The organism is Janibacter sp. GXQ6167 (assembly GCF_041365945.1).
Lineage (GTDB): Bacteria > Actinomycetota > Actinomycetes > Actinomycetales > Dermatophilaceae > JBGFSK01.
In genome coordinates, this window is the sequence record NZ_JBGFSK010000001.1 from 340,255 (window position 1) to 455,597 (window position 115,343).

Sequence of the window (115,343 nt, forward strand, 5' to 3'; positions counted from 1 at the left end):
CCAGCCCAGCCTCGGCGAAGCGCTCCCGCAGCACGAACTCACCCATCGGCGAACGACAGATATTGCCCGTGCACACCACGCAGATTCGATACGGCTCACTCATGCCCCCATCCTCGCAAACGCGTCGCGAAGGGGGTGAGCCGCGGCCGGCGGCTCGCGCGGCGGCGCTCCGCTCCCGCCGCTTCGGGCGGCGCAGACCCGGCGCCCCGGTAACCTTCGAGCACGCAGCTCGCTGGCACCAGCGGTCCCAAGGGGAAGGCTCGCTACCCGAGGGCCTCGCTCCTGGTGCGGTTCGGGTGCGTTCCACACGGACAGGAGACACATGGGTGAGCGTGGCGCCGGCAAGCGGCGGGGTCTGAAGGGTGCGGCCGCGGCCGCGGTGGTCCTCGCCGGGCTCTGGTTGGCGCGTCGTCCTTTGCCACCTCCGCACCAGGATCTGGTGGACGCGAGCCCTCCCGCCGACAGCTACGCGAACACGACCGACACCACCCTCGGTCGAGCCGTCGCCGAGGGACGCCCGCAGGACGCCGACCCGGGTCTGAGCGGGATCTACACCCTGGCGGACGGCCGGGACGCCTTCGTCGCCCGCGCCATGTTGGTGGACACCGCCGAGCGGACCATCGACGTGCAGTACTACATCTGGCACGACGACACCGCCGGTCGACTGCTCCTTCAGGGCCTGCGCCGCGCGGCCGACCGCGGCGTGCGCATCCGCCTCCTGCTGGACGACAACAACACCGCCGGCCTGGACCCGATCCTTCGCGGCCTCGATGCGCACGCCACGATCGAGGTGCGCCTCTTCAACCCCTTCATGCATCGGCGTGCGCGCCCCGTTGACTTCGTGACTGACTTCGGGCGGACCAACCGTCGGATGCATAACAAGTCCTTCACCGTCGACCATCAGGCCACCATCGTCGGCGGGCGCAATATGGGTGACGAGTACTTCGACGCCGGGCAGGGGACGATGTTCGCCGACCTCGACGTGCTCGCGGTCGGTCCGGTCGTTGAAGAGGTGAGCGAGGACTTCGAGCGGTACTGGACGAGCGCCTCGACCTACCCCGCGGCATCGATCCTGCGGCCTGGACCGAGCGAGGACGTCGGGACCGAACCGTCAACAGACCCGGACACCCAGACCTATCTGCATGCCCTGAGCCACAGCACGCTCTGGCAGCACCTGCAAAGTGGTCGGCTCGCGTTCACCTGGGCGCCGACCCGGGTGGTGAGCGATGACCCGGCGAAGGGACTCGGTCGCGCCGCCAAGAAGAACCTGGTGGTGACCCCGCTCGGCGCCGAGCTGGACCAGGCCCGGCAGAGCGCGCTGATCGTCTCGCCCTACTTCGTCCCCACCCGCCAAGGGGTGCGCACCCTCGTCGGGCTGGTGCGCCGCGGCGCCCACGTATCGGTGCTCACCAACGCCCTCTCCGCCACCGACGTCGCGGCCGTCCACGCCGGATACATCCCCTACCGCGAGGCTCTCCTGCGCGGCGGCGTCGAGCTCTACGAAATGAAGCGCGATGCCACGGTCGTCGAGCCCCCTGGCGGCGGCCACTTGCTCGGGAGCGGCGGGCGCTTGAGCAGCGGCGGCTCCAGCCTGCACGCGAAGACCTTCGCGGTTGACGGGCGGGTCCTCTTCGTTGGCTCGTTCAACATGGACCCGCGCTCGGCGCGCCTCAACACCGAGATGGGCGTGCTCATCGACAGCCCCGAACTCGCGGGGGAGCTCGCCATCGCCAAGGCCGAGAGCGCGGGCACCCTGAGCTACCACGTGACGCTCGGCGCCGACGGCCTCGTGTGGACCTCCGAGGAAGACGGCCAGACCGTCCGCTACACCTCAGACCCGCACACTCACTGGATTCAGCGCGCGGGTGTCCGGGTCCTGTCGTGGCTCCCCATCGACGGGTTGCTCTGACGATCGAAGTGGCGGCGCGCCCACCGACGAGCAGCCTCCACCGTTCTTAGGACGCGACCGCCTTGCGCAGGCGCTTGCCGGTCCACGGGATCCGTTGCGGCCCAGCGGCTTCGGCGTCTCGGACGAGCTCGGTCACCCTGCGGCAGACTGGGGTCGCCACGTGGTGCTGCTCCCCGAGCCGGACGATCGCCCCTTGGAGTTCGTCGATCTCGGTCGGCCGGCCGCTATCGAGATCGTCGGCCATCGACGAGCGAGCCCCCGGGCCGATGGCGAGCGCGGCGCGAGACAGCGCCACGAAGACTGGGGTGGGCGTGCGCAGCACGGTCGGCATGGCGCGCGGCGGAAGGGGGGTGAGCTTCGACGGGCGGACGCGGGCCACCCTCATCACCGCCAGCGCCTCCTCTTGGCAGGCGGCGAGGACGCGGCGGTAGTCCCGGTCGAGCAGTTCCTCGCGCAGGGAGAGACCCGAGAGGGCGTTGATCGCGTTGTTGAGGTTCAGCAGCAACTTCGCCGCGAGCACCGCCCGCATATCGGGGTGCCGGTGGATCGTGAGGCCGGCCCGCTCGGCGGCGTCGACGAAGGGGTCGATCCGTGGGTGATCCATCACGACGATCGTGCCGCTCGTCGTTTGGACGTAGGTGGCGTCGGGGCGGGAAACCACATTGAAGGGCACCATCCCCCTCAGCACCAGCGGGCGCTCCGCACGGCTCGGGAAGATCGACTCCAGCGCCTCATCAATCACCTCGGAGTTCCGCAGCCCGTTTTGCAAGGACACGAGCACGGTCTCTGCGCGGAGAAAGGGGGCGATCTGCTGGACGGCGTGGAAGGTGTCCGCGGCCTTGGTCGTGATGAGCACGAGGGACGCGCCGGCGACAGCGCTCGGCTCGGTCGCGAGGGTGAGGTCGCTCGCGGGGGTGACGGTGCGTTGACCCTTGAGGTTGACCACGGTCAGACCGTGGGCAGCGATCGCGTCGATCGTCGGCGCGCGGCCGACCAAGGTCACCTGCGCTGCCCGCGCGAGGTTCCCCCCGACGTAACAGCCGACACGTCCCGCCCCCACCACGGCGATGCGTGGTTTGCCCACAGGCGACCCCTTCAGAGCTGATCTCATCTGGCGGCGTATCCGCCGCCTGCCCTGATGATAATCGCGCGCTGTACCGGGTATGCGCAGGGTTGGGTCGAACCGCGGTGAAATACCCCTTCGGGCGGGCCCTCGGCGCTAGTTCGCGAGCGAGTCGTAGTCATAGGTCGCGCTCGTCGTGCCCTGACTCACCGTGACCCGCTGTCCGTCCACGCTGACGTCCGCCTCGCTGGGGCCTGGTCCGAAGGGCCATGGGTAACTGAGGTAGCGGCCGCCGGGATTGCCGTCCACGTACCGGTAGATATCGAGGCTCCCCGCGTCGCGACCTGCGTCCTCCCCGAAGCGCGTGGACCGGTGGACGCAGACCCGCACCTGGTCGGCGTCGACCTCGCACTGCGACCACACCGAGGTCGGCCTGAGATGCGTCTGGAGCAGGCTGTAACCCAGCCAGATGGCCCCGACGGTCACCGCTCCGGCGGCCCATCCGAGGACCAAGGTCAGCACGATCGCCCAGACCCGACGTCCCGTCGTCACCCGAAGAGGCCTCCGCTACTTCCGGCCTGACCACCAGCACCTTCGACGACGGACTCCGACGGTTGGACCAAGACGTAGCCCTGGCCGGTCAGGGCCATCTGGAAGGTCTCGCCGGTGCCGCCGCGCAGCATCGACTTCATCCCGCCGGTGTCGACGCGGATGTCGCTGCGCACCCCCGCCGTCCACAGGACGGTCGCCTGAGCATCGGTGAAGGTCGGCGCCGAGCCGACGTCCAGGGCGACGGGATCCCCCTTCGTCGTCACCGCGACAAAACCGGTGCCCTGCAGCGACACGTTGTAGAGCCCTCCGGTGAGCGCCGCCCCGCGCGCCTGCAGCCGGTGGATGTCCCACTTGATCGATGAGGAGAAGGCGAGCACGTTGGCGCCGTTGACCGAGATCATGTCGTTTTCGAGGTACATCACCTGGACCTCGCTTGCCATGTCGGCGACGAAGAGTTCACCCTGACCGGTGCACTGCATCATCCTCACGCCCTCGCCGGTCATGGCGGACTTGAACATCTTGCCGAGGCCACCGGAACCGGTGTTTTCGAAGCGGACGTCCCCCTGGTAGGCGACCATCGACCCGAGGCGCGCCATGACCGGTCCATAGCGCAGGTCGATCTTCAGCATCTTCTTGTTTTGCAGCGAGAACTGGTGGCTCGCGGCCTTCTCTTGGAAGTCTTCAAATAGCGATCCGTGGATGGGCATCCGTGTACTCCCCGTGTGGCGTTCGTGGTGCCGGCCGAGCGGCCGGTGTCACTTTCGACTCTAGGGGAGTTGGCGTGGCCGACAAGGGGGATAACTCCCCTTTGCCGAAGGGGGAAGGGGGAAGGGGGCCTAACGCTGACCCGTCGCGTCGAGCAGGACTACGAGCAACGGGACGGCGATGATCACGGTGGCGAGGGAGTGCAGCGCGGTGGTGAGCCAGAGCGGCAGGTCCTTGGCGTTCAGCAGGTGGATCCGGGTCGCGGTCGCGTGATGGCTCGCCCCGAGCGTCGCGGCCGGGTGTGGCGCACCGGCGAGCGTGATGAGCGCGCGCCCGAGGTGTACATCGCCGGCGGCTTTCCGGGCGGCGCGGTCGGCGAGGACCTCGACGAGGAGCCGCACTTCGTGCAGGGCCTGCGGGGCGCGCAGGCGCTCGGGGGCGGCGAGATGCAAGACCATGAAGAACTCGAGCACTAGGTCGTGACGCTCGCGCAGGTGGGCCCGCTCGTGCGCGAGGACGGCGTCGAGTTGGTCGGCGGGAAGGGAGCGCAGGGTCCCCTCGCTGAGGACGACGCGCTGGCGCAGGCCGGGCACGCAGTAGGCCATGACGCCCTCGTGCGGCACGATCCGCGTCCGCCGATCGTGGTGTGCCCCAACGAGATCGACCAGGGTGCGCTGCTCCCTTCGGGCACCGCGCAGGCGTCGGCCCACGGTGTGTCCGTGGATCACGAGCCGGCTGAGGGTGAAACCGCTTGCGACGACCGCGACCATGGCGATCGCGGAGGCGGCTCCTCGTTCACCTCGGGAGACGACCTCGACCGTCGCGATCGGTCCGGCGGCCAGCGCCGACAGGACTCCGGCAAGCGCCATCGACTGCCACAGGTAGAGCGCGGCCCGTGGCGAGCGGCGCAGCCAGGTCCACCGCGCCATGACCCGGGGGGCCAGGGCGGCGAGCAGAATGGCGGTGATGAGGAGGGCGAGTGCGGTCACGGCCGATCACGAAGCCTCGCTGGCGCGTGGCTCGCCCGCCCGCGCCTCAACTTCGGCCATCGCGGCGCGCATTGCCTCGATCTCCGACGGAGTGGCCTCGTTGATGAAATGAAGAATCGCGCTGTGCTTGTCCTCGTGCGAGAGCTCGCCGAGCGGGTCGCGCATGGCCTGAGCGGTCATCGACTCACGCGTCGCGACGGGACGGTAGCGCCAGGCGCGACCATCACGCTTGCGGGCCACGAACTCCTTGGTGGTGAGGCGGCTCAGCACGGTCATCACCGTCGTGTACGCCAGCTTGCGTTCGGTGAGGGCTCCGAGCACATCCCGCACGCTGAGCCCATCCTCGGACTCGTCGGCCCACAGGACATCCATGACGGCTCGTTCCAACTGGCCGAGTGAACTGCGTGCCGGTGACATGTCGACGCCTTTCCTTAAAGGGTGATGGTCCGGTCGAAGTGCTCGACGCCGATCCCGTGATGGGTCACCATCACGAGGGTCCGGTCACGAGCGGTGGTGAGGAGGTCCTGCAGCACGGCCTCGGCCGTGGGGTGATCAAGGTGTGCCACGGGTTCGTCGAGCACGATGATCGGGCGCCCCGAAAGCAGCGCGCGAGCGATGGCGAGGCGGGCGCGCTCGCCGCCGGAGATCCCCATCCCGTCGGCGCCGAGGCGGGTGTCGAGCCCGGCCTCGAGCGCGTCATGCCAGTTGCCGAGGCCCGCCGCCCGCAGGCCACCGATCAGCTCCTCGTCGGAGACGTCGGCGGCGCGGTCGGGGTCGATCGCGAGGCGGAGATTTTCTCGGAGCGTCGAGGCGAAGACGTGCGGTTCGTCGTCGACCAACGCGATCAGCGAGCGAACTTCTTCGAGCGGGGCGGTGGTGACATCGACCCCGTCGACGAGGTAGCGCCCGGAGGAGGGATCGAGATGCCTGGCGAGGACGGCGAGCAGGGTCGACTTGCCCGAACCGTTTGCTCCGGTCACCGCGACGTGCTCGCCGGGCTCGATCGTGAGGTCGTGCGGCCCGGTGTGGGAGCGCTCTCCCGTCCAGGTGGCGGTCACGCCGTCGAGCACAATGCGCGGCGCAGCTCCCTTCGCCGTGGTGGTCGAAGGGAGGTGCGCGACCTCCTCGGTAGCGCCACCGCGCGTCGGGGAGGAGACGGCGGGGGTCTGCCCGAGAAGGACGTCGAGCCGCCGGGCGCTGCCCTGGGCGCGGGCCAGGGCTCGGGTCGCGTCGGTCAGCACGCCGATGGCTTCGCCGGTCGCGACCGGAGCGAGGACGAGCAGAGCCATGACGGGGATGCGGTGGTCGCTCGTCGTCGCGATCCACGCGTTGGCGACGGTCGCTGCACCGGTGATCGCGAGGACCATCCCGGCGACGAGCGCGCGGCCGCGGGACTGGCGCGAGATCGCGCCGCGAAGGGCGACGTGGGCCCGGTCGACCCACCCGAGGGCGGCCTTAGTCCCGCCGATGGCGGCGAGTTCGCTCGCGTGATCGGCGGTCAGTTGGCTGACCCGGGTGACCTCGGCGCGGGCGGCGAGTAGCTCGTCCTGCGATCGGGATTCGATCCGCCAGCACACCCAGACCGTGAGTGCCGCCGCCGCGAGCATGGCTGCCAAGACTAGTCCGGCGGCCGGGTCGACCATCGCGGTCAGCGCCGCCGCAAGCACGCCAGCGAAGAGGGCTCCGATGACGGGGACCGTGACGCGCACCGAGGCCTCGACGACATCGGTGAGGTCATCGACCACACCGGTGAGGAGGTCAGCGCGCCCCCTTCGTCCTAACCGGGCGGGCGTGAGGGGCACGAGGCGCGAGTAGACCTCGGCGCGACGGGTGGCGAGGTCGGCGAGCGAGACGTCGTGGCTGCGGAGCCGCTCCCAGTAGCGGAAGACCGGACGCGCGATACCGAAGGTGCGCACCGCGACGATCGTCGTCAGCAGCAGCATGATCTGGGGGCGTTCGCTGGCGCGCACGATCAGCCAGCCGCTGGTCGTCGTGAGCGCGATCCCGGAAGCGGTCGCGACCCCGGCGAGGAGCCCGGCGAAGATCACCTGCCACGAGATCGTGAGCGCCCGGTGCTTCGGCGGGGCGAGCGGCGCGGTCTGCTCCATCGTGGTCATCGCACCTCACCCCCTTCGACCAGGGCCGGAGCCCGCAAGTGCAGGTGGTGATCGGCGAGGGCGAGGAGTTCGCTGCGGTGGGTGACGACGATGACCGTGCGGGTCTGGGCCATCTGGGTGATGACGTGGTGGATTGCATCGGTCGCGGCCGGGTCGAGGTGCGCCGTGGGTTCGTCCATCAGGATGATCGAGGCGGGGGAGAGCAGGGCGCGGGCGAGGACGAGCCTGGCGCGCTGTCCGGCCGAGAGCCCGAAGCCGTCATCACCGATCACGGTGGCAAGGCCCTCGGGGAGCGCGGCGACGACACCGTCGAGACCGACCGCGCGCAGGGCCGACCAGATCGCGTCGTGGCCCGCGTCGTTCCCGAGGGTGAGGTTGTCGGCGATCGTGCCCGCGCCGAGGAAGGGGCGCTGGGTGACGAGGTGTACCTGGCCGGTCTCGACCGTGCCCTCCTGGGGCAGCCGGGTGCCGGCGAGGATCTCGAGCAGGGTGGTCTTACCGACACCGCTCGGGCCGGTGACAGCGGTCAGGCCGCTCGTCGCGGTCGCATCGAGGTCGTGGATCACCGGGCGGCTGGTGCCGGGGTAGGTGTAGCTGATCCCGCGGGCGCGCACGACGCCGGCGAGCTCGGCCCCCTTCTCCGCTGGGGGATCGGTCGGCTCGGCCTCGAGTTCGGCGAGGATCGCATCGAGGGCTTCGGCACCGTCGGCGGCGGAGTGGAACTCGGCGCCGACCCGGCGGATCGGCCAGTACGCCTCGGGTGCCAGCAGGATCGCGACCATTGCGACGGGCAGCTCCATCGAGCCGTGGGTGAGGCGGATGCCGACGAGCACGGCGACGATCGCGACCGAGATCGTGGCGAGGAGTTCGAGGGCCGCCGAGGACATGAAGGCGAGGCGCAGCGTGCGCATGGTCGCGACCCGGTGGCGGTCGCTCACGCGCTCGATGGTCGTGACTTGGCGCTCCCCGCGACCGTAGGAGACGAGCGTCGGCAGGCCCCGCATCACGTCGAGGAAGTGGCCAGAGAGCGCGGAGAGGGCGGCCCAGCGCTGCTGGGTTTCGTCCCGGGTCGTCATGCCGATCAGCGCGGCGAAGAGGGGGAGCAGCGGCACGGTGAGGATCACGACGAGCGCGGCGGGCCAGTCGACGATGAGCAGGGTCACGATCGCAAGGGGCGGCACGATCGCGGCGATGATGAGCGAAGGGAGGAAGCGCGCGACATAGGGCTCGACCGACGCGGTGCCTTGAGCAGCGAGGGTGAGCGCCGCCGCCCGATCCGGTCGAGAGTCGGCGTCGCGCGTGGCCCAGGTCGCGAGGAGACGCTCGCGCAGGGAGGTCGAGATCTCGGCGCCGGCCCAAGCGGCGACGCGTTCGAGGAGGTAGCCGAGCAGACCCCGCGCGGCGAAGAGGCCGCCGGTCGCGAGCGCTGGGATGAGGAGAGGCTGCTGCCGCACGACCGCGACGACGAGGGCGGTGAGCGCGAAGGCGGTGCCGATCGTCGCGAGCCCCTGCCCGGCCCCGAGCAGCCCGAGCACGACGACCGGGCGCCGCGTTTCGGGCGCGACGCGCAGGAGGCGCGGATCAAAGGGCTTCATGTGCGGTCAAGTCTCCGGGATAAATCTGGGTACGAACGTCGGCGATCAAGCGCTCACCGTGGAACGCTTCCCCCTTCCCCTGCTTCTTTGCTTAAGCACGTCCTTGATGCCGACCCTCCAGGGTGAGCAACGAGGAGTTGCTTAAGCAAAGTGAGGAAGGGCGGGGTTGGAGAGGGGGTCGGGGAGGGGGTGGCGATGCCCCCGGCTGCCGGTCAGGGGATACCGGCAGTCGGGGGCATCGCGGTCAGGCACTGGAAATCTAGACGCCGGTCTTGACCGTCGGGATGTGCTCGACGGTAAGGCGCTTGCGGAAGATCCAGTAGTTCCACGCGGTGTACCCGAGCGCGATCGGCGTGAAGACCAGGGCAGCGCCCGTCATGATCTTCAGCGTGAGCGGGGTGCTCGCCGCGTCCGCCAGGGTGAGGGGCGGGCCGTCGCCGCGACCGTTGATCGCGTTGGGGAAGAGGATGAGGAAGTACGTCGCGACGGCGAAGAGCGTCGTCAGCGTCGTGCCGATGAAGGCGTAGCCCTCAGCATCCTTGGTGTTGAAGTAGATCGCCGCGAGCAGCGCAACCGCCGCGAGGACCGTGGTGATCCACGACCACACCGTGCCACCGAGCAGACCCAGCCAGAGCAGCAGGATCACGGCGAGGACCGCGGTGACGAGCCCCGCCTTGGTGGCGAAGGCGCGCGCCTCGGCCCGGATCGGACCGTCGGTCTTCAGCGCGATGAAGTGCGCACCGTGGGTCAAGCTGAGCGCGGTGATCACGATGCCACCGAGCAGGCTGACCGGGTTCAACAGCGTGAAGAGGTTGCCGGTGAACTCGACCGCGGCGACACCACCTTGCTCCTGGATTTGCATCGGGAGGCCGTAGACGAGGTTCGTCAGGCCCGTTCCGATCAGCAGGGGCGCGGCGACGGAGCCGCCGATGATGGCGTAGTCCCAGTTCCTCTTCCACTCGGCCGAATCCCGCTTGTGGCGGTACTCGAAGCCCATGTTGCGCACGATGAGCGCGACGAGGACGAGCAGAAGGGCGAGGTACATGCCGGAGAACATCGTGGCGTACCAGTGTGGGAAGGCGGCGAAGGTGGCACCACCAGCGGTGAGCAGCCAGACCTCGTTACCGTCCCAGTGCGGGCCGATGGTGTTGAGCAGCACGCGACGGCGCTTGTCGTTTTCGACCGGGTCCTTGCCCTTGTCGCCCAGGATGGGCAGGAGCATGCCGACACCGAAGTCGAAACCCTCGAGGACCAGGAAGCCGGTCCATAGGACGGCGAGGATGATGAACCAGAAGGTCATCAAGCCAGTGAGTTCCATGGTTGATACGTTCCTTTTCCCTGATCAGTACGAGAACTGGAGCTCGTCGTCGGCCTCGACCGGCTCGGGCTCCTCGAAGGGCTCGGCGCCCTTCTTGGTGTAGGCGAGGAAGAGCTTCACCTCGACGACCGCGAGGGCGCCGTAGAGCAGGGTGAAGACGATCATCGAGATCCACACGTTCGAGGCGCTCACGACCTGAGAGACCCCGGACTGGGTGGTCTGCAGGCCGTAGACGAGCCACGGCTGGCGGCCAATTTCGGTGAAGATCCAGCCCCAGCTGTTGGCGAAGACCGGCAGCAGCGGCATGAGGACCGCGATCCAGAACCAGCCCTTCTTCGTCACGTACTGGCCCTTGCGGGTGGCCCAGAGCACGGCGGCGGCGAAGGCCATCGCGATAAAACCGAGCCCCATCATGAAGCGGAAGCTCCAGTAGGAGAGCGGGATGTTCGGCACGTACCCGGCAGCCGGGGTGACGTACTCCTCGATCTGCGCCTCGGTCATGCCGGCGGCGCGAGCCTGGTCGGAGAGCTGCTTCGGGAGGGTCTCCTTCAGCTCGTTGATGCCCTTGACCTCACCGCTGAACGAGCCGGTGCCGAGGAAGGAGAGCAGCCCGGGCACCTCGATGATCGGGGTGGCGGAGCTGCCGTCGAGGGCGCCGATCGTCAGGACCGAGAAGGGGGCGCTGCTGGTGGTCTCGTAGAGGCCCTCCGCAGCGGCCATCTTCATGGGCTGAACGTCGGTCATGATCTTGCCCTGGATGTCACCAGAGATGATCACGCCGAGCGCGGCGACGAGGGTGACGATGGCGCCGAGGCGGGTGCCCTTGCGGTACATCGCGAGGTCACGCGAGACCCCTTCGCCCTTCTCACCGGAGACAGCGAGCTTGCGCATCTTGTACAGCGCCACACCCATGACGACGGCGCCGCCGGTCATGTAAGCAGCAGTGACGACGTGCGGGAAGGTCACGAGTTGAACCTTGTTGAAGAGCACGGCCATGAAGTCGGCCATTTCGGCGCGGCCGGTCTCGGGGTTGAACTTGTAACCGACCGGGTGCTGCATGAACGAGTTGGCCGCCAGGATGAAGTAGGCGGACAGCACGGTGCCGATGTGCACGATCCACATCGTCGCGGCGTGCAGCTTCTCGGGGATGCGGCCCCAGCCGAAGATCCAGAGGCCAAGGAAGGTGGACTCGAGGAAGAAGGCCAGCAGCGCCTCGAAGGCGAGAGGCGCTCCGAAGATGTCACCGACGAAGCGAGAGTAGGAAGACCAGTTCATCCCGAACTGGAACTCCTGCACGATCCCGGTCACCAGACCGAGCGCGAAGTTGATGACGAACAGCTTGCCGAACCACTTCGCGAGGCGCAGGTCCTCGGGATTGCGGTTGCGGACCCACTGCGTGTGATACCAGGCGACGATCGCCGACATGCCGATCGTGATCGGCACGAACAAGAAGTGGTACACGGTGGTGATGGCGAACTGCCACCGTGCCAGGTCCAATGCGTCCATGCGTTTTCAGACTCCATCAGAACGGGTAGTACTACATGACGTAGGAGACGCTACTACCGCCGAAGGAGTGCTCCTGACCAAACTCCGGCCGATGTGACCTAACAGTCAGATAACAGCATCGAGACGGTCATATTGCGCAACAAAAGCGTGCCTTAAAGGGCCAAATTGCCCAATGGTGAACCAAGGCCAGCCTCACCTGCCTTGCGCGCCGAAGGGGGTCACCGCGCGGTGGCCGTCGAGGTCACCCGGTAGCGCACGAAGGCGGGGACGAGCAGTGCCGCAAGGACGGTCCCGATGATCACAAGCACCCCGCCGCCAGCGGTCGCGATGGCGGTGCCGACCCACGCGGCCGCAGCGCCGTGGACGACATCGGCGAGGCGCGGCCCGCCGCCGACGACCACGATGAAGACCCCCTGGAGTCGCCCGCGCATCTGGTCGGTCGCGACGCTTTGGAGCATCGCTCCGCGGAAGGCCATCGAGACGAGGTCGGCGGCGCCGCCGATCGCGAGGAAGGCGGCCGCGACCCACAGCCACGGGAAGGGCGAGCCCTGCGCCTGCCAGACGGCAACGCCCAGCCCGATGATCGCGGCGCCCCACACGCAGACCGAGATCACGACCGCGAGGCCGTGCCGCTCGACGCGAGAGACCCACCCGGAGAGCACGCCGCCGACAAACGCCCCGGCGGGCATCGCGGCGAAGAGGACAGCGAGCGCGAGACCCCCTTCGTCCGGACCGCCGAAATCGAGGTGAGCCATCTCGGGGATCAGCGCCCGGGGGAGGCCAGCGACCATCGCGATGATGTCGATGACGAAGGAGACGAGCAGGATCGGCTGGGCGCGCAGGTAGACCAGGCCATCCAGGACGGCCTGCAGTCCGGGCGCGCCGCTCACGCCCCCTTCGACCGGTAGGGCCGGGAGCCGTAGGACGGCCCAGAGCGTCGCGAAGAGGGCCACCGCGTCGATCGCGTAGAGGGCGGACAGCCCGATCACCGGGATCAGGACGCCGCCGAGCAAGGGCCCGACGACCGCTCCGCCGGTGAAGACGGTGACGGAGAGCGAGTTCGCCGCGGGGAGCAGTTCGGCAGGGACGAGGCGGGGGATCACGGCCTGTCGGGTGGGTTGATTCACCGCGAAGAAGGCTTGCTGGAGCGCGAAGAGGGCGAGCAGCAGCCAGACGTTGCGGTTGCCGAGCGCCGCTTGAACCCAAAAGAGCGTCGCGGTGGCGATGAGGCCGGTCGTCGTGATGGTGAGGAGACGGCGCCGGTCCATGTGGTCAGCAAGCGCCCCGCCCCAGAGGCCGAAGACCAAGAGTGGGACGAACCCGAAGACGCCGGTCAGCCCGACGTACGCCGAGGAGCCGGTGATCGCGTAGATCTGGACAGGCACCGCGATCACGCTGAGTTGCGCTCCGATGACGGTGACGATCTGCGCGAGCCAGAGCCGGCGGAAGTCCGGCTGCTGAAGGGGCCGGGTATCAGCCAGCAGCCCTCGGAATCGACTCACCGCGGCAGCCTACGCGCGCCCCCTTCGTAAGCCGGGGTGTCAGGGGTGCGGTGGGCTGCACCCTTGGCAGGCCGGGTGGAGTTGTGGGGTGCAGAGGGTGCGGTGGGGTGCACCCTCGGCAGGCCGGGCGGAGGTGGCGGCGCTGCCGGGCGGGGAACAGGACACCGGACGCGGAAACATCCGCGTCCGGTGTCCTTGACCCCGTCTCGAGCAGGGGTCGAAGGGGGTCAGGCCTCCAGGGCCTGCTCCGCCTCGACGTGCTGCTGGACGGCCTGCTCGTGCTCGGCGCGCAGGCGAGAGAGGAAGGCCTGGGTGCGCCGGTGCTGCGGGTTGTTGATGACCTCGACCGGATTGCCTTGCTCGACGACGACGCCACCATCCATGAAGACGACGCGGTCGGCGACCTCGCGGGCGAACGCCATCTCGTGGGTCACGACGATCATCGTCATGCCCTCCTTGGCCAGATCACGCATGACTTCGAGGACCTCACCGACGAGCTCGGGGTCGAGCGCGGAGGTCGGCTCGTCGAAGAGCATGAGTTTCGGCTTCATCGCCAGGGCCCGAGCGATCGCCACTCGCTGCTGCTGACCGCCGGAGAGTTGGCTCGGGAAGGCGTGACACTTGTCGGCAAGTCCGACCTGCTCGAGCAGGCCGAGCGCCTCGGCCTCGACGTCGCGCTTCGGGCGCCGCTGGACCTTGACCGGGCCCTCCATGACGTTCTCGATGGCGGTCATGTGCGGGAAGAGGTTGAAGCGCTGGAAGACCATGCCGATCTCGCGGCGTTGGCTCGCGATGACATTGTCATGGAGCCGGTGCAGCTTGCCGTTCTTCTCCTTGTACCCGGCCAGATCACCGTCGATCCAGATGCGACCGCCTTGGATCTCCTCGAGCTGGTTGATGCAGCGCAAGAAGGTGGTCTTGCCCGATCCCGAGGGTCCGAGGAGGCACACCACTTCACCACTTCGGACATCGAGGTCGATGCCCTTGAGGACCTCCACTGAGCCAAACGACTTGTAGACGTTGATGGCCCTCACGAGGGGCATGGTTTCGCTCATTTGCTCCCTCCGACCGTAAGGCCCATCAGGCGGGTACGAGTCGTGGCCTTCTTGGCGTCCGGGCGGGTGGCGCCGTAGCCGCGGCCGAAGCGCTTCTCTAGGAAGTACTGACCGACCATGAGCACCGAGCAGACGATCAGGTACCACAATGTGGCCGCGATCAAGACGTTGAAGGTCTGGTAGAGGCGCGACCCGATCGATTGGAGTTGGAAGAACAACTCGGCACTGAGCGGGATCCCGATGAGCAAGGAGGTGTCCTTGACCATCGCGATTGTTTCGTTGCCGGTCGGGGGGACGATGACGCGCATCGCCTGCGGAAGGATCACCCGGCGCATGGCCATCCCATTGCTCATCCCGAGAGCCTTGGCGGCCTCTCTCTGTCCCGGGTCGACCGACATGATGCCGGCTCGGGCGATCTCGGCCATATAGGCGGCCTCCGACAGTCCGAGACCGATGGCACCGCCGATCACGCCGGTGAAGATGGCGTTGGCGTCGAGGTTCAAAAAGCGCATCGAACCGTCGATACCGAGGGCCCCGAGGATCTCCTGGTCGAAGGGGACCCCGATGTCCATCCCTTGCTTGAAGAGGATGCCGAGGGCTCCCATGACCGTCAGCAGTACGAGGCGGGGGACTGCGCGGAAGAACCACGTGAAGACCCAGGCGACCACCGACAGCACCGGGTTACCGGAGAGCCTCATGACCGCGAGGATCACGCCACCGCTGATGCCGATCACCATGGCCATCACGGTGACGAGCAGGGTCCCCATGAGGAGGCCGTTGATGACCGGCCGCTGGACCATGGCCTGGAAGATGAAGGGCCAGTCGAACTCGGGGTTCGTCAGCAGCATGTTGACGAACATGGCGCCGATGACCGCGATCACCGCGATCGCGACCCAGCGTCCGGGATGGCGCACCGGGACCGCGTCGATCAGTCCGGGCCGTTCGTCGGGGGTGCGGGGTTCGTCCTGCTCCGCACCGTCATTGGCGGCTGTACTCATCAGGAGGTCTTCGGGTTGACCTCGAAGTTGTCAATCGCGCCACCCTCGACGCCCCAGTTCTTCAGGATCTGCTCGTAGGAGCCGTCCTCCTTCATGGACTTCAGGGTCTCGACGAGCGCGTCCGCGAGTTCGGTCTGCTCCTTCGGGACCACGAAACCGTAGGGCGCAGAGTCGTAGATCTCGCCGAGCGATTCGATCTTGCCGCCGGACTGCTTCACCGCGTAGGCGACGACCGGGGAGTCGGCGAGCATCGCGTCGGCCTTGCCGCTCGCGACGGCCGCCGTCGCCTGGTCCTGGCCTTCGTAGATCAACAGGTCGACGGGCTTGCCGGAGTCCTTGCACTCCTTCACCTTGGCCGGCATGTCCTCTTCTTCTTGGACGGTGCCCTTCTGGACGGCGATGGTGAGGCCGCACGGCTTGGTGGGGTCAACATTCTTCGGGTTGTCCGGAGCGGTCGCCCACAGGGTGCCAGCGTTGAAGTAGCTCACCATGTTGACCTGTTCCATGCGCTTGGCGTTGATGGTGAAGGAGGAGACGCCAGCGTCGTACTTCTTGCCGAGGACACCGGTGATGATGGAGTCGAACTTCGACGGCTTCCAGTCGGTCTTCAGGCCCAGCTTCGTCGCGACGGCGTCCATCAGATCGACGTCGTAGCCCTTCACGGTCTTGCCGTCGGCGTCGAGGAACTCGGCCGGGGCGTACGACGCATCGGTGCCGATCTGCAGGGTGCCCTTCTGCGCGATCTCCGCGGGGACCATGGCGGCGAGTTTGTCGTCCTTGGTGATGCTCACCTCGGAGCTCGGCGAGTCACCCGAACCACCAGAACTCGTGTTCTCCAGGGAGTCCGAGCCGCAGGCGGCGAGGGCGGAGACGCTCAGGGCGACACAGGAGAGCAGGGCAATCGGTGTACGACGCATGGGGGACAACTTCCTTCACCGGGTCAGCGGGCGCCGGTCGGCGCTCACAGTTGGCGTCATAGTGCCACCGCGAGGCGACGCACGCTATGGATTCGCCACACGTTGACATGTTTGTAACGCGTGGAAGCGCCGGGCGAAGGGGGTAACGCTTGCCACCGATGTTCCCACCGCGCCTACCTCTCGCACTTAGACTGGCGGGCGGCCCAGGCGCCTCGCCGGGCACGTCACACCCGTCGAAAAAAACCAAGGAGCCTGGGTGAAACACGAGTCGCCGAAGGAAGCCATCGTCGAGGTCGTGGCCCTCATCGCCTTCCTGGTCGCGGCGGCGATCGCCATCACCACTGGCAACGCCCTGCCCCTTCTCCTCGTGCTCGGCGTCCTCGGGTTGGCGGCGATCTATCTCCTGATCGCCCTACGCGCCCAAATCCGAAACAGTCAGCGCCGCTTGGAGGAGCGGCTCACGACCCTGCACGAGAAGCAGCGCACCGAGCGCAAGGCCGAGCGGCGCGCGCTCGCGAAGGTCAGCGAGGGAGCGCAGGACGCGGCGCGCCGGGCGCACAAGTCCGCGGCCGAGAGCAGCGCGCGGGTGCGCGTCGTGAGCGAGCGCCTCGATGCCTGGATCGGCACCGCCCAGCGCGCCGATCACGCTCGGTCGGTGCAGATCCGCGCGACCGGTCAGAAGGTGGTCAACGAGACCATCGCTGCACTCCAGGTTCACCAGGCGAGCGGCGACGCCCTCGCGCCGCTGCCCCCCTTCGGTGGCTGGGCCCTGGACGCGACGTCGTTGGTGAAGTTGCTCCATCTGCTGCGGACGGAGCGCCCAGCCCTCGTCGTGGAGTGCGGAAGCGGTTCGTCGACCGTGGTGATCGCGCAGACCATCCGAGAGTGGGGCGGCCGGGTGATCGCGTTGGACCACCTGGAGGAGTTCGCGAGCGCGAGCGCCGCGCTCATCACCTCGGCCGGGCTCGATGAGGTGGCCGACGTGCGGCACGCGCCGCTCACCGAGGTCGAGGTCGAAGGCCAGACGCTCTCCTGGTACGACCCCGCGCAGGTCGAGGACCTTCACGACATCGAACTCCTCGTCGTCGACGGCCCGCCAGCGGCGACCGGCCCCGATGCCCGCTACCCCGCCCTGCCGATCCTCGCCGACCGGCTGACGTCCTCGGTGACCGTCGTCGTCGACGATATTGAGCGAGAAGCCGAACGACGGGCGGTCAGCCGCTGGCAGGAGCGCTGGCCTCAGCTTCAGCGAAGCAGCGCCAACAGCACGGACTCCACCTGGGTCTTAAAGGCCATGTCGTAGCGATCATCCCTTCGCCGGCGTCGGGCCGACGGCCCCACCGGTCAGCGCATTCGAGCAGGTGACCCGCCACCCCGGACGCGACAGCGCGGGCGAAGTGCACCACACTTGGAGAAGGTGAGGCCGAAAACGCCTGACCGTCGACACGTGCGCAAAATTGGAGACTCGATGAATCGCTTCCTGGTCAAGACCGTCATTAATGCGGTGGCGTTGTGGATCGCCGCCGTCATGGTGCAGGGGATTAACCTCGCCGAGAATCAGAGCAGCGTCGCCGAGAGGGTCTTCACGATCATTGTCGTGGCGCTCGTCTTCGGGATCGTCAACTCGCTGCTGAAGCCGCTCGCGAAGACGCTGGCCTTCCCCTTCATCGTCTTGACCCTCGGGCTCTTTACGATCGTGATCAACGCCTTCATGCTGCAGATCACCGACTGGCTTGCTGGGCCGCTTGGGTTGAGCTTCTCGATCGGGTCCTTCTTCTGGGATGCCATCTTGGGCGCGATCGTCATCTCGATCGTCTCGATGGTCCTGAACTACGTCATCCCGGACGAGCCGCGCTGATGAGCGAGCACACGCCCATCGGGATCCGCCCCGCGCTCGACACCGTCCCGGCCTACGTGGCGGGGAAACCGGCGACCGTCCGGGCCGACCTCACGGTCTACAAGGTCTCTTCAAACGAGAACCCGTACCCGCCGCTTCCGAGTGTCCTCGACGTCGTCCGGGAGGCCGCGGCCTCGGTCAACCGCTACCCCGATCCCGGCGTCACGGGCCTCACCGACGCGCTCGCCGAGCGCCTTGCGGTGCCCCGCGAGCGGATCGCGACGGGGACGGGCAGCGTCGGTGTGCTCGGTCAGATCGTCCAGGCGACGTGCGACCCGGGAGACGAGGTGATCTACGCGTGGCGGTCCTTCGAGGCGTACCCGATCGTGGTCGCGCTCGCGGGTGGCGTTTCCGTCCAGGTCCCGCTCACCGAGGACTCGCGCCACGACCTCGATGCGATGGCCGACGCCGTCACCGACCGGACCAAGGTCATCATCGTCTGCACCCCCAACAACCCGACCGGGCCGGCGGTGACCCAGAGCGAACTCGCTGCCTTCATCGAGCGGGTACCCGAACGCGTCCTCATCATCATCGACGAGGCCTATCTCGAGTTCGTCGCCGACAGCGGTGGCACGGACCCGGTCGATGCGCTCGCGCTTCATCGCGCTCACCCCAACGTCGCTGTCCTGCGCACCTTCTCCAAGGCGTACGGGCTCGCGGGCCTGCGCGTCGGGTACGCGGTGGCCCATGAGCCGGTCGCCGCGGCTTTGCGCAAGACGGCGGTCCCCTTCGGCGTCAACAGCCTCGCTCAGGTGGCGGCGGTGGCCTCCCTTCAGGCCTACGACGAGTTGGATGAGCGCGTCCGGGCTCTGGTCGCCGAGCGCGATCGGGTCCAGGCAGCTCTCGCCGACGCGGGATGGAAGCTGCCGGACAGCCAGGCGAACTTCGTCTGGTTCCCGCTCGGGGAGCGCACCCCCGACTTCGTCGCCGCCGCCGACGAGGCGGGCCTGGTGGTCCGCGCCTACGGCACCGATGGCGTCCGGGTCACGATCGGCGAGCCCGAGGCCAACGACCGTCTGATCGAGGTCGCGACCGCCTTCCTCAACTAGACCCCACCCCCTTCCCACTGTCTTTGCTTAAGCACGGCCCAGGTGCTTACCCACGAGGGTGAGCACCTAGGCCGTGCTTAAGCAAAGTGGTCAACGGGGTGGGGGAAGGGGGTGCCGGTCGCGGTCGTCGGGCGGTTGGTCCGAGGCGTCCCGAAGGCGGTACGGTGGGCCTCGCACGACGGCGTGTGTTCGAGGTCACAAGCTTTGGGCGACGCCACCGACACTGACGTCCCTCGACGGCCCGCCGGGCCGACCCGAGCGGGCGTCCGCGATCGTTTCCAGCCCGCGCGGGAGCACCCTCGCCGCATCGGGCGGCGAAGGAGTTGCACGTGAGCACGGATCAGCGCGCCGAGGCTGGCGGCGAAGCCGCCGGTAAGGCTTCGCACGAGATGGCCCAGGCGTTTGAAGCCCCAAGTGGCGGGCCCGTCCCGGACACGCAGAACCCGGACATGGTCCAGTTCATCGATGCCGATGGCGTCCGGATGCCCAATGACGCGGCGAATGCGCCGTACGCGGAGCTAGTCGAGCGCCTCGACTCGGCCGACGCCCGCACGCTCTACCGGGACCTCGTCCTCGTGCGGCGGGTCGACCAGGAGGGTCATGCCCTGCAGCGCCAGGGCGAACTCGGCCTCTGGCCCTCCCTTCTCGGTCAGGAAGCCGCCCAGGTCGGCTCGGGCCGCGCTCTTCGCCCCCACGACTACGCCTTCCCCGGCTACCGCGAGCACGGCGTCGCGATGTGCCGCGGGGTGGACCCGGAGAACCTCTTCGGCATGTTCCGTGGCGTCAACAACGGCGGCTGGGATTCCAACGCCAACAACTTCCACCTCTACACGATCGTCATCGGCAACCAGATGCTGCACGCCACCGGGTACGCGATGGGGATTCAGCGCGACGGCGCTGTCGGCACGGGCGACCCAGAACGCGACGCCGCGGTGATGGCCTTCACCGGCGACGGTGGCACCGCGCAAGGCGACTACAACGAGGCTCTCGTCTTCGCCTCGGTTACCTCGGCCCCGATCGTCTTCTTCATCCAAAACAACCAGTGGGCGATCTCGGAGCCGAACGAGAAGCAGTTCACCATCCCCCCGTACCAGCGAGCGAAGGGCTTCGGATTCCCCGGGGTGCTCGTCGACGGCAACGATGCCGTGGCGGTCTACGCCGTCACCAAGACCGCGCTCGATCGGGCGCGCGCCGGCGAAGGTCCGACGCTGATCGAGGCATACACCTACCGGCTCGGGGCGCACACCACGTCCGACGACCCGACCAAGTACCGGTCCTCGGCCGAGGTCGAGATGTGGAAGGAGAAGGACCCGATCAAGCGGATGCGGGGCTTCATGCTCACCTACGGCCACTGCGACGAGGCCTTCCTCGATGCGGTCGACGCCGAGGCCGACGAACTCGCCGCACGAGTGCGGACCGCCGCGCAGACGATGCCCGACCCCGAGCCCGCGTCGATGTTTGACCATATCTACGCCGAGCCGCATCCCATGGTCGACGCCGAGCGTGCCGCCTTCGTCGAGTACCACGAGTCCTTCGAGACGGAGGGGGCGAACTGATGGCCACCCAGAAACTCTCGATGGCCAAGGCCCTCAACTCCGGCCTGCGCGCCGCCATGGAAGCCGACCCGAAGGTCGTCCTCATGGGCGAAGACGTGGGCCAACTCGGCGGTGTCTTCCGGATCACCGAGGGTCTGCAAAAGGACTTCGGCGAGGACCGCGTGATCGATACTCCGCTCGCGGAGTCCGGCATCGTCGGGACCGCGGTCGGCCTGGCCCTGCGCGGTTACCGTCCCGTCGTGGAGATCCAGTTCGACGGCTTCGTCTACCCCGCCTTCGACCAGATCGTGAGCCAGGTCGCGAAGATGCATGCCCGCTCCCTCGGGCACCTGAAGCTCCCGATGGTGATCCGGATCCCGTGCGGTGGTGGGATCGGCGCGGTCGAGCACCACAGCGAGTCCAACGAGGCGTATTTCGCTCACACCGCGGGCCTGCGCGTCGTCGCCTGCTCCAACCCCGAAGACGCCTACTGGATGATCCAGCAGGCGATCGCCTCGGACGATCCGGTCATCTTCTTCGAACCCAAGCGCCGCTATCACGAGCGTGGCGAGGCCGACATCGACCAGGCCGCGGCCCCCTTCGACCTCCACACCGCTCGGGTGGCGCGCGAAGGGAGCGACGCGACCCTGCTCTGCTACGGCCCCATGGTCTCAACGTGCCTGCAGGCGGCGGCCGCCGCGGAGGAGGAAGGGCGATCGCTGGAGGTCATCGATCTGCGCACGCTCTCCCCGCTCGACACCGAGGCGATCTTCTCGTCCGTGAAGAAGACCGGGCGTGCCATCGTCGTGCACGAGGCGAGCACCTTCGTCGGACTGGGTGGGGAGATCGCCGCGCAGGTCCAGCAGGAGTGCTTCTACCACCTCGAGGCGCCAGTGTTGCGCGTCGGCGGATACAACATCCCCTACCCGCCGAGCCGACACGAGGAAGCCTTCCTGCCCGACCTCGACCGAGTGCTCGACGCCGTCGACCGCTCGCTCGCCTACTAAGGAGTCGCGATGGCGCTCAAGCCCTTCAACCTGCCCGATCCCGGCGAGGGTCTCGTCGAAGCCGATCTCGTCACCTGGCGCGTCGCGGTCGGTGACACGGTCACCGTCAACCAGATCGTCGTCGAGGTCGAGACCGCGAAATCCCTCGTGGAGCTCCCGATCCCCTTCGCCGGTCGAGTCGCCGAACTCCTTGCCGCAGAAGGGGACACGGTCGACGTCGGGGCTCCGATCATCGTGATCGAGACCGATGAACCCGCGACCAGCGAACCCGCCTCCGATGGGGGCGGTGACGGTGACGAGGAGCCGCTGCCGACCCTGGTCGGCTACGGGGCAAAGGCCAGCAGTGGACGTCGCCGCGCTCGCCGATCTCCGGCCGCCGCGGCTCCCCCTTCGTCCGGGTCGGCCCCGGCCGCCCCCGAGGCTCCGGCTGAGCAACCTGCTCCTGCCGTTCAGGACGAAGGGAGTGAGCCCGCAGCGCCGATGACCGGTGAGCGGGCCCGTGCCTTGGCCAAGCCGCCGGTGCGCAAACTCGCCAAAGACCTGGGTGTCGACCTCGTCGCGATCTCTGGATCCGGCCCGGGCGGCATCGTGACGCGCGGCGACGTCGAGGCCGCTGCGTCCTCTGCTCCTTCCTCCTCCGCACATGCCCGGGCATCTGCCGAAAGTGGGGGGCAGGAGCGGCCGGCCGAGACCCGCGTCCCGATCAAGGGGGTCCGCAAGGCCACCGCGCAGGCCATGGTCGACTCGGCCTTCACCGCGCCGCACGTCACCGAGTTCGTCACGGTCGATGTGACCTCGATGATAGACATGGTCTCGGCGCTGAAGTCCGATCGCGAGTTTGCCGGTGCCAAGGTCACCCCGCTGCTCCTCGTCGCCAAGGCCCTTTGTCTCGCTGTGCGCCGCCACCCGGACGTGAACGCGTCGTGGGACGAGGCCGCCCAGGAGATCGTCATCAAGCGGGACGTGAACCTCGGCATCGCCGCGGCCACTCCCCGTGGGCTCATGGTGCCGAATATCAAGGCGGCCGATCGGATGTCGGTGCGTGAACTCGCCGATGCCCTCTCCGACCTCGTCACGACGGCGAAGGAGGGCAAGACCCAGCCGGCCGATCTCTCCGGAGGCACGATCACGATCACCAACGTCGGGGTCTTCGGCGTCGACGCAGGGACACCGATCCTCAACCCCGGTGAGGCGGCGATCCTGGCCTTCGGCGCCGTCCGTCGGATGCCGTGGGTGGTCACCGCTGCCGACGGGACCGAGTCGATCGAGCCGCGCTGGGTCACCCAGCTCGCGCTCTCCTTCGACCACCGGATGATCGACGGCGAACTCGGCTCGCTCCTGCTCGCCGATATCGCCGCTCTCCTGCACGACCCCGGCCGCGCCTTCCTCTGGTAGTCGCGCTGGCATGACGAAGGGGGGCCGCGCGATCGATCGCGCGGCCCCCCTTTTCGTCGGGTGGGTTAGAACCGGCAGAGCACCCGCGCGTCCCCCCAGGCGACATAGCGGTACCCATTCGTCGTGAGGGGCGAGTCCGCAAGCTTCAGACGAAGGGCCCCAGAGATATTCGCCGTAACGGGCACCCCCGCGCCGAAGCCAATGTCGCGGGTCCAGAGGCGAGCGGAGTCGCCGTAGACCTCGAAACGGTTCCGCTGGTTCGTCGAGCTGCTGTCATCGGCCTGCCCCGCGACGGCGGAGAAGGTGGTGCACTTGCGGCCGAGGTTCCATTCCGCAGTGTTGGATTCAGACCAGACGCTGTCGTAGAAGGACTTCGGGTAGTACCTTCCGTTGATCGACACCGAGCCGCGTTTGTAATAGTCGTTCGTGACGGTCTCCAGGTCGTAGAGGTAGTGCCAGGCGTAGACGTTGACCCGCTTCATGGCGCTGACCCGGACGGTCTTGCCGCCCTTTCGCAGCGCCATGCGCAGCCCGTTGGTGCCACCGCGGGTGAGCCGGGCCGCGACAGCGTAGGTGCCCTTGCTGGTGACCTTCTTGGTGGCAAGGCTCTGCCACTTCGTGCCGCTCTTGCGCTGCAGGGTGACGTAGTAGCCGCTGCGGTTGGGCGTGATCTTGCCGCGCGCCGAGATGCTCTGGCCGGCCGTCATCGAGGTGCGACTGAGCGAGAAGGTGAGCTTCGGAGCGGTGGCCGCAGCGACAGCCGGGGCCGCGGGGGCCGGGGCGGCCTGCGCCGGGGTGGCAACAAGCGCCATCGAGGACAGCGCAACGACGCCGGAGCCGAGGATGGCTGCGGCGCGTCGAGCGGAAGGTCGGGTCACGGGGGACTCCTTTGTTCTGACAGGGATAGGTGGGCCAGCGCCGACGCTAGGGCCACCGCGTACCGGGCGGTAGTCGATAGATCTGTGGACGCAAAAAGAAGGGGGTGGCGCGCCGACCGGCACGCCACCCCCTTCTTTACGGCGACCTACAAGCCCTGGGCTTGCTGCAGGAGCTCGCGCAGTTCCGGATTGCCGGTCGGCGCGCTACGGCGCAGGCCAACGTTCGGGTCGGGCTGCGGTACGGGGTCGCACTGCACGTCCGCGCGGTTGCCCGAGCGCCGCTTCGGCAGGATCCCGTCCTTGAGGAAGGCCGCCACGCGGTTGTCGGTGCACGCGACGCCCGAGAGCGAGCCGGAGTGGGTGGTGCCGCCAACCCCTTCGATCAGGACCGACCGCGGGAAGCGGTGCCGGGTCGCGAGGGCCCCGCTGAAGGGAGTCGCCGCATCCTTGGTTTCGGCGATGAGCAGCATGGCCGGGGCCTTCGCGCCGTTCATCTTGGTCGGGTTGCCCTGCGGTGCAGGCCAGTTGAGGCAGGGCAGGTTGAACCAGGTGTTGCCCCAGGTCTCGAAGGGGGCGGTGCGGTGCTGGCGCCAGGCGTCCTGGCGCCACCGGTTCCACTGCGTGGGCCAGCGGGCATCGGTGCACTGGACACCGAGGTAGACCGCGTACCCGTTGTCGGCGCCCGGTCCGGTCGGGTTCGAGGTGAGGTACTCGTCCTCGACTCCCGCGAAGTCACCCTGAGCGGCCTGCGAGTACAACTGCCCGAGGTGCACCCAGTCGTAGACGTAGTAGCCGGCCGAGAGGAAGACATCGGTCCACTCGGAGGAGCCGACCTTGCCGCGCGGCTTCTTGGCGAGCTCATTGCGGATCTCGAACCACCGCTGACGGACGACCGACGGCTTCGTCCCAAGGCCGAAGGTCGCGTCATTCTTCGCGATCCAGGCAAACCACTCGCGCATCGAGTTTTCGAAGGCGGCGTTCTGGTCCTGGTTCGCGGGGTACCAGGCACGGCTCGCGTCGACGACGCCGTCGAGGACGAAGCGGTACACGTGGCTCGGGTAGCGCGAGGCGTAGCCCTGGCCGATGTAGGTGCCGTAGGAGAAGCCGTAGAGGCTGATCTTCTTCGAGCCGAGCGCGGCGCGGATCGAGTCCATATCGCGCACGGTGTTGTCGCTGCGCAGATGGTTCAGGATCGCGCCATTGTTCTTGCGGCAGTCCTTGGCGTAGACCGCAGCCTTGTCACGCCACGCGCGCTCGATGGAGGCGGTACGCGGGATGATCGCCGGACGCACCGGTTCGGTGTAGTTGCCATCGCAGCTGAGCGACGGCTCGCTGTCGCCGACCCCACGGGGGTCGAACCCGATCCAGTCGTAGCCATCCCCGGCGTTGTCGGGGACCCAGGCCCCGAGCCGGGCGAGGGTGAGTCCGGAGCCTCCGGGGCCACCCGGGTTGACGAGCATCGGGCCCAGGTAGCGGGTCCCCTTCTTCGCCTTGATCCGCGACACCGCGATCGCGATCTTCTGCCCGCGGGGCTTGGCGTAATCAAGCGGCACCAGCACCTTGCCGCACTCGGCGCCTGCGTCGGCCAGGCGCGAGTTGGCGCACGTGCCCCAGCGGACCGAGGGCGGGGTGTACGTCCCCCCGCCGCGAGCCTGCGTCACCGGCGCCTGCGCCGACGGCGCTGGCGCCGCCGCGGCGCTACCGACGGCGGCTGCTCCGGACGCGATGACCGCAGCAGCGGTGACGAGTGAGGTGATCCTGCGCATGTGGTGACCCCTAGATTCTCGTGGCGTTGGGGCGGGAGGCGCTCCGACAGGTCAGCGTGGCACTGACCCGTGCCGATCGTAAAGGGGTCGACGCGTGGAAATCGGTCAGAAGAGGACGCGAATTCCCGAACCACTCTCCGGGCGCACGCTTCGGTACCCAAGGCCGCCGCCGGTCAAGCCCAGCCAGCGCACGATCGTGTTCCCGCTCGCCGACAGGGCCAGCACGTCGTCCTGACGATTCGTCCCGGCAAGGTCGCCGGGCGACGAGACGTACTTGCGGCCACCGAAGCCCGCGACAGTGGTGCCGGATCGCCAGGCCGTCCCGGTCGAGGTGAAGGTGGTGAGGGCGCCGGTCTCGCGGTTGAGAGCGCGCACATCGTCGCGACCATCGCCGTTGACGTCGCGGACGCCGATGATCCGGCTCTGCTTGGCGAAGGGGCGACCCATATCGCGCACCGTGCGCAAGCTTCCGGAGTCGGAGAGCTCGTAGTGCCTCGCGTACCCACCGGGGCGGCGGGTCACGATGTCGAGGCGGCCGTTGCGGTCGATGTCGACGCCTGAGGCGATGTCGGTGACCGGCCCCCAACCGGTGATGATCCTCTTCGCCGGGCCGAGGGTGCCCGTGGAGGTGGTGAAGCGCAACTCGACGGTGCCATTACTGCGGCGCATCAGGATGTCCGATCGGCCGTCGCGGTTGACATCGCCGGCGTCACCGATCCAGGTCACCCCGGTCAGACCGGTCGCCATCACCTTGCGTGTGCCCAGGGCGCCGGAACTGTTGGCCTTCCACCACACGAGGCGCCCACCGGGCGTGAGGTAGCGGACGTCGGCTCGCTTGTCCCGGTCCATGTCGCCTCGGACACCCCGGGCCGGAAGGGAGGGCTTGAGTTCCGAGCGATTGGCCCAGACGCGGCGGGAGACACCTTCGATCGTCGAGATCTGGGTCGACATCGAGCCCGGGTTGTCGTTGGTCAGGACCGCGATCGTGTACTGGCTGCTACCGCTCTTGGTGAAGCCGATGCTGTTGACGTGCCAACCGGTGGTGCGCGGCAGCCAGCCGTTCTTTACGGCGGTGGAGCCGCTCGGGGGGCCGGCCGTAACCCCCCAACGCTGCGAACTTGCGACCTTGCGCATCTCGGAGAGTCCGTAGGCACGGTTCGTCGAGTTGAGCAGCCCCGTGCTCCGCGCGAAGTGCTCCATGAGGATCACCTGGTCGGCGGGCGTGGTCGAGGTGAGACCCCAGCGGCCTCCCGGGTCGGCGACGGTCGCGGTCATCTTCAGTCGCGCCGCCGACCTCGTGATCGCGCTCCGTCCGCCGAGGTCATTAAAGAGGCGGGTGGTCGCCGCGTTGTCGCTCTGACGGATCATCGGGACGATCTGCGACTTCTCCCAGGCGGTGAGGCCGCGACCGGCGTCTTGGGCGCGGAGCATGACCGCGGCCATGATCTGGACCTTGACGATGCTCGCCGTGTAGTTGCGGGCTCGGGTCTTGGTGTACGTGTAGGTCGTGCCGCTTCCCGGGACCCGCACGGCCACACCGACGGCGCCGCTTCGACCCCTAAGGTAGGACGACACGGACGAGAAGGGCAGCGGCTTGGTCGCTGCCGCGGCCTGCGGAGTCGTTGAGGCCTCCGGCGCGGCCGGTGCCGGTTCGGTGACCACGACGGTGAAGGTCTGCTTACCGGAGACGGCACCGGTGGTCTTCGGGAGCGCACGGGTTTCGTCGGTCGGCAGGACCTCCTCGAGGTCGTCCCCCTTCGTCGGCTCCAGCGCCTCGCACTGCGCGCCCTCGCCGGTGGCAGGGACCTCGACAGTGGCCCCGGAGGCATCCCGTCCGACGAAGCCGGGCTCTCCGACGACCTGCAGCGGTCCGTCCTCGATGCTCGCCTCGTCTCCGGTCACGGTGATGGTGTCCTCACCGATCCCGTCACAGAGGACCTTGATCTGTTCGGGCGCCGGATCATCGGCCGAAGAGGTCGCGAAGGCGGGAGCCGAGAGCGTGCCGGCCAAGGTCGCGGCCAAGGTGATGGTCAAAGCACGTCGAGTACTGCGCATGAAAAATCAAGCCCCCCAGGTGGCGTGTGGCGTCCTGCTCGCAGTCTGCCCAGAAAATCAGAGATTGCGCCACCCCCCGAACGCCGGAGGTTTAGGCGAGGCCTTGAGCGCGCAGCGCCAACCATAAGGTGGCCGCCACATCGGGGTCGTCGAGATCACACTCCAGCACGCGGTGCGCGGCGGCAATTCGAGCACGGACCGTATTGCGATGGGTCCCGGTCGCGTCGGCAACGCGCTCCCAGTGACCGCGATGGCGAAGGTACTCGACGACCGTAGGCACGAGCGGCGCGCGCTCATAGGACTGTAGGCGAGTCAGAAGGGAGGCCGCCGTCGCCGCGGTGAGACCGTCTTCGCGCTCCCCGGGTACGCGAAGATCCGCGGGCTCGGCGGCCTTAGCGGCGGCCACCGTCGCGTGGATCGTCGGCGCGGCATTGAGCGTCGCAACGACCGGGCTCCACCGGCCGCGCAGCGCCGGGTCGGTACGCGCATGGAGCTCATCGACGGATTCGGCGACCGCGGCGATCTGGGCAGGCGGCACCAGAGCGGTGACGCTCGAGTCGTCGGCGGTAGCCCACAGCGGCTCGCGGGTGCGCTCCGCCGTCGCGGACACGAGATCTTCGAGCAGTTCCTCCGTCGACCGGTCCGGGCCGGGGACGACGCTCAGGACGGCACCTCGCCGAGGCGCCGGTGAGGGCGCGGTCTGGGCGGCCAACTGCACCGCAGCATCGCTGCGCCCCATGGCGATGAGATCCACCACGCAGGCTCGACGAGCCCGCTCGGCGCTCGCCTTGGTGACCGTGTCGTCGAGCACGGTCGCGAGCAGCGTGCATCCGCCGAGGACGATCCCGCGGACCTCGTGGGTGATCGGGCGGGCGCACCCGACCGCGACGAATCCGATGAGCCGCGAGCCGCGCAACAGCGGTTGGACCATCACGTCGTGCTCCGCGAGGGCGAAGGTAGACGCTGCATGCGGGCCGGCGCTGCGGAGGCGGTCGACTTCGCTGCGCAACTGGGTGACCACGCCGCGTCGGCGACGCGGCCAGACCTCGACCGGAGCCCCAGTGGGGCCGAGCCGCGCGGCCCAGCCGCCCGCTGCGGTCCCGAGCACGCGGATCATCGCCGAGAGCGGGTTCGGGCTCATCGCCGCCCGCGCGAGGTCGCGGTGGGCGCCGAGCGCGGTCTGCAGAGCGGCCTCGCCGTCGCGGGAGACGAGCGACCAGTAGGTGCGGATGATGCTCTGGAAGGGGGTCGGCGCAGGCACCACGAGAAGGGGGAGGCCGGCGGCCCGGCAGGACGTGACGAGGGCATCAGGTACTTCGGCGTGGACGGGTCCGAGGCCCACCGCGAGCCCGGTCACCCCGTGCGAGGACAGTCGCGCCGCATAGGCCCGTACCTGCGCTAACCGGCGGGGAAGGGCGAGCCCAGTGGTGAGGAGGAGCTCACCGCCGTCGAGGTAGGGCGTGGGATCGACGAGCTCGCTGACGTGAACCGCAGAAATCTCGGCGTCGCCGGGCAGGTCGGTGAGCGCGATCAGGTCTTGAGGAAGGGCTCGGCTGAGCTCGGTCAGGGTGGGCACCACATACCTCCATGGATGATCCATCCATGATCACACGACATTGAGTCAAAATGACCGAGGAGCGGAAGTGTCGGTCCTCCGTACCGTGGACGGAACGCAACGGTTCGCCCGCCGCCGCGCGGGCCCGCGACCCAACGGAGGATCGATGACCGCAATGGCCGACGCCACCACCGCACTCAACGGTGGAGTGCTCCAGCGCCGTCAGGTGGTGACCGCCCTACCGGGCCCACGGTCCGAGGCTCTCCAGGTCGGCCGCGACCGCGCCCTGCCGCGGGGGCTCGGGAAGGTGCTGCCGATCTTCGTCGAGCGCGCCGGCGGCGGGATCATCGTCGACGTCGACGGCAACCACCTCATCGACTTCGCCTCCGGGATCGCCGTAACGAGCGTCGGTGCGAGCGCTCCGGCGGTCGTCGACGCAGTCTCCGAGCAGGTCGCGCGCTTTACCCACACCTGCTTCCTCGTCACCGAGTACGAGTCGTACGTGGAGGTCGCGCAGCGGCTCAATGAGCTCACGCCCGGCGATCACGCCAAGACGACCGCGCTGTTTTCCACGGGCTCCGAGGCGATCGAAAACGCCGTGAAGATCGCCCGCGTCGCGACCGGACGCTCTGGGGTCATCACCTTCGATGATGCCTTCCACGGCCGCGGCCTCTTCACCCTGGCGATGACCGCCAAGGAGGTCCCGTACAAGCGCGGGTTCGGCCCCTTCTCCGACCAGGTGCACCGCGCCCCTTTCCCCAACCCGCTGCGCTGGCCCGCTGGCGCCGAGAAGGCGGCCGAGGAGGCGCTCGCCGCGCTGCGCTCCCTGCTCGCCGAGGTCGGCCCGGACACCATCGCCGCGATCGTGGTCGAGCCCATCCAGGGCGAAGGGGGATTCGTCGTCCCTGCGCCGGGCTTCCTCCCAGGCCTGGTGGAGATCGCCGCGGAGCACGGCATCGTCCTCATCGCCGACGAGATTCAGGCGGGGATCGCGAGGACCGGTCAGTGGTTTGCCTGCGATCACGAAGGGGTTGTGCCTGACCTCATCGTGACCGCGAAGGCGCTCGCTGGTGGGCTTCCCCTCGCTGCGGTGACCGGTCGTGCCGAGATCATGGACGCGGCCGACCCGGGCGCCCTCGGCGGTACCTACGCGGGCAATCCGCTGGCCTGCGCCGCGGCGCTCGCCACCTTGCGCACCATCGAGGAGGCCGACCTGATCGCGGCGGCGCGTCGGATCGAAGAGGTCGTCCGCGACGAACTTCAGCCCCTGGTGGGCGAAGGCGGCCCGGTGGTCGACCTCCGCGGGCGTGGCGCGATGATGGCCGTCGAGCTCGTCCGGCCAGGCACCACCGAGCCCGACCCGGGAGCAGCCGCGACCGTCGCCAAGCGCTGCCACGAGCAGGGCGTGGTGGTCCTCGTGAGCGGGACACAGGGCAACGTCCTGCGCCTCCTCCCCCCGCTCGTGATCGGTGAAGACCTGCTCCGCGAGGGTCTGCGCGTGATCGTCGATGCGATCGAGGACATCTAGATGAGCGCCGCGGTCAGCGTGGACCCACGCACGGGCGCGGAGGTCGCCGCACCTCGCGAGTCGAGCGCGGACGAGATCCGCGATGTCATCGCCGCTGCCGCCGCAGTGGCGCCCGAAGTCGCCGCGACCCCGCCTCGGATCCGCGGGGCCTGGCTGGAAGCGCTCGCGGCGGCGCTGGTCGAGCACGCTGACGAACTCGTCGCCCTCGCCGATCAGGAGACCGCTCTCGGGGAGGTTCGCCTGCGCACCGAACTCGAGCGCACCGCAGCCAACGCCCGGTACTACGGCGCGGTCGGCGCGCGCGGTGACTGGATGCGCGCGGTCCGCGATGACCTTGACGGGGTCAGTCTGGCTCGCGCCTTCCTGCCCATCGGTGTCGTTGGAGTCTTCGGGGCGAGCAACTTCCCCTTCCAGTTCGGGGTCCTCGGACACGACACCTGCTCGGCCATCGCCGCAGGATGCCCGGTCGTCGTGAAGCACCACCCTGCTCATCCGCGCCTCTCGGCACGTCTCGGGGAGGTGGCGCGGGCTGCCCTCGCCGACGCCGGAGCACCGGACGGCGTCTTCGGTGAGGTCATCGGCTTTGCGGCCGGAGTCGAACTCGTCGCCGCGGATCCGGTGCGCGCCATCGGCTTTACCGGATCGCAGCGCGGCGGGATGGCCCTCGTCGAGACCGCTGCCGCAAGGACTCGCCCCATTCCCGTCTACGCCGAGATGGGCACGGTCAATCCCGTGCTCGTCACGACCCGGGCCGCCGCGACCCGCGCCGACGACATCGCCGACGGCCTGGTCGCCTCCTTCACCCTCGGTGGGGGTCAGTTCTGCACTAAGCCCGGTCTGGTCCTCCTGCCCGAAGGGAGCGGCCTCACCGAGCGGATCGCGGGGCGGGTCGAGCGGGCGGGGGGCACCTGGCTGCTGACCGCCGCGATCGCGCAGTCCTTCGCGAGTGGGATCGACGCGCGGGTCGCGACGGGGAGCGAGGTGCTCGCATCCGGTGACCGACCGGACGCTGGGCACGCCGCAGCCCCCACCGCCCTACGGGCCTCGATCCGCGACCTCACCGACGGGTCGCCGCTCATCGAGGAGTGTTTCGGCCCCCTTCTCATCATCGTCGAATACGCCGACCCGGCCGAGGCTCGTGACGCCCTGGCTCGGCTGCAGCCCTCGCTCGCTGCCGCTGTGCAGACCGACGGCAGCGGCGCGGACCCAGAGTTGGAGGCGGTGACCCCCCTTCTGCTTGACCAGGTCGGACGCCTCGTCGTCGATGGGTGGCCGACCGGTGTCGCCTGCTCCGACGCGATGCAACATGGCGGTCCGTGGCCGGCGACGAGCCGTCCGGACGCGACCAGCGTGGGTGCAGCAGCGCTCGAGCGGTGGACGCGGCCGGTTGCCGTCCAAGGGGTCCCCGACGCGGCCCTCCCCGCGCCACTGCGTGCGGATGACCCGTGGGGGGTGCGACCGTGAGAGCCATGAGCGATGACGCGGAGCCGGTCAGCGCGCCCGCCCCCGAAGCGAGTCCCGATCTCCCGCTGAAGGGGGTCCTCGTCGCCGACTTCAGCCGGGTCCTCGCGGGACCACTGGCGACCATGACCCTCGCGGATCTTGGGGCCGATGTCGTGAAGGTCGAGCGCCCGGGAGTTGGCGACGAGACCCGGGCCTGGGGTCCGCCCTTCACCGAGCACGGCACGACGTATTACGCCTCGGTCAACCGGACCAAGCGATCGATTGCGCTTGACCTCAATGACCCTGCTGACCGGGCCCTCGCCGGGGAACTCGCCCGTCGGGCCGACGTCGTGATCGAGAACTTCAAGCCCGGGACCATGGAACGCCTCGGGTTGGGCTACGACGATCTGCGCCGAGTGAACCCGGGCGTGATCTACTGCTCGATTTCCGGCTTCGGTGCGACCGGTGGGCGCGACCTGCTCGGGTATGACTTCGTCGTCCAGGCCGCGAGTGGCCTGATGAGCATCACCGGTACGCCCGATGAGGCCACGAAGGTCGGCGTCGCCGTCGTCGATGTGCTGACGGGCAAGGACGCGGTCATCGGGATCCTCGCGGCGCTCCATGCGCGAGGCCGCGATGGCGAAGGGGAGCGGTTGGAGATCTCCCTTCTCACCTCGGCCCTCGGTGGCCTGGCCAACCAAGCGCAGGCCGCGCTCGCGACCGGTACCTCGCCAGCGCGGATGGGCAACAAGCACCCGAGCATCGCGCCCTACGAGACGCTGCGCTGCGCCGACCGCGAGATCGCCGTGGCCTGCGGTAACGACGGGCAGTTCCGCCGGCTCGCGGCCGCGCTCGAGCGGCCTGAGCTCGCTGACGACCCTCGATTTGCAACCAATGCCGCGCGCGTCGCTCACCGCCTCGAGCTGATCGCCGCCCTGGAGGAGGTCTTGCTGAGCGCCCCGGCAGCCCACTGGGTCGCGGTCTGCGGGGCCGCCCAGGTCCCCGCGGGTGTCGTCGGGACGATCCTCGACGGGATCGAACTCGCCGAACAGTTGGGGCTCGAACCGACCGTCACCGTCGGAGCGGGGCACGCCCCGCAGGTCCGCCATCCCGTGCGATGGGCGCGGCGGGGGACCGCGACCCCGACCCCGCCACCAACGCTCGGGGAGCACGACAGCGCGTTGCGCGCCTGGCTCTCCGCGCCACTTCCCTCCGTACCCCACATCACCTGATCACCCCTCGAACCCTCAACCCGGAAGGTATGTCGATGAAGTCCGCCCCGCCCCGCCCGAAGAACGCCGACCCGCTCGACCTCGTCGACATCGGTGCGGTGCTAAGCGATGAGGAGAAGGCGATCCGCGCGACGGTCCGCCAGGTCTGTGAGCGCCGGATCGAACCACACATCGCGCAGTGGTACGAGGACGGCGACCTGCCCGCGCGCGAACTCGCGCTCGAACTCGGCGAGGTCGGCCTGCTCGGGATGCACCTCGAGGGGTATGGCTGCGCCGGGATGAGCGCAGTCGACTATGGCCTCGCCTGCCTCGAACTCGAGGCGTGCGACTCCGGGATCCGCTCGCTCGTCTCGGTCCAGGGCTCCCTCGCGATGTTCGCGATCTGGCGCTGGGGGAGCGAGGAGCACAAGCAGCAGTGGCTGCCGCGGATGGCGGCCGGTGAGGCCATCGGCTGCTTCGGTCTCACCGAACCCGACCACGGCTCCGACCCCGCCTCGATGCGCACCCGCGCGGTCAAGGACGGCGATGACTGGGTGCTCAACGGCGCGAAGATGTGGATCACCAACGGATCAATCGCCGACGTCGCCGTCGTCTGGGCCAACGCGGGTGAGGAAAACGGCGGGATTCGCGGCTTCGTCGTGCCGACCGACCTCCCGGGCTTCGCGGCGCACACCATCCACCACAAGATGTCGCTGCGCGCATCGGTGACCTCCGAGCTCACGCTCGAAAACGTCCGGCTGCCCGCCGACGCCGTTTTCCCCGATGTCACAGGCCTGCGCGGACCCCTCTCGTGCCTGTCGGAGGCGCGGTACGGGATCGTCTGGGGCTCGCTCGGCGCGGCCCGCTCGTCCCTGGAAGCGGCCCGCCGCTACTCGCTCGAACGCACCCAGTTCGGCAAGCCGCTCGCGGGCTTCCAGCTCACTCAGGCGAAGCTCGCCAACATGGCGACCGAACTCCAGCTCGGCGAGCTCCTCGCCCTTCACCTCGGCCGTCGCAAGGACGAAGTGGGCCTGCGTCCCGAGCAGGTCTCGGTCGGCAAATACAACAACATCACCAAGGCGATCGAGATCTGCCGGACGGCCCGAACCATCCTCGGAGCCAACGGGATCAGCGCCGAGTTCCCGGTGATGCGGCACGCCAACAATCTCGAGTCCGTGCTGACCTACGAGGGCACCGTCGAGATGCACACCCTCGTCCTCGGCCAGGCAATGACCGGAGTCCCAGCCTTCCGCTGACGACCGCTCCTCGCCCCCTTCGTCAGGAGGGGGCGAGCCGGTCGTGGAATGCCAAGTAGAGGTTCGCGATGATCGTCGGCGACGTGATCGGAGCCTCGAGGATCTGCTCGACCCGCGTGAGGCGGTAGCGCACGGTGTTGGGGTGGACGAAGAGGGCATCCGCGGCCGCTGTCGTGTCCATGCCCTGCGAGAGCCAGGTGATCACGGTCTCGACGAGGTCAGGGCGGTCCAGCAGGTCCGAGAGCTGCTGGTGCACCTTCGCGGCGGTCACCGCCTGACCGCGCGAAGACAGCAGCCAGGTCGCGAGATCAACGTCCTCAAAGCGCACCACCATGCCCGAAGGGGGGAGGCCATCGCCCGACCCGAAGGTCCCCCGGCGCACGGCGACCTGCGCCGCGCGGCGGGCGTCGCGGATCTGGCGGGGCGCGGAGACAAAGTCCTCGAAGGGCTCACTCAGGCCCACGTGATGCGTCGCGGTGAGGGCGTCCAGCCAGGCGTCGAGCGCCCGCCCTTCGCCGACCAGACCGGTGAGTTCGCTCGGGTCGACCCCTTCGGACCCTCCCGTCGCGGCGTGCAGGGTGAGGGCGAGCCCGGTCAGTTGGGCCTCGTCGTGCAAGGTGGCAAGCAGCGCATCGATCGAGCCCGGATCCATGGCGTACGGCAGCGCGGTGAAGACGCGCACGGGGTGGCCCCGGGCGAAGCGCTGACTGCGCAGGCGCTCCCAGACCCGCTCCGCCTCCTCGGTGGTGAGTCCCTGCCCGAGGCGACGCATGAGCTCGGCCGCCTCGGCCTGCAGTTGGGTGGCCCCAAGGGCGCGGATGCCGGTCGCGGCCGCGAGGATCCGCTGCGCCGACTCGAGCAGCGCGTCACCGACATCGATAAGGGTGCTCTCCCGCCGACTCGCGAGAGCGAGCCAAAAGCCCACCCCGCGCACCACGATCGGGCGGGCGAGGACATGCCAGCGCCCGACGGAGAACATCTGCCGCGCCGACCGCTTGGCTTGCAGTTCGGTGCTGATCAGGCGGGTCGGACCCTCGCCGACCGAGGCGACCTGGCGTCCCCCTTCCTCGTAGATCACGGCCGTCCCTCGGAGGACGGTCGCGAGCCGGTGGACGAGAGCGCGGACGGGTTCGGGCTCGGCGAGCGCGCCGAGGAGGTCGTTTTGGAGCCACAGTTGGCGCTGGAGGAGATACGCATCGGCCTGGTGGACCACCCGGTTGACCACATCTTCGATTTCGAAGAAGGGCACCTCCGGCGGGACGACGAGCACCGGGAGGTCGCGCTCGGAGGCTGCAAGGACGAGGGGCCGCGGGACGGTATCGAAGTGGACGCCGACGCCGAAACACAAGGCGCTGACACCCGCCTCGACCAACTCGTCGATCAACTCCGCCTCACCCGCGGCGCCAGGGGTGAGGCCGACCATCCGCAACCCGGTCGTCAGCATGATCGACCCGGGCTTGAGCCATCGGCTCGGTCGAGCGATCTCGATCGCGTGCGCTGCGATCACCGGACGGTCGACCTCGGCCTGGCTGGCGAGGGTGAGCCCGAGATTGGCGTGCTCGATGAGATCCCGCACGGTCAGGGTGGGGGTGGCCACGGCTGGAGAATCTCCCTTCGGGCTCGGGTTTTGTGCACCGACACAAGAATCAGCGTGCTGCTTTGGCGGAACTCTAATGACGGGGTGTGGCGTGCGCCACCATCCTCGTGGGAACCGCACGAGGCCGGGCCGCCGGCCACATGAGAAGGAGTTGGTTTTATGTCCACGCTGCGCGTGGCCGTCGACGTGGGAGGCACCTTCACCGACGTCGCGATCTTCGACGAGACCTCCCAGGAAGTCCGCGTCACCAAGGTCCCCTCGACCCCCGACGACCCGATGAAGGCGATCATGAACGGCGTCCACCGGGGCGAGGTCGACCTCTCCAAGGTGGCTCTCTTCAGTCACGGTACGACCGTCGCGACCAATGCCCTCATCACCCGCCGGTTCCCGGCCGCCGCGATGGTCACCACCCGGGGCTTTCGCGATGTCCTCGAGATCCGCGACGGCACCAAGGATGACCTCTGGGACGCCTACACCGACATCGGCCAGCCGTACATCCGGCGCCGGGACCGCTTCGAGGTGACCGAGCGCGTCGACTTCTCCGGGCGGGTCGTTGAGCCGCTCGACGAAGAGGGGGCGCGGCAGGTGGCCCGGTTGCTGCGCGACCGCGGCGCCACCACCGTCGCGGTGTGTTTCGTCAACTCGCACGCCAATCCGGTTCACGAGCAGCGGATGCTCGAGATCCTGCGCGAGGAGATGCCCGAGGCGAGCCTGTCCTCCTCTGCCGAAGTCCTGCCGGAGATCTTCGAGTACGAGCGCTTCAACACCACCGTGGCCAACGCGGTCCTCGCCCCGCTCGTCACCGGCTATGTCGACCGGCTGAGCGCCGAACTCACCGACGAGGGTTACGACGGAGCGCTCCTGTTGCTGCACAGCGGCGGCGGCTCGATGACCCCCAAGATGGTTCAGCGCTATCCCGTCCGGCTCGCCGCCTCCGGGATCGCGGCCGGCGCGATCGCCGCGCGTCACGTCGCGACTCAGTGCGGCTACCCCAACGCGATCGGCCTCGACATGGGCGGCACAAGCACCGATATCTGCCTTGTCCACGCCGGAGACCTGCGCGTCACCAAGGAGTGGTCGGTCGAGTATGGCTACCCGATCATCTTCCCGAGCATCGAGGTCTTGACGATCGGCGCCGGCGGCGGCTCGCTCGCCTGGCTGGATGAGGCCGGTTCCCTGCGCAACGGCCCGCAGTCGGCCGGCGCCGACCCCGGCCCCGCGTGCTACGACACCGGCGGGACCGAACCCACCAACTCCGATGCCAATGTCACCCTCGGGCGGCTCGGGACCACCCTTGCCGGTGGGGCCAAGACCCTGAACCCGGCACTCGCGAAGGACGCCCTCGAGCGAGTCGTCGCAGGGCCCCTCGGTCTGGGCCTCGCCGAGGCCGCAGGCGCGGTGGTCAAGGTCGCCAACGCCAACATGGCCGACGCGGTGCGGCTCGTCTCGATCCGAAGGGGGCTCGACCCGCGCGAGTTCGCGCTCGTCGCCTTCGGCGGGGCCGGTGCGCTCCATGGCGCCGAGGTGGCCCGGGAGCTCAGCATCCCGACCGTGATCGTCCCGGCCAACCCGGGGGTGACCTCGGCCCTCGGCTGCCTGCTCGTCGACATCCGGCACGACCTGTCGCAGATGTACAACTACGCGGTCGACGACATCGACACTGACGACCTGGAGGCGCGCTTCACCGCCTTGGAGCGGGAAGCCTCCGATCGCCTGCGGTACGAAGGAGTGGCCCCGGAAAACGCGGTGCTGCAGCGGATGATCTCCATGCGCTACCTCGGCCAGTGGCGTTCGCTCGCGGTCGAGATCGGCTCCGGCCCGGACGCCCTCGCCGAAGCCGTCCACCGCTTCCACGAGCAGCACGAGCGCGAGTTCGCGTTCCGACGCGATGACTCGCCGGTCGAGGCCTACCAGCTCGCGCTGCGCGCGATCGGGACGACGCCGAAGCCGGAGTTCGCGCGGCACGAGCGCGTCGAGGGCCACGTCCCGGAGCCGACGAGCGAGCGCGATGTGTGGTTTGAGGACACCGGCTGGGTGCGGACCCCGGTCCTGGAGCGCTCCAGCCTGCCCGCCGGCACCACCTTCGAGGGCCCGGCGATCGTCGACCAGCTCGACTCCACCACCGTCGTCCCGCCCGGCACCCGGGCCGAGATCGACGAGTGGCTCAACATCTTGATCCACCTCAACTAAGGACATTTCGCGATGAGCATCGATACCCCCATCCGCACCGAGTCCAGCAACACCGACGCCAGCGGGACGGCGGCCAGCCGCAAGCTCGACCCGGTGACCTTCGAGGTCTTGAAGAACGCCTTCGCCACCTCGGTCGACCTGATGAGCGAGCAGATCCTGCGGACCTGCTACTCCTTCGTCATCTACAGCCGCGACTTCTCCTCGGCCCTCTGCGACGCCCAAGGCAACACGGTGATGCAGGGCAGCCAGGACATCGCCGTGCACGTCGGCACCCTGCACTTCCAGTGCAAGGCCGTCCTCGAGCAGTTCGAGGGCGATATCCACCCCGGTGACGTCTTCGCCATCAACGACCCCTACCGGGGCGGCACCCACTTCAATGACGTCAGCTTCATCCGGCCGATCTTCGCCGAGGACGAGATCATCGGCTTCGCCCAAAACAAGGGCCACTGGGCCGACATCGGCGGCTCGGTGCCGGGCTCGTTCGATGTGACGGCCAAGGACCACTTCGGTGAAGGCCTGCGGATCCCGGCGATCAAGGTCTTCGACCGCGGCGTCTTCCGCTATGACGTCGGCGCGCTGCTCGTCGAAAACACCCGCTCGCCCGATGTGAGCCTCGGCGACCTCCACGCGCAGTCCGAGGCGACCAGCATGTGCGAGCGCGAGGTCCTGCGTCTCGTCGAGCGCTACGGCAAGGACACCGTGGTCGAGGCGATGCGCGAGGTCCAGGACTATGTCGAGCGGATCGTGCGCAAGCGCGTCGCCGAACTGCCCGACGGGACCTGGAAGACCACCGACTACCTCGACGCCGACCCGGGCAAGTCCGAAGGGCTCGTCCCGATCACCGTCGAGCTCACGATCAAGGGCGACCAGGTCCACTACGACCTCGACGGCTCGGCCGACGCGGTGGCCTCCTTTCTCAACTCGGCCTACGGGACGACCTTCTCGGCGATTTACGCCGGGACCAAGACCTTCTTCCCCGATATCCCGCTCAATTCCGGCTTCTACCGGGCCGTCGATGCCGATATCGGTCCGGAGGGCACGGTCGTCAATGCCGGCTGGCCGTATGCCGTCACCGGCTTCTGCTCGGGCCCCTACGAGAAGTTGATGAATGCCATCTTCGAGCTGTGGAGCCAGGTCGTCCCCGAGCGGGCGCTCGCGTGCTGCTTCAACCTCGAGTACCTGCTGGTCGGTGGCCGCGATGCGCGGACCGAGGCCGCCCCGTACTTCATGTGGTACGACTGGATGGCCGGCGGCTGGGGCGGTCGATCGACCAAGGACGGGTCCGGCGCCACGGCCCCCGTCTTCGGGGTGGGCCTTGCCGTCCAGCCCCTCGAAGGCCAGGAGCGTCTCAGCCCGGTCCTTACGACCCACCACTCGCTCGCGGTCGACTCCGGCGGGCCCGGCCGGTACCGCGGTGGTGTCGGCGTCGAGAAGGGGGGCCTGCTGACCGATGCCCGCTCGACCGTCATGTCCTACTGCTGCGACCGGGCGCGCTCGATCACCTGGGGCATCGACGGCGGCCTGCCGTCCATCCCGCACGGCGTCTGGCTCAACAAGGGCACCGAGCAGGAGCGCTTCCTCGGCAGTGTCTTTTCCAATGTCGAGGTCCAATCCGGCGACAGCTTCACTCGCCCCTCGGCCGGTGGCGGTGGCTACGGTGACCCGCTGGAGCGGGAGGTGGCCGCGGTCGTCGAGGACGTGATCGACGGGTACGTCTCGGTCGAGCGCGCAGCCAAGGACTATGGCGTCGTGATCGACGCCGTGAACCCTCGCCTCGACGAGTACTGCGTCGACGAGGCCGCGACCGAGGCGCTGCGCGCCGAGATCCGATCCCAGCGCGCGGGGTGGCTCACCGAAGACCCGGCCGAGATCGCCCGGCTCTACCGCGAGGGTGAGGTCGACATGCTCGATGCCATCCGCCGCTACGGCGTCATCGTCGACTGGGGGACCGGTGAGCTCCTGCCGGAGACCACCGCGGAGTACCGCAAGACGCTCCAGCGTCGTTCGGCGGCGCACTGGGGCTGATCGCCCTTCTCCGCATCAACGCGGGGGCAAGACTCCGTGCCGCACTCGACGTCGGCACGGGTGCACGAAGGACAACGCGCCGGGGGGCGCCGCCAGGGATCTACCTGGCGGCGCCCCCCGCCCGCGAATCGTGCAGCACACAAGAAGGACCGAGACGGTCGCGGGCAGGCGACCGCCTCGGCGGGCGGGAGGTATGTCGTCCCGCGAATCACTCACCGAAGAAACACCCTCCCTGAAATGGAGTCCACCATGCCTGTCGCACCAGATCAACAGCGCGCCGGCGCTACCCGAGACCTCTACGGGCCGAATGCCGACGACGGCACCGCCTTCGTCCCCGAACCCGACGACGACCGCCGCGTCGAACGCATCCCGCGCCTGTCCTTGATGATGGGCTGGTGGTCCCTCGTCTCGGCGATGTTCTACATCTACATCGCCGCACTTGTGGCGTCGGTCGTCGGGACCCGCCAGGCGGTCATCGGCCTCGTGGTGACGGTCGCCCTCTACGGCCTGATCAACCGGACCCTGTCCCGCTACGCGATCCGCACCGGCTTCACCGTCGAGCTGCTGAGTCGGGTGATCTTCGGCAAGGTGGGCTCGGCCTTAGCCATCCTCGTCTTCGCGGCGACCGCTTTGTATTACGGCGTCTTCGAGGGGTCGATCATCGCGGTGACGCTCGAGGCGTACACCCGAGACGCCCTCGGGTGGCCGATCGCCGTCTGGTACCTCATCGTGGTCGCGTATTCGACGCCACTGGTCTTCGGCGGCGTCCGCAACTGGCTCGACCGGCTGAACGGGGTCCTGCTCCCGCTCTACCTTCTGGGCCTCGTGGCCGCCGTGATCGTCGCCGCGGTGAAGGGCCGGCCCGAAGGGTGGACGGGCTTCGGCTCGGCTGAGGGGCTACCGATCAGCGCCGGTGGTCCCGGCTGGCTCTTCGCGGTCGGCGTCTACATGGGTGTCTGGATCCTCATGATGTACACCGTCGACTTCGCCCGGCTCGGCCGCCGCGAGGACGCCGGCTTCCACGGCACCGTGACCTTCGGGTGGGTCTTTTACACCCTGGCCTTCCTCGTCAACGGCGTCATCGGCATCTTCCTCTCGCACGCGCTGCGTGACTATGTGGGTGCCGCGGTGACCGAAGGGGGAGTCGCGGTCGCCCTGACCCAGGTGATGGGCATCTTCGCGGTGATCCTCGTGTGGATCAGCCAAACCCGAATCAACACGGCGAACTACTACCTCGCCTCGGTCAACCTGGAGTCCTTCGGGACGAGCGTGCTGCGGATCCGCGCGCCACGTGTCGTGTGGGTGCTCGTCGGCAGCGCGATCATGTACCTGCTGATGCTGACCAACGTCTTCTCCTACCTGCTGAAGGCGCTCTCCTGGCAGGGCGTGCTCGTCACCTCCTGGGTCGCGATCGCGCTCGTGCACATCGCGATGGATCGCCGTGACGGCGTCGACCCCGACGGGCTCGAGGTGCGGATGGACCGGATCAAGGCGGTGTCGCTACCCGGCATCATCGCCTCTGTGGTCTCGGCTGTGTTGGGACTCGCGATCATCGAGATCGCACCACCGTGGGCGACCACCTGGGGCCCGATTGTCACTGCGGTGACCGCGGCTGCCCTCTACGCCGGGTTGCGCCTAGCGAGCGGCGTACCGCACTCGGCGAAGGCGGACTCGCCGCTCGACCAGAAGGTCGCCTAGACCTGCAGGTCATCGTCAAGGACCCTGCTACCGGACTGCGCCCGGTAGCAGGGTCCTTGATCCTCGGATCGCTCTAGTGGGCCGGAGCCGGCGCGGTCGGCTGGTCCTCGGCCGGGACGCCCTGGCGCAGTTCGACGTCCGGCAGGCGGGTGAGGACGAGGAACCCGACCACCATCACGGCCGCACCGAGCAAGAAGACGAGGTCCATCGCGTCGGAGAAGCCCTGCTGGAAGGGCACCGCGAGCCGTGGGTCGAGCGTGGTGAGGAAGGAACTGTCCTGCAGCACACCGGTGCCGGATGCCCCCTTCGCCAGCTGCTCGGCGACCTGCGCGTTGGCGGGGTCGGCGAGTGCGGCCTGGAAGTCGGGGGTCTTTGCGGCGCTTTGCATCGCCGAGCTGATCTTGTCCGGGAGGGTGGAGAAAAGCACCGAGAGGAAGACGGCGGTCCCAATCGTTCCGCCGATCTGGCGGGAGAAGGTCGCCGTCGACGTCGCGACGCCGATCTGGGAGCGGGAGACGGCGTTTTGGACGGCGAGGGTGAGCGGCTGGAAGTTAAAGCCCAACCCGATGCCGAAGAAGACCATCACGATCATCGTCTGCCACAGGGGGGTATCCCATGAGACGAAGTGGAAGACGAACAGGGCGAGCATCAGCATGGCGCCACCGATAATCGGGAAGACCCGGTACCGGCCCGTGCGAGAGATGATCTGCCCCGAGAGAATCGACCCGGTCATGATGCCGAGGGTCATCGGGAGCATCTGCAGGCCAGCCTCGGTGGGGCTCGCCCCCTTCACGATCTGCAGGTAGAGCGGCAGCGAGGCCAGTCCGCCGAACATCGCGACACCGATCAGCATGCCCCCGGCCGAGGCCACCCCAACGGTCCTATTGAGGAACATCCGAAGGGGGAGCAGGGCCTCATCGCCCATCCGCCACTCCTGCGCATGGAACGCGGCGAGGCCGATGACACCGATGACATAGCAAATGATGGCGCCGGTCGAGCCCCAACCCCATTCGCGGCCTTGCTCGGCGACGAGGAGAAGGGGGACCAGGCCGATCGAGAGCAGCACGGCGCCGAGCCAGTCGATGCGGTGGTTCAGGCGGTGGTGCTTCAGGTGCAGGGTCTTGGTGACGACGATCAAGGCGATCAAGGCGATCGGGACGTTGACGAGGAAGACCCAGCGCCATCCGGTGATGCCAAGGATCGTGTCCTGGCCAGCGAGGAAGCCGCCGATGACCGGGCCGAAGACGCTGGAGGTGCCGAAGACGGCGAGGAAGTAGCCCTGGTAGCGGGCGCGCTCACGCGGCGGGACGATATCGCCGATGATCGCGAGCGCCAGCGACATCAGGCCACCGGCCCCAAGACCTTGGATGGCGCGGAAGGCGGCGAGCTCCATCATCGAGGTCGAAATCGTGCAGAGCACGGAGCCCACGATGAAGATGCTGATCGCGGTGATGAAGAAGGGCTTGCGTCCGTAAATGTCGGAGAGCTTGCCGTAGAGCGGGGTCACGATCGTGCTCGTGATCAGGTAGGCAGTCGTCGCCCAGGCCTGGTTCTGCAGGCCTTGGAGGTCGTCGGCGATGGTGCGGATCGAGGTGGAGACGATCGTCTGGTCGAGCGCGGCGAGGAACATGCCGAGCATCAGGCCGATCATGATCGTCACGATCTGGCGGTGCGTGAGGCGCACCGATGGGGTCGCGGGAGCCGTGGCGGTCATCGGTCTTTCCTTAGGGCGGTTTCGAGGGTGTCGGTGAAGCGGTCGAGGTAGGTCGCGAGGGTGCGCAGATCCTCATCTGGCCAGTCGGCAAGGACGTGGGCGAACCAGCCGTCGCGGCGCTGCGCGATCGTCGCGACGAGTTCTCCCCCTTCGCCGGTCAGACCCACGACTTGGGCTCGCCCGTCCAGTGGGTCCGGGAGTTTTTCAACGAGGCCATGCCGGTCGAGGTGGGTGACCTGGCGGCTCGTGGTGGACGCATCGGAGAGCGTGCGCTCGGCGAGGTCCCCGATCCGCAGCGGCCCCTCCCGCAATGCGAAGAGGACCGGATAGTGGCTGGGCTCGACGGCCGGGTGAATCCGGGGGGCGAGCTGGCGCATGGCCTGCATCGCTTTCATCGTCCGGATCACGCTCACGACGAGCGGCGCGGTGGCATGACGGGGTTCGGGCACGACGGGTATCTCACCATATATGCATGCATCATGCAACTACTTTTGTGAGGAGTAGCCCCATCCGGCCGGCCCCCGCCCCCGAACCCGCCTCCCCCTTCCTGACTTTGCTTAAGCACGTCCTCGTTGCTCACCCTCCAGGCTGAGCAACGAGGACGTGCTTAAGCAAAGACGGCAGAAGGGGGGGCATTGGCGGGGGGAAGGGGTGGTCGATGCGGGTGTGAGCCCGGTCGCTCCTTACAGTTGAGGGCATGCCGCAGTCCCAGCTCGAGTCGCACGACCGCACGCCCTTCGCCATCCTCGTCGGGTCCGGTCTGGCGGCGGTCGCCATCTGCGTGGCGATCGGCGGCGCGGCGGCCCCCTTCGCGGTGAGCGACCCGGGCGCCGCGGTGCGCTGGGGTCTGCCGATCGTCCAACTGATCCATGATGTCGCGGTCGCCGTCACGATCGGGCTGCTCCTCGTCGGCGCCTTCATCGTCCCCGAGACCGGTCGTACCCACCGCCGCGTCACGCTCGCGCGCCTCGCCGGCGGCTGGGCCGCAGTGTGGGGCGTCGCCGGGCTCGCCGGGGTCGTCTTGGAGTTCGCAGCCCTCTCCGGGATGTCCCTGACGACCCCAGGCCTGCTGACCCAACTGCAGAGCTTCATCTGGCAGCTCGACGTGACCCGGATCGGCCTGCTCTCCGCGCTCGGTGCCTTCGTGATCGCCGGATTCGCCGGTTTCGTCGTGCGCCGCAAGGAGGGGCTGGCGTGGCTCGTTTTCGGGGCCTGGCTCGCGCTCGCGCCGCTGGCCCTCACCGGCCACTCGGCCGCGACCGAGGACCACATGGGCGGCGTCAACGCGCTCGCCATGCACCTTCTCGGCGCGACGACGTGGATCGGTGGTCTGGTCGCGCTGATCGTCATGCGCTCCTCGCTCGGGAACCACCTCGCGATCAGCGTCCGGCGCTACTCCACCGTCGCAATCTGGTGTTACGGCTTCGTCCTCGGCTCCGGGCTGCTTGCCACCTACATCAACCTCGGCTCGATCTCGGCCCTCGCGTCTCCGTACGGCCTGCTCCTCGGGATCAAAACGGTCGCGATCATCGCTCTTGGTGTCGCTGGCTGGTGGCACCGCCGCACGATCATCGCCGCGCTGGAGAAGGGGGCGTCGTCGGCAGCCGCCTTCACCCGGCTCGCGCTCGGCGAAATCTTCATCATGGGCGTCGCCCTCGGTGCGGCTGTGGCCGTTGCGCGCACCCCGTCGCCCGGCGAACTCTCCGAACCAATCTCCACCCCCGTCTACGCCCTGACCGGTTACCCCGACCCCGGGCCGCCCTCCCGCGCCAGTTGGCTCACGTCCTGGCAGCCGGACTACCTGTGGATCACTGTCTCGGCCGTCGCGATCGGGATCTACCTGATGTGGGCCGTGCGCCTTCACCGCCGCGGCGATGCCTGGCCCGTCCTGCGGACGCTCTCCTGGGTGATCGGCTGGCTCATCTTTGTCTACGCGACCTCGGGCGCACCGGGCGTCTACGGCAAGGTCCTCTTCTCCTGGCACATGATCGAGCACATGGGGGTCGCGATGATCGCCCCGCTCTTCCTCGTGCCAGGAGCGCCGATCACCCTGGCCCTTCGGGCGCTGCCGTCTCGCACCGACAAGACGATGGGTCCGCGCGAGCTCATCTTGAAGGTGGTCCACTCGAAGTACCTCAGGGTCTTCGCCAACCCGGTCATCGCCGCGGCGATGTTCTTCTTCTCGATGGCGATCTTCTACTACTCGCCGCTCTTCGAGTTGGCGCTGCGGACCCACACCGGTCACGTGCTGATGATGATCCACTTCCTGATGAGCGGGTACATCTTCGTCTGGGTCCTCATCGGCACCGACCCTGGCCCGAAAAAGTGGCCGCCGTTGGCGCTCCTCGTCGTGCTCTTTACGACGATCTCTTTCCACGCCTTCTTCGGCGTCATCCTCACCGAATCGAATTCGCTGCTCGCACCGGACTTCTTCAACAACCTCGGCCTGGCCTGGATGGACGACCCGCTGCGCGATCAGCATGTCGGCGGGGCCATCGCCTGGGGGTTGGGAGAGGTACCCACGCTCGTCCTCGCGATCGCCGTCGCCTGGCAGTGGATGCGCAGCGATGACAAAGAGACTCGCCGCAAGGACCGGCGCGCAGAGCGCGATGGTGACGCCGATCTCGAGGCGTACAACCGGGCGCTCGCGGCCCTCGCCGACCGGGACGCTCGCCAGCGATAGCGCCCATCCGGGCGTGCCGGCCGCAAGCCGGTGCGCGGTTAACCCCCCTTCCGCTCGCGCCCTTCACTACCGTGAGATGCGACCTGCGGCCGGGCCCCTGCCGGCCGCGTGAGATCGAAGGAGAAGGCACGACATGTACATCGGATTGGGCATCTTCTTGATCGTGATCGGCGCGATCATGTCTTTCGCTATTCAGGACGCGATCGCCGGGGTCAACCTGGTCATGATCGGCTACATCTGCATCGCCGGTGGCGTCCTTGCCATCGTGTTGTCGCTGCTGATGGGCGCCGGTCGCCGCGGTGACCGCGAGCCTCCCGTTCGCTGATTGATCCAGTGAGGGCGGGGCGGTTGCCCCGCCCTCACTGGATGGTGCGAAAGGGCGGCGGCGTAGGGTTCTGCGCACGTGCCGCGGTGGATCTGACGAGGGCTCTCGCCTGGTCTAAGGCCCCGATCCTGGCTGACGAAGGAGCAAGACGTGCTGTCCGACCCTCCCGCCCATGAGCCGCGTTTTGGCGACGTGAAGCGTGGCGCTCTGAAGACCCGGCTGGCGGGTCTGCAACGGCGATGTGAAGAGGCCGGGATCCCGGTGCTCGTGCAAATCGATGGGTGGGAGAGTTCCGGGAAGGGGTATGTCCTCACGCACCTGCTCCGGGACCTCGACCCCCGAGCGACCTCGGTGCACGTCTTCGAGGAGATCAACGAAGAGGATCGCCGATACCCGCCGTCGTGGCGCTACTGGCGCGCGATCCCGGCCGATGGCGAGATCGCCGTCTTCGACCGCAGCGTTTACACCGCGTTGATGAACCGACTGGATCTCGACGAGACCGACGACGAGGCGCGGCTCGCCGCCTTCGCGGCCACCGAACGGGCCCTCACCGACGCCGGGATGGTCGTCGTGAAGGTCTTCCTCGACATCGAGCGCGCCGAGCAAGCGCGACGGATCAAGGAGTACTCCTCCGACGAGCGGGAGGTCTTGATCGGCAAGCGCGACCGCTGGCAAAACAAGCGCTACAAGGCGCTCTCCAAGCGCTTCTCGGACGTGCTCTCTCGCTCCAACTTCCCCTTCGCGCCCTGGCACATCATCGATGCCGATGACCGCAAACAGGCCTCGATCGAGGTCCTCGGGGTCACCTGTGAGGCCATCGAGGCGGCGCTGGCCGCTCGCCAAACGATGGCACCGGCCCCTCCGGAGCGGGCCTACGGCGTGCCCCCTTCGATCGTTGAGCAGGTCGACCTCACCCGTGCCCTCAGCGACGACGACTATGACGACGTCCTCGGAGATCTGCAGCGTGAGGCAGGAGCTCTCGCGTACCGGCTCGCCGACGCGCAGATCGCGACCGTGTTGGTCTTCGAAGGGATGGACGCCGCCGGGAAGGGAGGCGCGATTCGCCGCCTGGTCAAGCGGATCGACCCACGGCTCCTGTCACTCAATCCGACGGCCGCGCCATCGGACATGGCCAAGGAGCACCACTACCTCTGGCGCTTCTACAACAACCTGCCCGCCCGCGGCCAGATCGCGGTCTTCGACCGGTCCTGGTACGGCCGGGTGATGGTCGAGCGGGTCGAGGGTTTCGCCGAGGTCGCCGAGTGGGACCGCTCGTACGGCGAGATCAACGCGATGGAGAAGGAGTTCACCGATGACGGTGGGCTGCTATTGAAGTTTTTCCTCTACATCGACCCGGACGAGCAACTGGCCCGCTTCGAGGCGCGCGAGCGCGACAAGCCGTGGAAGCTCACCGAGGAGGACTGGCGCAACCGAGAGAAGTGGGACGAGTACGTCGAGGCCGTCGACGAGATGCTCGGGCGGACCAGTCCCGCCAACGCGCCGTGGACGGTCGTCGCGGGTAATGACAAGCAGTACGCCCGCGTCGAGGTGCTGCGCACCTTCATCGCCGCCGCCTCGGAGGCTCTCGATGCCCGGGAATCGGGCGACGAGGACTAAGCCGGGAGCGGGGCTTCACCTCGCGCGACGACTGCCGCGCCGTCGCCCTTCCTAGGTCTCGTCGCTTTCGTGGCGCTGACCATCCTTGGTCGGCACCTCGCGCCCCTGCGGGGTCTCATGAGCGGTGTCCTCCTGGGAGGCGACGTACTGGCCCTCTTCGTAGTCGTACTCGATGGGGTTCCCGTGCTCGTCGCGGCGCTGGTACCAATCGGTCACCTCGGCGCATTCGGAGTCGTAGTCCGCCCCGACGCCTTGACCCTCTTCGGCGCTCGTGACCGTCAGGACGAAGTCATCGCCGTGACGGCGCACCCCTTCTCGCACCGCCTGATCCATGGCCGAGCGCGCGTAGCGGGTACGGATGGCGGCCGGGTCGTTCCGCAGATCCTTGGTGAAGGCGACCATCATCACGACCATCGCGACGGCGAAGGGCAGGGCGGAGACGATGATCAGGTTCTGCATCCCCTCGAGCGCCGACTGACCACCAATCAGCAGCATGACGACGGCGATCGCCGAGAGGAAGAGCCCGAGCATGATCACGACGGGGTTCGACGGCGTGGACCGGCCCCGCTGGGCGAGGCTTCCCATCACGACCGACGCGGAGTCGGCGCTCGTCACGAAGAAGACAGTCAGCATGAAGACCACGACGAAGGGGGTGATCGCCGAGAGCGGAAGCGCGTCGAGCAGGACGAAGAGGGAGTCCTGGGCGTTCGGGGCGCTCGCTACGTCGGCTTGACCCTGCTCCTGCATCCACATTGAGGTGCCGCCGTAGATCGCGAACGAGATCAGGCAGACAAGCGACGGCACGAGTACGACGACGCAGACGAACTGGCGCAGGGTCCGACCGCGCGAGATCTTGGCGATGAAGATCCCGACGAAGGGGGACCACGACACCCACCACGCCCAGTAGAAGGTCGTCCAGCCCTTCAGGAACGCGGCCTCGGCCTCTCCTTGGCTTGCCGAGTACGACATCAGGGCGAACATCTCCTGGAAGTACCCGGTGATGACGCTCGGGATGATGTTGATGAGGAACAGCGTCGGGCCGGCGATGAAGACGAAGAAGGCCATGATGAGCGCCAAGGTCATGTTGGTGTTCGACAGGTAGCGGATCCCCTTCGCCACGCCGCTCACGGCCGAGACGATGAACACGACGGTGAGCACCACGACGATCGCGATGAGAAGCGTGTTGCTCACCGTGTCGAGCCCGCCGACGATCTGCACGCCCCGACCGATCTGGAGGGCCCCGATCCCCAGGGAAGCGGCGGTGCCGAAGAGGGTGGCGATGATCGCGAAGATGTCGATCAATCGGCCGCGGGCGCCGCGGACCCCTTCGCGCCCGATGAGGGGCTCGAAAATCGAGCTCATCAGGATCGTGCGGCCTCGCCGGTAGGCGCCGTAGGCCACGGTCGCGCCGACGAGGGCATACATCGCCCAGGCCTGCGGGCCCCAGTGGAAGATCGTCTGGACCAGCGAGCGGTGCATCGCCGCGCGCGTCTCGGGGTCGACCGTGCCCGGCGGCGGCTCGAGGTAGTGCTGCATCGGCTCGTACGGCCCGAAGAAGAGCAGCCCGATCCCCATTCCGGCCGCGAAGAGCATCGCGACCCACGAGAAGGTGGAGAACTCCGGCTTCTCGCCATCGAGGCCGAGCGGGATGCGGCCATACCGACTGAACCCGATCGCGAGCATGTAGAAGAGGACGACCGAGGCCAGCAGGCTAAAGAACCATCCGAAGTAGGTGGTGACGAAGTTCAGGGCAGCCTCGGAAGCGCTCGAGAGGCCCTCGGTGTCGATGAAACCCCACGCCACAAACGAGACGATCGTCGCCGCGACGACTCCGATGACGACCCGGTCGGTGCGGTAGTCGTAGCGCTGATCGTCGACCGAGACCCCGGGCACGAGTGCGGGGTGCACTCCGTGCGGGTACACCCCAGCTTGGCCGGCTTCGCGCAGGAGGCGCTTGGCCCGGGCGACCCCTGCTCCGCCAGCGGGTGCCGCCGTGGGGCCAGAGGGATCGGTCGGGCGCGGATCGTTAGCGGGATGGTCCATGGTGCCCAAGGTAATCCGCAATGCCCCTGACCTGCGCCTTCAGAGCGGAGGCGCGGCCGTCACGATTCGATCACCGTCGGGCGGACGGTGTGGCGTGCGTCGCAGGAACGGTCGCCAGGCGCGGTTATTGCTGGGGCGCTTGGCGATAACCGGGGCGGCGCGAAGCGAAGGGGGCCGCCCGCCGAGACGGCGCGCGACCCCCTTCGCGGGTGAAAACCAGCGGATCAGAAAGCCGACTCCGGGACCTCCATCAGGGCGTTGTCGGTCGCCTCGGCGATCGCCCGCTCCGCCGCGAGGCGCGGGAGCACCTGGGTGGCGAAGAAGGAGGCCGCGGCCACCTTGCCAGTGTAGAAGTCCTTCTCCTTGCCCTCGGCGCCCGCGGCGAGCGCCGCGACGGCGACCTCGGCCTGGCGCAGGAGCAGCCAGCCGACGACGAGGTCACCGGCGGCGAGGAGGAAGCGGGTGGTGTTCTGGCCGACCTTGTACAAGTTGGAGGCGTCGCCACCGTCCTGGCGCGGGTCGGACTTCATCAGGTTGCCGACCATGGCACCGAGGGTGCCCTGGACGTCTTCGAGCGCCTTGCCGAGGAGCGCGCGCTCCTTCTTCAAAGCGCCATCTTGCGCGTCGACATCCTGCGCGAACGCCTGGATCTGCATGGCGATGTTGCCGAGGGCCTGGGCCTTGTCGCGGATGATCTTGCGGAAGAAGAAGTCCATGCCCTGGATCGCCGTGGTGCCCTCGTAGAGGGTGTCGATCTTGGCGTCGCGGACGTACTGCTCCAGCGGGTACTCCTGGAGGAAGCCGGAGCCGCCGAAGGTCTGCAGCGACTCGGTCCCAAGGAGCACCCAGGCGCGCTCGGAACCGAGGCCCTTGACGATCGGCAGGAGCAGATCGTTGACCCGGTTGGCCATCTCGGCCTCGGAGCCCTCTTCGATGGGCGCAGCAGCGTTGCCGCCCTGGGCCATCGCGATGACGTCCTGCTGGACCGCGGTGTAGATGACGAGCGCGCGCAGGCCCTCGGCGTAGGCCTTTTGCAGCATGAGCGAGCGGCGCACGTCCGGGTGGTTCGTGATCGTGACGCGCGGGGCGTCCTTGTCGGTCATCTGGGTGAGGTCGGCGCCCTGGACGCGCTCCTTGGCGTACTCGAGCGCGTTCAGGTACCCAGTCGACAGGGTCGCGATCGCCTTGGTGCCGACGAACATCCGGGCGTTTTCGATGACCTTGAACATCTGGGCGATGCCGTCGTGGACGTCGCCAAGGAGCGTGCCGACGGCCGGCTCCTTCTCCCCGAAGGTGACCTCGCAGGTCGTCGAGACCTTCAGGCCCATCTTGTGCTCGACGTTGGTGACGTAGGCGCCGTTGCGCTCGCCGAGCTCACCGGTCTCGAGGTCGACGTGGTACTTCGGCACGATGAAGAGGGAGAGGCCCTTGGTGCCGGGACCCGCGCCTTCGGGGCGAGCGAGGACGAAGTGGACGATGTTGTCGGTCATGTCCGACTCGGCGGAGGTGATGAAGCGCTTGACCCCGGTGATGTTCCAGGTGCCGTCGCCGTTGTCCTGAGCCTTGGTCCGGCCCGCACCGACATCCGAGCCGGCGTCCGGCTCGGTGAGCACCATCGTGCAGTGCCAGCCCTTGTCGGCGATGTGCTGCGCGAGCTTCTTCTGCTCGTCGTTGCCGAGGTAGTAGAGGAGATTCGCGAAGGCGTAGCCAGCAGCGAACATGTGGATGGCCGGGTTGGCCCCACAGACCAGTTCGGCGAGGCTCCAGCGGACCGACGGGGGAACGATCATGCCGCCGAGCTCGACGGGGGTGTCGAGGCTGCCCCAGCCGCCATCGATGTAGGCCTTGTAGGACTTCTTGAAGGACTCGGGCATCGCGACCGAGTAGGTCGCAGGGTCGTAGACCGGGGGGTTGCGGTCGGAATCGAGCAGGCTCTCGGCGAGCTCGTTTTCGGCCAGGCGAGCCACCTCGCCCAGCACGTCCTTGGCCGCATCGGCGTCGAAATCTTCGTACAGTCCGGTGCCCAGCACCTCCTGGCGATTGAAGACCTCGAAGAGGTTGAACTCGATGTCGCGCAGGTTGCTCTTGTAGTGACCCATCGTTGGGTGTCTCCTGGCCGTGCTTGAGGGATTGGTCTTCGGTTGGTGAACGGGCTTGTGCCACAGGACAATCCCACGACTAAGCAAGCGCTCACTGACCGCTCCCCACAGCATGTGACGCGCGACCCCCCTTCCGCAAGACGGGATGGGGTCAAGTGGCCAAACACACGTGCCCATGCGGCTGGCCCAGGGCGGGGCCAATAATGGGCCGGTGAGTCAACCCAACACCACTCCGGTGCTGCGCGCGATCCGCGCCCGCGACCCGCACGAGAGCGGCCGCGTCGCCACCACCCTTGAGCTCTTCTTTGACCTCACCTTCGTCGTCGCGATCGCGGCCGTCGGAGTCCAGTTGCATCACGGCCTTGCCGAAGGTCACCTCGGGGATGCGCTCGGGTTCGCCATGACCTTCACCGTCATCTGGTGGGCGTGGATGAACTACTCCTGGTACGCCTCCGCCTACGACAACGATGACGTCGTCTTCCGCTTGCTCACCTTCGTGATCATGGTCGGCGTCCTGGTGATGGCCGCCGGAATCCCCGACATGTTTGACGACAGCCAGAGCGTCATTGCGGTCGCGGGCTACGTGATCATGCGTGTCGGCATGGTTGGGCTGTGGCTTCGGGCGGCGAAGGGGGATCCGCAGCGGCGGGCCACCTGCCTCACCTATGCCACGGGGATCTCGGTCCTTCAGGTCCTGTGGATCGCACGCCTTTGGATCCACGATGAGGCCTGGTTCGGCCCCACCTTCGTGATTCTCATGGGTCTAGAACTCCTCGTGCCCGTCCTCGCCGAGCGGCGCGGGAGGACCCCCTTCCACCCGCACCACATGGCCGAGCGGTACGCCTTGCTCACCATCATCGTCCTCGGCGAGCAGGTCCTGTCGGTCACCGGCGCCGTGCAGGGGGCGATCGGTGCGGGCGCCGAGGGAGCGGGATGGACGAGCGACCTCGCCTGCCTCATCGGCGGCGGTCTGCTTATCGTCTTCTCGGTGTGGTGGTGGTACTTCCGGTGGGATCACGGGGATTTGATGAGCCAGCCAACGAAGCAGTGGGTGCTCGGCTACGGCCACCTGCTGATCTTCGGTGCGCTTGCGGCAGTGGGGTCGGCCATCGCGGCTGGCGTTGACGTCACCCAGGGGCAGGGGCACGGCACGCCGCGGCTCGTGTCGATGGCCCTGGCCATCTATCTCGCCGTCTTTACCCTCACCCTGGCCGTCCTGCGCCACCCACTCGAAGGGAACCGGCGCACCTTCATCCTGTCGGTCCTGCTGAGCGTGCTCTACTTCGTCGCCGCGTACTTCGCGTCATCGGTCGGCATCGCGGCCCTCGTGATCGGCCTGCTCCTGGCCGCCGGCGTCGCCTTCCACGTGATCACCGAGCAGCCGGATCGGGCGGTCGACGCGGACTCGCCGGCGTAGCCGCGACATCAGCAGCTCCGGCGGCCACCGAGGTCGTCGCGAGAGCTGATCCAGTCGGCGATCGCGTTGAGGTCGCTGACACCGCCGTCAAAGCTGCCGCTCGCCGGAGCCGAGGCGATCGCGATCGCGATCTGGCCCCCCTTCGGCGAGCGGATCACGCCCATCTGCCGCACGAGATACCGGCCGTCGGGCCCGGGACCCCACCCGCCTTTGAAGCCCACCACCCCGGGGATTCGCCCGAGCCCCCACCGCTGGTCCGGGGAGATCTGCCCCATAAGGGAGATGACGGGCGCGGCGTCCTGCTGGCAGGCAACCCCTGCCATGAAGCGGGCCTGCGAGGTGAGGGACCAGTTCGTCTGGCCGAAGGGGGTGAAGCCTGCCCTCGTCACGGTGGTCTGGACCGTCGTCGCCGTGTCGCCAGCGCGGGCGAGGACCTGTTGGGATTTCGCGCCGGCCTGCTGGGGCGATCCCAACTGACGCCAGAGGCCCATCGCGGCGGTGTTGTCGCTGCGGGTGATCGCCGCCCGCATCTGGTCGTTGGTCGACCCGTTCTGGCGGAGCACCGCGATCGCCACGGGGACCTTCATCGTCGACCACGCCGGGCCGCTGCTCCACGACCCCGCCGTGTGGATGTTGCCCCGGCCACCGAGGTCGGTCCACGCGATCCCGATTTGCCCGCCGCGAGAGGCGGCGAGCTCGGCGAAGGAGGAGGCCGGTTTACCGCCCTTCGTCGGGACGGCCTTAGGCGTGGTCTGCGGGTCCGACGACGTGGTGGGCGGCTTAGATCTCGCGGTCTTCGAGGCGCGCTTCGTCGCCGTTGCGCTCGTGGACTTCGTCGCGGGCTTGGTCGAGGTGCTGCTCGGTGAGGTGTGCGGTGCGGACGCGGTGCCGCGCGGGCTGCTCGCTGTCTCCTCGGGCAAGGTCGGGATGCCGCAGGCGGTCGTGAGCGCGATCAGGCAAATGAGGAGGGCGCTGAGCGTGAGGCGGCGAGTCACCTGAGGTAGACAACGGCATTATTGCCGCCCTTGCAAACGGTGGTGACGCCCCCGGTGCAGCTCATCGTGTACCACTGGTTGGTGATCGGGCTGTACGCCGAGACAGTGCGGTTACCGCCCCCTTCGCTCAAGTACGCGTCGGCAACGTTCTGCGCGAAGGAGCAACTGGTCGAGCCATTGACCGAGATGGTCGACGAGCACTCGGTGCTTCCGGCCGGCGCGCGTTGAGCGGTGGACGAGGGCGTGGTGGTCGACGGCGATGGCGCAGGGGACTGGGCCACCGTTGGGACTGGCGTCGCGGCGCTCTGCTCCTGCGACGCCGAGGCGGCGCCTTCCGCCCGGGCCTTGTCGAGGTCATCTTGCGAGACGCCGATGCAGCCAGTGAGCATCACCACCGAGGCCGTCGCAGTGAGGGCAATCGCGGTGAGGCGCAGGCGTCGCATGAGACCACCATCTCTCGCTTCGCTACTGCTCGGGAGTCCACAGATCTGTTGACCCGCCCCTAGTTGGCAGGGCAGGGCCGGACCTGGTTCGCTGGCGGCTAGGGCGAAGGGAGCAACCGGTGGCCTATTGCGGTTCTTGCGGCGCCCTCGCTGAGGGCGCCTTCTGCGGGATGTGCGGAGCCCGCCAGGGTGCGCCGAGCGCGGTCGATCTGGGTGGTCGTGCGGCGGAATCACCCGCGGCCAGCGACTGGGACGTCTCGGCCACCCAGACGATGGAGGCGCAGCCGGCAGCGCCGCCTCGGCGGGACTGGACTGGCGACGACCCATCGCACGCCACGACGATCAGGACGGATCCGAGCGCCAGCGAAGTAGGTGTCACCCCTCCGGCTGCGACCCCGGTCAGTCCCCATAGCGGGACCTCCTCAGCGGTGCGCACGGCCGCGGGCCTTAGTAGTTGGTTCGTTCTCCTCCCCGCTTTCGCCCTCACCAGCTTGATGTTCGATCTCATCGTGCTGGGTGCCCTGCTCGTGGCGGTGATCGGCTTTGCCGGGGTCGCCTGGCTCGTACGGTCTCGGCCGGTCCTCGCCGTCGTCGGCATCCTCTTGGCGGCGGTGTCGTCAGTGGCGCTCTTTTACGGATCGCAATCCGCCGAGTGGCTCTCGGCCTACGGCCTGGGTGGCGAGGCCGGGGACGTCGACCCGATGGCGGTCGGGCTGCCGGTGGGCGCGGGCCTGATGGTGCTGTCGTGGATCGTCGTGCGCGGCGCTTCACCGCTGACGGCGGTAGCGGTCGTTCCGGCCGCCGTCTTCGGGGCGCTCCCGCGCCTCATGAGCGGTCCCGGGTACGGCGCCTACACGGTGAGCGGAATGCTCGGGTGGGTCCTCGGCATCACGGCCGTCGCCGTCGTCTTGGCGATCGCCGTCGAAGTATGGGTCGCCGTACGCGCTCGGTCGCGAGACGAGGCCGACTCTGGCGACTGGTGGACGGGCGAGCCACCGGTCGAAGAGGTGGGCTAGCGCTCGCCCACTGCCCAGGTCGACTGGCCCGCCGCGACTGATCCCCGAACGGTCCCCGGTGGGGGAGCCCAGTTCCGCCCTTCGGGCCGCTGTTGGGCGCGGCGGTCGGGACGGTCAGGCGGGCTGGGAAAATGCCACTGGACGCGGATAGATCCGCGTCCAGTGGCATTTTCCGCGTCCGGGGCGCGGGCCGCCCCTTCGCGATCAGTTGTGGACGACGACCGGGGTGCCGATCGGGGCGAAGTCATAGACCCATTTCGCGACCGAGATCGGCAAGTTGATGCAGCCATGTGAGGCCGCGTAACCCCAAGTGCTGCGCCAGTAGGCGCCGTGGAGCGCCTCGCCGCCGTTGTAGAACGAGGACCATGGGACGTCCGGCGTCTCGTAGTCGGAGCCGTCGGCATTGCTCCCGCGCATCGTCATCTTCGGGTTCTTCATGAAGATCCGGAAGGTGCCGATATCGCTTGGCGTCGCTGGGGCGCCGTGGACCATCGCGATCGGCCCGTACACCCGCTTCCCCCCGACATAAGCCGACATCGTGTGCGCCGAGAGGTTGACGTCGATCCACTTCTCGCCGTCGACCGCAGGGTAGGCAAGTTTTTCGGCCCCGGGGGCGAGTTTGCGTTCGGTCCACTTCGCGGGGGTGGCCTTGACCTGGGCCGTCACCGCGCTCGCGTGGTCCGCGCCCAGGTCCTCAGCGATGTCTTTGGCGAGGGCATCGGCGTTGGTGACGCTGACCCCGTCCCGGGCTTCGGTGACCACCTTCAACACCTTGCCGGTGGACGTGACATCACGGGCCCCATCGATCGGTGAGACATTGGCCGAGGTGGTCACCCACGTCGCGATCTTGGTCTGGTCGAAGCGCGGCGACAGCGTCTGATCGAGGCTGATCCACGACGCCTTCTGCTCCGTGGTCGCGGTGAAGGTCCGCGTCCCCTCGGTCACCGTGACCGGCTGGGCGACGATGGCGTTGGCGCGGTCCGCAGCCGCCTTCGCGTCGGCCGTCGAGATCTTGGGCTTGGCTGTCGTGATGCGCACGGTGGCGGAGCCCGAGGTGAGGCTCGACGCTGCGGCATCGGCGGCCTGGTCGACCGGGCTCGGGTCGGCGGCTCGACCGGTGGTCGCGGGCTTCACCCGGAAGGTTTGCTTGTCCTTCGCGAGCACGACCGTCGCGTCCTTAGCGACGGCCACGTCCTCTTGCACCAGCCCGGAGACGAAGGTGCTGAGGGCCTGCTCATCCTGCGTCGCCACGGTGGTGATGGTGCGATCGTTGAAGGGGGCGCGCGCGTAGGAGCCGAGGTCGTGGCTGCTCAGGACCTGATCGACGGTGGCGTCAATGTCGATCGTATATCCGACATCGGCGAGGCTGGCCTTCTTCGACCCGGTCGGGCCCTTGACCTCGATGGTCGTCTCGGCGGCGCGCTCGCGGATGGCCTCAGCTACCTCGGCCCGGGTCAGACCGCTGACGTCGAGATCGCCGACGTAGGTCCGCGGGAGCGCCCGGTCCTGGTAGTGCGACGCATAGGCGCCGGCCCCAGCGCCGAGCGCGAGGGGGATGGCCAGAGCGGTCGCTACCAGGACCTTGGTGCGCGTCTTCATCGTGGTGCGAGTCCTCCCTGCAACAACGCAGCGCGCCCGCCGGGGCAGGACGCGCCGCAAATCCGCCTTCAGTATGCACGCGCTGCGGGCGAACGCCTCGGACCGTTACCCAATCGAAGGGGCGACGATTCCCCCTTCGACCCCTTGGTTCGATGTATTGCGCCGCCGCTAGTGACGGCGCAATACATCGAATCCGCAGGTGAGGGGGCCTCTGCCCGCCCGCCTACGGGCGCTTGGCGTCCTCGGCAGGGTCCGGTCCGTCCGCTTCGTACATGTGCGGCGTGTCCAAGATGAGGTTGGTCCCGCCGGCTTCGTCGCGCAGGTGGCGCGGGGCGATGAAGCGCGCGAGGTGGTAGAAGGCGATGACCACGATCGTGCCGAAGGCGATGCCGCCGATCTCGAGGTCGCCGAGGTGCAAGGAGATGTTGCCGATCCCGATGATCAGGCCCGCGCCGACCGGGACCAGGTTGATCGGGTTGCCGAAGTCGACCTGGTTTTCCTTCCAGATCTTCGCCCCGAGCAGACCGATCATGCCGTAGAGGACGACGGTGATCCCGCCGAGCACGCCACCGGGGGTGGCGGAGATGATCGCGCCGATCTTCGGGGAGAAGCCGAAGCCGATCGCGACGAGGGCCGCGACCACGTAGGCGGCGGTCGAGTACACGCGCGTGGCGGCCATGACACCGATGTTCTCGGCGTAGGTCGTGGTGGGGCCGGCGCCGACTCCGGTGGCAAGCATCGAGCCGAGACCGTCGGCGGCGATCGCGCGGCCCATCATCGGGTCGAGGTTGTCGCCGGTCATCTCGGCAACCGCCTTGACGTGCCCGGCGTTTTCGGCGATGAGCGCGATGACGACGGGCACGGCGACGATGATCGCGGCGGCGTTGAAGGTCGGCAGGTGCCATCCCACGATTCCCGCGGCGGCGTCGCTGGCTGGGGGCAGGCCGAACCAGGACGCCTCATGCACCGCCGCCCAGTCCACCCGGAAGTGGGTCGTGACCTCGCCAGCAGCCGGGCTGAAGGAGGTGATCTGACCGATCGTCTTGTCGAGGATGAAGGAGAGGACGTAGCCAATAATCAGCGCGAGGAAGATGGCGATCCGGCTGATGAAGCCGCGCACACCGACATTGAGCAGGACCACGACGAGCATGACCGCCAGAGCGACCCATTGATCCTGCGGCCAATACACGTTGGCGACCACGGGCGCGAGGTTGAAGCCGATCAGCATGACCACGGCGCCGGTCACGGCGGGCGGAAGGACCGCGTGGATCACTCCGGCTCCCGCCAAATGGATCACCACACCGGAGAGGGCCAGGGTGACGCCGGTGACGAAGAGGGCGCCGGTCAGGTCCGAGGCCGTCCCACCCATCCCATAGATCGCGGTCGCAACACCGACGAAGGACGCGGACGACCCGAGGTAACTCGGGACCTGGCCTTTGACGACCGCGAGGAAGAGCAGCGTCGCGACACCGCTCATCATGATCGCGAGCTGGGGGTTGAGGCCCATCAGCACCGGGAAGACGAAGGTCGCCCCGAACATCGCGACGACGTGTTGCGCCCCGAGGCCGGCGGTCCGGCCCCAACTCAATCGCTCGCCGGGGCGGACGACCTCTCCGGGTTTGAGCGAGCCGTCGCCGTGCAGCGTCCACAGGGCCATGCGAGTGTGCCTTTCATCCATAGGGAAGGGAGTCGCGCCTGATGGATGCGCCCGACGAGGAAGCCTAAACCTCAGAGCCAGTCGCGGCGACGGAAGATCAGGTAGAGCGCGCTCGAGGACAGCACGATCGCGATGACGCTCATCCACACGCCGATGGGCTTGCCGAAGCCGAGGTAGGGCACGTTTTGCCCGAACCACCCGGTGATCGCCGTCGGGACGGCGATGATGGCCGCCCACCCGGCGAGTTGCTTCATCACGACATTGAGGCGGCGGTCCTGGAGCGAGAGGTTGGTCTCGAAGACGGTGGTCACCATGTCGCGCAGCGATTCGGTCCACTCCGCCGCGCGCAGGACGTGGTCGTAGAGGTCGTCGTACCAGGCATCGAGCTCGATATCCCCGGTGGTGCGGTGGCGAAGCAGCGCGTTCACCACTTCGCGCATCGGCAGCACGACCCGGCGGAGCCGCACCAAGTCTTTGCGGATGCCATAGAGATCGCGGACCAGCGTGTGCCCCGGGGTGTCGTCGAAGAGGGCGTCTTCGATCCCTTCGATGGCGTCATCGAGTTGCTGGATGGTCGCGAAGTGGCCGTCGACCAGGGCATCGAGCAGGCCGTAGAGGAGGGCGCCGACGCCGTGTTCGAGGAGTTCGGGGTCGCTATCCCAGCGCTCGATCACGCCGTCGATGGGGAAGTCTGCGGGCCGGACCGTCACCAGCGCGGTCGGGGTGACGAAGCCCGAGATGCGGCGCATCCGCAACCGCCCGTGGGTGACATCGCCATCGAGCGCAGGCCCGCCGAGGTCGGTCGCGTAGGCGACGAAGGCGATGCCGTCCGGGTGGCGAGAGACCTTGGGGCGTTCGAGGGGCGCGAGGGCATCTTCGATGCTGGCGCTGCTCATCCCGATCTCGTGACCCAGATGCGCCAAGGTGGCGGGATCGGGATCGGCGAGATCCACCCAGACGACGCAATCGGGATCGCGGACGCGCGCGTCGAGATCGGCTTGGGAGAGGTCGACTTCCTCCACTCGGCCATGGCGCCAGACGCGGCTACGGACCGGAGCGCTCACCTGCTCACCATACGACGGATACGCCACACTGGTGACGGCAGCGGTTACGGATCGCGAAGGGCGAATCGCTCGCCCGGATGGACGCGATGGTGAGGGGAGGTGCCGGAGTGCGGACCCTTGCGACGATCGCGATGAGCGCGCTCTTGGTGGCCGGCTGCGGGTCGACAGAGCCCGCCGCTGCGCCCAGCGGCGACCCCGGGCCGTGGACGACCCTGGTGGCGCGCGCCGCTCCCGAGGTGCCCAAACACGTCGAGGCGCTTGGTGGGTGCGACGAGATCGCGACCGAGGACGACCTGCTCCGATGCGCCATCGCGGTCGGTGACATCGATGAGGCGACGACGCGAGTGGATCAGGACCTAGCGGCGCTCGGCGCTCCACCGGACGAGATCAAGGACCGGGTGACGCGGACCCGTGAGGCGCTGCAGGAAGTGCTCTCGGCGGGCGATGAGGAGTGCTTCAACGGTGCGTCCAAGGTGGTGGAGGCACATCAGTGCCGCGGGATGATCACCGAACTTCGGACATCGCTGAAGGATCTCGAGAGCGCGTACGCGACCTGGCCGACGACTCCCTGACGGGCGAGCCCCCTTCGTCCCGTTCGATGTATGAGGCGGTCACCGGCGGCGGTGAGATCCATCGAATCGAAGGGGGAAGAAATCAGGCCCGGTCGCGATAGACCGGGCCTGACCTGCGGAAACGAGCGTTGGAGCCGGTGACGGGAATCGAACCCGCGTGTCCAGCTTGGGAAGCTGGCGCTCTACCATTGAGCTACACCGGCAAGCCTCGGTCGGTCGTGGACCAAGGGACAGCCGAGATCCTAACCCAGCCCGCGCTCATCGCGGCAACCGGCCCCGCCGAAGCAGGGACCACCAAGGGCTCCCAGGCCTTCACCCCCTTCGGTAGGTTGGCGCTCGTGCTGCTCTCCGACCGTGACATTCGTGCCGAGATCGACGCCGGGCGGGTCGTGCTCGATCCGTGGGACCCCGGGATGGTCCAGCCGAGCAGCGTCGACGTGCGGATGGACAAGTACTTCCGCCTCTTCGACAACCACAAGTACCCGGTGATCGACCCGTCCGCTGACCAGCCGGACCTCACCCGCTTGGTCGAGGTCGACCCGGCCGAGGGCTTCGTCCTGCACCCCGGCGAGTTCGTCCTCGGCTCGACCCTGGAGGCGGTGACCCTGCCCGATGATCTCGCCGCGCGGGTCGAGGGAAAGTCGAGTCTCGGGCGGCTCGGGCTGCTGACCCACGCGACGGCCGGCTTCGTCGACCCGGGATTCTCGGGGCACGTCACGCTCGAGCTCAGCAATGTCGCGACCCTGCCGATCATGCTCTGGCCAGGGATGAAAATTGGCCAGCTCTGCTTCATTCGCCTCACGAGCCCGGCCGAGAACCCGTATGGCAGTGCGGTCTACGGCTCGCACTACCAGGGTCAGCGCGGCCCGACCGCGAGCCGCTCGCACGAGCGCTTCAACAAGGTCGAGCTCTAAGGGCGTCTCCCTTCGGCTGGGGTGCGAAGGGTGCGGTGCGCGGCACCTCCTGCATCCCGCTCACCCAGGTGGGGTGGGAAGGGTGCGGTGCGCTGCACCTTCTGCATCCCAGGCCGATCGGCGCCGCGAGGTTACGCGGCGGTAGGGTCGGCGCTCATGGAGACCCGCGTGCACGCCTTCGTCGATGACGCGCTCGGGCGCGATGACGCCACGGGCGTCGCCGAGCGCATCCGCTCCGGTGAGATCAGCGCCGCCGAAGCCATCGAGGCCGCGATCGCTCGAATCGAGCGGGTCGAACCCCAGCTTGGGGCGGTTCAGCGCGATGACTTCGAGCGGGCCCGCGCGGCGTCGAAGCGGCGCGAAGGGGGAGCGCTGGCCGGCGTCTTCGGGGGAGTGCCGGCGGCGCTTAAGGACAATCTGACGACCCGAGGCCGAGGCATGACCCTCGGGTCGGACGCCGTGAGCGATCACCCGCGCTCGATCGACGGGGATTACGCCAAACAGCTCTACGCGACCGGCATGATCCCCGTCGCGACGAGCACCATGCCCCCCTTCGGCTGGACCGCCTCGACCGAACGCCCCGGAGATCGGGTGACCCGCAATCCCTGGGACCTGGAGCGCTCCGCGGGCGGTTCATCCGGGGGTTCGGCCGCCCTGGTCGCGGCGGGGGCGGTGCCGATCGCGCACGGCAACGACGGGGGTGGCTCGATCCGGATCCCGGCCGCCGCCTGCGGACTCGTTGGCCTGAAGCCCACCCGTGGGCGTCACCTCGGCGACCCGCGGACCGATGGTCTACCCGTCGCGATCGTCTCCGGCGGCGTCCTCACCCGATCGGTGCGCGACACCGCGGCCCTGCACGCCGCCCTGGAGGAGACCTACCGCAACCCCAAACTTCAGCCCATCGGCGAGGTGAAGGGAGCAGGCGCGCGCCGGCTCCGCGTCGGGGTCGTGATCGATAGTCCGCTCGGACCGCCGTCGGATGGACCGACGCGCGCTGCGCTCGAGGCGTCGGCCGACCTGTTGGACTCGCTCGGGCACCAGGTCGAGCCGCACGACTCGCCGACGCCGCGGTCGTTTAAGACCGACTTCGAGGATTACTGGGCCTTCCTCGCCTTCATGGTCCATCGGACCGGGCCGAAGCGGATGGGGGAGGGCTTTGACGCCTCGCGTCTCGATCCGCTCACCCTTGGCCTCTCGGCTCAGGCGGCTCGCCGCCTGCACCGGATGCCACTGGCGATCGCCCGGCTCCGCGCGAGCGGGCGCGCTTATGAGCGCTCTCTCGGGGCTCTCGACGTGGTGATGAGCCCCGTCGTCGCACACACCACCCCGCAGATCGGGTACCTCGGCGCCGATCTGCCGTACGAAACTCACCTCGAGCGGCTGCGCGCCTACGCCTGCTTCACCCCGCTGCACAACGCCGCAGGCGCGCCAGCGATCTCGCTTCCGCTCGGTGAGAGTCCCGAGGGGATGCCGATTGGCGTCATGTTCGCCGCGCGTCGTGGTGCGGAGCGGATCCTGCTCGAACTGGCCTACGAACTCGAAGCGGCCGCCCCCTTCGCCCGGATTGACCCATAGCGTCAGCCCCGTTTCCGCACCCCAAAGGGGGAGGCATCGACCCGAACCACCGTTACCGTGGGTCTACATGCCGAATAAGGGAGCGACCGCTCGATGATCACGCTTGACGGAGTCACGAAGCGTTACGGCGATGGTCCAACGGTTGTTGACGACCTCAGCCTGACCGCGCCACAAGGGAAGATCACCGTCCTCGTCGGCCCGTCCGGGTGCGGCAAGACCACCACCTTGCGCATGGTGAACCGGATGGTCGAACGCACCTCCGGGACCATCACGATCGACGGACGCGACGTCCTCGACTGTGACCCGGCCGAGTTGCGGCGGGGGATCGGCTATGTGATCCAGCACGGCGGCCTCTTCCCGCATCACGACATCGAGCGCAATATCTCCACGGTCCCCCTCCTCCTCGGCTGGTCGCGCGCCAAGGCCCGCTCCCGCGCCCTCGAACTCCTCGAGCTCGTCGGCCTCGACCCGTCCCTCGCCCGGCGCTACCCGAGCCAACTGTCCGGCGGGCAACAGCAGCGCGTCGGGGTGGCGAGGGCGCTCGCCGCCGACCCGCCGGTGATGCTCATGGATGAGCCCTTCTCGGCTGTCGACCCCGTCGTGCGGGCCCAGCTGCAGGACGAGTTCCTTCGGCTCCAGGACGACCTGGGGAAGACGATCATCTTCGTCACGCATGACATCGATGAGGCGATTCGCCTTGGTGACCAGGTGGCCGTCCTGCGGGTCGGGGGGCGCCTCGCGCAACTCGCGACTCCACACGAACTGCTGACCCACCCCGCCGATGGATTCGTGGCCGATTTCGTGGGGCGCGACCGCGGCTATCGCGCGCTGGGGTTCACTGCCCAGCACTTCCCGGTCCACGAAGAGGTGTCCGCTCGTCTGGGCGAGATCGCGCCAACGACGAGCGACGGCTGGGTCCTCGTTGTTGATCACGACGATCGACCACTCGGATGGGCCCGCGACGACCGACGGAAGGGGGAGAGTGCACCCCTCCACGAGAGCGATCTCGTCCTCGGCGGCACGCTTGCTGCGCAAGGCGGGTCGATGAGGGCCGCGCTCGATGCGGCGCTGTCGTCGCCGAGCGGACGCGGCGTCATTGTCGATGACGATGGGCGGCTGCTGGGTACCTGCCGGGCGGCCGAGGTCATCGCCGCCGTCGAGGCTGGCACGCCGGACGCCGCTCGTGACCCGGGCGAGCCCGAACCGGTGGCGTCCTCGTGACCTGGATCCTCGACCACCTGGGTGACATCTGGGAACTCACCCTCGCCCACGTCTGGCTCTCGGGGCTGCCGCTCTTGATCGGGCTCGTCCTCGCCCTGCCCATCGGCTGGTTCGCCCACCGCTGGACTCGGGCGCGAGCGGCGATCCTCACGACCTCCGGCCTGCTCTATACGATCCCGTCGCTCGCCCTCTTCGTCATCTTGCCGCTCGTCCTTGGCACCCCGATCCTCAGTCCGATCAATGTCGTGATCGCGATGACGCTCTACACGATCGCCCTGCTTGTGCGCACGGTGGTCGACGGGCTCTCCTCGGTCCCCGATGATGTCGCGCTGGCAGCGACCGCGATGGGCTACTCGCGCTGGCGGCGGGTGCTCGCCGTCGAACTGCCCCTCGCCGTGCCCGTGATCGCGGCGGGCCTGCGGGTCGCGGCGGTCAGCAATGTCAGCATCGTCAGCGTCGCCTCGATCATCGGGACTCGCCAGCTCGGGCTGTTGCTCACCGATGGCTTCAACCGGGCCATCCCGGGCGCCCTCTTCGCCGGGATCGTCGCCAGCGTGCTCCTGGCGCTCGCCTTCGATGGGGCGATCCGCCTCAGCGAGCGGCTGCTCACGCCCTGGCGCCGGGCGCAGGTCGGAGGCGCGACATGATCGAGCGGATCCTGCAGTGGCTGACCAGCGCAGACGCGTGGAGCGGCCCGGATGGCTTGGGCTCCAGGCTGATCGAGCACCTCACCTACACCGCGGTCGTGGTCGCGATCGCCGCCGCCATTGCGGTGCCGCTCGGGCTCTGGGTCGGACACACCGGCCGCGGGCGGTGGACCGTGAGCCTGGCCAACGCGCTGCGCGCGGTGCCGACGCTCGGTCTGCTCTTCGCGCTGACGCTCTGGCTTGGTCCGTATTTAAGCGGTGACTCCGCCTTCGTCCTCCCGAGCATCATCGTGCTCGTGATCCTCGCCATCCCACCGATCCTCGCGGCCACGTACGCCGGCGTCGAGGCGGTTGACCCAGCGGCTCGCGACGCCGCGGTCGGGATCGGGATGACCGGGCCGCAGGTGCTGCGCAGCGTGGAGCTCCCGTGTGCCCTCCCGCTCATCCTCTCCGGACTCCGCGCGGCGATTCTCCAAGTCGTCGCGACGGCGACCATCGCCGCCTATGTCGGCCTCGGGGGACTGGGCCGCTTCATCATCGACGGACTTGCCGTGCGTGACTATCCGATGACCGCTGGGGGCGCGATCGTCGTCGCTCTCCTCGCCCTCGTCCTCGACGGGCTCCTCGCCCTGCTGGAGCGCTCGGTGGTCTCGCCCGGACTCACCGGCCGAACCCAAGCCAGCGCCGAACCCCCTTCTCCCGCAGAAAAAACCCCGACCGAGCAGACCGGCCGAGCCCCGGCCGACCTCACGACAGGAGCACGCTCATGACCCCTTCCCCGATCCCCGCCCGGCGCGCCATCCTCGCTGCCGCGCTCGGCGGTGCCTCCGTGGCGGCACTCGCGGCCTGCGGTGGCAACTCCGACCCACTCAACGAGAGCTCTGCGGACGGCAAGGGCGGGGGTGGGAGCGTCGTCGTCGGGTCGGCGGACTTCTCCGAATCCGTCCTCCTCGCCGAGATTTACGCCGGGGCATTGCGCGCGAAGGGAGTAGATGCGTCGACCCGGACGAATATCGGCGCGCGTGAGATCTACCTGAAGGCCCTTGAGGCTGGCGAGATCCAGGTGATGCCGGAGTACACAGGCGCGCTCGCCATCTACTACAACAAGGACTTCAACGAGACCGACCCGGAGAAGACATACGAGGCGCTCGCCTCGGCGCTGCCGTCGGGGCTGAAGGTCCTGAAGAAGTCTGCCGCAGAGGACGTCGACTGCATCGTGGTCACCGACGAGACCGCCAAGAGCAAGAAGCTCACGACGATCGCCGATCTGAAGGACGCCGCGGGATCGATGACCCTGGCAGCGCAGCCGGAGTTCCGCACCCGCGAGCAGGGCGTGCCGGGTCTGGAGAAGGTCTACGGCGTGACGTTCTCCTCCTTCCGGCCGTTGCGCTCAGGTCAGGCCACCGTGCAGGCACTGAAGAACGGGCAGGTCGACGCCGCAAACATCTTCAGTACCGACCCCGCGATCGCGGAGAACAACTTCGTCGTGCTCGAGGACAACAAGAAGCTCTTCGGTTCGCAAAATGTCGTGCCGCTCGTGCGCGACAACGTGGCCGACCAGGTCACCCCGGCGCTGGATGCGGTCTCGGCAGCGCTGACGACCGAGACCCTCCAAGATCTGCTGAAGCGCACCGACATCGACAAGACCGACCCGAAGAAGGTCGCCGAGGAGTTCCTCTCGGAGGCAGGGCTCGCCTAGGACGCACCCCGCGTCGAAGGGGGTGTGGCAAGGTTTCGGGCATGGTTGATTTCGCTCCTGGAAGCACCGGTACCGACGAGGTCCTCTTCGCTCGCGACGGCGTCGCAGGGCGGGTCATGCTGAACCGCCCGCGCGCGATCAACGCGCTCACCGAGGCGATGGTCCGCGCCATGCTTGCCCAATTGGAGCAGTGGCGCAGGGACGATGACGTCCAGATCATCGTGATCCAAGGGGCGGGGGAGCGGGGGCTCTGCGCCGGAGGAGACGTCCGTGCCGTTCGCGAGGCCCACGAGGCGGGGACGACCGGCGGGATCGACTTTTGGAAGCACGAGTACGACCTCGACGCGCTCATCGCCGACTACCCCAAACCCGTGATCGCCGTGATGGACGGGATCGTGATGGGCGGGGGCCTCGGGCTCTCGATCTTCGCGACGCACCGGATCGTCACCGAGCGCTCGCAGGTCGCGATGCCCGAGACCGTCATCGGCTTCTTCCCCGATGTGGGGGCGACGTACCTGCTCTCGCGCGCGCCCGGCGAGGTTGGGACCCACATCGCTCTCACCGGGCAGACCATCGACGGCTCGGATGCCATCTACGTCGGTTTCGCCGATCGCCAAGTCGCCTCGGACTCCTTTCCGGTGCTCCTCGGTGCTGCTGCGGAGGGGAAGGCTCTGGAGGGCTTCGGATCTGTTCCCCCTTCGTCCTCTCTCGCCGATGACCGCGCCTGGATCGATGAGTGTTACGCCAGTGATGACCCCGTCGAGATCCTCGACCGGCTCCGGGCCCACGATTCGGTCCGGGCGGCCGAAGCAGCCGACCTGATCGAGCAGCGCTCGCCGCTCTCCGTCGCGGTCACCCTCGCTGCGCTGCGCCGTGCCGCGCGGGCCTCCTCGGTCCGCGAGGTCCTCGACACCGATGCGATCGTGAGCGAGCACATGTTGCGCGATGGCGACTTCAGCGAAGGGGTGCGGGCGCAGCTCGTCGACAAGGACAAGTCGCCGCGCTGGAAGCACGCTTCGCTCGCGGAGGTCCCCGCCGAACTCGTGGAGTCCTTCTTCCGTCCCGCCTGATCGGGTGAGCGGGCCCGGCGCATCACGAGTTCGGTCCCGCGGCGCGAGAAGGGGGCTCGCGCCCGATGTGGCGCGAGCCCCCTTCGTCCGTCCTGGCGACTACTCCCAGGAGGGGTTGGAGTTCAGCCGGCGGAGCTCATCGAGGTCGACGTCGCCATCGGCGCTCGCGCTGGGCGCGGGCTCGGGTTCGTCGGTGTCGGCGACGCTGGGGGCGTCGGCGGCGGGTTCGGTCGCGGTGATTTCGCCTTCGGTGGGGGTGCCGGAGCCGGTGACCTCCTGCTGGTCGGTCACGCCCTCTTCGGGCTTGGGCTCGCTCACCTCATCGTCTGCCGCGGGCTGCTCGGCTGCGGGCTGCTCGGCCGCGGGTGCGGCCGGGGCGGCGGGCGCCTCGGTTTCCCAGGACGGAGCGGCGTTGGCGGCAGCGACCTCGGTCTCCCACGAGGGAGCGGCGTTCTGCGCGGCGAGGCTGTCGTCGGCGGGTGCGGCCGTGGTGTCGGCGACGCTGGGTGCGTCGGCGGCGGGTTCGGTCGCGGTGATTTCGCCTTCGGTGGGGGTGCCCGAGCCGGTGACCTCTTGCTGTTCGGTCACGCCGTCTTCGGGCTTGGGCTCGCTCACCTCATCGTCGGACGCAGGGGCTGCCGGGGCCTCGGTCTCCCACGAGGGAGCAGCGTTGGCGGTAGCCGCGTCGGTCTCCCAGGCGGGAGCGGCGTTCGCCGCAGCCGGGCTGTCCTCGGCTGGCGCCGGAGCGTCGTCCTTGGCCGGTGCTGCGGGCGCGGCGTCCTCCCACGAGGGGGCGGCGTTGGCCGACGCGGCATCGGTTTCCCACGACGGTGCGGCGTTTGCCGCTGCAGGCGACTCGTCTTCCCACGAGGGGGCTGCGTTGGCCGAGGCCGTGTCGGTCTCCCAGGAGGGAGCGGCGTTGGCGTCAGCAGCCGACGGGCTCTCTGCTGCCTTCTCTTGCGCGGCGGCCACGGCCGGGGCCGGGTCGGACTCCCACGACGGAGCGGCGTTCGCCGAGGCGGTGTCGGTCTCCCAGGAGGGAGCGGCATTGGCCGCAGCCGGGGCCTCGTCCTCCCATGACGGTGCAGCATTGGCCGTCGAAGCGTCCGCCTCCCAGGAGGGAGCAGCGTTGGCGTCGGCAGCCGTGGGGGCTTCCCCCTTCGGCTCGGCGGCAGCGCTCTGCTGAGCAGCAGCAACCGCAGGAGCCGCCGGTGCCGCGGCCGGAGTGGCCGCCGGGGCAGCCTCTTCGACCTCTTCCTCGGCCGGAGCTTCCTTGACCGACGCCAGGAGCATCTGGGCGATGTCGACGACCTCGATGTCCTCGCTCGCGCCCTCGCTCTGGCGGGCGGTGAGGCCATCGGTCAGCATCACGCGGCAGAAGGGGCACCCGACCGCGATGCGCTCGGCACCGGTCGCGATGGCCTCATCGGTGCGGTTGACGTTGATCCGCGAGCCGAGCTGCTCCTCCATCCACATGCGGGCGCCACCGGCGCCACAGCAGAAGGACTTCTCGCCGGTGCGCTCCATCTCCTTCAGCTCCACGCCGGGCAGGGCGCCGATGAGCTCGCGGGGCGGGGCGTAGACGTGGTTGTGGCGACCGAGGTAGCACGGGTCGTGGTAGGTCACCGACGACGCGGTCGAGGCGACGTTCTTCAGGCTCGACTTCTGCGGGCGGTTCGGTCGCGTGACCGGGGTCAACTTCTTGTCGCGCACGAGGCGGTTCAGCAACTGGGTGTGGTGCAGGACCTCGTAGTTGCCGCCGAGCTGCGGGTACTCGTTCTTGATCGTGTTGAAGCAGTGCGCACAGGTCACGACGATCTTGGTCGCGTCCATGGCGTTCAAGGTCTCGACGTTCTGCTCGGCGAGCATCTGGAAGAGGACCTCGTTACCGGCGCGGCGAGCGGAGTCACCCGTGCAGGTCTCGCCATTGCCGAGCACGGCGAAGTTGACGCCCGCCATGTCGAAGAGCTCGGCGACGGCGCGCGTGGTCTTCTTCGCGCGGTCCTCGTAAGCGCCCGCGCAGCCAACCCAGAAGAGGTAGTCGACGTCCTTGGCGGACTCGACGTCTTCGCCGAGGACCTTGACATCGAAGGGGAGATCCTTCGCCCAGTCCATGCGGGCCTTGGCGCCCATGCCCCACGGGTTGCCCTTGGACTCGATGTTCTTAAAGAGTCCGCCGAGTTCGCTCGGGAAGGCGGATTCGATGAGGTTCTGGTAGCGCCGCATGTCGACGATGTGGTCGACGTGCTCGATGTCCACCGGACACTGCTCGACGCAGGCGCCACAGGTGGTGCAAGACCACAGCACGTCCTCGTCGATGACGGCGTCCGGACCGACCGAGCTGTAGGCGGTGAGCGGGTGGTCGACGTCGTAGCCGGTCTGACCGATGAGGGAGAGCTCGCTCCAATTGATGGCGGCGTCGGCGTCCTCTTCGCTCGTCTTGGGGTGGATCGCGACCTGCGCCATCGCCTTCTCGACATCGCCGTCGGTGTCCTTCAGCGCGCGCAAGTAGGGCGCCTTGGCGTTGGCGTGGTTGCGCAGGGTCATGATGAGCAGCTTCGGCGAGAGCGGCTTGTCGGTGTTCCACGCCGGGCACTGGCTCTGGCAACGGCCGCACTCGGTACAGGTGGAGAAGTCGAGCAGCCCCTTCCAGGTGAAGTCCTCGACCTTGCCGACGCCGAGCGTCGCGTCCTCATCCATCTCCTCCATGGCCTCCATGGAGAAGGGCTTGTCGCCGACCATCATCGGCTCCAGGGCGCCAAGGGCGGTGCGGCCGTCAGCGTTGCGCTTGAACCAGATGTTGGGGAAGGCAAGGAAACGGTGCCAGGCGACACCCATCGTCGGCTGGAGCGAGATGGTGATCATCCATGCGAAGGAGATCAGGATCTTGACCATCGCGACGAAGTAGACGACCTGGGCGATGGTCTCGAGCGACATGCCCATCCAAAGGCCCTTGGCCCAACCGGTCAGCGGGAAGTGCAGCGCGATCGAGACGTCCGGCTCGATCTTGGCGACCATCGCGGCCTCGAGGGTGCGCAGCGTGACGATGCACAGGCAGACCGCGAAGATCGTGAACTCGACGTAGTAGGCCTGCCACCAGTTCGAGCCGAAGAAGCGCGAGCGCCGCCCATCGATGCCCGCGGAGTTCCTCGGGTGCGCCTTCTGCCGCACGATGATCAGCACGATGATGCCGATGAAGCCGGCCCAGGCAAAGGTCTCGATGAGCCACTCGAAGGGCGGGAAGTGCCCGATGATCGGCAGGCGGAAGTCGGGGCGCACGAGCTGGAAGAAGGCGTTGACCAGCGTCGTGAAGAGGATGAGGAAGGACAAGGCGGTGAACCAGTGCGCCACCGAGACGACCGGCAGCCGCGACATCCGCGTGTGCCCGAAGAACTCACGCAGCAGCGTCCACGTCCGCTTGGCGGGCTGGTCGGTGCGTGACTCGGACCGGCCGAGGCGGTACAACTTCACGAACCGGGAGACCTGCCGGGCGAGAAGTGCCCAGCCAATCAGCGGGATGATGAAGCACAAGGTCAAGGCGATCCACTGCAAAGCGGTCGGCTCACCGAAGAGCTCCGTGTTGGGCTTGGGCCACCACGGCATATCGGAGGTGAGCACCAGGTTCGCAGGCACGAGGGCGGACATGGGTCGCATCCTACTTGCGCTAAGCGCTTGCTCACCTGGCGGTCACTAAGGCTTAGATCACGTTAGGCCTACCTTCCCTCCCTTCGAAGGGGGAGAGCAGGGTTCATCAATCCATAACCCAGCGTTGGAATATCTATAACGGTTGATACGGTTGGATCGAACAAGCCCGCCGCCTCGCACACCAGCGAACGGCCTCCCTTCGTCCCTGCAGGAGTTTTTACAGTGCCCATCTACGACGACGTCACCGCCCTGATCGGCCGCACCCCGTTGGTCAAGATCAACCGGGTCATCGACACCGCCGAGTCCGGCACCACGGTCGCGGCGAAGCTCGAGTTCTACAACCCCGCTAACTCCGTCAAGGACCGCATCGGCGTCTCGATCATCGACGCCGCCGAGGAGTCCGGCGAACTGAAGCCCGGCGGCACGATCGTCGAGGCGACCTCGGGCAACACCGGCATCGCGCTCGCGATGGTCGGCGCGGCCCGCGGCTACAACGTGGTGCTCACCATGCCCGAGACGATGAGCAAGGAGCGTCGCGCGCTGCTGCGTGCCTACGGCGCCGAGCTCATCCTCACCGAGGGTGCGAAGGGGATGAAGGGGGCTGTCGAGAAGGCGAACGAGATCGCCGAGGAGCGCGGCGCCGTCCTCGCGCGCCAGTTCGCTAACGCCGCGAACCCGAAGATCCACCGCGAGACCACCGCCGAAGAGATCTGGGCGGACACCGACGGCAAGGTCGACATCTTCATCGCGGGCATCGGCACCGGCGGCACCATCACCGGTGTCGGCCAGGTCCTTAAGGAGCGCAAGCCCGAGGTCCAGGTCATCGCCGTCGAGCCGGCCGAATCGCCGATCCTCAACGGTGGCCAGCCCGGCCCGCACAAGATCCAGGGCCTTGGCGCCAACTTCGTCCCCGACATCCTCGACCGCGAGGTCTACGACGAGGTCATCGACATCGACGCCGACACGGCCGTCGAGTGGGCGCGCCGCGCCGCCAAGGAAGAGGGCCTGCTCGTCGGGATCTCCTCGGGTGCCGCGCTCGCTGCCGCCGCCGAGGTCGCGGGCCGTCCCGAAAACGCCGGCAAGACGATCGTCGTGGTGATCCCGAGCTTCGGTGAGCGCTACCTGTCGACGATCCTCTTCTCCGACCTGTTGGACTGACCCGCCCCGAACTTCCGGCTCCGGGTGCCCGCAGGGGGGCGCTCGGAGCCGGAACCCTTCGCCCGATGAAAGCCGTGGCCCCGTGATCAATCTGCTTGCACCCCCGTCGCCCATGCCGGAGCACCCCACGCCCTGGATGACCGTGCGCGAGGACGTCGACGCCGCGATGCGCAAGGATCCGGCTGCGACCTCACGGCTCATCGTGCTGCTGACCTCGGCGGGGCTGCACGCGATCTGGCTGCACCGCATCGCCCACCGGTGGTGGCTCAAGCGCGGCTTCAAGTGGCCGGCGCGGTTACTCGCGTACATCTCGCGGGCGGTCACCGGCGTGGAGATCCACCCGGGAGCGCACATCGGGCGACGGTTCTTTATCGATCACGGGATGGGGGTCGTGATCGGCGAGACCGCCGAAATCGGCGATGACGTGATGCTTTACCACGGCGTCACCCTCGGTGGGACCTCGCATAAGCGCACCAAGCGCCACCCGACGCTTGGCGACAACGTCCTCGTCGGGGCGGGCGCGAAGATCCTCGGTCCCGTGCATGTCGGCGCGAACGCCAAGGTCGGCGCGAACTCGGTCGTCATCAAGGACGTCCCGACCGGCGCGGTTGCGACGGGTGTGCCGGCGGTCTATCGGTTCCCGCAGATCGCCAAGGGCGAGGAGACGCTCGGCCGCGAGATCGACCCGAAGGACCTCCCCTTCATCGATCCGGCGATCTATATCTAAAACGCGCAGGACGAAGGGGGCGGCCGCTGGCCGCCCCCTTCGTCATATCCCGACCCCTCCCGGCCTGGTTCGAGGTATACCGACGTCCTATGAGGCGCCGAAATACCTCGAATCAGCGAAGGGGGTTAGCCCCGAGGGACCTGCGATTCGCCGTAGATCGCGCCGCCATCGTCGCGCCAATCGTCGATCGGGTCATCCGTGTGCGTGTCCGGCTCGATGTCTGGGACGGTTTCGCTCGCGACATCGCGAGCCGGGTCACTCTTGATCCGGTCGGCGCCCTCGCGCAACTTGTCGCCAGCGACCGCGGCGGCATTGCTCACCACGCCGAGCGCGGCCGGTGCGGCCTTGGTCTTCGCGGCGTGCTTCGCGTTGTCGATCTGGCCCTGTACGGGGTCGGAGCGCCACAACTGCATGGCACCGGCGCGGATCTGCTCGTAGCGTTCCCGCCCGGCGCGCGCACCGAGCACATATCCGACAGCAATGCCGGATAGGAAGGACAGCTTGCCCATGGGTGTAGGTCCTTTCGTCGTCAGGAGCGACCCTACCGGCTGGGTGCTCGGAAGTGCCGGGAGCCCGCCCGTCGCGCCCTACGGATTGACGCGGCGAAGCGGGGACCCTCGGCTCCGGGATACCGTGGACCCCGCGCTCTCGGTGAGAGAGCGAAGGAGGGCTCGCATAGTGGCCTAGTGCGGCGGTCTTGAAAACCGCTATGTCGGTAACGGCATCGTGGGTTCGAATCCCACGCCCTCCGCCATTTAGCCCGGGTGGGTCAGTCCTTAGCGGTCGAGGCCGGGGCGCCGTACATCATCGAGAAATAGTCGGGATGGCGGGCCATCCACGCCTTGATGAAGGGGCAGATCGGCAGCACCTTGCGGGTGCCCTCCTCGCGCACGTCGTCGAGGGCGAACCGCGCGAGTGCGCTGCCGACACCGCGCCCTTCGAACTCCGGCTGCACCTCGGTGTGGGTGAAGACGATTAGTTCATCGGTCAGCTGGTAGACGGCGAAACCGGCGAGCGTGCCATCGATGTGGGCCTCGTAGCGGTTCTCAGCGGCGTTCTTAGAGAGCTGGGTCTCGGACATCGATGGTCCTTTCGTCCGGTCGGTGGAGACAGCAGTGACGGGGGCGGGCTATCGGTGGCCCCGCCGCAGGCCTCACTGTGCCGTACGACGGGGTCAGAGGTGAAGGGGGACTGGCTGGCGCTGGACTCGCGGCGCTCGGTTAGGCATGGTGTCGAGGGGTACGGACATCGACGCAACGAAGCGGAGGTCACGTGTCGGCTGACGGCATCGGGCTGCCCCGGGCAGGCCAGCGATGACCGAGCCGATCGATGCCCACTTCGTCGCGACCGTCACTGGCTGGGAGACCGCGGCGCTCCATCGCGCAGCACCCGTCGACGAACGAGCGAGCGATGACGACCTGCGCGAGTTGCTGCGCGCCCAACTGTCGAGCCGGCATCTCGACTTCGCGGCTCGACTGCTCCAGGCCCGCGGCGAGGGCTTCTACACGATCGGTTCGGCGGGGCATGAGGCCAATGCGGCGATCGCGATGGCGACTTGGCCGAGCGATCCAGCACTGTTGCACTACCGGTCGGGAGGGTTTTACTGCGCCCGGGCCTTCCAGGTCGGTGGTAATCCGGTCGGCGACATCCTTCGCAGCCTGACCTCCAGCGCCGACGACCCGATCTCGGGTGGGCGCCACAAGGTCTTCGGGCACCGCGAGTTGTCGATCATCCCGCAAACCTCGACGATCGCCTCGCACCTGCCGAGGGCGGTTGGCCTCGCCTTCTCGCTGGACCGCGCGGGAAGGGCGGGAGCCGCCTCGCCCTGGCCGCCGGACGCCGTCGTCGTGACCAGCATCGGAGATGCGTCGGTCAATCACTCCACCGCGGCGGGGGCGCTCAACGCCGCCGGTCATACCGCTCACCAGGGCGTCCCCCTGCCGCTCGTCGTGGTGGTGGAAGACAACGGCATCGGGATCAGTACGCGCACCCCCGGACAGTGGACAGCGGCCACCCTTCAATCCCGACCGGGCTTTAGCTACGACGCCGTGGACGGAGCAGACCCCGTAGCCCTCATTGATTGCTGCCGCGCGGTCGTCGGTCGGGTTCGGGCCACGCGCCGGCCGGCGATCATCCACCTGCGAACCGTGCGCTACATGGGGCACGCGGGTTCGGACGCCGAGATCGCCTACCGGACCCGCGCGGAGATCGAGCGCGACTTCGCCCGGGACCCCCTGCTCGCCACCGCCGCAGAGGTAGTGCGCCGCGGCGTGCACACTCCGAGCGAGGTGCTCGATGCCTATGAGGAGACGCGCGCGGCGGTCGCATCTGAGGTCGAGGAGATGCTCCCGGTCCGGCGACTCGCGGATCCGCGGGCTGTCGCGAGCCCCCTTCGGATCGCCGAACCTGACCAGTCCGTCCTTGCCCTCGCCCACCCGGGCCCCGACCGCGATCTCGCCCACCGCGGCCGGCTCCCGGAGCACGCCGGTCCGCTCACCCTTGCCCAGGCCATCGGCGCCGCCCTGCGGGACCTGCTCGCGACGCGCGAGGGGGCGATCGTCTTCGGAGAGGACGTCGCGATCAAGGGAGGCGTCTACGGCGTGACGAGGGGGCTTCGTCAGACCTTCGGCGCGAGCCGCGTCTTCGACACTCTGCTCGACGAGCAATCGATCCTCGGCACCGCGCTCGGCGCTGCGCTGAGCGGTTACCTCCCGATCCCCGAGATCCAATACCTCGCCTACCTCCACAACGCCGAGGACCAACTTCGCGGTGAAGCGGCGACTCTCGCCTTCTTCTCCCGCGGGCAGTACCGCAATGGGATGCTCGTGCGGATCGCCGGGCTCGCCTACCAGAAGGGGTTCGGCGGTCACTTCCACAACGACAATGCGCTCGCGGTCCTGCGGGATATCCCTGGGCTCATCGTGGCGATCCCGTCCAGCGCCGCGGAAGCTCCCGGTCTGGTGCGGGCGCTCGCTGGGTTGGCCCATGCCGAGGGGGCCGTCTGTGTCCTGATCGAGCCGATCGCGTTGTACCACTCGCGTGACCTGTATCCCGGCGACGGCGCGTGGTGCGCCCCCTACGACCCCCCCGAGCGCTGGCGCGCGACGACCCCACGCCTCGGTGAAGGGCGCCTCCATGGCGAAGGGAGCACGACCCTGATCGTGACCTTCGGCAACGGCGTCGCGATGTCGCGGCGGGCAGCGAAGGGGGCAGCCGACGTCTATGACCTGCGCTGGGTGAGCCCCCTTCCCACCGACGATCTGCTCGCCGTGGCGCATCGCTACGACGCCGTCTTGGTGGCCGACGAGACCCGCCGCTCCGGAGGGGTATCCGAAGGGGTCGTCACCGCCCTCGTCGATGGCGGGTACGCCGGGCGGATCGCTCGGGTCACGAGCCGGGACAGCGTCATCCCGCTGGGTCCGGCAGCGACCTCCGTGCTGCTCTCCGAGGACGACATCGCGGCGTCCCTCGCCGAACTCACGACCGAAGGTGGGTCCTAGATGAAGCACCAACTCCCTTCCCGCGCAGGCGTGCTCATCATCGGAGGCGGGGTGATCGGCCTCGCCACCGCCTATCACTTGGCCCGCTCGGGAGTGGAAGGCGTCGTGCTGGTCGACAGTGGGACGTTCGGCTCGGGGTCGACCTGCAAGGCGGCCGGGGGTGTGCGCGCCAACTTCTCCGACGCGCTCAATATCCAACTGGGACAGCGCAGCCTGGCCACCTTCGCTCGCTTCGAGAAGGAGTTCGACCAGGAAATCGACCTGCACCGGGTGGGTTACCTCTTCTTGCTCGATCGGCCTGAGGACGTGGCCGACTTCGAGGACAACGTCGCCCTCCAGACCTCTCTGGGGGTGCGCGCGGAGATGTTGAGCCCCGCTGAGGCGCAACGCCTGTCGCCACTCGTCAGGCTCGATGGAGTGATCGCCGCCGCGTGGACGCCGGATGACGGGCACTGCACGCCCGAGTCGGTGGTCCTCGGGTACGCGCGGGCGGCTCGCGCGCACGGTGCGACGCTGATCCCGCACTGTGCGGTCACCGGCGCGACCATCGATGGTGGGCAGATTCGCTCCGTCAGCACGGTCGCGGGTGAGATCGCGACCGACACCGTCGTATGCGCGGCCGGTCCGTGGCTCGCAGATGTCGCCCGCTTCTTCGGTGTCGATTTACCCGTCGAACCCCTGCGACGCCAGATCCTCACCACCGAACCCCTGCCCGACCTGGTGCCGGATACCCCCTTCACCATCGACTACACGACGAGTTTTTACTTCCACGGGGAAGGGCGCGGCCTCCTCGTCGGAATGTCGGACCCGCACGAGACGGTCGGCTTCAAACTCGAGCGTGATGAGGCCTGGCTGCCGGGGCTCATCGACGCGATGGAGCGGCGAGCCCCCGCGATCGCCGAGGCCGGGATCAGCGGAGGGTGGGCAGGCCTGTACGAGATGACGCCCGATCACAACGGGCTCGTGGGGGAGGCCAGCGACCTGTCGGGCTTCTTTTACGCGGGCGGTTTTTCGGGCCACGGCTTCTTGCTCGGACCGGCCCTGGGCGAGGTCGTCGCCGATCTCGTCCGGCGAGAGACCCCCTTCGTCGACATCACCCCCTTCGACGTCCGCCGTTTCGACGGCTCCCCGTTGCAACACGAGCGCAATATCGTCTAATTCACGTCCGAATCACCCATAAGGAGAACCATGGACCGCACCGAATTGCCCACCGCCGAGGACATCACCGAGGCCGCCCGCAAGGCCGCTGCCGCCTGCGGAGTGAAGGTCGATTCCGTCATCGGCTGCTCGGGGCGCGAAGGGCGATCACCGATCAACGGTCAGGTGCTCTCGACGATCGAGTGGGGCGGGCCGTCGGCCGTCGACGGCGCCGTGAACTCGGCCGCCGCGGCCTTCGTCGCCTGGCGGGATGTCCCTGCTCCGGCGCGCGGCGCGGTCGTCAAACGCCTCGGCGAGCTCCTTGTGGAGCACAAGGAGGACCTCGCGACCCTGGTCAGCCTCGAAGCCGGGAAGATCACTTCCGAGGCGCTCGGCGAGGTCCAGGAGATGATCGATATCTGCGACTTCGCGGTCGGCCTCTCGCGCCAACTGACCGGCCGGACCATGCCGTCCGAGCGCCCCGGGCACCGCCTCATGGAGACCTGGCACCCGATCGGCGTCGTCGGCGTCATCTCGGCGTTTAACTTCCCCGTCGCCGTCTGGTCGTGGAACACCGCGATCGCGTTGGTATGCGGCGACACGGTCGTGTGGAAGCCATCGGAGCAGGCGCCGCTCTGCGCGCTGGCGTGCAATGCACTCGCCCAGCAGGCCTTGACCGAAGGGGGCTACTCGGCCGATATCTCCCAGGTCGTGATCGGCGGCGCCGAGGCCGGGGAAGCCCTGGTGCGCAACGACAAGGTCGCTCTCCTGTCGGCCACCGGTTCGACCCGGATGGGCCGAGCGGTCGGGCCGGTCGTCGCCGAACGTTTCGGGCGGGTGCTGCTCGAGCTCGGCGGCAACAACGCGGCGATCGTGACCCCTTCGGCCGATCTCGACCTCACCACGCGCGGGATCGTCTTCTCGGCTGCAGGCACCGCCGGCCAGCGCTGCACGACGATGCGCCGGGTCATCGCACACACCTCGGTGATCGATGACCTCGTCACGCGGATCGCCGCGGCGTACGAGAAGCTCCCCATCGGCAATCCGCTCGCCGACGGCACGCTCGTCGGGCCGCTTGTGTCGGGCAAGTCCTACGAGGGCTTCCGCGCCGCGATCGATAAGGCCGTCGCGGAAGGGGGCGAGGTCGTCGTCGGCGGGTCGCGCGAGCTTGAAGAGTCCGGACGCGACGCCTACTACGTCCGCCCCGCCGTCGTGCGTATGGCCGAGCAGACCGACGTGGTCGCGACCGAGACCTTCGCGCCCCTGCTCTATGTGATGCCCTACGAGACGCTGGAGCAGGCGATCGCGCTCAACAACGCTGTGCCGCAAGGGTTGTCGTCGTCGATCTTCACCCAAGATCAGGCCGAGGCGGAGCGCTTCGTCTCCGCGGCGGGTAGTGACTGCGGGATCATCAACGTCAACATCGGCACGTCGGGCGCCGAGATCGGTGGAGCCTTCGGCGGCGAGAAGGAGACCGGCGGCGGGCGTGAGTCAGGTTCGGACGCCTGGCGCGCGTACATGCGCCGCGCGACCAACACCATCAACTACAGCGGCGAGCTCCCCCTCGCCCAGGGCGTCGAGTTCACGGTCTAGGTGAGGGCGCACTCCCTTCGGGCTCAACGTGTCGGTACGTGCAAGGTCGAGGGCCTACCCGACGCTTGGAGCGGTGGGAAGTGTCGGTCAGCGCGATGTCGGTGCGCTGACCGGCACTTCCGGCGCTGAGCACCCGTGGGCGATGCTCGGGGGAGATTGTCAGTGTGATCCGCTTCACTAGGGAGATGGACCGCTGCACGATCATCCCGCCGCACATGCTCGACGCGCTCGCTACGTCGGGCGATCCCGAGTTGGCCGCCCGGGCGAGAGAGTCACGCGCGATCGATGAGCGATTGCTTCGCGCCCGTCGAGGGCGGCCGGAGGCGCGCGGGGATGAGACGCCGATCCCGCCCAGCGAGGACCGCGAGACCCCCGGCCCGAACCGCTCGATCCACGACGCGAAGGGGGAGCAAGATCTCCCGGGCGAGGTAGTCCGGAAGGAAGGTGAGCCGGCGACGCAGGATGTCGCTGTCAACGAGGCCTACGACGGGCTCGGGGCGACCTGGGAGCTCTGGGCCAATGCCTACGGCCGCGACTCCCTCGACGGCAAGGGCCTGCCGCTCGTCGCCACGGTGCATTACGGCAAGGACTACGACAACGCCTTCTGGGAAGGCGCTCAGATGGTCTTCGGTGATGGAGACGGAGTCATCTTCAACCGGTTCACCGCGAGCCTGGACGTGATCGGGCACGAGCTCGCGCACGGGATCACGCAGTACACCTCGGGGCTGAACTATCAGGGTCAGTCCGGCGCCCTCAACGAGCACGTCTCCGATGTCTTCGGCGTCCTCGTGACCCAGCATCACCTTGACCAGAGCGCCGACGAGGCCGACTGGTTGATCGGTGCCGACCTGCTGGCCGAAGGGGTGAAGGGGGTCGCGTTACGTTCGATGGCGGCGCCCGGCACGGCTTACGACGATCCGCGCCTCGGCAAGGATCCGCAACCGGCGCACATGGACGATTTCGTCGTGACGAGCGCAGACAACGGCGGCGTCCACATCAATTCCGGCATCCCTAATCGCGCCTTCTACCTGGCCGCCACCGCAATCGGCGGGCGCGCGTGGGAGGTCGCCGGCCAGGTCTGGGTCGACACGATCCTCGGCGATATCCGCGCCGACTGTGATTTCGAGCGCTTCGCCGCCCTGACGATTCAGGCCGCGCAGGCTCGGTACGGCGCGTGGGTGACCGACATCGTGACCGACGCGTGGGCGCAGGTCGGGATCGGCAGCAGTCAACGACCTGACCGGCCGGGGCCCGCGCAGGAGGACGAGCCCCCTTCGCGCCCCCTTCCGACTCACGACTCGGAACTCACGCTGACTCGCTCGGGCGGGTTCGCCGGGTTGACCCGACGCCGCACGGTGACGCTCGGTGACTTGCCCGAGCAGGATGCCCACGCCTTCACGACGTTGATCGCCAATAAGGACCTCGCGGCGGTGTCCCGGGCCCCGGCGGTGCCGGACGGGTTCTGCTACGGACTGGAGTGTGACCGCCCCCCGATCAACGTGCAGATCGGCGAGCCTGCTTTGTCCGCGCGAACCCGCGCCCTCTTCGAGCGGACTCTCGCCGATGCCGAGCCCGAGCATCCTCAGCCCGAGGGCTAGTGGTTGCCCGGATGGAGGTGCTGCCCGGCCCGCGGCGCTCGGGGCTCGGGGCTAGGCTGAGCGGCCATGAGCGATGTGGACCTGGTGCAGGCTCAGGCCGACGGGCCGGACGGGCCCCCACGCCAGGTCGTGGTGGTGCTCAACGGTCCGAATCTGAATCTCCTCGGCGAGCGCGAGCCGAGCGTCTACGGCCACGAAACCCTCGCCGATGTCGAGGCCCTCTGTCGCACGCAGGCGGCTGCCCATGGATGGGAAATCGACTTCCGGCAGACCAACCACGAGGGCGTCATGATCGATGCGATTCACGAGGTGCGCCGCAGCGCCATCGGCGTGGTGATCAACGCCGGGGGATGGACTCACACCTCGGTCGCGATCCGCGACGCGCTCGCCGCCGTCGCCTCGCCGGTGATCGAGGTCCACATCTCCGATGTGCACGCCCGGGAGCCCTTACGGAGGCACTCGTACATCAGCGATGTGGCCGCCGCGGTCATCGTCGGACGCGGCGTGCGCGGATACGCCGACGCCATCGACGCCATCGCGAGCGCGCGTTCCACAATCGGGACCTGATCAAAGCCGCGTCAACCCCTAAATGCTGGTAGCGTCGCCGACGAGTTGCAGTTCGACTTCTCGCGAAGATGCGAAGGGGGCGTGGCCGCAGGGCCCGCCTTTGAAGGTATGTCGGGGGCGTGTCCCCTGTCCGAGGGGAAATTTTGCAGCTAGGCCGGAGGCCGCATCAGCGACCTCTACGTTTCATAAAGGAAAGAGATTTACCCCATGGCACAGGGCACCGTTAAGTGGTTCAACGCTGAGAAGGGCTTTGGCTTCATTGCCCAGGACGGCGGCGGCCCGGACGTTTTCGTCCACTACTCGGCCATCGACACCACCGGCTACCGCAGCCTCGACGAGGCGCAGCGCGTCGAGTTCGAGGTCACCCAGGGCCCGAAGGGCCCGCAGGCTGACCGCGTCCGCCCCGTCTGAGACGAGGCGATCGTCATCGGCTCGATGAGCCGCTGACACCGCGACCATCAACGAGCCCCCGCACCGAACTTTCGGTGCGGGGGCTCGTTGCCATCGTGGCCCCTCTGCCGCGGCTCCCCTCCCTTCGTCGAGATCGCCGAGGTCGAGCGGGTGACGCCTATGGAGGGGACGCCCAGGTTGGGGCTCTACTATTTGCGATCGGCAAGGGCCCTCACCGTGGGCCGATCAGGGGCGAGTGGTCCGAAGGAGCCTTGGTGGGCAAACACACCGGTCGGCATGCGCCGTCCTCCCGCCATCAATCGCCCCCCGCGCGATCCCAGACGGGCCGACGAGCACACCGCGAGCTGGACCCCAAGACACCGCCCCCTTTGCTGGCCGAGCCGGAGGTTGCGGTGACCCCCGCGCCGACCCGTGCTGCTCGACGCCGAGACCGTAGGCGCCGCCGCCACCGCAACACCATCATCGCGGCCGTCTGCGTCGTCACTCTGGCGGTCAGCGGCACCGTGCTCGCCGCGTTGAAACTCAACTCAAATATCAACCGGGTCGATCTGACCCAGCAGCTCGGGGTTCGCCCGGCCCGCGACGCCGGGCCGCAGCAGCCGGTCAACATCCTCGTCATGGGCTCGGATACCCGTAAGGGCATTGGGACGACGAAGTACGGGAAGGACACGATCGAAGGGGGCGCGCACTCCGACACCAACCTGCTCGTCCACCTCTCGGCCGATCGGTCACGCGCCTACGTCGTCTCGATCCCTCGCGACTCGATGACCAAGGCGCCAGCAGACTGCAAGGACCCGAGCGCACGGGTCGAGGACGGTCCCATCCGGCAGTGGAACCAGAACTTCCACGAGGGCGGACCAGGCTGCACGATCCGCACCCTCGAAGGCGTGACCGGCGTCTACGTCGACCACTTCGTGGTCCTCGACTTCCGCGGCTTCCAGGAGATGGTCGACGCCCTCGGCGGGGTCGATGTATGCCTCCCGCAGGCCATCGACGACAAGGATGCGCACCTCTCCCTTCCCGCCGGTAAGCAGCGACTGAAGGGGGAGGAGGCACTTGGGTATGTCCGCGTCCGCAAGACCGTCGGGGACGGGTCGGACATCGGACGGATCGATCGGCAGCAGGCCTTCATGTCCTCGGTCGTGCAGGAGGCCACCAAGACCTCGCTGCTGATGCGTCCCGACAAGCTCTACTCCTTCCTCGATGCGGGGACGAAGTCGATGACCGCCGACAAGGATCTCGGGATCACGACGATGGTCGATATCGCCGACAGCGTGAAGGACCTCGGTGCCGACAAGGTCACCTTCGTGAAGGTCCCGACGCAGACGTACGCACCCGACCCCAATCGAGTCGAGTGGACACCCGCTGCTGATGAGCTCTGGGCAGCGATCCGTAATGACCAGCCGCTGCCGGGCGAGAAGGTCAAGCCGAAGCCGGAGAAGAAGCCCCTCACGGTCACTCCGGACAAGATCTCGGTGACGGTCCATAACGACACGACCGCGAAGGGCCTCGCGGCTCAAGAGGCCAAGGCGCTTGAGATCCAGGGCTTCACGGCCTCCGTGTCGCACGAGCCAGGCCGTGGTGACACCACCGGGGTCGTCGTGCGCTACAACCCGAAGAAGTCCGGCTCGGCTCGGACCGTCGCCGCGGCGTACAAGGGCGCGACCCTGGTCCCGGACGCCTCCCTTCCGGCTAGCTCGATCGAGGTCTGGCTTGGCAACGGCGCCCCCAACGCGCGAGAGGTCCCGAACCGCCTCGGCACCCAAAAGATCCCCGAGCCGGCGATTGTTTCGCCCGCTGCGGTCGAGGCGGCGCCGCTTGAGACGCGCAGCGCCGACACCAATATCTGCAGTTGACGGCTGCTTTTGCTCCGAGCATGGCGGGCCGGTTACCCTGTCCAGGTTGTCTGGAGATGTCGCCTAGTCCGGTCTATGGCGCCGCACTGCTAATGCGGTTTGGGTTTATCGCCCATCGAGGGTTCAAATCCCTCCATCTCCGCCAACCACGAAGGGCCCCACGAGTTAGCCTCGTGGGGCCCTTCGGCTTCCTTCGAAGGGCCCCACGCGCACCCAGTGGCGCAATGCGGTGAGAGTCGAGAGCCGATAAAACCGGACGACCCTCGACGCCCCGAGCGCGGCGGAGTTCCCCCCGACTTACGGCCTGATCTCCCTTCCGCGGTGTGCGTGAGGGGGCAGCTCGTCGCGGCGTCGCCGGCATCTAGGCTCGGGCCAGGCGCACGTAAATGACATGGGTAGGGGGCTGTCATGAGTGACTGGACGGTGATCAAGCAGTGGTGGGCGACGCTGACCGATGACGGTTTCGTGGCGGTGAGCCCGCCGACTCGAGATCGATACACCCAAGACGAGGGGCACGAAGATGCGGCCGAAGAAATCGCCGACCTCGGCCTACCCGCTGGGACCCCTTACGCGGTGTGGCACTGGCAGGCCCATGGTTTCAGTCGCGGCGCACTGACCCGACCCAACTACATCTACTTTGGCGGTGACCGCAGCGTCGTTGCCGCCAAGCTCGCGACCGTCCCCCCGCTGTTTCGCATCGTTGGCGGTGACAGTGACGACACCGCGTTTGCCCTGGTGAAAGAGAGCCGATTGGCTGAGCTCGAACCGGGGGATCCCGCGGCGCGGGAGATCCTCGCCGAGATGATCGAGTACCACCGCACCGCAGAATTGACCGATGCCGAGACCTCCTGGTGCCGTGATGTCGTCGGCGACCAACGCGTGGATCGGGCAGTGCGCCGAGATGCGATGCTCATGCTGGCCAAGAGCGGTCCGCTCGACGACGAGGTGGTCGCGTTCGCTGAAGACCCGAACCTCTTCGATGGTGCCGATGGGAACGCCCTGAATACCTTCGCCCGTCGCCTCCTCGCGCAAGAGTCGCCACGCACGGACCGGATCCTTCAGGGGATCGGGGTAGACGCGCTCTACGAGGACGTCCTCGAATCCTGGCCCTCGCCGGTCGCGCACGAGCGGCTAGCGCAGATCCGCGCTGCCGAAGCGGCCCGGACCGCCGCGCGCATGAACCCGACGGTGTGGGATCTCGACCCGACGAGTGACTACGCCCTGGAGACGGCGATGCGCGCCTACCTCGAGTGCCCCCCATCCGCCGATCAGATCGCGTGGCTGCGCGCTCACTTCGGGCAGAAGGGGGTCAACGAGCGGCTGCTCAGTTTCGGCTTGCACGTCGTCCAGGACGCCGGCGCACTCACCGACGACGACCTCGATGCGCTGGCAAAGAACTGGCGACAGCTCGCCAAAGGGCCAAGCCGGAGCCCGCTCCACCGACCGGGTCTGGTCTCCCTCGGGATCGCGCTCGCCGAGAGCAGCCACCCGCAAGCCCGAACCCTGTACGAGCGGGTGACCGCGCTCAAGGCGAAGTGGGCGATTCCGATCCGCCAGGTGCTGCTCGGCTGGTACGGCGATGCCAGCGACCTCGATGACCTGTGGAAAGAATGCGACGGGTCGAAGGAAGCCTGCCTCGGGTGGGGACTGCTCACCGCCCGAGTCTGCGGGGTCGAACCCGCCGAGGCCTTCGCGGAGGGCGTCGAGCGGGCGAGGAGCGAAGGGCTCCGAGAGGGCGTCGCGTCCCATTTCGCGACGGCGTTCGTGCAGGTAGCGCAATCCCCCTTTCTCTGGTGCGGTCGCTTCGACGATCGCTCGCGAGTCTGGTTCGAGCGAGCCCTCGCGGTCGCGAGTGATCCCTCGGTACCGCTCAGCCTGCGCGAGGGCGTCGCCGAGCAGGCCGCGCTGAGTTTCGTGATCGTTCACCCCGACCACGTCAAGCCGACCGGGATCACGGCCGAGGAGTCTGCCGACGCGGCAGCGCGCCTCGCTGCTGCTACGGCGGCGTCCCCAGGCTGACGCTCAGGCCGGAAGGCGGACGGCGAAGGTGGTGTGTCCGGGCTCGCTTCGGAGCGTGACCTGCCCACCGTGCGCGGTCGCGACCGACTCGACGATCGACAGACCGAGCCCGGTCGACCCCGAGGCCCGTTGGCGGGACTCATCACCGCGCGTGAAGCGCTGGAAGACTTCGCCCTGCAGGGCCTCCGGCACACCGGGTCCGTCATCGGTCACCGAGAGGACGACGTCACCCCCTTCGCGATGCAGCGCCGTCGTCACTGACGTGCCCTCCGGGGTGTGGGTTCGGGCGTTGGCGAGCAGGTTGACGAGGACCTGGGTGAGTCGGGCCCGGTCGCCGATGACCTCGATGGGGTCATCGGGCAGATCGAGCAACCACCGGTGCCCAGGGGCGGCCGCATGAGCATCGCCCACCGCGGTCATGGCGAGCATCGTCAGGTCGACCGGCTCGCGGTCCAGGGGACGCCCGGCATCGAGACGAGCGAGCAGGAGCAGGTCTTCGACGAGCCCTTGCATCCGCAGCGCCTCAGACTCGACGCGGGCGAGGGCGTGAGTCACCGACGGGGGCACGGGAGCAGGTTCGCGCCGAGAAAGCTCGGCGTATCCCCGGATGGAGGCCAGCGGTGTGCGGAGCTCATGGGAGGCGTCGGCGACGAACTGGCGCACCCGCATCTCCGACTTGTGACGTGCCGTGAGAGCCCCACCGACGTTATCTAGCATCGAGTTCAGGGCGCGGCCAACCTGGCCGACCTCGGTGTTGCCGTCGGCGTCCGCTGGCGCGACCCGCTCCACTAGGGCGACATCGCCGGAGTCGAGTTCGAGGGTCGAGACCTTCTCCGCCGTGGCGGCCACTCGGCGAAGGGGGAGGAGGTTGCGCCGGATCAGCCACGAACCCACTCCGAGCACCAGCAGGAGCCCAACGAGTGCGGCGCCGACGACCACGACGAGGAGGGTGCGGACAGCATCGTGGGTCTGCTCCATCGGCAGTCCGGTCACGACCACGGTGCCGTCGGAGGTTCGCGTCGCCATCATGCGGTACTCGCCGAGGTCCTTCAGGTGTGCTTCGCTCGGGCGAGGTCCGATCTCGGCCGACGAGACCGCGCCGAGCGTCGTCGCATCGAGCGGGACTCGCTCGTTGCGGGCGACCACGTACCCGCTCGCCCGGGTGCCGTTGAAACATGCCACAACCGTCCCTTCGCCGCGGCCTGGGCCGCCTTGGGCACACGGGCGAGGGGTCATGGCATCGATTTCGGGGTGGTCGTCGTCGTGCTCGTCGTCGCGGTCCGGCCCGCGGAGGAGGTCGACCTGCTGGGTCAACTGGGTGTCGACCTGGGAGGTCAGGGTGCGCTGCATGACAAGGACCGTCGCGGTTCCGGTGATCAGGGTCACCGCGATGAACAGCGCGATCACCGAGGCCAGGAGTTTGGTCGTGAGCGACCGGCGGGTGCGGATCATTCGGCGGGTTTGAGGACGTACCCCGCGCCACGCATCGTGTGGATCATCGGGGCCCGGCCGACGTCGATCTTCTTGCGCAAGTAGGAGATGTAGAGCTCGACGACGTTGGCCTGCCCGCCGAAGTCGTAGTTCCACACGCGGTCGAGGATCTGGGCCTTGGAGAGCACCCGGCGTGGGTTGCGCATGAGATACCGGAGCAACTCGAACTCGGTCGCGGTGAGCGCGATCTCCTCACCTCCACGGATCACCTCGTGGCTGTCCTCATCGAGGGTCAGGTCGCCGACGACGAGCATCGAGGCCTGTTCACCTGTCGCGACAGCGGTCCGGCGCATGAGCGCGCGCACCCGGGCGACAACCTCTTCGAGCGAGAAGGGTTTGGTCACGTAATCGTCGCCGCCAGCGGTCAGCCCGGCCACGCGATCTTCGACGGCGTCTTTGGCGGTGAGGAAGAGGACCGGCAGGTTGGGGCTGTCGGCGCGCATCCGCCGCAGAACCTCCATCCCATCGAAGTCCGGCAGCATCATGTCCAGCACGACCGCGTCGGGGCTCTGGTCGCGGGCGGCGCGCACGGCCGCGGTGCCGGTCCCCGCCGTGTGGACCTCCCACCCTTCGTAGCGCAGCGCCATCGACAGCAGCTCGGTCAGGTTGGCCTCGTCGTCGACGACGAGGACTCGCACGGGGGAGCCGTCGGGTCGGGTGAGGGTTGAAGGCGGTGCGCTCATGACACCTGAGTAGACACCGCGAGGCCCTCCCTTCGCCATGGGTTCGCTGTGGGAATCCTGTGAAAGGGGGTGCCGCGCCGCTCCCCCTTCATGGCCGGGCGACGGGCGAGGCACAGGGTCAGCACAGGGTGGCTGCCGAGGCTCGGGGGATGAGTAAAGACGAGACGCCCTCGCCGTCCGAGCCGGCACCCGATGAGACCGCACGGCTGGAGCAGAGCCCCACTGAGAATTTCGAGCGAGCGGACGGTAGCGGGCCACCTGCCGCGTCCGCGGCCCCACCCATCACGCCGATTCCCCCGAGCGCTCCCCGAGGGAGCGATGCTGGTGGTGGGCCGCCCCCGAACGGGCCGTGGTCGACCTCCGCTGCGGCACCACAGCCCGGGAGCCCGGGCCCGTCGCTGGCGTCGGCCTCACGCGCTCCGCGAGTGACCCGCTGGACGGGCCGGGCCATCGCGATTGCCGCCGCGATCGCTCTGAGTTTCCTGGCCGTTGGCGCTGCCGCGGGGGCTGGCATCACCAAGGCCCTCAGTCACGACCGGTCGGACTCCCGTGTGGAGCGCGGGGAGCGCGGCGGATGGGGCGAACGGGGTGACCGTCCCGGGCGCCCTGAACGCCATGGCGGCGAGCGACGCGAGAGTCATGGCGGGCCGCGCGAGGGGGATGGCCAGTCGGGCGAGTGGGGTGGGGAGCGAGACAACCGGCCAGAGTCGGGTCCGCCTGGATCGGGCGGCGACGACGAGTCGTCCGATGCTGAACCCCCTTCCGGCTCGTCGACCTCTTAAGGCCCGACGAGACCTGACCTCCCCGACCGACTTTGCTTAAGCACGGCCTCGGTGCTCACCCTCCAGGGTGAGCATCGAGGAGTTGCTTAAGCAAAGTCGTAAGAAGGGGGTGAGGGTGACCCAACATGCGGCGCCTCGGCCGCGAGCGGGAGGATGGTGAACACACCATCACGCTCGCTGAAGGAGCCGCGACCATGACCGAAGCCGCCACCAAACCCGCCGTCGGATTCCTTGGCCCGCAGCCCTATATGGCGCAGGCGATCGCCGACATGCGCACCCGGCTCGATGTCCATGAGTTGAACCCGATGGGCTGGACCACCGAAGAGATGGACGCGATGGCGCAGCAGTGCCGCGACCTCGGGATCGAGGCGGTCGCCGGCTTCGCGCAGAAGGACGCCTTCCACCACATCCTGCTCAACGAGCGCCTCGGCAATGTCACGACCTCGCGCCCCGCCTTCCTCTACTGCATGAACAAGTACCTCATGCGCACCCTGGAGTCGAACCCCTTCTGGTTCACCGCGATTGACCCGGTCCGCCAGAGCGACGAGGAGATCATCGATTCGATCGCCGAGTGGCCGTTCATGCTGAAGAACACCTCGCTCTCCCTCGGTCGAGGCATCTTCAAGATCAAGGATCCGGAGCAGTTGAAGGGGGTTCTCGCCTCCTATCGGGAGGATGTCGCGCTCCAGGAGATGATCGCCCACCAGGTGACGAGTTACACCGAGGGCATGGACCCGGCGCTGATGCCGGAGGTCGTGCCGCCCTTCATCGGCGAGCACATGGTCGACATGAGCACCGCGATCGAGTACTGCTACGAGGGCTACATCACCGCGGATGGGGAGGTCGTGCACTATGCCCTCACCGAAGAGGTGTACTTCGCCGACCACCAGGCGCTCGGTTACATCACCCCGCCGCTGACGATCGGGCCGGAGAAGGCCGATGACATCGCCGCCTGGGTCGATGACTACATGGGCAAACTCGCCGACCTCGGCTACCGCGGGCAGTTCTTCAACCTCGAGTTCTGGATCCTGCCCGATGGGACGATCGCGCTCACCGAGATCAACCCTCGCGCGGCCCACAGCTACCACTACAACTATTGGTACTCCTTCGGTGACAGCCTCTACGAGGACAACCTCAAGCTCGCTAGCTCCGGGGAGAAGTTGCCGGGCAAGACCCCGTGGCAGAAGTGGCTCGATGGCGAGGTCAACCAGTGGACGCTGATCGCCCTCATCACCGGCAAGGAGACCGGCCCGGTGACCGACATCCTCGACTACGACTACGTCCACCACCTCGAAAATGACGAAGGGGTCCTGATCCGGCATACCCGCGCCGAAGGGGACGTGCTCACCGAGGCGGATATGACTGCGGCCGGTGTGATGATCCAGCAGATGTGGGTGACCGGCGACACCTCGCAAGACCTCATCCGCCGCGAGCGCGAGATCCGTTCGCGGATCTACCGGCACCCGCAGGAGGACAGCGGCTACCCGGACTACTGGACTGCGTAAGCGACCACGTCCGAAGGGGGTGAAGGCGCGCCTTCACCCCCTTCGCGTTACCGCCGCTCGATCGCCACGACTGACCGGCCTCGCCAGACCGTCGCCGAGATGGTGAACGGACCGACGACTCGTCGATACCCGGGGAACACCGCGCTTCCCTAGGGCTGTTGGGCCGGAGCCGAAGCCGTGCGCCCGATGTCACTCGCCTGGGCCTTGCGGTTAGAGGCGAAGGCGCCCTGGACCAGCAGGCCAAGGAGGAGCACCGCGACCCCCGCCCAGCCGGCGACGGTCAGCGCTTGCCCGAGGACGAAGACACCCAGCAAGGTCGCGGTCAAGGGATCAGTCAGGGCCAAGGTGGCAGTGGTGGGCGCGGGCAGGCGGCCAAGGCCGCGGGCGTAGAAGATATTGGCCGCCGCCATCGTGGCGATTCCGAGCCAGACGGCTACCGCAGCGCCGCGCGGGGTCGCGAGCCAGCTGAGGTCGGTGAAGAGGGTCGGCGGGACGACGACGACCGAGCCGAGAAGGAAGGCGGCCGCGAGGATCTCGATCGTGCCGCGACCACGCGCGAGGAGGGTCTTGGCCGCGACCGTGAAGGACGCGATCGCGAGCCCTGCGCCAGCATTCATGAGGACACCGAGCGCGCTGCCGCCCGCGGTGCCAAAGCCAGTCAACAGTCCCAGCCCGAGGATGCAGAGAGCCGTGGCCGCTCCCCAGATGGGAGTCGGCCGATCGCGAAAGAGCGCCCAGGCGAGCAGTCCGGTGAAGACCGGCGCCGATCCGACGGTGACGAGGGTGCCGAGGGGGACGCTGGTGCGTTCGATCCCGGAGAAGAAGAGCGGTTGGAACAGGCCCGCGCCGAGCGCCGCGACGACGCCCGCCTTCGAACGCCAGATCTCGATGAGGCCGGAGAGCCGGTACCCGCGCATCGCGAGGTAGGCAGTGAGGGCCAGGGCGCCTCCGAGCAGCCGTACCGAGCCGATCGCCGGCGCCGCGGCCTCGACCGGCGCGTAGGCCTGAGCAGTCCCGGCCGTGCCGAAGAGGATGCCGCCGATGACGACGAGGAGCACCGGGTGCGACGGATCCGGCCAGCGCCGACGCCGATCCGACGACGGCAGTTCGACCGGGATGGACATAGCGCGTCACTCTACGGGTTGCCATGACGAGCGACGGCCCCTGCACCCCCTTCGACGAAGGGTGGTGCAGGGGCCGTCTTACGTGACCGCAGTGGTCAGCTCACCACGGACGATCTCGAGCGGATCAGGCAGACGCCTCGGCGTCCTCGATCCGGGCCTTCAGATTGTCGAACTCGGTGTTCAGCTGGCTCGGCAGCTTGTCGCCGAACTTCGCGAACCACTCCTCGATGAGCGGCACCTCGGCCTCCCACTCCTCGGCGTTGACCGCGAGCGCCTTCGCGGCGTCCTCGGGGGTCATGTCGAGGCCGGTGAGGTCAAGGTCCTCGGGGTTCGGGACGAGGCCCACGGGGGTCTCGACCGCGTCGACGTCACCCTCCAGACGGTCGACGACCCACTTCAGGACGCGCGAGTTGTCGCCGAAGCCCGGCCACAGGAAGCCGCCGTCCTCGTCCCGACGGAACCAGTTGACCTGGTAGATCTTCGGGAGCTTGGACTCGTCGGCCTCCTTGCCGATCTCCAGCCAGTGGTTCATGTAGTCGCCACCGTGGTAGCCGATGAAGGGGAGCATCGCCATCGGGTCGCGGCGCACAACGCCGACCGCACCGGTCGCGGCGGCGGTGGTCTCCGAGGAGAGCGTCGCGCCGACGAAGGTGCCGTGCTGCCAGTCGCGGGCTTCGTACACGAGGGGGATGGTGGTCTTGCGGCGGCCACCGAAGAGGATCGCCGAGATCGGGACACCGTTGGGGTTGTCGTACTCGGGGGCGATCATCGGGGTCTGCTTCGCCGGGGTGGTGAAGCGGCTGTTGGGGTGGCTCGAGACCTCGCCCGACTCGGGGGTCCAGTCGCGACCCTTCCAGTCGATGAGGTGGTCGGGGGCTTCCTTGGTCAGGCCCTCCCACCAGACGTCACCGTCATCGGTCAGCGCCACATTGGTGAAGATCGAGTTGCCCTCTTCGATGGTGCGCACGGCCTGCGGGTTGGTCGACATCCCGGTACCGGGGGCGACGCCGAAGAGGCCGAACTCGGGGTTGACGGCGTAGAGGCGGCCGTCCTCACCGAAGCGCATCCAGGCGATGTCGTCCCCGACCATTTCGGCCTTCCAGCCGTCGATGGTCGGCTCGATCATCGCGAGGTTGGTCTTGCCGCACTGGCTCGGGAACGCACCAGCGATGTAGTGGACCTTGCCCTCGGGGGAGGTGAGCTTCAGGATCAGCATGTGCTCGGCCATCCAGCCCTCGTCCCGGGCCATCGCCGAGGCGATCCGCAGCGCGTAGCACTTCTTACCGAGGAGGGCGTTGCCGCCGTAACCGGAGCCGTAGGACCAGATCTCGCGGGTCTCCGGGAAGTGGGCGATGTACTTGGTGTCGTTGCACGGCCAGGTGACGTCCTCTTCGCCATCGGCGAGGGGAGCGCCGACGGAGTGCAGGCCCTTGACGAAGGGAGCGTTCAGCTCCTCCATCTTGGCGAGGACCTCGGAGCCGATCCGGGCCATGATCCGCATGTTGGTGACCACGTAGGCGGAGTCGGAGATCTCGACACCAAACATCGGCACGTCAGCGTTGAGGTGACCCATCACGAAGGGGATCACGTACATGGTGCGACCCTTCATGGAGCCGCGGTAGTGCTCGGTCATCTCGGCCTTGAGCTCGACCGGGTCGACCCAGTTGTTCGTCGGGCCCGCGTCCTCTTCCTTCTCGGAAGCGATGTAGGTGCGGTCCTCAACCCGGGCGACATCGCTCGGGTCGGACAGGCAGAGGAAGGAGTTGGGCTTCTTCTCCTCGTTCAGCTTCACGAAGGTGCCGGCCTCGACGAGCTCGGAGGTCAGGCGGTCCCACTCCTCGTCGCTGCCGTCGGCCCAGACGATGCGGTCCGGAGTGGTGAGGGCGGCGACCTCGTCGACCCAGGCCTGGAGGGCCTCGTGGGTCGTACCCGTGATGGTGGTCTCGGTGCTCATGAGCGTGCGTTTCCCTTTCGCGCCCACGGCCAAGCACGGGCGCAACTCAATAAGTGGTAGCGCCGGACGGCTAGACAGTTCAGCCAACCGACGCCGGTTGCTGACCCCTCCACGGTATTCCCTTTCCCGTGGCGCGCCTAACTGAGGGTCCCCCTTCCGTCATCGCTCGCGTGACCTGCCGTGAATTTGCAGATCTCTTGCAAAGTTGCCGCAAATCGTTGCGAGCCCGGGGTGCGGGGGCGTGGCACCGGGTGGGGGACGATTTCGCCGAAGGGGGCGAGGGCGTGTACCTTTGGTCCTCGTTGCCACCACGCGTGGCAGCACAAGAAGCGCCCGTAGCTCAACGGATAGAGCATCTGACTACGGATCAGAAGGTTAGGGGTTCGAATCCCTTCGGGCGCGCTCTGTGTTGAGACAGAGGCAATGGGCCCCGACCAGCGGAAACGCCGGTCGGGGCCCATTGACGTCTGCCGATGACCCGGCCGAGGTATCAGGGCAGCACTTCAACGCCTCTTCGCCTTCAAGCACGCCGTGGGATCACTTCGATACCGATTGTCCCAATGGCCCAAATGGGTGCGGAAGATCCGATACGTTGCCTTACTTGTGGAGGCATCGGCGGGGGGGTACTGTCGGGACCCGCCAAGGCGCCAGAAGGGGGGATGAGCACGACGTGAATCGATTTGAGGCACCCGCGAAGGAGCGGTCGCTGGCTGGCAGGACGGGGTCCGGCCGGGCGGCGATTCAGGACAATCTCGAGCGGCTGCGCAGCGCGCAGAAGCCAGCCCGCGGCACGGCCGCTTACTCGCGGTATGTCAATCGGCCGCTCGGCCGACAGGTCGCGGCGCTCGCTCATCGCCTCGGCATCTCGCCCAACCAGGCCACCGTGGTGAGCGCCACCCTGTCGGCGTGCGGGATTGCGCTGATCGCTCTGCGTCCCCCGGACGTCTTGAGCGCCGTCTTGGTGCCGGTGCTCCTCGCCTTTGGCTACGTGATGGACTCGGTTGACGGTCAACTCGCCCGGCTCCGAGGCCAAGGCTCTGCGGCCGGAGAGTGGCTCGACCACACCGTCGACCTGGTCAAGACCCTCTGCCTCCACCTCGCGGTCCTGATCTCGTGGTACCGCTGGCCTCCCCTCGAGGGCAGTGTGGTGTTGTTGATCCCGATGGGCTTTCTCGTCGTCGCCACAACGACCTACTTCGGACTGATTCTCCTGCCGACATTGCGCCGCGCCGCTCCCGCCGACCCGGCGACTCTGCCGCCGGAGAACCCCCTTCGCGCGTGGCTGCTCCTCCCGGTCGACTACGGGATGGTGTGCTGGCTCTTCCTGCTGCTCGCCTCGCCCACCCTCTTCTTCGCCGGGTACAGCGCTTTCGGCATCTGCGCAGCACTAGCCCTTGCCGCAGCGCTGCGGAAGTGGTGGCGCGAACTGCGTACCCAGGACCGCGAGCGGGCGGCGGTGGGCGTGCCATGACGAAGCAACAGAGCGTCGCGTTGGTAGGGACCCGAGGGGTGCCGGCGGCCTACGGCGGTTTCGAGACCTGCGTCGAAGAGGTCGGGCAGCGTCTCGCCCGCGATGGGATGCGCGTCCGCGTGTATTGCCGCGCCGCCAAGGACGAGCCTCGGCCCGCCACTCACCTCGGGATGGAGCTGGTCTATCGGCCGGCGCTGCGGCGGCGCGCTTTAGAGACCCTTTCCCACACGCTGATGTCGATCCTGCACATCGTGACCCACCGCGTGCAGGCGGTCATCGTCTTTAACGCGGCCAACGCGATCTGGCTGCCGCTGCTGTGGCTGATGCGGATCCCGGTCGCCGTGCATGTCGATGGGCTCGAGTGGCGCCGTGGGAAGTGGGGGCCGATCGGTCAGCTCTATTACCGATACGCCGAGTCTCTCGCCGTGCGCTGGTCCAATGCCCTGATCAGCGATGCCCAGGCGATCGCCGACTACTACGCGGACGAGTTCGGCCGCGAGACCATCCAACTGGCCTACGGAGCGCCGCGCGCCGAGCGCACCGACGGGTCCCGTCTCGCCGAACTCGACCTCACGCCGGGCGAGTATCACCTCGTCGTGGCCCGCTTCGAGCGCGAGAACCACGTCCTGGAGATCATCGAGGGCTACTGCGCGAGCCGAGCGACCCTCCCCTTGGTGGTGGTGGGTTCGGCTCCCTACTCGGCGGACTACACGAAGGCGGTGCACGCCGCGGCCGACGAGCGGGTCCGCTTCGTCGGCGGCGTGTGGGACCAAGCGCTCCTTGACGACCTGTACCAGCACAGCGCCACCTACCTCCACGGTCACTCCGTCGGAGGGACCAACCCCTCCCTCCTGCGAGCGATGGGGGCGGGCAGCGTCTGTCTCGCCTACGACGTCGTCTTCAACCGTGAGGTGCTCGGCGTCGCGGGGCGGTTCTTCGCCGACCCGGCGGCTCTCGGGCGGCTGATCGAGCAGGTCGAGGCCAGTGAGGACGCGCCGGCGTGGAGTCGGCTCGCTAGCGAGCGCGCGAAGGCGTACTGCTGGGAGGATGTGTCCGCCGGCTACGCCACGATGATTGACAACCTCATCGCCCGGCGACACAGCGTCCCGCGGGCCAGTGTGAGCGTCCGTCGACGTCGCTCGACCTGGTCGAGCGAGCGCCGCCTGCGCCATCTTGTGGTCGCGCTGGTCCGCCGCTGACAGGAGCGCCGTTCCCGCAGGTCACGGCCCAATCGGCAACCGGGCGTCTGCGGTCAAGGGAGTGACGCCTGAGGGCAAGGACACCGCCGGTGCCGGTGTTAACGTCCTCGGTTGGCTCGCATGAGAACCGGCACGACATCGGTCGACCCAAAGGGGTCCGCCGGGCATCGCGAGCTTGACCATGAACCGCGCTCACGGGGGGACGATGACTCACGCGGTGCAAGACGCCAGCCCGCTGATCCAGGAACATCGCGATGTCGAGCGGAGCCGCACTGTCGAACCCGCGGCCCTCGCGCAACCGCAGCCGCAGCCACATCGCCGAGCGTCCGTCGCTCTGGTCGGCACTCGCGGAGTGCCGGCGCGATACGGCGGCTTCGAGACCTGTGTCGAAGAAGTCGGCAAGCGTTTGGTGCAACAGGGCTTCGAGGTGACCGTGTACTGCCGCCGGAGCCCGGGCGAGCCCGAACTCACCGAGTACGAGGGCATGCGTCTGGTCTATCGGCGAGCCGTGCGTCGCCGTGTGCTGGAGACGCTCACGCACACGCTGGCCTCCCTTCTGCATGTCCGGCGTCATCGCGTGGACTCGGTCATCGTTTTTAATGCGGCCAACTCGATCTGGCTGCCGCTGGTGCGCTCGGCAGGGATCCCCGTCGCCGTCCACGTCGATGGGCTCGAGTGGCGCCGGGGGAAGTGGGGGCTGATCGGGCAGCTGTACTACCGGGTCGCCGAGTCCCTTGCCGTCCGCTGGGCTAACGCGCTGATCAGCGATGCCAAGGGAATCGCGTCCTATTACGCCGAAGAGTTTGGCCGGGATTCGATCCACCTCGCCTACGGTGCACCGGAGGTCGCGCCAACCTCGGGCGATTCGTTGGAACGCCTGGGGCTCACGCCCGGGCGATTCCATCTCGTCGTGGCCCGCTTCGAGCCGGAGAATCACGTCCGGGAGATCATCGAGGGGTACACCGCGAGCGCGGCGGAGTTCCCCCTTGTCGTGGTCGGCTCTGCGCCGTACGCCGCCGAATACACCCAGCAGATCCACGACGCCGCCGATGACCGCACGCTCTTCCTCGGGTCGGTGTGGGATCAGGAGTTGCTCAACGACCTTTACCAACACAGCGCCAGTTATCTGCACGGGCACTCCGTTGGCGGCACCAACCCTTCTTTGCTCCGGGCCATGGGTGCCGGGGCCGTCTGCGTCGCCTACGACGTGGTCTTCAACCGCGAAGTGCTCGCCGATAGTGGCCTTTTCTTCACCGCGCCGTCGGATCTTGCGCTCACGCTCCAGCGCATCGAGAAGGGGGATCTCGCGGGCACGTTGCGGACCGCGGCGCGCCGTCGCGCTGACACCTACTCCTGGGACGGGGTGAGCCAGGGCTACGCCGATCTCGTGGAGGAGCTCGCGCAGGGCCGCCATGTCGCGCCACGGCTCGGGCTTCGGTCCCGGCGTCGCCGGTCAAAGTGGTCGCACGAGCGGCGCTTGCTGAACCTGCTGCTGGCCGCTCTGCGGCGCTAACGCGCGGACGATCGCGCTGGTCGCGACGTCCCTAGGAAGCCGAAGTCCGCGTGGCTGCGGTGCTCCCGGGATCGTTGTCGTCACTGCAAGCCCGGTTGAAGATCTTCTTCACGACCGCCCGCATGTCCGTCGGAAGGGGGTGGGGGTAGAGGCAGGCATCGGTGAGGCCCTGGTTGCGCACGGCGCTCGGCGTAAGGCCCCACCAGCGTCGGCTCGCTCGGGTGAGAGCGGATTGTTCGGCGAAGCCGACCTGGGCCGAGACATGCGACAGGGGCAGGCTCGTCTCGGTCAAGAGGTGGTAGACCCGCTCCTGGCGAACCTCGGCGATGAGCGACTCCCAGCTTTGGCCCTCGCTGGCGAGCCGACGCTGGAGGGTGCGCTCGTGGATCCCCATGAGTTCTGCGCACGATCGCAGGGTGAGCGTCTCGATGCCGAGGGTGCCCTCGATCGCGACCCGGGCGTCGGCCGTGACGCTATCGAGCTGACCCAGCCGCTGACGGCGCAGGTGGGCCAGCGCCCGATCGCGCAGGGTGGAATCGCTCCCGGCAATCGGGCGGTCGAGACCGTCAGAGTCGGCAACGATCATTGGTTGCGGGTGGCGGAAACTCACCGGGATGTTGAAGTACTGCTGGTAGACCTCGACCGCCACGAGCGGGGGGTGGGAGAAGCGCACTTCGAGGGGCCGGTAGATCGTCTTGCCGATCGACTGGCACGCCCGATGGATCAGGCCAATCCCGAGGTCGACGGTCTGCGGGACGAAGCGCGACATCGGGATGGACAGGGTGATCCCGAAGCGCCGGAGGTCTAACTCGGGGTCCGGGACGACCGCGAGGGCGAGGGCCTGAGAGTGAACCCGTAGGAATCGCGAGGCCAGGTCCAGTGCCTCCGAACCGGTCGCGGCGTTTTGCAGGGCCAGCGCCAGCGGGCCCAGCACCGACTCGTCCTGATGGGTCGATAGCCGCAGCCCCAGGTCCGGGCAGTTGAGCCGCTTGGACGTCACCTCGAGCAGTGTCCCCACCGCGATCACCGGGAGAGCAAGGTCGTCGCGGGTGAGCGCTTCGGGCGGGAGGAAAGCCGTCCGGATCCACGCTTCGGGGTCGCCGCCGAGCTCGGACACGATCTCGGCGTATCCGCGCAACGATGAGGACTGCACGGTCATCGCGTGAAGGTTCATGTCGTCTCAGGAGAAATACTCGTCGGGCGAGGGAAAGTTCGTCAAATTTGTAACTGTGAGAGTACCGGAGTGTCTAGTTATGCGTCGAGGCTTCGGCATTCTGCTCACCGAGGGGACGGTGTCGCGCCCGAGCGGCAGGACCTCGTCATGGTGGGAGCGCGGCCCGCGGAGGCCGTCATCGCGCGACGAGTCTTAAGAGCCCATCCGGGCGCCAAGGTCACCCTGATCGACCCCCTTCCCGGCTGGGCTCCGCCCGGGGTGGGGTGGTTACAGATGCGGCGCTCCGCGGTCAACGCACGGCTCCGCCGGGTGTCATTGACCGCGGACCGGGCCGTGATCGGCCGATCCGTCGAGCGCCTCACCTGGTCTTCTCGCGACCAAGTGTGGTCGGTGGACGGGAGGCTGGACGGCGCGGCATATCCGACGATCCGGGCGAGCGTGGTCCACCTGTGCGATGAAGGCGGACCCGGCGCCGAGACCGTGCAGATCGTCGTCGATGGTGTCCCGGTCGACCGGGCCGGCGTCACTCGCGCGTCCCAGATCACCCTTGACGGCGTGCCGAACGCGAGTGTCTGCGGAGGTAGCCCGCTCGGACCGTACTCCTGGCGCACGATGCGCATCGCCCGGTGGCTCATCCATGCGCTTCGCCGCCGCCGGGAGCGCTCGTAACGCTGGCCAGGGCGCCGGAGCCAGGTATCGACTCGACAACGCCTGGGGCGCTAAGTGGCTCAGATCACAGGTCGCGCCGCTAGGTTCGGTGCATGGCTGAGCCCCTCGTTGTCCTCCGGGACGTCAATAAGCACTTCGGCGACCTGCACGTCCTTCAGGACATCAACCTGACCGTCGATCAGGGCGAGGTGGTGGTCGTGATCGGTCCGTCCGGTTCGGGGAAGTCCACGCTCTGCCGGGCGATCAACCGACTTGAAACGATCGGCTCCGGGTCGATCACCGTCGACGGCAAGCCACTGCCCGAAGAGGGCAAAGAGCTCGCCCAACTGCGGGCCGATGTCGGCATGGTCTTCCAGTCCTTTAACCTCTTCGCCCACAAGACGATCCTCGACAACGTCACCCTCGGGCCGATCAAGGTCCGCAAGATGAAGAAGGCCGATGCCGAGCGGCGCGCGATGGAGTTGCTCACCCGCGTCGGCGTCGAGGCCCAGGCGGAGAAGTATCCCGCTCAACTTTCGGGCGGTCAGCAGCAGCGCGTGGCGATCGCTCGATCGCTCGCGATGGACCCCAAGGTCATGCTCTTCGACGAGCCCACCTCGGCGCTTGACCCGGAGATGATCAACGAGGTTCTCGACGTGATGACGGGCCTGGCCCGCAGCGGCATGACGATGATCGTCGTCACCCACGAGATGGGTTTTGCGCGCAAGGCGGCGGACCGCGTCATCTTCATGTCCGATGGCCAAATCGTCGAGCAGGCCGAGCCCGAGGAGTTCTTTACCAACCCGCAGAGCGCCCGCGCCCAGGACTTCCTCGCCAAGATCCTGGCCCACTAGCGCGCGATCCCCCCTTCGTCCCCTGAAGAAAACAGGTACCACCCAACCCCGAGCGGCCCGAGCAGACGGCGTCGCACGATCAAGGAGAAAACAGATGAACGCACGACGCATGACCGCGGTGGCCGCCGCCGCGCTGTTCACCGTGGGGCTCGCCGCTTGCGGCTCCGACGACTCCGGCTCTGGCTCGGGTTCAGGTGGCGGCGACCCGATCAAGATCGGGATCAAGTTCGACCAACCCGGATTGGGTCTGCAAGACGGTGGCAACTACACCGGCTTCGACGTCGATGTCGCGAACTATGTCGCGAAGGAACTTGGCCGGACACCGGAATTCATCCAAGCGCCGAGCCCCCAGCGCGAGACCCTCATCGAGACCGGTCAGGTCGACCTGATCTTCGCGACCTACTCGATCACCGACGAACGCAAGCAAAAGGTCTCCTTCGCCGGCCCCTACTTCATCGCCGGTCAGGACCTCCTCGTGCGCGAGGACAGTGATATCACCGGAGTCGACGGCCTCGACGGCAAGCGCCTGTGCTCGGTGTCCGGCTCGACCTCGGCCGCCAACGTCCAAAAGGAGGTCCCGGGGGTCCAGCTGCGTGAGTTCGACACCTACTCGGAGTGCCTCGATGGCCTCGTCAACGGTCAGCTCGACGCGCTGACTACGGACAACACGATCCTCGCGGGATATGCCGCGCAGGAGCAGTACAAGGGCAAGCTGAAGGTCGTCGGCAACACCTTCTCCGAGGAGCGCTACGGCGTCGGCCTGAAGAAGGGCGACACCGCACTCTGCGAGAGCGTCAACAAGGCGCTGGAGAAGATGGTGAGCGACGGAGCGTGGCAAAAGGCCGTGGATGACAACTTCGGGCCGGCCGGCTTCAAGGTCGACACCGAGACCAACCCGCCGAAGCTCGACGCCTGCTCCTAAGGCATCCACCCGCAGGTGGGCGGGAAGGGGGTTGTCTCGCCCTTCCCGCCCACCGGCGGCGCTCTTTTGTTGACGGACCTGGAAGGGGTGTGACGACGCAATGCAGGAGTTGTTCCAGCAATTTGATGTGTGGAGCTACTTTTGGATGACGATCAAGCTGTCGCTATGGTCGGCTCTCTGGGCGGGCCTTCTCGGCACGCTCCTTGCGATCATGCGGGTGAGCCCGGTCCGCATCCTGAACGAAGTCGGCGCCTTCTACGTCAACACCGTGCGCAACACCCCCTTGACGCTGGTGGTCCTCTTCTCCCTGACGGTGCTCGGCACGCGCCTTGGGATCTCGATCGCCAACCAAGAGAGCCCCACCTTCTTGGTGGACGAGGCCATCCGGTGGGCGATCTTCGGATTGTCGATCTACCACGCAGCCTTCGTGTGTGAAGCGCTGCGGTCCGGGGTCAACACGGTTCCGCCGGGGCAGGCCGAGGCGGCGCGCTCGATCGGGCTCGGCTTCGGCCAGTCTCTGCGCTATGTGGTGCTCCCGCAGGCCTTCCGCGGCGCGATCGCTCCGCTTGCGTCGGTGCTGATCGCCTTGATCAAGAACACCACCGTGGCGTCGATCATCGGGGTCCAGCAGGCATCGGTCTTCATGCGTGAGGGGATCGAGTTCCGACCCGACCTCATCTGGCAGCTCTTCCTGCTCATCGCGGTCTTCTTCCTCTGCCTCACGCTGCCGATTGGGGTGGGTTTAACCGCCCTCTCGCAGAAGTTGGCGGTGAAGCGATGAGCAGTTCGGTCCTCTTCGATGCCCCCGGGCCCAAGGCGCGACGGCGCTATCTGATCGCCACGATCTTCTCCGCGCTCGTCCTCGCTGCACTCGTCGTCATCGCGCTCATGCGCCTGGGCGATCGCGGCGAACTTGAGGCCGCCAAGTGGACGGCAATGTTCACCGAGCGATCGTGGCGCTACTACTTCCTCCCCGGCATCCGCGCGACCTTGCAAGCCGCGATCGTCTCGGTGCTGCTCGCGATGGTCTTCGGCCTGGTCTTCGGGATGGGCCGGTTGTCGCAGCACCGCGCGATTCGGTGGGTGAGTGGCGCCATCGTGGAGTTCTTCCGCGGGATCCCGGTGCTGATCATGATGATCGCGTTCTTCTACTTCCTCGCCTTCCGCGGCGTCTTCAGCGCCCAGATCAACCCCTTCGTCGCCGTGGTTGCCGCGCTGACGCTCTATAACGGCTCGGTGATCGCCGAACTCGTGCGCTCGGGCGTCGGATCGCTGCCGAAGGGCCAAGCGGAGGCGGGCCTGTCGGTCGGACTGACGCGTGGGCAGACGATGCGCTCGATCCAATTGCCCCAAGCGATCACGGCGATGCTTCCGGCGCTGGTGAGCCAACTGGTGGTCGTGCTGAAGGACAGCGCGCTCGGGACGATCATCACCTATCCCGAGCTGCTTCAGATGTCGCGCAATCTCGCGGCTGGCGGCAACACCCTGCAGCCGCTCGTGATGGCGGCGCTGATCTTCATCGTCATCAATTACGCCCTGACCTGGGTCGCGAGCCGGCTGGAGCGGCGGATCAACCGGCGTGGACACACCGCCGCCGTCGTGGACAAGGATGCTGGGCGCCCGGGCGATCCAGCGACCAATCCCGCGGGGACGTAACGCGCGCGGCATGCGGGTGAAGGGGGTGATGGTCCGGTGACGGCCCTCACCCCCTTCGACTTGTTACTTACGGGTTTACCGGTACGAGGTGTAGCAGGTACTGTCGGTATCGCACACTTTCGCGCGGGCGGATGTCGCGCGCGAGGACTCATCGTCGAAGGACCTTGCGAGGAAGGCTGAGCGCCAGATGTCAACGAAGAACACGTCCCTGGCCGATAAGGGGCAGCGGATTGGGCTGCGGCTCATGGCGCGGGCCGGGGGCCTGCCGGCCCTGCAGGATCCGAAGGTGCGCAGCACTCTCGGGCGCTATCTCTACCGCAGCGCGAAGACGGGGTTCGCCGCTCAACAGGTCGCTGGCAAGGCCTTTGTGAAGAAGAAGGGGTCGGGGGAGCCGGCTCGGCCTCGCCCGGTCCGCCCGGGGACGGTCTTCGACCTCACCGCGAGCGAGGATCAGGCGATGATCCAAGGGGTCGCCCGTGAGCTCGCCGACGAGATGATCCGCCCGGCTGGCTCGGCGGCCGACACCGACCGCGCCGTGCCCGCCGAGGTCCGCGACGCAGCGACGCAAATGGGCCTGCACCTCGTCGGGGTGCCCGAAGCTCTCGGCGGTATTGCTGAGGAGCGCTCGGCTGTCACCGCCGCCTTGGTCCTGGAAGAACTCGCCCGCGGCGACATGGGGATTGCCGTCGCCCTCATGGCGCCCGCAGCGGTCGCAACCGCGATCGCGTCCTATGGCTCGGCGGACCAGCAGGCCACCTACCTACCCGAACTGGTGAGCGAAACCCCGGCCGTCGCCGCCCTCGCGCTGATGGAGCCGCAGCCGCTGGCCGACCCGCTCGCGCCGACCACGACGGGACGCTACGAAGGCGGCGATCTCGTCCTCGACGGGGTGAAGGCGATCGTGCCCGGCGCCGCGAGCGCGGACCTCTTCGTCATCTCGGCGATGGTCGGAGACGAGCCGCGGCTGGTGATCGTGGAGAGGGTGGACGAAGGGGGTGCCGCGGTTGATGGCCTCGCCGTCCAGGACGATCCGGCGATGGGGGTCCGGGCTGCCGCGACCGGTCGGCTCGAACTCTGCGGGGTGCGCGTCCCGGTAGCAAATCTGCTCGGAACGAGCGCCGACCATCTCGACGCGGTGCGCCGCGCCCGACTCGCCTGGTCCGCTGCGGCCGTCGGGACCGCCCAGGCGGTGCTGGATCATGTCCGCACCTACGTCACCGAGCGGCACGCCTTCGGCGAACCGATCGGATACCGCCAGGCCGTCGCCTTCACCGTTGCCGATATCGCGATCGAACTCGAAGGGCTCCGGCTCGTGGTCTGGCGGGCGGCTGCTCGCCTCGACCGGGGGAAGGACGCCTCGGATCTCATCGCTTCCGCGCGGCGTCTTACCGCCTCGGTCGGTGCCGAGATCGGCTCGTCCGCCGTGCAGTTGCTCGGGGGGCATGGGTTCGTCAAGGAGTTCGATAACGAGCGCTGGTACCGCGACCTCCGGGGCGCCGGCGTCCTCGAGGGCTCCTTGCTGATCTGACCCCCTTCTGCTCACTTTTTCCGACCGACGCGAAAGACCACTGAAGAGATGATTGACCTCGAGGTTCCGAAGAAGTTCCGCCCCCTCGTCGGCCAGGCCCGCATGCTGGCCGAAGAGGTGTTCCGTCCGATCTCGCGACGCTATGACCTCGCCGAACACGACTATCCCGCCGAGCTTGACCTCGTCTCCGCAGCGATCGACGGACTGAGCGACTCCGGTGCCGGTCAGGGCGCCGGGGCGTCGGCCTCAACGCGTGCCGATGCCGAGTTGCCCGCCGTCGGCTCCGGCCGCAAGGAGAAGGGGGAGCGCAGTAACCGCAATGGCGCCAATCTCTCCTCCGCGCTGTCGATCATGGAGACCTGCCGCGGCGACGTCGGGCTCACCCTGTCGATCCCGCGCCAGGGCCTTGGCAACGCCGCGATCGCTGCGGTCGCCAATGACGAGCAGAAGGCGCGCTATGGCAAGCGGTGGGCGGCGATGGCGATCACCGAGCCGGACACCGGTTCGGACTCCGGTGCGATCCGCACCACCGCGATCAAGGACGGCGATGAGTATGTCCTCAACGGCGAGAAGATCTTCGTCACCGCCGGGGAACGCGCGGAGCTCGTCGTCGTCTGGGCGACTCTCGATCGCTCGCTCGGTAAGCAGGCGATAAAATCCTTCGTCGTCGAGCGCTCCAACCCGGGCCTGAAACTGGTCCGCCTCGAGCACAAGCTCGGGATCCGTTCGTCGGACACCGCGGCCTTCAGCCTCCAGGACTGCCGGGTGCCCGCCGAGGACCTCCTCGGTGACCCCGAGATCCGCATCGAAGGGGGCTTCGGTGGCGCGATGCAGACCTTCGACAACACGCGCCCGCTCGTCGCGGCCATGGCGTGCGGCCTGGCCCGGGCGTGCCTGGACGAGACCACTCGCCTGCTCGCCGAGGCGGGCGTGACGGCCGATCCCGACCGCCCCGCGGCGGTGCAGACCGCCGCGGCCGCTCGGTTGCTCCAGATGGAGGCTGACTACCAGTCGGCCTACCTGCTCACCCTGCGCGCGGCGTGGATGGCCGATAACGGCAAGCCCAACTCGATGGAGGCGTCGATGGCCAAGGCCAAGGCGGGGCGCAGTTGCGTCGACATCGCCCTCGCCTGTGTCGAGCTGTGCGGCGCGAGCGGTTACGCCGAGACCCACCTGCTCGAGAAGTGGGCGCGCGACTCCAAGATCCTCGACATCTTTGAAGGGACCCAGCAGATCCAGTTGCTCGTGGTCGCCCGGCGCCTGCTCGGTTACTCCAGCCAGCAACTGCGCTAGCCGGGCGCCGAGCCTGGCTCCGTCTCGGGAAACTCCCGTTTTCTCGTGGAACTCCAGGGGATTTCGGGAGTTTCCGGGGACGCTCGATGCCCCCTTCGTCACGGCGAAGGGGGCCCGCGCGCGGTGAATCAGTCGGTGAGGAGCCCGTGCAAGACGATGTCGACGTGTTGGCGCACGACATCGCCGAAGTCGTCCGGGTCGAGCCGGCCAAGGGCGATCCGGATCACCGCCATATGGAGACCGGAGAAGAGGGTGCGCGCCGCCTCGGTGAGGTCGACGCCGGGACGAGGTGACTCGGTGACGGTGATCCGGCCGAGCAGGGTCTCGATCTCGCGCTCGAGCTCGTCGATCGCGGACAGCGCGGCGTCCCGAGGAGCGCCGGCCCGGTCGAACAGGACGATCTGCTGGTAGTGGAGCAGGTTGTCCGGTTGGGTCCGGGCCACCTCGATGAGGGGCTCGAGCAGGTCCATCACGGCCTCGACCGGAGCGTCGGCGGTGCTCGTCTCGTGTTGCGGGCGGGCGAGTTCGGCGTTCATGACGCGGGCGAGCAGATCCGCCTTCGTGCTCGCGTACCGAAAGACGGTGCCGACCGCCACATCGGCGTGGTCGGCGATCTGCTGCGTGGTCACGGCCTCGTAGCCATGACGCATAAAGAGTTCTCGAGCGGCGGCGAAGATGCGCGCGGCCTTGTCGGCCTTGTTGCGTTCGCGCCGGCTCATGACCAGCGTACTCATGCTCCCATTCTGACATGACACTCAAAAAGGAGTACGCTCATTAATGAGTGAAGTCAGAAATAAGGAGTGGTCATGAGCCGCGTTCAAGACAAGGTCGCCATCGTCACCGGAGGGGCCCGTGGCATGGGCGCGCATCACGCCCGGGCACTGGTGGCCGAAGGGGGTCGCGTCGTCATCGCCGACGTGGCCGATGAGGAAGGGCGCGCGCTCGCCGAGGAACTCGGCGACCAGGCCGTCTTCGCCCACCTCGATGTCTCCGACCCGAAGCAGTGGGTCGAGGTCGTCGAGCTCGCCACCTCGACCTTCGGTCGCCTCGATGTGCTGGTCAACAACGCCGGTGTCGCCGACATGGCGCCCCTTGCCAAGACCACCGACGAGGCCTGGCAGCGCATCATCGACATCAACCTGACCGGGGCCTTCTATGGCCTCCGCGCCGTCGTCCCGCATCTCGCGGCGCACGGTGGCGGCTCGGTCATCAACATCTCCTCGGTCGAGGGCATGCGCGGCAGCGCCGGCCTGCACGCCTACGGCGCCTCCAAGTTTGGCCTTCGTGGTCTCACGAAGTCGGTCGCGCTCGAGTTCGCCCGGGCTGGGGTGCGGGTCAACTCGATCCACCCAGGCTTCATCGAGACCGCGATGACCGAGAGCTTCCACGCCGTGGACCTCGGCATCCCCCTCGGCCGTGGGGCCAACTCCGATGAGGTCTCGGCACTCGTGGTCTACCTCGCGAGCGACGAGTCGAGCTACTCCACGGGCGCTGAGTTCGTGGTCGACGGTGGTCTCACCGCCGGCCTGACCAAGATGTCCTGACCCCACGGGTCGTAACGCGGCGCCGCCACCTCGGTAAGGACCGGTGTGGCGGCGCCGCGTTTCCCCGGGGTTCCCCCACTAGGGTGGCTGGCGTGACCACCATCGCGGTCTGCAGTTGGAAGGGCGGGGTCGGCAAGACCTCCGTCGTGATGGGGCTTGCCTCGGCGGCCCGGTCGCGCGGCGTGCGGACGCTGATCGTCGATCTCGACCCACAAGGCGATGCGACCTTCGGGCTCGGCGTCGTCGGGAGCGATTCCGGCACCCTCGCCGACGTCATCGACCGGCCCAAACGCACGGTGCTCAGCGCGGCGATTCGCGCCAGCGAATGGTCCCGCGATGGAGCCCCGGTCGATGTGGCGATCGGCGGAGCCGGACTCATGCACGATGATCGGACCGATCTCGGTCCCCGCGAGACGACCGCGCTGCGAAGGGTCCTCGCCAAGGTCGAGGCCGATTACGACGTGGTCATCGTCGACTGCCCGCCGTCGATGGGCGGGCTTACCCGCATTGGGCTGGCCGCCGCGGACCGCGCGCTGATCGTCACCGAGCCCGGGGTCTTCGCCGTGAACGCCGCAGAGCGGGCGCTGCGCGCCGTCGCCAGCATCCGCGAGGACGACAACCCCGACCTCCATCTCCTCGGCATCCTCGTCAACCGCGCCCGCGGCCACCTGAGCGAACACCGGTATCGGACCGAGGAATTGGCCTCGGTCTTCGGCTCATCGGTCCTCGCCGAGCAGATCCCCGAGCGCACCGCCATCCAGCGCGCCCAGGGGTCGTTTACCCCGATCCATGACGTAAAGGACCGCGGGGCTCGAGAGGTAGCGCGCATCTTCGACCAGATTCTCGCCGAGGCCCTACCCGACGACGGAAAGAATTAACCTCTCGGCGCACCGCCCTTCACAGGATTGTGACCCAGCGCATACAGTGCTCTGGTGGCGAATCCCCTGCGCCACGTTTCGCCACGAGGAGGAAACGATGCGCCATCCCCGCATCCTGTCGATGGTCGCGGCACTTGGCCTAGTGAGCGCCGGAATGGTCACGGCGTCGGCCAGCGCCGCCCCCGCCGCAGTGCCGCTTGGAGCGGCCACGGGTAAGGACACCAACTACGTGGTGCTCGCCGACCAGGGCGTCAGCGCGCAGAAAGTCGCCGACGACCTGGAGGCCAAGGGCGCCACCGTGACCTCCGTCAACGAGGCCGTCGGACTGGTGATCGTCAGCAGCGACCGGGCGAACTTCGCCAAGTCCGCCAGGGCGATGAAGGGGGTTTACGGCGCCGCTACCGAGGGGGTCGTCGGACGCGCCCCCAAGCGAGTTGCGGAGCGCAACCGCGACGCGATCATGCGCCCGCGCTTTGAGTCCAACAACAAGGGCGGCAAGGGCAAGGGCAACGGTCACGGCCGGTACAAGAAGGGCAAGAAGGCCGACCCGCTCGACCACCTCCTCTGGGGCATGGACATGCTCGACGTCTCCGCCGCCCACAAGATCGAATCCGGCGACAAGCGCGTCAAGGTCGGTGTCATGGACACCGGCGTCGACGCGAGCCACCCGGACATCAAGCCCAACTTCGACCGCAAGCTCTCACGCAACTTCGTCACCGACATGCCGGACATCGATGGTCCGTGTGAGACCTCGAACTGCGTCGACCCGGCCGATGTCGACGAAGGCGGCCACGGCACCCACGTCGCCGGGACCATCGCTGCCGCGAAGAACGGGATGGGCGTCTCCGGCGTCGCCCCGGACGTCTCGATCGTCAACGTGCGCGCCGGTCAGGACAGTGGCTACTTCTTCGTCGGCCCGGTCGTGAACGCGCTCACCTACTCCGCGGACGCTGGCCTGGACGTCGTCAACATGAGCTTCTACGTCGACCCGTGGGCCTACAACTGCCTCGATGGGGCGCCGGAGGACAACGACGAGGCGGCGCAGGAGCAGAATCTCATCATCGAGTCGATGACCCGAGCGCTGACCTATGCCCACAAGAAGAACGTCACTCTCGTCGGCGCTCTCGGGAACTCGTACACCGATCTGGCGAACCCCGGCACGGACACCTCCAGCCCGGACTACCCGGAGGGCAACGAGTACCCGCGCACGATCGACAATGCGACCTGCTTCGACCTGCCGGTCGAAGGCCCGCACGTCATCGGCGTCTCCTCGGTGGGCCCGACCAAGCGCAAGGCGTACTACTCGAACTACACCACCGACATCCACTCGGGTGAGATCGAGGTCTCTGCGCCCGGCGGCGACTACCGCGACCACTACGGCACCGACCAGTACGCGACGCCTGGCAACCTGATCCTTTCCACCGTCCCGCTGAAGGTGCTCCAGGAGGAGGGCTCGGTCGACGCCGACGGCAACATCACCGAAGACGGCGAAGGGTGGGTCCTCAAGGACTGCCGCACGACCGGCAAGGGCAAGGGCTCCAAGACCGAGTGTGGGTACTACGAGTACTACCAGGGCACCTCGATGGCTTCCCCGCACGCCGCCGGTGTCGCGGCCCTGATCGTTTCTCGCTTCGGTCGAGTCCAGGGCAAGCAGGGCTTCACGCTCGACGCCAACCGGACCCGTCAGATCCTCATGGGTACCGCGGTCGACACGCCGTGCCCGGAGCCGCGCCTCTTCACCTACCCGGGGCTCGCGTCGCGGTTCAACGCCGAGTGCGTCGGCGGTGCTGCCTTCAACGGCTTCTATGGTGACGGCATCGTCAACGCCTACGAGGCCATGCGCTTCCCGCGCCGCTAGCCGGGGAGGGAGCGAAGGGGGTGAGCTCGGGCTCACCCCCTTCGTCGTGTGTCTACGCCTGAGGGCGCGGCAGGCGCGCGTGCGCCTCGACCATCGCGGGTCCGTACCAGGTGAGCAGCCGCCCGCTGACGAGGTGAGTTTCAGTGCGGGAGAAGGCTTCTGGACCGTCGGTAGCGGTGAACTCGTAGGGCTCGTCGGGCAGCAGGACGAGGTCGATCTCCGGCCGGTCAAGGTCACCGAGGTCTACGTGAGGGTAGCGATCGGCATGGGTCGCGAAGGCGTTGCGCCATCCGAGCCGGTGCACCAGGTCTTGGGTGTAGGTGCGCGGGCCGACGGCCATCCACGGGTCGCGCCAGATGGCCACGGCGACAGTCGGTCCCCCTTCTGGAGGGTTCGCCGGCTCCTCGTCGGTGCCCCAGGCGCGGGCGGCCTCGTCGAGCCAGCCCGGACGATCGGAGCCGAGAGCTTCGGTAAAGAGCCGGCCCATCGAGGTCAGCGCCTGCGGCACGGTTTCGATCTCCGTGACCCAGACGGCGATGCCGCGCTCCCGAAGGCGGCGAACGTCGAGCTCGCGGTTCTCCTCGCGGTTGGCGATGACGAGGTCGGGGGAGAGGTCGGCGATGGCGGCGAGGTCGGGGTTTTTGGTACCGCGCACCCGGGCGACGTCGAGATCTGGCGGGTGAGTACACCACTGCGTCGCCCCGACAAGCCGATCGGGGACGCTGACGGCGAGAGCCTCGGTAAGGGAGGGGACGAGGCTCACGAGTCGCTCAGGGCGCGCTGGCAGCGTGAGGGCCGTGCCGAGGTCATCGATCCGGGTCCGCATCTGATCGACGGTAGCGAAGTCTGGTGAGCCAGAAGGCGGTCGCAGCGATGGGCGCATACTTGAATCAGGATTCAGGTTCGTCTAGCGTCGCCGTCATGTGCCGGGGAACCGGCTGAGGTTTCACCACCGATGCGAAGGGGCATCTTCATGCGCGCCGCCCAGATCAGCACTCTTGACGGACCCGATGCGGTCCAGATCGTCGATCTGCCCGACCCGAGTGATCCGAGCCTGGTCACGATCCGCGTGGAGGCCGCCGGCGTCGCCTTCCCGGAGCTGTTACAGACCCGTGGGCTCTACCAGTTCAAGCCCGAGTTGCCGTTTGTCCCGGGGGCAGAGGTCGCCGGAGTGGTCGAAGGGGTCCCGGAGGGTAGCGACCTCGCCGTCGGTGACCGAGTCTGCGCGCTCTCCCTTCTCGGCGGGCTGGCCGAGCGGGTGCAAGCAGCACCGCACCTCACCTTCAAACTGCCCGACTCCGTCGGCATGCACGAAGGCGCGGCGTTCCTCTTCAACTACGGCACCGCCTACTTCGCCCTCGTCGAGCGCGGTGGGCTGCGCGGCGGCGAGAGTGTCCTGGTCCACGGCGCTGCCGGGGGTGTCGGGACCGCCGCGATCCAGGTGGCCAAGGCCTTCGGCGCCGAGCGCGTGGTCGCCGTCGTTTCCACCGAGGAGAAGGGGGAGGTCGCGCGGGCCGCGGGCGCAGACGAGGTCGTCCTCGCCGACGGCTTCCGGGATGCCGTCGGGCGAAGCATCGATATCGTCGTCGATCCGGTCGGCGGGGGTCGCTTCACCGATTCGCTGCGGACGCTGCGCGAGCACGGCCGTCTCCTCGTCATCGGGTTTACCGCCGGTGACATCCCGGAGGTGAAGGTGAACCGCCTTCTGCTGAACAACATCGCGGTCGTCGGCGTCGGCTGGGGCGCCTACTCCTTGCCCCGGCCCGGTCATGTCGGTAGCCAATGGGAGGCGATGCTCCCGCATCTCGCCGGCGGGACGCTGCGCCCGATCATCGGCCCGACCTTCCCGCTCGATCGAGTCGGCGAGGCCCTCCAGGCGCTCGAAACGCGACAGGCGACGGGCAAGGTATTGGTCCTGCCGTGACCGCTCGGTCGTCCGAGACTGCCGCCGAGACGGAGGCGGCGCCGGAGGAGGTGCTTCCTCCGCTCGCGGACACCTCGAGCTTTCGTCCTCGGCCACAGACCGCGCGCGGGGCGCGGACTCGGGCCGCCCTCGTCGCCGCGGCCCGCACGATCTTCGAGCGCGACGGGTACCTCGGCACGCGGCTCGCCGACATCCCCGCCGAGGCAGGCGTTGCGACCGGGACCTTCTACACGTACTTCACTAGCAAGGACGAGATCTTCCGCGCGGTTATTGATGCGGCCAAGGACGACCTGCTCTATCCGGAGATGCCGCGGCGAGAGGATTCGCCGGTCGAGCAGATCCGCGCCGCGAACCTCGCCTACTTCCAGGCCTACGAGCGCAACGCCCGGCTGATGATGATTCTTGAGCAGGTGGCTGCGGCCGATCCACGCTTCCGAGAGATCCGGCGCCAGCGCAGCGCCGCCTTCGCCGAGCGCAACGCCCGCGCCATCGAGCGCCTCCAACGTGCCGGCCACGCCGACCCGGCCCTGGACCCGGTGCTTGCGGCGCAGGCACTGTCCGGGATGGTCGGCCGGATGGCCTACCGCGTCTTCGGGTTGGGCGAGAGCGCGCCGATGGATGAGCTCGTCGAGACCTGTACCCGCCTGTGGGCCAACGCCCTTCGCCTTGAAAACGACGCACCCTCTTCGCCTCGGAAGGACCCCGCATGAACGTCACTCACCAGGTCGCCATCGTCACCGGAGCTGCCGGAGGGATTGGGCTCGCCGTCGCCGAGCGCCTCCTTGAGGAGGGTGCCTCGGTGCTCATCACCGATCTCGACCGGGCGCGGCTCGAAGGGGAGGCCGAGCGCCTCGCGGGTGAGTACCGCGGCCGGATCCTTGCCGTCGCGGGTGACGCCTCCAATGAGGTGGACCTGCAGCGGTGCATCCGGGCAGCGGAGCGAGACTTCGGGCCGGTGGACCTCTTCGTCGCTAACGCTGGGATCGGCGGGGGCGCAGGTCTGGACGCGACGGACGAGCAGTGGCAGCGCACGATCGAAATCAATGTGATGGCGCATGTGCGTGCCGCGCGGCTGCTGGTGCCCGGGTGGGTCGAGCGTGGCCGCGGGTATTTCGTCACCACCGCATCGGCCGCTGGGCTGCTGACGCAGGTCGGGTCGGCCACGTACGCCGTCACGAAGCACGGAGCGGTGGCCTTCGCCGAATGGCTCGCGGTCACCTACGGCGCGAAGGGGGTTGGCGTGAGCTGCCTCTGCCCGATGGGCGTGGACACTCCTCTGCTGCGCGAGGGGTCAGTGCCCGGCTCGGAGGCGGAACTGCCGACGCGGGCGGTGGCCGCAGCCGGCGCCGTGCTGACGGCTCAGCAGGTGGCGGACTCGGTGATCGCCGGGATCGCTGCGGAGGACTTCCTGATCCTGCCGCACCCGGAAGTGCTCGAGTACTTCCGCGGCAAGGGCGCCGACTACGACCGCTGGATCGCGGGGATGCAGCGCTTCGCCGCCGCCCTGGAAGCCGCCCCCATGTCCTAGGCACCCCGCGGGTGGTCGGCGGGAGGCGCCGGCGGCTTAGACGTTGCGGCGGTACTGGCCGCCGACCTCGAAGAAGGCGTCGGTGACCTGTTGGAGCGTGCACACGCGGGCAGCGTCCATGAGCACGGCGAAGACGTTGTCGCCGCTCATGGCTGCGTCCTTCAGGGCCGCGATCGCCTCGGCGGCCTCATCGGCGTGCGCGGCCTGGAACTCGCGCACTCGCGTGAGCTGCGACTGCTTCTCCGACTCGGTGGCTCGGGCCAGTTCGACCTCTTCGGCCGGACCCTCGGCGTCGTCACGCAGGAAGGTGTTGACCCCGATGATCGGCAATGAGCCGTCGTGCTTGCGGTGCTCGTAGAGCATCGACTCGTCCTGGATCCGACCCCGCTGGTACCCGGTCTCCATCGCACCCAGCACGCCGCCGCGCTCGCTGATCCGGTCGAACTCGGTGAGCACCGCCTCTTCGACCAGATCGGTGAGTTCATCGATGATGAAGGAGCCCTGCAGCGGGTTCTCGTTCGTCGACAGGCCCCACTCTCGGGTGATGATCAGCTGGATCGCGAGCGCCCGGCGCACCGACTCCGACGACGGGGTCGTGATCGCCTCGTCGTAGGCGTTGGTGTGCAAGGAGTTTGCGTTGTCGTAGAGGGCATTAAGCGCTTGCAGGGTGGTGCGCACATCGTTGAAGTCCATCTCCTGCGCGTGCAGACTCCGGCCGCTCGTTTGGATGTGGTACTTGAGCTTCTGGCTGCGCTCGCTCGCTCCGTACTTCTCCTTCATCGTCACCGCCCAGATGCGGCGCGCCACCCGTCCGAGGACCGAGTACTCCGGGTCCATGCCGGAGGAGAAGAAGAAGGACAGGTTGGGGGCGAAGGCATCGATGTCCATGCCCCGCGCGAGGTACGCCTCGACATAGGTGAAG

Annotated in this window: 93 protein-coding genes and 4 tRNA genes (2 of these 97 only partly in view); 57 read left to right on the forward strand and 40 right to left on the reverse strand. The window is 68.0% G+C overall.

Going from position 1 to position 115,343, the window contains the following annotated elements:
- A protein-coding gene (locus AB8K43_RS01570; RefSeq protein ID WP_370890673.1) for a low molecular weight protein-tyrosine-phosphatase crosses the window boundary here: on the reverse strand, positions 1–103 show its beginning. 401 nt of this gene lie to the left of the window's left edge; only the first 103 of its 504 coding nucleotides appear in the window; its start codon is at positions 101–103; the stop codon falls past the left edge of the window.
- 219 nt (positions 104–322) lie between these two features.
- Between AB8K43_RS01570 and AB8K43_RS01575 the strand changes: the two genes are divergently transcribed.
- Positions 323–1,909 carry a phospholipase D family protein gene (locus AB8K43_RS01575; RefSeq protein ID WP_370890675.1) on the forward strand — a complete coding sequence of 529 codons (1,587 nt, stop codon included), beginning with the start codon at positions 323–325 and terminating at the stop codon, positions 1,907–1,909.
- 46 nt (positions 1,910–1,955) lie between these two features.
- Here the strand turns inward: AB8K43_RS01575 and AB8K43_RS01580 are convergent, their stop codons facing one another.
- The 13 genes from AB8K43_RS01580 to AB8K43_RS01640 form a co-directional block, all read right to left on the reverse strand.
- Complete coding sequence (locus AB8K43_RS01580) at positions 1,956–2,993, reverse strand: 2-dehydropantoate 2-reductase (RefSeq protein ID WP_370890677.1); 1,038 nt, start codon at positions 2,991–2,993, stop codon at positions 1,956–1,958.
- Positions 2,994–3,128: 135 nt separating this feature from the next.
- A complete protein-coding gene (locus tag AB8K43_RS01585) occupies positions 3,129–3,524 on the reverse strand; it encodes a hypothetical protein (protein WP_370890679.1) in 396 nt (131 codons plus the stop codon).
- On the reverse strand, positions 3,521–4,231 hold the full coding sequence (locus AB8K43_RS01590) for an AIM24 family protein (RefSeq protein WP_370890681.1): 711 nt from the start codon (positions 4,229–4,231) through the stop codon (positions 3,521–3,523). The genes AB8K43_RS01585 and AB8K43_RS01590 overlap by 4 nt, the downstream gene beginning before the upstream one ends.
- Before the next feature lie 129 nt (positions 4,232–4,360).
- Positions 4,361–5,218 (reverse strand): M56 family metallopeptidase, encoded by an 858-nt coding sequence (locus tag AB8K43_RS01595; protein WP_370890683.1) that lies wholly within the window; start codon positions 5,216–5,218, stop codon positions 4,361–4,363.
- A 6-nt stretch (positions 5,219–5,224) separates the two neighbouring features.
- Positions 5,225–5,635, reverse strand: coding sequence for a BlaI/MecI/CopY family transcriptional regulator (locus tag AB8K43_RS01600; RefSeq protein WP_370890684.1), 411 nt, complete (start codon positions 5,633–5,635; stop codon positions 5,225–5,227).
- A gap of 14 nt (positions 5,636–5,649) precedes the next feature.
- Positions 5,650–7,335 carry a thiol reductant ABC exporter subunit CydC gene (gene cydC / locus AB8K43_RS01605; protein ID WP_370890686.1) on the reverse strand — a complete coding sequence of 562 codons (1,686 nt, stop codon included), beginning with the start codon at positions 7,333–7,335 and terminating at the stop codon, positions 5,650–5,652.
- Positions 7,332–8,930, reverse strand: a complete 1,599-nt coding sequence (gene cydD / locus AB8K43_RS01610) for a thiol reductant ABC exporter subunit CydD (RefSeq protein ID WP_370890688.1) — start codon at positions 8,928–8,930, stop codon at positions 7,332–7,334. Before cydD ends, cydC begins: the two co-directional genes overlap by 4 nt.
- 259 nt (positions 8,931–9,189) lie before the next feature.
- Positions 9,190–10,248, reverse strand: coding sequence for a cytochrome d ubiquinol oxidase subunit II (gene cydB / locus AB8K43_RS01615; protein ID WP_370890690.1), 1,059 nt, complete (start codon positions 10,246–10,248; stop codon positions 9,190–9,192).
- A 24-nt stretch (positions 10,249–10,272) separates the two neighbouring features.
- A complete protein-coding gene (locus tag AB8K43_RS01620) occupies positions 10,273–11,754 on the reverse strand; it encodes a cytochrome ubiquinol oxidase subunit I (protein WP_370890692.1) in 1,482 nt (493 codons plus the stop codon).
- A 218-nt stretch (positions 11,755–11,972) separates the two neighbouring features.
- Positions 11,973–13,256 carry an MFS transporter gene (locus tag AB8K43_RS01625; RefSeq protein WP_370890693.1) on the reverse strand — a complete coding sequence of 428 codons (1,284 nt, stop codon included), beginning with the start codon at positions 13,254–13,256 and terminating at the stop codon, positions 11,973–11,975.
- Between the two features lie 227 nt (positions 13,257–13,483).
- Positions 13,484–14,311 (reverse strand): amino acid ABC transporter ATP-binding protein, encoded by an 828-nt coding sequence (locus AB8K43_RS01630; RefSeq protein WP_370890694.1) that lies wholly within the window; start codon positions 14,309–14,311, stop codon positions 13,484–13,486.
- Positions 14,308–15,309, reverse strand: coding sequence for an amino acid ABC transporter permease (locus AB8K43_RS01635; RefSeq protein WP_370890696.1), 1,002 nt, complete (start codon positions 15,307–15,309; stop codon positions 14,308–14,310). Before AB8K43_RS01635 ends, AB8K43_RS01630 begins: the two co-directional genes overlap by 4 nt.
- Positions 15,309–16,226, reverse strand: coding sequence for an ABC transporter substrate-binding protein (locus AB8K43_RS01640; protein WP_370890698.1), 918 nt, complete (start codon positions 16,224–16,226; stop codon positions 15,309–15,311). Before AB8K43_RS01640 ends, AB8K43_RS01635 begins: the two co-directional genes overlap by 1 nt.
- Positions 16,227–16,482: 256 nt before the next feature.
- Here AB8K43_RS01640 and AB8K43_RS01645 point away from each other — a divergent pair, with 256 nt between their 5' ends.
- From AB8K43_RS01645 to AB8K43_RS01670, 6 genes are all read left to right on the forward strand, one after another.
- Entirely contained in the window at positions 16,483–17,529 is a 1,047-nt protein-coding gene (locus AB8K43_RS01645) for a class I SAM-dependent methyltransferase (protein WP_370890700.1), read from the forward strand.
- Between the two features lie 165 nt (positions 17,530–17,694).
- A complete protein-coding gene (locus tag AB8K43_RS01650; protein WP_370890702.1) occupies positions 17,695–18,084 on the forward strand; it encodes a phage holin family protein in 390 nt (129 codons plus the stop codon).
- The gene (gene hisC, locus AB8K43_RS01655; protein ID WP_370890704.1) at positions 18,084–19,172 is read left to right on the forward strand and encodes a histidinol-phosphate transaminase; all 1,089 of its coding nucleotides are present in this window, start codon (positions 18,084–18,086) and stop codon (positions 19,170–19,172) included. Before AB8K43_RS01650 ends, hisC begins: the two co-directional genes overlap by 1 nt.
- Positions 19,173–19,561: 389 nt before the next feature.
- Positions 19,562–20,728 (forward strand): pyruvate dehydrogenase (acetyl-transferring) E1 component subunit alpha, encoded by a 1,167-nt coding sequence (gene pdhA / locus AB8K43_RS01660; protein ID WP_370891175.1) that lies wholly within the window; start codon positions 19,562–19,564, stop codon positions 20,726–20,728.
- On the forward strand, positions 20,728–21,714 hold the full coding sequence (locus tag AB8K43_RS01665; protein WP_370890706.1) for an alpha-ketoacid dehydrogenase subunit beta: 987 nt from the start codon (positions 20,728–20,730) through the stop codon (positions 21,712–21,714). The genes pdhA and AB8K43_RS01665 overlap by 1 nt, the downstream gene beginning before the upstream one ends.
- A gap of 9 nt (positions 21,715–21,723) precedes the next feature.
- On the forward strand, positions 21,724–23,109 hold the full coding sequence (locus AB8K43_RS01670; protein ID WP_370890708.1) for a dihydrolipoamide acetyltransferase family protein: 1,386 nt from the start codon (positions 21,724–21,726) through the stop codon (positions 23,107–23,109).
- Positions 23,110–23,174: 65 nt separating this feature from the next.
- On the opposite strand, the gene AB8K43_RS01675 is transcribed toward AB8K43_RS01670, so the two are convergent.
- From AB8K43_RS01675 to AB8K43_RS01690, 4 genes are all read right to left on the reverse strand, one after another.
- Positions 23,175–23,987 carry an NPCBM/NEW2 domain-containing protein gene (locus AB8K43_RS01675; RefSeq protein WP_370890710.1) on the reverse strand — a complete coding sequence of 271 codons (813 nt, stop codon included), beginning with the start codon at positions 23,985–23,987 and terminating at the stop codon, positions 23,175–23,177.
- A gap of 146 nt (positions 23,988–24,133) precedes the next feature.
- Positions 24,134–25,753, reverse strand: a complete 1,620-nt coding sequence (locus tag AB8K43_RS01680) for an alpha/beta hydrolase (RefSeq protein ID WP_370890712.1) — start codon at positions 25,751–25,753, stop codon at positions 24,134–24,136.
- A 105-nt stretch (positions 25,754–25,858) separates the two neighbouring features.
- The gene (locus AB8K43_RS01685) at positions 25,859–27,787 is read right to left on the reverse strand and encodes an FG-GAP-like repeat-containing protein (protein WP_370890713.1); all 1,929 of its coding nucleotides are present in this window, start codon (positions 27,785–27,787) and stop codon (positions 25,859–25,861) included.
- Positions 27,788–27,899: 112 nt separating this feature from the next.
- Positions 27,900–29,384: a PucR family transcriptional regulator gene (locus AB8K43_RS01690; RefSeq protein WP_370890715.1), complete on the reverse strand. Its 1,485-nt coding sequence runs from the start codon at positions 29,382–29,384 to the stop codon at positions 27,900–27,902.
- 154 nt (positions 29,385–29,538) lie between these two features.
- On the opposite strand from AB8K43_RS01690, the gene gabT reads away from it, so the two are divergent.
- Genes gabT through AB8K43_RS01710 form a run of 4 tightly spaced genes read left to right on the forward strand, consistent with a single transcriptional unit; the run spans position 29,539 to position 34,801 of the window.
- A complete protein-coding gene (gene gabT / locus AB8K43_RS01695; RefSeq protein WP_370891185.1) occupies positions 29,539–30,891 on the forward strand; it encodes a 4-aminobutyrate--2-oxoglutarate transaminase in 1,353 nt (450 codons plus the stop codon).
- A complete protein-coding gene (locus AB8K43_RS01700) occupies positions 30,892–32,355 on the forward strand; it encodes an aldehyde dehydrogenase family protein (protein ID WP_370890717.1) in 1,464 nt (487 codons plus the stop codon).
- Between the two features lie 5 nt (positions 32,356–32,360).
- Positions 32,361–33,566 (forward strand): CaiB/BaiF CoA transferase family protein, encoded by a 1,206-nt coding sequence (locus AB8K43_RS01705; RefSeq protein WP_370890719.1) that lies wholly within the window; start codon positions 32,361–32,363, stop codon positions 33,564–33,566.
- 35 nt (positions 33,567–33,601) lie between these two features.
- Positions 33,602–34,801, forward strand: coding sequence for an acyl-CoA dehydrogenase family protein (locus AB8K43_RS01710; protein WP_370890721.1), 1,200 nt, complete (start codon positions 33,602–33,604; stop codon positions 34,799–34,801).
- Positions 34,802–34,823: 22 nt separating this feature from the next.
- Here AB8K43_RS01710 and AB8K43_RS01715 read toward each other — a convergent pair whose 3' ends face one another.
- Complete coding sequence (locus tag AB8K43_RS01715) at positions 34,824–36,398, reverse strand: PucR family transcriptional regulator ligand-binding domain-containing protein (RefSeq protein ID WP_370890723.1); 1,575 nt, start codon at positions 36,396–36,398, stop codon at positions 34,824–34,826.
- 159 nt (positions 36,399–36,557) lie between these two features.
- Between AB8K43_RS01715 and AB8K43_RS01720 the strand changes: the two genes are divergently transcribed.
- The 3 genes from AB8K43_RS01720 (at position 36,558) to AB8K43_RS01730 (ending at position 42,311) form a co-directional block, all read left to right on the forward strand.
- Positions 36,558–38,588, forward strand: a complete 2,031-nt coding sequence (locus tag AB8K43_RS01720) for a hydantoinase/oxoprolinase family protein (protein WP_370890725.1) — start codon at positions 36,558–36,560, stop codon at positions 38,586–38,588.
- A gap of 12 nt (positions 38,589–38,600) precedes the next feature.
- Positions 38,601–40,613 carry a hydantoinase B/oxoprolinase family protein gene (locus AB8K43_RS01725; RefSeq protein ID WP_370890727.1) on the forward strand — a complete coding sequence of 671 codons (2,013 nt, stop codon included), beginning with the start codon at positions 38,601–38,603 and terminating at the stop codon, positions 40,611–40,613.
- Between the two features lie 249 nt (positions 40,614–40,862).
- Positions 40,863–42,311, forward strand: coding sequence for a cytosine permease (locus AB8K43_RS01730; RefSeq protein WP_370890729.1), 1,449 nt, complete (start codon positions 40,863–40,865; stop codon positions 42,309–42,311).
- A gap of 73 nt (positions 42,312–42,384) precedes the next feature.
- Here AB8K43_RS01730 and AB8K43_RS01735 read toward each other — a convergent pair whose 3' ends face one another.
- Positions 42,385–44,025, reverse strand: coding sequence for an MDR family MFS transporter (locus AB8K43_RS01735; protein ID WP_370890731.1), 1,641 nt, complete (start codon positions 44,023–44,025; stop codon positions 42,385–42,387).
- Positions 44,022–44,474 carry a MarR family winged helix-turn-helix transcriptional regulator gene (locus AB8K43_RS01740; protein WP_370890733.1) on the reverse strand — a complete coding sequence of 151 codons (453 nt, stop codon included), beginning with the start codon at positions 44,472–44,474 and terminating at the stop codon, positions 44,022–44,024. Before AB8K43_RS01740 ends, AB8K43_RS01735 begins: the two co-directional genes overlap by 4 nt.
- A gap of 248 nt (positions 44,475–44,722) precedes the next feature.
- Here AB8K43_RS01740 and AB8K43_RS01745 point away from each other — a divergent pair, with 248 nt between their 5' ends.
- From AB8K43_RS01745 to AB8K43_RS01755, 3 genes are all read left to right on the forward strand, one after another.
- A complete protein-coding gene (locus AB8K43_RS01745; protein ID WP_370890735.1) occupies positions 44,723–46,708 on the forward strand; it encodes a cytochrome c oxidase assembly protein in 1,986 nt (661 codons plus the stop codon).
- 133 nt (positions 46,709–46,841) lie between these two features.
- Positions 46,842–47,033, forward strand: coding sequence for a DUF6458 family protein (locus tag AB8K43_RS01750; protein ID WP_370890737.1), 192 nt, complete (start codon positions 46,842–46,844; stop codon positions 47,031–47,033).
- Between the two features lie 150 nt (positions 47,034–47,183).
- The gene (locus AB8K43_RS01755) at positions 47,184–48,650 is read left to right on the forward strand and encodes a hypothetical protein (RefSeq protein ID WP_370890739.1); all 1,467 of its coding nucleotides are present in this window, start codon (positions 47,184–47,186) and stop codon (positions 48,648–48,650) included.
- Between the two features lie 51 nt (positions 48,651–48,701).
- Here the strand turns inward: AB8K43_RS01755 and AB8K43_RS01760 are convergent, their stop codons facing one another.
- Positions 48,702–50,693, reverse strand: a complete 1,992-nt coding sequence (locus AB8K43_RS01760) for a BCCT family transporter (RefSeq protein WP_370890741.1) — start codon at positions 50,691–50,693, stop codon at positions 48,702–48,704.
- A gap of 224 nt (positions 50,694–50,917) precedes the next feature.
- Entirely contained in the window at positions 50,918–52,792 is a 1,875-nt protein-coding gene (locus AB8K43_RS01765; protein ID WP_370890742.1) for an acyl-CoA dehydrogenase, read from the reverse strand.
- 211 nt (positions 52,793–53,003) lie between these two features.
- Here AB8K43_RS01765 and AB8K43_RS01770 point away from each other — a divergent pair, with 211 nt between their 5' ends.
- On the forward strand, positions 53,004–54,209 hold the full coding sequence (locus AB8K43_RS01770) for a low temperature requirement protein A (RefSeq protein ID WP_370890743.1): 1,206 nt from the start codon (positions 53,004–53,006) through the stop codon (positions 54,207–54,209).
- 8 nt (positions 54,210–54,217) lie between these two features.
- On the opposite strand, the gene AB8K43_RS01775 is transcribed toward AB8K43_RS01770, so the two are convergent.
- Together AB8K43_RS01775 and AB8K43_RS01780 are read right to left on the reverse strand one after the other, a co-directional pair.
- Entirely contained in the window at positions 54,218–55,204 is a 987-nt protein-coding gene (locus tag AB8K43_RS01775; protein WP_370890744.1) for a hypothetical protein, read from the reverse strand.
- A complete protein-coding gene (locus AB8K43_RS01780; protein ID WP_370890745.1) occupies positions 55,201–55,647 on the reverse strand; it encodes a hypothetical protein in 447 nt (148 codons plus the stop codon). The genes AB8K43_RS01775 and AB8K43_RS01780 overlap by 4 nt, the downstream gene beginning before the upstream one ends.
- A 494-nt stretch (positions 55,648–56,141) precedes the next feature.
- Here AB8K43_RS01780 and AB8K43_RS01785 point away from each other — a divergent pair, with 494 nt between their 5' ends.
- Positions 56,142–56,663: a hypothetical protein gene (locus tag AB8K43_RS01785; protein WP_370890746.1), complete on the forward strand. Its 522-nt coding sequence runs from the start codon at positions 56,142–56,144 to the stop codon at positions 56,661–56,663.
- 204 nt (positions 56,664–56,867) lie between these two features.
- On the opposite strand, the gene AB8K43_RS01790 is transcribed toward AB8K43_RS01785, so the two are convergent.
- The 3 genes from AB8K43_RS01790 to AB8K43_RS01800 form a co-directional block, all read right to left on the reverse strand.
- Positions 56,868–58,262 (reverse strand): L,D-transpeptidase family protein, encoded by a 1,395-nt coding sequence (locus AB8K43_RS01790; protein WP_370890747.1) that lies wholly within the window; start codon positions 58,260–58,262, stop codon positions 56,868–56,870.
- 223 nt (positions 58,263–58,485) lie between these two features.
- Positions 58,486–59,919: a uracil-xanthine permease family protein gene (locus AB8K43_RS01795; protein WP_370890749.1), complete on the reverse strand. Its 1,434-nt coding sequence runs from the start codon at positions 59,917–59,919 to the stop codon at positions 58,486–58,488.
- Positions 59,920–59,990: 71 nt separating this feature from the next.
- Positions 59,991–60,983: a magnesium transporter CorA family protein gene (locus AB8K43_RS01800; protein WP_370890751.1), complete on the reverse strand. Its 993-nt coding sequence runs from the start codon at positions 60,981–60,983 to the stop codon at positions 59,991–59,993.
- Positions 60,984–61,090: 107 nt separating this feature from the next.
- Here AB8K43_RS01800 and AB8K43_RS01805 point away from each other — a divergent pair, with 107 nt between their 5' ends.
- Positions 61,091–61,555, forward strand: a complete 465-nt coding sequence (locus AB8K43_RS01805; RefSeq protein ID WP_370890753.1) for a hypothetical protein — start codon at positions 61,091–61,093, stop codon at positions 61,553–61,555.
- 129 nt (positions 61,556–61,684) lie between these two features.
- On the opposite strand, the gene AB8K43_RS01810 is transcribed toward AB8K43_RS01805, so the two are convergent.
- Positions 61,685–61,758, reverse strand: a tRNA-Gly gene (locus AB8K43_RS01810).
- A gap of 135 nt (positions 61,759–61,893) precedes the next feature.
- Here AB8K43_RS01810 and dcd point away from each other — a divergent pair.
- The 7 genes from dcd (at position 61,894) to AB8K43_RS01845 (ending at position 68,681) form a co-directional block, all read left to right on the forward strand.
- Positions 61,894–62,469, forward strand: a complete 576-nt coding sequence (gene dcd / locus AB8K43_RS01815; protein ID WP_370891188.1) for a dCTP deaminase — start codon at positions 61,894–61,896, stop codon at positions 62,467–62,469.
- A 156-nt stretch (positions 62,470–62,625) separates the two neighbouring features.
- Positions 62,626–64,044, forward strand: a complete 1,419-nt coding sequence (locus AB8K43_RS01820) for an amidase (RefSeq protein WP_370890754.1) — start codon at positions 62,626–62,628, stop codon at positions 64,042–64,044.
- Positions 64,045–64,137: 93 nt separating this feature from the next.
- Positions 64,138–65,265 carry an ABC transporter ATP-binding protein gene (locus AB8K43_RS01825; protein WP_370890756.1) on the forward strand — a complete coding sequence of 376 codons (1,128 nt, stop codon included), beginning with the start codon at positions 64,138–64,140 and terminating at the stop codon, positions 65,263–65,265.
- Entirely contained in the window at positions 65,262–65,912 is a 651-nt protein-coding gene (locus AB8K43_RS01830) for an ABC transporter permease (RefSeq protein WP_370890758.1), read from the forward strand. The genes AB8K43_RS01825 and AB8K43_RS01830 overlap by 4 nt, the downstream gene beginning before the upstream one ends.
- Positions 65,909–66,682, forward strand: a complete 774-nt coding sequence (locus tag AB8K43_RS01835; protein ID WP_370890761.1) for an ABC transporter permease — start codon at positions 65,909–65,911, stop codon at positions 66,680–66,682. The genes AB8K43_RS01830 and AB8K43_RS01835 overlap by 4 nt, the downstream gene beginning before the upstream one ends.
- Positions 66,679–67,611 carry an ABC transporter substrate-binding protein gene (locus AB8K43_RS01840; RefSeq protein ID WP_370890763.1) on the forward strand — a complete coding sequence of 311 codons (933 nt, stop codon included), beginning with the start codon at positions 66,679–66,681 and terminating at the stop codon, positions 67,609–67,611. Before AB8K43_RS01835 ends, AB8K43_RS01840 begins: the two co-directional genes overlap by 4 nt.
- A 41-nt stretch (positions 67,612–67,652) precedes the next feature.
- The gene (locus AB8K43_RS01845; protein ID WP_370890765.1) at positions 67,653–68,681 is read left to right on the forward strand and encodes an enoyl-CoA hydratase/isomerase family protein; all 1,029 of its coding nucleotides are present in this window, start codon (positions 67,653–67,655) and stop codon (positions 68,679–68,681) included.
- A gap of 99 nt (positions 68,682–68,780) precedes the next feature.
- Here the strand turns inward: AB8K43_RS01845 and AB8K43_RS01850 are convergent, their stop codons facing one another.
- Positions 68,781–72,326, reverse strand: coding sequence for a heterodisulfide reductase-related iron-sulfur binding cluster (locus tag AB8K43_RS01850; RefSeq protein ID WP_370890767.1), 3,546 nt, complete (start codon positions 72,324–72,326; stop codon positions 68,781–68,783).
- A gap of 222 nt (positions 72,327–72,548) precedes the next feature.
- Here AB8K43_RS01850 and cysK point away from each other — a divergent pair, with 222 nt between their 5' ends.
- On the forward strand, positions 72,549–73,484 hold the full coding sequence (gene cysK / locus AB8K43_RS01855; protein WP_370890769.1) for a cysteine synthase A: 936 nt from the start codon (positions 72,549–72,551) through the stop codon (positions 73,482–73,484).
- 112 nt (positions 73,485–73,596) lie between these two features.
- Positions 73,597–74,211 carry a serine O-acetyltransferase gene (cysE, locus tag AB8K43_RS01860; RefSeq protein WP_370891191.1) on the forward strand — a complete coding sequence of 205 codons (615 nt, stop codon included), beginning with the start codon at positions 73,597–73,599 and terminating at the stop codon, positions 74,209–74,211.
- Positions 74,212–74,336: 125 nt separating this feature from the next.
- Here cysE and AB8K43_RS01865 read toward each other — a convergent pair whose 3' ends face one another.
- Positions 74,337–74,720, reverse strand: coding sequence for a protoporphyrinogen oxidase (locus AB8K43_RS01865; RefSeq protein WP_370890771.1), 384 nt, complete (start codon positions 74,718–74,720; stop codon positions 74,337–74,339).
- A 155-nt stretch (positions 74,721–74,875) separates the two neighbouring features.
- Between AB8K43_RS01865 and AB8K43_RS01870 the strand changes: the two genes are divergently transcribed.
- A tRNA-Ser gene (locus tag AB8K43_RS01870) sits at positions 74,876–74,965 on the forward strand.
- Positions 74,966–74,980: 15 nt separating this feature from the next.
- Here the strand turns inward: AB8K43_RS01870 and AB8K43_RS01875 are convergent.
- The gene (locus AB8K43_RS01875) at positions 74,981–75,292 is read right to left on the reverse strand and encodes a GNAT family N-acetyltransferase (protein ID WP_370890773.1); all 312 of its coding nucleotides are present in this window, start codon (positions 75,290–75,292) and stop codon (positions 74,981–74,983) included.
- A gap of 232 nt (positions 75,293–75,524) precedes the next feature.
- On the opposite strand from AB8K43_RS01875, the gene AB8K43_RS01880 reads away from it, so the two are divergent.
- From AB8K43_RS01880 to AB8K43_RS01920, 9 genes are all read left to right on the forward strand, one after another.
- On the forward strand, positions 75,525–77,711 hold the full coding sequence (locus AB8K43_RS01880) for a thiamine pyrophosphate-dependent enzyme (protein WP_370890775.1): 2,187 nt from the start codon (positions 75,525–75,527) through the stop codon (positions 77,709–77,711).
- On the forward strand, positions 77,712–78,869 hold the full coding sequence (locus tag AB8K43_RS01885) for an NAD(P)/FAD-dependent oxidoreductase (protein ID WP_370890777.1): 1,158 nt from the start codon (positions 77,712–77,714) through the stop codon (positions 78,867–78,869).
- A gap of 30 nt (positions 78,870–78,899) precedes the next feature.
- Positions 78,900–80,441, forward strand: coding sequence for an aldehyde dehydrogenase family protein (locus AB8K43_RS01890; RefSeq protein WP_370890779.1), 1,542 nt, complete (start codon positions 78,900–78,902; stop codon positions 80,439–80,441).
- A 185-nt stretch (positions 80,442–80,626) separates the two neighbouring features.
- Positions 80,627–82,039, forward strand: coding sequence for a protealysin inhibitor emfourin (locus tag AB8K43_RS01895; RefSeq protein ID WP_370890781.1), 1,413 nt, complete (start codon positions 80,627–80,629; stop codon positions 82,037–82,039).
- A 66-nt stretch (positions 82,040–82,105) separates the two neighbouring features.
- A complete protein-coding gene (gene aroQ, locus AB8K43_RS01900; RefSeq protein ID WP_370890783.1) occupies positions 82,106–82,606 on the forward strand; it encodes a type II 3-dehydroquinate dehydratase in 501 nt (166 codons plus the stop codon).
- A 207-nt stretch (positions 82,607–82,813) separates the two neighbouring features.
- Positions 82,814–83,017, forward strand: a complete 204-nt coding sequence (locus tag AB8K43_RS01905; protein WP_048548047.1) for a cold-shock protein — start codon at positions 82,814–82,816, stop codon at positions 83,015–83,017.
- Between the two features lie 392 nt (positions 83,018–83,409).
- Positions 83,410–84,873: an LCP family protein gene (locus AB8K43_RS01910; RefSeq protein ID WP_370890786.1), complete on the forward strand. Its 1,464-nt coding sequence runs from the start codon at positions 83,410–83,412 to the stop codon at positions 84,871–84,873.
- 52 nt (positions 84,874–84,925) lie between these two features.
- A tRNA-Ser gene (locus AB8K43_RS01915) sits at positions 84,926–85,018 on the forward strand.
- A gap of 263 nt (positions 85,019–85,281) precedes the next feature.
- Complete coding sequence (locus AB8K43_RS01920) at positions 85,282–86,892, forward strand: hypothetical protein (RefSeq protein ID WP_370890788.1); 1,611 nt, start codon at positions 85,282–85,284, stop codon at positions 86,890–86,892.
- 3 nt (positions 86,893–86,895) lie between these two features.
- On the opposite strand, the gene AB8K43_RS01925 is transcribed toward AB8K43_RS01920, so the two are convergent.
- Positions 86,896–88,344, reverse strand: coding sequence for an ATP-binding protein (locus AB8K43_RS01925; protein WP_370890789.1), 1,449 nt, complete (start codon positions 88,342–88,344; stop codon positions 86,896–86,898).
- Positions 88,341–89,066 carry a response regulator transcription factor gene (locus AB8K43_RS01930; RefSeq protein ID WP_370890791.1) on the reverse strand — a complete coding sequence of 242 codons (726 nt, stop codon included), beginning with the start codon at positions 89,064–89,066 and terminating at the stop codon, positions 88,341–88,343. The genes AB8K43_RS01925 and AB8K43_RS01930 overlap by 4 nt, the downstream gene beginning before the upstream one ends.
- A 976-nt stretch (positions 89,067–90,042) precedes the next feature.
- On the opposite strand from AB8K43_RS01930, the gene AB8K43_RS01935 reads away from it, so the two are divergent.
- On the forward strand, positions 90,043–91,353 hold the full coding sequence (locus tag AB8K43_RS01935; RefSeq protein WP_370890793.1) for an acetyl-CoA carboxylase biotin carboxylase subunit family protein: 1,311 nt from the start codon (positions 90,043–90,045) through the stop codon (positions 91,351–91,353).
- Positions 91,354–91,502: 149 nt separating this feature from the next.
- On the opposite strand, the gene AB8K43_RS01940 is transcribed toward AB8K43_RS01935, so the two are convergent.
- Together AB8K43_RS01940 and AB8K43_RS01945 are read right to left on the reverse strand one after the other, a co-directional pair.
- Positions 91,503–92,477, reverse strand: a complete 975-nt coding sequence (locus tag AB8K43_RS01940; protein WP_370890795.1) for a DMT family transporter — start codon at positions 92,475–92,477, stop codon at positions 91,503–91,505.
- 124 nt (positions 92,478–92,601) lie between these two features.
- A complete protein-coding gene (locus AB8K43_RS01945) occupies positions 92,602–94,431 on the reverse strand; it encodes a phosphoenolpyruvate carboxykinase (GTP) (protein ID WP_370890797.1) in 1,830 nt (609 codons plus the stop codon).
- Positions 94,432–94,760: 329 nt separating this feature from the next.
- Between AB8K43_RS01945 and AB8K43_RS01950 the strand changes: the two genes are divergently transcribed.
- The 4 genes from AB8K43_RS01950 to AB8K43_RS01965 all read left to right on the forward strand — a co-directional run bounded on the left by AB8K43_RS01950 (position 94,761) and on the right by AB8K43_RS01965 (position 98,614).
- A tRNA-Arg gene (locus tag AB8K43_RS01950) sits at positions 94,761–94,833 on the forward strand.
- 268 nt (positions 94,834–95,101) lie between these two features.
- Positions 95,102–95,902, forward strand: coding sequence for a CDP-alcohol phosphatidyltransferase family protein (locus AB8K43_RS01955; protein ID WP_370890799.1), 801 nt, complete (start codon positions 95,102–95,104; stop codon positions 95,900–95,902).
- Positions 95,899–97,101: a DUF1972 domain-containing protein gene (locus AB8K43_RS01960; RefSeq protein WP_370890801.1), complete on the forward strand. Its 1,203-nt coding sequence runs from the start codon at positions 95,899–95,901 to the stop codon at positions 97,099–97,101. Before AB8K43_RS01955 ends, AB8K43_RS01960 begins: the two co-directional genes overlap by 4 nt.
- A gap of 205 nt (positions 97,102–97,306) precedes the next feature.
- On the forward strand, positions 97,307–98,614 hold the full coding sequence (locus AB8K43_RS01965; RefSeq protein ID WP_370890803.1) for a DUF1972 domain-containing protein: 1,308 nt from the start codon (positions 97,307–97,309) through the stop codon (positions 98,612–98,614).
- 31 nt (positions 98,615–98,645) lie between these two features.
- On the opposite strand, the gene AB8K43_RS01970 is transcribed toward AB8K43_RS01965, so the two are convergent.
- Entirely contained in the window at positions 98,646–99,788 is a 1,143-nt protein-coding gene (locus AB8K43_RS01970; protein ID WP_370890805.1) for an AraC family transcriptional regulator ligand-binding domain-containing protein, read from the reverse strand.
- 150 nt (positions 99,789–99,938) lie between these two features.
- Here AB8K43_RS01970 and AB8K43_RS01975 point away from each other — a divergent pair, with 150 nt between their 5' ends.
- The 7 genes from AB8K43_RS01975 to AB8K43_RS02005 all read left to right on the forward strand — a co-directional run bounded on the left by AB8K43_RS01975 (position 99,939) and on the right by AB8K43_RS02005 (position 106,689).
- A complete protein-coding gene (locus tag AB8K43_RS01975) occupies positions 99,939–100,457 on the forward strand; it encodes a hypothetical protein (RefSeq protein WP_370890807.1) in 519 nt (172 codons plus the stop codon).
- 92 nt (positions 100,458–100,549) lie between these two features.
- Positions 100,550–101,290 (forward strand): amino acid ABC transporter ATP-binding protein, encoded by a 741-nt coding sequence (locus AB8K43_RS01980; RefSeq protein WP_370890809.1) that lies wholly within the window; start codon positions 100,550–100,552, stop codon positions 101,288–101,290.
- Between the two features lie 94 nt (positions 101,291–101,384).
- Positions 101,385–102,212, forward strand: a complete 828-nt coding sequence (locus AB8K43_RS01985; RefSeq protein WP_370890811.1) for a glutamate ABC transporter substrate-binding protein — start codon at positions 101,385–101,387, stop codon at positions 102,210–102,212.
- Positions 102,213–102,312: 100 nt separating this feature from the next.
- A complete protein-coding gene (locus tag AB8K43_RS01990; protein WP_370890813.1) occupies positions 102,313–102,993 on the forward strand; it encodes an amino acid ABC transporter permease in 681 nt (226 codons plus the stop codon).
- Positions 102,990–103,868, forward strand: a complete 879-nt coding sequence (locus AB8K43_RS01995) for an amino acid ABC transporter permease (protein WP_370890815.1) — start codon at positions 102,990–102,992, stop codon at positions 103,866–103,868. Before AB8K43_RS01990 ends, AB8K43_RS01995 begins: the two co-directional genes overlap by 4 nt.
- A gap of 187 nt (positions 103,869–104,055) precedes the next feature.
- A complete protein-coding gene (locus AB8K43_RS02000; protein WP_370890817.1) occupies positions 104,056–105,396 on the forward strand; it encodes an acyl-CoA dehydrogenase family protein in 1,341 nt (446 codons plus the stop codon).
- Positions 105,397–105,444: 48 nt separating this feature from the next.
- Positions 105,445–106,689 (forward strand): acyl-CoA dehydrogenase family protein, encoded by a 1,245-nt coding sequence (locus tag AB8K43_RS02005; protein WP_370890819.1) that lies wholly within the window; start codon positions 105,445–105,447, stop codon positions 106,687–106,689.
- Between the two features lie 128 nt (positions 106,690–106,817).
- Here the strand turns inward: AB8K43_RS02005 and AB8K43_RS02010 are convergent, their stop codons facing one another.
- The gene (locus AB8K43_RS02010; RefSeq protein WP_370890820.1) at positions 106,818–107,423 is read right to left on the reverse strand and encodes a TetR/AcrR family transcriptional regulator; all 606 of its coding nucleotides are present in this window, start codon (positions 107,421–107,423) and stop codon (positions 106,818–106,820) included.
- A gap of 72 nt (positions 107,424–107,495) precedes the next feature.
- On the opposite strand from AB8K43_RS02010, the gene AB8K43_RS02015 reads away from it, so the two are divergent.
- The 3 genes from AB8K43_RS02015 (at position 107,496) to AB8K43_RS02025 (ending at position 110,969) form a co-directional block, all read left to right on the forward strand.
- Positions 107,496–108,233: a glucose 1-dehydrogenase gene (locus AB8K43_RS02015; RefSeq protein ID WP_370890822.1), complete on the forward strand. Its 738-nt coding sequence runs from the start codon at positions 107,496–107,498 to the stop codon at positions 108,231–108,233.
- Positions 108,234–108,325: 92 nt separating this feature from the next.
- Positions 108,326–109,111, forward strand: a complete 786-nt coding sequence (locus AB8K43_RS02020; RefSeq protein WP_370890824.1) for a ParA family protein — start codon at positions 108,326–108,328, stop codon at positions 109,109–109,111.
- Between the two features lie 97 nt (positions 109,112–109,208).
- Positions 109,209–110,969: a S8 family serine peptidase gene (locus tag AB8K43_RS02025; RefSeq protein WP_370890826.1), complete on the forward strand. Its 1,761-nt coding sequence runs from the start codon at positions 109,209–109,211 to the stop codon at positions 110,967–110,969.
- A 52-nt stretch (positions 110,970–111,021) separates the two neighbouring features.
- Here AB8K43_RS02025 and AB8K43_RS02030 read toward each other — a convergent pair whose 3' ends face one another.
- Positions 111,022–111,795, reverse strand: coding sequence for a helical backbone metal receptor (locus AB8K43_RS02030; RefSeq protein ID WP_370890828.1), 774 nt, complete (start codon positions 111,793–111,795; stop codon positions 111,022–111,024).
- Positions 111,796–111,942: 147 nt separating this feature from the next.
- Here AB8K43_RS02030 and AB8K43_RS02035 point away from each other — a divergent pair, with 147 nt between their 5' ends.
- The 3 genes from AB8K43_RS02035 to AB8K43_RS02045 are packed head-to-tail and all read left to right on the forward strand — an operon-like array spanning position 111,943 to position 114,421.
- Positions 111,943–112,893, forward strand: a complete 951-nt coding sequence (locus AB8K43_RS02035) for an NADPH:quinone oxidoreductase family protein (protein ID WP_370890830.1) — start codon at positions 111,943–111,945, stop codon at positions 112,891–112,893.
- Positions 112,890–113,603 carry a TetR/AcrR family transcriptional regulator gene (locus AB8K43_RS02040; RefSeq protein WP_370890832.1) on the forward strand — a complete coding sequence of 238 codons (714 nt, stop codon included), beginning with the start codon at positions 112,890–112,892 and terminating at the stop codon, positions 113,601–113,603. The genes AB8K43_RS02035 and AB8K43_RS02040 overlap by 4 nt, the downstream gene beginning before the upstream one ends.
- Positions 113,600–114,421 carry an SDR family oxidoreductase gene (locus tag AB8K43_RS02045; protein WP_370890834.1) on the forward strand — a complete coding sequence of 274 codons (822 nt, stop codon included), beginning with the start codon at positions 113,600–113,602 and terminating at the stop codon, positions 114,419–114,421. The genes AB8K43_RS02040 and AB8K43_RS02045 overlap by 4 nt, the downstream gene beginning before the upstream one ends.
- A gap of 36 nt (positions 114,422–114,457) precedes the next feature.
- On the opposite strand, the gene icmF is transcribed toward AB8K43_RS02045, so the two are convergent.
- Positions 114,458–115,343 carry the 3' end of a fused isobutyryl-CoA mutase/GTPase IcmF gene (gene icmF / locus AB8K43_RS02050; protein ID WP_370890836.1) on the reverse strand. It continues 2,450 nt past the right edge of the window, so 886 of the gene's 3,336 nt are visible here — the last part of the coding sequence; its start codon lies off the right edge, out of view; its stop codon occupies positions 114,458–114,460.

Bases quoted from the DNA above. Each gene is read 5' to 3' on its own strand.
- AB8K43_RS01575 (WP_370890675.1), top strand. From the start codon at position 323: ATGGGTGAGCGTGGCGCCGGCAAGCGGCGGGGTCTGAAGGGTGCGGCC.
- AB8K43_RS01590 (WP_370890681.1), bottom strand. From the start codon at position 4,231: ATGCCCATCCACGGATCGCTATTTGAAGACTTCCAAGAGAAGGCCGCG.
- AB8K43_RS01600 (WP_370890684.1), bottom strand. From the start codon at position 5,635: ATGTCACCGGCACGCAGTTCACTCGGCCAGTTGGAACGAGCCGTCATG.
- cydC (WP_370890686.1), bottom strand. From the start codon at position 7,335: ATGACCACGATGGAGCAGACCGCGCCGCTCGCCCCGCCGAAGCACCGG.
- cydD (WP_370890688.1), bottom strand. From the start codon at position 8,930: ATGAAGCCCTTTGATCCGCGCCTCCTGCGCGTCGCGCCCGAAACGCGG.
- cydB (WP_370890690.1), bottom strand. From the start codon at position 10,248: ATGGAACTCACTGGCTTGATGACCTTCTGGTTCATCATCCTCGCCGTC.
- AB8K43_RS01620 (WP_370890692.1), bottom strand. From the start codon at position 11,754: ATGGACGCATTGGACCTGGCACGGTGGCAGTTCGCCATCACCACCGTG.
- AB8K43_RS01630 (WP_370890694.1), bottom strand. From the start codon at position 14,311: ATGAGCGAAACCATGCCCCTCGTGAGGGCCATCAACGTCTACAAGTCG.
- AB8K43_RS01635 (WP_370890696.1), bottom strand. From the start codon at position 15,309: ATGAGTACAGCCGCCAATGACGGTGCGGAGCAGGACGAACCCCGCACC.
- AB8K43_RS01640 (WP_370890698.1), bottom strand. From the start codon at position 16,226: ATGCGTCGTACACCGATTGCCCTGCTCTCCTGTGTCGCCCTGAGCGTC.
- AB8K43_RS01650 (WP_370890702.1), top strand. From the start codon at position 17,695: ATGAATCGCTTCCTGGTCAAGACCGTCATTAATGCGGTGGCGTTGTGG.
- hisC (WP_370890704.1), top strand. From the start codon at position 18,084: ATGAGCGAGCACACGCCCATCGGGATCCGCCCCGCGCTCGACACCGTC.
- pdhA (WP_370891175.1), top strand. From the start codon at position 19,562: ATGGCCCAGGCGTTTGAAGCCCCAAGTGGCGGGCCCGTCCCGGACACG.
- AB8K43_RS01665 (WP_370890706.1), top strand. From the start codon at position 20,728: ATGGCCACCCAGAAACTCTCGATGGCCAAGGCCCTCAACTCCGGCCTG.
- AB8K43_RS01670 (WP_370890708.1), top strand. From the start codon at position 21,724: ATGGCGCTCAAGCCCTTCAACCTGCCCGATCCCGGCGAGGGTCTCGTC.
- AB8K43_RS01680 (WP_370890712.1), bottom strand. From the start codon at position 25,753: ATGCGCAGGATCACCTCACTCGTCACCGCTGCTGCGGTCATCGCGTCC.
- gabT (WP_370891185.1), top strand. From the start codon at position 29,539: ATGGCCGACGCCACCACCGCACTCAACGGTGGAGTGCTCCAGCGCCGT.
- AB8K43_RS01700 (WP_370890717.1), top strand. From the start codon at position 30,892: ATGAGCGCCGCGGTCAGCGTGGACCCACGCACGGGCGCGGAGGTCGCC.
- AB8K43_RS01705 (WP_370890719.1), top strand. From the start codon at position 32,361: ATGAGCGATGACGCGGAGCCGGTCAGCGCGCCCGCCCCCGAAGCGAGT.
- AB8K43_RS01710 (WP_370890721.1), top strand. From the start codon at position 33,602: ATGAAGTCCGCCCCGCCCCGCCCGAAGAACGCCGACCCGCTCGACCTC.
- AB8K43_RS01720 (WP_370890725.1), top strand. From the start codon at position 36,558: ATGTCCACGCTGCGCGTGGCCGTCGACGTGGGAGGCACCTTCACCGAC.
- AB8K43_RS01725 (WP_370890727.1), top strand. From the start codon at position 38,601: ATGAGCATCGATACCCCCATCCGCACCGAGTCCAGCAACACCGACGCC.
- AB8K43_RS01730 (WP_370890729.1), top strand. From the start codon at position 40,863: ATGCCTGTCGCACCAGATCAACAGCGCGCCGGCGCTACCCGAGACCTC.
- AB8K43_RS01735 (WP_370890731.1), bottom strand. From the start codon at position 44,025: ATGACCGCCACGGCTCCCGCGACCCCATCGGTGCGCCTCACGCACCGC.
- AB8K43_RS01745 (WP_370890735.1), top strand. From the start codon at position 44,723: ATGCCGCAGTCCCAGCTCGAGTCGCACGACCGCACGCCCTTCGCCATC.
- AB8K43_RS01750 (WP_370890737.1), top strand. From the start codon at position 46,842: ATGTACATCGGATTGGGCATCTTCTTGATCGTGATCGGCGCGATCATG.
- AB8K43_RS01760 (WP_370890741.1), bottom strand. From the start codon at position 50,693: ATGGACCATCCCGCTAACGATCCGCGCCCGACCGATCCCTCTGGCCCC.
- AB8K43_RS01765 (WP_370890742.1), bottom strand. From the start codon at position 52,792: ATGGGTCACTACAAGAGCAACCTGCGCGACATCGAGTTCAACCTCTTC.
- AB8K43_RS01780 (WP_370890745.1), bottom strand. From the start codon at position 55,647: ATGCGACGCCTGCGCCTCACCGCGATTGCCCTCACTGCGACGGCCTCG.
- AB8K43_RS01785 (WP_370890746.1), top strand. From the start codon at position 56,142: ATGTTCGATCTCATCGTGCTGGGTGCCCTGCTCGTGGCGGTGATCGGC.
- AB8K43_RS01790 (WP_370890747.1), bottom strand. From the start codon at position 58,262: ATGAAGACGCGCACCAAGGTCCTGGTAGCGACCGCTCTGGCCATCCCC.
- AB8K43_RS01795 (WP_370890749.1), bottom strand. From the start codon at position 59,919: ATGGCCCTGTGGACGCTGCACGGCGACGGCTCGCTCAAACCCGGAGAG.
- AB8K43_RS01820 (WP_370890754.1), top strand. From the start codon at position 62,626: ATGGAGACCCGCGTGCACGCCTTCGTCGATGACGCGCTCGGGCGCGAT.
- AB8K43_RS01825 (WP_370890756.1), top strand. From the start codon at position 64,138: ATGATCACGCTTGACGGAGTCACGAAGCGTTACGGCGATGGTCCAACG.
- AB8K43_RS01835 (WP_370890761.1), top strand. From the start codon at position 65,909: ATGATCGAGCGGATCCTGCAGTGGCTGACCAGCGCAGACGCGTGGAGC.
- AB8K43_RS01840 (WP_370890763.1), top strand. From the start codon at position 66,679: ATGACCCCTTCCCCGATCCCCGCCCGGCGCGCCATCCTCGCTGCCGCG.
- AB8K43_RS01845 (WP_370890765.1), top strand. From the start codon at position 67,653: ATGGTTGATTTCGCTCCTGGAAGCACCGGTACCGACGAGGTCCTCTTC.
- AB8K43_RS01850 (WP_370890767.1), bottom strand. From the start codon at position 72,326: ATGTCCGCCCTCGTGCCTGCGAACCTGGTGCTCACCTCCGATATGCCG.
- cysE (WP_370891191.1), top strand. From the start codon at position 73,597: ATGCCGGAGCACCCCACGCCCTGGATGACCGTGCGCGAGGACGTCGAC.
- AB8K43_RS01865 (WP_370890771.1), bottom strand. From the start codon at position 74,720: ATGGGCAAGCTGTCCTTCCTATCCGGCATTGCTGTCGGATATGTGCTC.
- AB8K43_RS01875 (WP_370890773.1), bottom strand. From the start codon at position 75,292: ATGTCCGAGACCCAGCTCTCTAAGAACGCCGCTGAGAACCGCTACGAG.
- AB8K43_RS01880 (WP_370890775.1), top strand. From the start codon at position 75,525: ATGACCGAGCCGATCGATGCCCACTTCGTCGCGACCGTCACTGGCTGG.
- AB8K43_RS01885 (WP_370890777.1), top strand. From the start codon at position 77,712: ATGAAGCACCAACTCCCTTCCCGCGCAGGCGTGCTCATCATCGGAGGC.
- AB8K43_RS01890 (WP_370890779.1), top strand. From the start codon at position 78,900: ATGGACCGCACCGAATTGCCCACCGCCGAGGACATCACCGAGGCCGCC.
- AB8K43_RS01895 (WP_370890781.1), top strand. From the start codon at position 80,627: ATGGACCGCTGCACGATCATCCCGCCGCACATGCTCGACGCGCTCGCT.
- aroQ (WP_370890783.1), top strand. From the start codon at position 82,106: ATGAGCGATGTGGACCTGGTGCAGGCTCAGGCCGACGGGCCGGACGGG.
- AB8K43_RS01905 (WP_048548047.1), top strand. From the start codon at position 82,814: ATGGCACAGGGCACCGTTAAGTGGTTCAACGCTGAGAAGGGCTTTGGC.
- AB8K43_RS01920 (WP_370890788.1), top strand. From the start codon at position 85,282: ATGAGTGACTGGACGGTGATCAAGCAGTGGTGGGCGACGCTGACCGAT.
- AB8K43_RS01925 (WP_370890789.1), bottom strand. From the start codon at position 88,344: ATGATCCGCACCCGCCGGTCGCTCACGACCAAACTCCTGGCCTCGGTG.
- AB8K43_RS01930 (WP_370890791.1), bottom strand. From the start codon at position 89,066: ATGAGCGCACCGCCTTCAACCCTCACCCGACCCGACGGCTCCCCCGTG.
- AB8K43_RS01935 (WP_370890793.1), top strand. From the start codon at position 90,043: ATGACCGAAGCCGCCACCAAACCCGCCGTCGGATTCCTTGGCCCGCAG.
- AB8K43_RS01940 (WP_370890795.1), bottom strand. From the start codon at position 92,477: ATGTCCATCCCGGTCGAACTGCCGTCGTCGGATCGGCGTCGGCGCTGG.
- AB8K43_RS01945 (WP_370890797.1), bottom strand. From the start codon at position 94,431: ATGAGCACCGAGACCACCATCACGGGTACGACCCACGAGGCCCTCCAG.
- AB8K43_RS01960 (WP_370890801.1), top strand. From the start codon at position 95,899: ATGACGAAGCAACAGAGCGTCGCGTTGGTAGGGACCCGAGGGGTGCCG.
- AB8K43_RS01965 (WP_370890803.1), top strand. From the start codon at position 97,307: ATGACTCACGCGGTGCAAGACGCCAGCCCGCTGATCCAGGAACATCGC.
- AB8K43_RS01970 (WP_370890805.1), bottom strand. From the start codon at position 99,788: ATGAACCTTCACGCGATGACCGTGCAGTCCTCATCGTTGCGCGGATAC.
- AB8K43_RS01980 (WP_370890809.1), top strand. From the start codon at position 100,550: ATGGCTGAGCCCCTCGTTGTCCTCCGGGACGTCAATAAGCACTTCGGC.
- AB8K43_RS01985 (WP_370890811.1), top strand. From the start codon at position 101,385: ATGAACGCACGACGCATGACCGCGGTGGCCGCCGCCGCGCTGTTCACC.
- AB8K43_RS01990 (WP_370890813.1), top strand. From the start codon at position 102,313: ATGCAGGAGTTGTTCCAGCAATTTGATGTGTGGAGCTACTTTTGGATG.
- AB8K43_RS01995 (WP_370890815.1), top strand. From the start codon at position 102,990: ATGAGCAGTTCGGTCCTCTTCGATGCCCCCGGGCCCAAGGCGCGACGG.
- AB8K43_RS02000 (WP_370890817.1), top strand. From the start codon at position 104,056: ATGTCAACGAAGAACACGTCCCTGGCCGATAAGGGGCAGCGGATTGGG.
- AB8K43_RS02005 (WP_370890819.1), top strand. From the start codon at position 105,445: ATGATTGACCTCGAGGTTCCGAAGAAGTTCCGCCCCCTCGTCGGCCAG.
- AB8K43_RS02010 (WP_370890820.1), bottom strand. From the start codon at position 107,423: ATGAGTACGCTGGTCATGAGCCGGCGCGAACGCAACAAGGCCGACAAG.
- AB8K43_RS02015 (WP_370890822.1), top strand. From the start codon at position 107,496: ATGAGCCGCGTTCAAGACAAGGTCGCCATCGTCACCGGAGGGGCCCGT.
- AB8K43_RS02025 (WP_370890826.1), top strand. From the start codon at position 109,209: ATGCGCCATCCCCGCATCCTGTCGATGGTCGCGGCACTTGGCCTAGTG.
- AB8K43_RS02030 (WP_370890828.1), bottom strand. From the start codon at position 111,795: ATGCGGACCCGGATCGATGACCTCGGCACGGCCCTCACGCTGCCAGCG.
- AB8K43_RS02035 (WP_370890830.1), top strand. From the start codon at position 111,943: ATGCGCGCCGCCCAGATCAGCACTCTTGACGGACCCGATGCGGTCCAG.
- AB8K43_RS02045 (WP_370890834.1), top strand. From the start codon at position 113,600: ATGAACGTCACTCACCAGGTCGCCATCGTCACCGGAGCTGCCGGAGGG.